General features: G+C 60.9%; 114 protein-coding genes (1 of these 114 cut by a window edge). 63 read left to right on the top strand and 51 right to left on the bottom strand.

All coding sequences use genetic code 11. The features are described 5' to 3' along the window. Positions 1–239, top strand: partial view of an alpha-D-ribose 1-methylphosphonate 5-triphosphate diphosphatase gene (locus NIT7645_RS18870; protein ID WP_008559003.1) — the end only. Its footprint begins 913 nt before the window's first position; only the last 239 of its 1,152 coding nucleotides appear in the window; its start codon lies beyond the left edge, outside the window; it ends in the stop codon at positions 237–239. A 211-nt stretch (positions 240–450) separates the two neighbouring features. Here the strand turns inward: NIT7645_RS18870 and NIT7645_RS18865 are convergent, their stop codons facing one another. The 4 genes from NIT7645_RS18865 to NIT7645_RS18850 all read right to left on the bottom strand — a co-directional run bounded on the left by NIT7645_RS18865 (position 451) and on the right by NIT7645_RS18850 (position 3,917). Next, positions 451–1,527: a 5-(carboxyamino)imidazole ribonucleotide synthase gene (locus NIT7645_RS18865; protein WP_050687794.1), complete on the bottom strand. Its 1,077-nt coding sequence runs from the start codon at positions 1,525–1,527 to the stop codon at positions 451–453. Next, entirely contained in the window at positions 1,520–2,023 is a 504-nt protein-coding gene (gene purE, locus NIT7645_RS18860) for a 5-(carboxyamino)imidazole ribonucleotide mutase (protein WP_050687792.1), read from the bottom strand. The genes NIT7645_RS18865 and purE overlap by 8 nt, the downstream gene beginning before the upstream one ends. 153 nt (positions 2,024–2,176) lie before the next feature. Next, complete coding sequence (locus NIT7645_RS18855; protein WP_008563249.1) at positions 2,177–3,460, bottom strand: uracil-xanthine permease family protein; 1,284 nt, start codon at positions 3,458–3,460, stop codon at positions 2,177–2,179. Positions 3,461–3,692: 232 nt separating this feature from the next. Further along, the gene (locus NIT7645_RS18850; RefSeq protein WP_008560933.1) at positions 3,693–3,917 is read right to left on the bottom strand and encodes a YdcH family protein; all 225 of its coding nucleotides are present in this window, start codon (positions 3,915–3,917) and stop codon (positions 3,693–3,695) included. Positions 3,918–4,094: 177 nt separating this feature from the next. Between NIT7645_RS18850 and NIT7645_RS18845 the strand changes: the two genes are divergently transcribed. The 4 genes from NIT7645_RS18845 to NIT7645_RS18830 all read left to right on the top strand — a co-directional run bounded on the left by NIT7645_RS18845 (position 4,095) and on the right by NIT7645_RS18830 (position 6,693). After that, a complete protein-coding gene (locus tag NIT7645_RS18845; RefSeq protein WP_074964292.1) occupies positions 4,095–4,508 on the top strand; it encodes an Hsp20 family protein in 414 nt (137 codons plus the stop codon). 5 nt (positions 4,509–4,513) lie between these two features. Next, positions 4,514–4,738 carry a DUF1150 family protein gene (locus NIT7645_RS18840; RefSeq protein ID WP_008562203.1) on the top strand — a complete coding sequence of 75 codons (225 nt, stop codon included), beginning with the start codon at positions 4,514–4,516 and terminating at the stop codon, positions 4,736–4,738. Between the two features lie 200 nt (positions 4,739–4,938). Further along, positions 4,939–5,820 carry a PhzF family phenazine biosynthesis protein gene (locus NIT7645_RS18835; protein ID WP_008562001.1) on the top strand — a complete coding sequence of 294 codons (882 nt, stop codon included), beginning with the start codon at positions 4,939–4,941 and terminating at the stop codon, positions 5,818–5,820. Positions 5,821–5,829: 9 nt separating this feature from the next. Further along, positions 5,830–6,693: a hypothetical protein gene (locus tag NIT7645_RS18830; RefSeq protein ID WP_008560284.1), complete on the top strand. Its 864-nt coding sequence runs from the start codon at positions 5,830–5,832 to the stop codon at positions 6,691–6,693. A gap of 63 nt (positions 6,694–6,756) precedes the next feature. On the opposite strand, the gene NIT7645_RS18825 is transcribed toward NIT7645_RS18830, so the two are convergent. The 3 genes from NIT7645_RS18825 to trxB all read right to left on the bottom strand — a co-directional run bounded on the left by NIT7645_RS18825 (position 6,757) and on the right by trxB (position 10,300). Next, positions 6,757–8,832: a bifunctional sulfate adenylyltransferase/adenylylsulfate kinase gene (locus tag NIT7645_RS18825; protein WP_008561991.1), complete on the bottom strand. Its 2,076-nt coding sequence runs from the start codon at positions 8,830–8,832 to the stop codon at positions 6,757–6,759. Between the two features lie 185 nt (positions 8,833–9,017). Beyond that, positions 9,018–9,353, bottom strand: coding sequence for a ribonuclease E inhibitor RraB (locus tag NIT7645_RS18820; RefSeq protein WP_008560649.1), 336 nt, complete (start codon positions 9,351–9,353; stop codon positions 9,018–9,020). A gap of 5 nt (positions 9,354–9,358) precedes the next feature. After that, positions 9,359–10,300, bottom strand: coding sequence for a thioredoxin-disulfide reductase (gene trxB, locus NIT7645_RS18815; RefSeq protein ID WP_008560462.1), 942 nt, complete (start codon positions 10,298–10,300; stop codon positions 9,359–9,361). A 252-nt stretch (positions 10,301–10,552) separates the two neighbouring features. On the opposite strand from trxB, the gene NIT7645_RS18810 reads away from it, so the two are divergent. Beyond that, the gene (locus NIT7645_RS18810; protein ID WP_008560294.1) at positions 10,553–11,053 is read left to right on the top strand and encodes an Lrp/AsnC family transcriptional regulator; all 501 of its coding nucleotides are present in this window, start codon (positions 10,553–10,555) and stop codon (positions 11,051–11,053) included. An 85-nt stretch (positions 11,054–11,138) separates the two neighbouring features. On the opposite strand, the gene NIT7645_RS18805 is transcribed toward NIT7645_RS18810, so the two are convergent. The 5 genes from NIT7645_RS18805 to lgt form a co-directional block, all read right to left on the bottom strand. Then, positions 11,139–11,915 (bottom strand): Hint domain-containing protein, encoded by a 777-nt coding sequence (locus tag NIT7645_RS18805; protein ID WP_008558829.1) that lies wholly within the window; start codon positions 11,913–11,915, stop codon positions 11,139–11,141. A gap of 139 nt (positions 11,916–12,054) precedes the next feature. Further along, positions 12,055–12,207 (bottom strand): hypothetical protein, encoded by a 153-nt coding sequence (locus tag NIT7645_RS19575; protein WP_165589508.1) that lies wholly within the window; start codon positions 12,205–12,207, stop codon positions 12,055–12,057. A 190-nt stretch (positions 12,208–12,397) separates the two neighbouring features. Next, positions 12,398–13,165: a peptidoglycan editing factor PgeF gene (pgeF, locus tag NIT7645_RS18800; protein ID WP_008561704.1), complete on the bottom strand. Its 768-nt coding sequence runs from the start codon at positions 13,163–13,165 to the stop codon at positions 12,398–12,400. Beyond that, positions 13,162–14,232 (bottom strand): class I SAM-dependent methyltransferase, encoded by a 1,071-nt coding sequence (locus NIT7645_RS18795; RefSeq protein WP_008559963.1) that lies wholly within the window; start codon positions 14,230–14,232, stop codon positions 13,162–13,164. Before NIT7645_RS18795 ends, pgeF begins: the two co-directional genes overlap by 4 nt. After that, complete coding sequence (gene lgt, locus NIT7645_RS18790) at positions 14,229–15,131, bottom strand: prolipoprotein diacylglyceryl transferase (RefSeq protein WP_008560303.1); 903 nt, start codon at positions 15,129–15,131, stop codon at positions 14,229–14,231. The genes NIT7645_RS18795 and lgt overlap by 4 nt, the downstream gene beginning before the upstream one ends. Before the next feature lie 95 nt (positions 15,132–15,226). Here lgt and NIT7645_RS18785 point away from each other — a divergent pair, with 95 nt between their 5' ends. The 5 genes from NIT7645_RS18785 to NIT7645_RS18765 all read left to right on the top strand — a co-directional run bounded on the left by NIT7645_RS18785 (position 15,227) and on the right by NIT7645_RS18765 (position 18,537). Then, on the top strand, positions 15,227–15,475 hold the full coding sequence (locus tag NIT7645_RS18785; protein WP_008562912.1) for an accessory factor UbiK family protein: 249 nt from the start codon (positions 15,227–15,229) through the stop codon (positions 15,473–15,475). A gap of 401 nt (positions 15,476–15,876) precedes the next feature. Continuing rightward, the gene (locus tag NIT7645_RS18780; RefSeq protein WP_008561419.1) at positions 15,877–16,377 is read left to right on the top strand and encodes a type III secretion system chaperone family protein; all 501 of its coding nucleotides are present in this window, start codon (positions 15,877–15,879) and stop codon (positions 16,375–16,377) included. Positions 16,378–16,416: 39 nt separating this feature from the next. Then, the gene (proC, locus tag NIT7645_RS18775) at positions 16,417–17,241 is read left to right on the top strand and encodes a pyrroline-5-carboxylate reductase (protein ID WP_008560976.1); all 825 of its coding nucleotides are present in this window, start codon (positions 16,417–16,419) and stop codon (positions 17,239–17,241) included. Beyond that, on the top strand, positions 17,234–17,572 hold the full coding sequence (locus tag NIT7645_RS18770) for a tRNA-binding protein (protein ID WP_008562389.1): 339 nt from the start codon (positions 17,234–17,236) through the stop codon (positions 17,570–17,572). The genes proC and NIT7645_RS18770 overlap by 8 nt, the downstream gene beginning before the upstream one ends. 38 nt (positions 17,573–17,610) lie before the next feature. After that, positions 17,611–18,537, top strand: a complete 927-nt coding sequence (locus NIT7645_RS18765; protein ID WP_037302118.1) for a 2-hydroxyacid dehydrogenase — start codon at positions 17,611–17,613, stop codon at positions 18,535–18,537. Between the two features lie 116 nt (positions 18,538–18,653). Here NIT7645_RS18765 and NIT7645_RS18760 read toward each other — a convergent pair whose 3' ends face one another. After that, positions 18,654–19,244, bottom strand: a complete 591-nt coding sequence (locus NIT7645_RS18760) for a thymidine kinase (RefSeq protein ID WP_050687808.1) — start codon at positions 19,242–19,244, stop codon at positions 18,654–18,656. Between the two features lie 399 nt (positions 19,245–19,643). Between NIT7645_RS18760 and NIT7645_RS18755 the strand changes: the two genes are divergently transcribed. Further along, a complete protein-coding gene (locus NIT7645_RS18755) occupies positions 19,644–20,099 on the top strand; it encodes a hypothetical protein (protein ID WP_050687790.1) in 456 nt (151 codons plus the stop codon). A gap of 83 nt (positions 20,100–20,182) precedes the next feature. Here NIT7645_RS18755 and NIT7645_RS18750 read toward each other — a convergent pair whose 3' ends face one another. After that, a complete protein-coding gene (locus NIT7645_RS18750; RefSeq protein ID WP_008559348.1) occupies positions 20,183–21,307 on the bottom strand; it encodes a beta-ketoacyl-ACP synthase III in 1,125 nt (374 codons plus the stop codon). 227 nt (positions 21,308–21,534) lie between these two features. Between NIT7645_RS18750 and NIT7645_RS18745 the strand changes: the two genes are divergently transcribed. The 4 genes from NIT7645_RS18745 to NIT7645_RS18730 all read left to right on the top strand — a co-directional run bounded on the left by NIT7645_RS18745 (position 21,535) and on the right by NIT7645_RS18730 (position 27,350). Next, positions 21,535–21,990 carry a MarR family winged helix-turn-helix transcriptional regulator gene (locus NIT7645_RS18745; protein ID WP_008559207.1) on the top strand — a complete coding sequence of 152 codons (456 nt, stop codon included), beginning with the start codon at positions 21,535–21,537 and terminating at the stop codon, positions 21,988–21,990. 4 nt (positions 21,991–21,994) lie between these two features. Continuing rightward, positions 21,995–23,038 carry an efflux RND transporter periplasmic adaptor subunit gene (locus NIT7645_RS18740; RefSeq protein WP_008558783.1) on the top strand — a complete coding sequence of 348 codons (1,044 nt, stop codon included), beginning with the start codon at positions 21,995–21,997 and terminating at the stop codon, positions 23,036–23,038. Between the two features lie 10 nt (positions 23,039–23,048). After that, positions 23,049–26,090 (top strand): efflux RND transporter permease subunit, encoded by a 3,042-nt coding sequence (locus NIT7645_RS18735; RefSeq protein ID WP_008562520.1) that lies wholly within the window; start codon positions 23,049–23,051, stop codon positions 26,088–26,090. 546 nt (positions 26,091–26,636) lie between these two features. Beyond that, positions 26,637–27,350 (top strand): trypsin-like serine peptidase, encoded by a 714-nt coding sequence (locus NIT7645_RS18730; protein ID WP_008561372.1) that lies wholly within the window; start codon positions 26,637–26,639, stop codon positions 27,348–27,350. A 123-nt stretch (positions 27,351–27,473) separates the two neighbouring features. Here the strand turns inward: NIT7645_RS18730 and glyA are convergent, their stop codons facing one another. After that, positions 27,474–28,787 carry a serine hydroxymethyltransferase gene (glyA, locus tag NIT7645_RS18725; RefSeq protein WP_008562053.1) on the bottom strand — a complete coding sequence of 438 codons (1,314 nt, stop codon included), beginning with the start codon at positions 28,785–28,787 and terminating at the stop codon, positions 27,474–27,476. A 104-nt stretch (positions 28,788–28,891) separates the two neighbouring features. Between glyA and NIT7645_RS18720 the strand changes: the two genes are divergently transcribed. Continuing rightward, the gene (locus NIT7645_RS18720) at positions 28,892–29,779 is read left to right on the top strand and encodes a LysR substrate-binding domain-containing protein (protein WP_008559615.1); all 888 of its coding nucleotides are present in this window, start codon (positions 28,892–28,894) and stop codon (positions 29,777–29,779) included. 74 nt (positions 29,780–29,853) lie between these two features. Here NIT7645_RS18720 and carB read toward each other — a convergent pair whose 3' ends face one another. Next, positions 29,854–33,213: a carbamoyl-phosphate synthase large subunit gene (carB, locus tag NIT7645_RS18715; RefSeq protein WP_008561117.1), complete on the bottom strand. Its 3,360-nt coding sequence runs from the start codon at positions 33,211–33,213 to the stop codon at positions 29,854–29,856. A gap of 188 nt (positions 33,214–33,401) precedes the next feature. Between carB and NIT7645_RS18710 the strand changes: the two genes are divergently transcribed. The 5 genes from NIT7645_RS18710 to NIT7645_RS18690 all read left to right on the top strand — a co-directional run bounded on the left by NIT7645_RS18710 (position 33,402) and on the right by NIT7645_RS18690 (position 39,951). Continuing rightward, positions 33,402–34,556: an aminodeoxychorismate synthase component I gene (locus tag NIT7645_RS18710; RefSeq protein WP_008559876.1), complete on the top strand. Its 1,155-nt coding sequence runs from the start codon at positions 33,402–33,404 to the stop codon at positions 34,554–34,556. Continuing rightward, positions 34,499–35,152: an aminotransferase class IV family protein gene (locus NIT7645_RS18705; protein WP_037302722.1), complete on the top strand. Its 654-nt coding sequence runs from the start codon at positions 34,499–34,501 to the stop codon at positions 35,150–35,152. Before NIT7645_RS18710 ends, NIT7645_RS18705 begins: the two co-directional genes overlap by 58 nt. Positions 35,153–35,337: 185 nt before the next feature. Then, a complete protein-coding gene (gene aspS / locus NIT7645_RS18700) occupies positions 35,338–37,122 on the top strand; it encodes an aspartate--tRNA ligase (RefSeq protein ID WP_008560782.1) in 1,785 nt (594 codons plus the stop codon). 197 nt (positions 37,123–37,319) lie between these two features. Then, positions 37,320–38,717: a DUF1800 domain-containing protein gene (locus tag NIT7645_RS18695; RefSeq protein WP_008560109.1), complete on the top strand. Its 1,398-nt coding sequence runs from the start codon at positions 37,320–37,322 to the stop codon at positions 38,715–38,717. A 46-nt stretch (positions 38,718–38,763) separates the two neighbouring features. Beyond that, entirely contained in the window at positions 38,764–39,951 is a 1,188-nt protein-coding gene (locus NIT7645_RS18690; RefSeq protein WP_008561435.1) for a DUF1501 domain-containing protein, read from the top strand. Between the two features lie 53 nt (positions 39,952–40,004). Here the strand turns inward: NIT7645_RS18690 and NIT7645_RS19570 are convergent, their stop codons facing one another. Further along, on the bottom strand, positions 40,005–40,145 hold the full coding sequence (locus NIT7645_RS19570; protein WP_159420194.1) for a hypothetical protein: 141 nt from the start codon (positions 40,143–40,145) through the stop codon (positions 40,005–40,007). Next, on the bottom strand, positions 40,146–40,865 hold the full coding sequence (locus tag NIT7645_RS18685; protein ID WP_037302122.1) for a response regulator: 720 nt from the start codon (positions 40,863–40,865) through the stop codon (positions 40,146–40,148). A 203-nt stretch (positions 40,866–41,068) separates the two neighbouring features. On the opposite strand from NIT7645_RS18685, the gene mce reads away from it, so the two are divergent. Next, a complete protein-coding gene (gene mce / locus NIT7645_RS18680) occupies positions 41,069–41,473 on the top strand; it encodes a methylmalonyl-CoA epimerase (protein WP_008560974.1) in 405 nt (134 codons plus the stop codon). 75 nt (positions 41,474–41,548) lie between these two features. Then, entirely contained in the window at positions 41,549–41,824 is a 276-nt protein-coding gene (locus tag NIT7645_RS18675) for a DUF1467 family protein (RefSeq protein ID WP_008561927.1), read from the top strand. Between the two features lie 77 nt (positions 41,825–41,901). On the opposite strand, the gene NIT7645_RS18670 is transcribed toward NIT7645_RS18675, so the two are convergent. Both NIT7645_RS18670 and NIT7645_RS18665 read right to left on the bottom strand, forming a co-directional pair. Continuing rightward, positions 41,902–42,597, bottom strand: coding sequence for an EI24 domain-containing protein (locus tag NIT7645_RS18670; protein WP_050687785.1), 696 nt, complete (start codon positions 42,595–42,597; stop codon positions 41,902–41,904). Then, on the bottom strand, positions 42,594–43,172 hold the full coding sequence (locus tag NIT7645_RS18665; RefSeq protein WP_008561654.1) for a nitroreductase family protein: 579 nt from the start codon (positions 43,170–43,172) through the stop codon (positions 42,594–42,596). Before NIT7645_RS18665 ends, NIT7645_RS18670 begins: the two co-directional genes overlap by 4 nt. A gap of 200 nt (positions 43,173–43,372) precedes the next feature. Between NIT7645_RS18665 and NIT7645_RS18660 the strand changes: the two genes are divergently transcribed. Beyond that, on the top strand, positions 43,373–43,663 hold the full coding sequence (locus NIT7645_RS18660) for a DUF167 domain-containing protein (protein WP_008559973.1): 291 nt from the start codon (positions 43,373–43,375) through the stop codon (positions 43,661–43,663). 24 nt (positions 43,664–43,687) lie between these two features. Here NIT7645_RS18660 and NIT7645_RS18655 read toward each other — a convergent pair whose 3' ends face one another. Then, positions 43,688–43,954, bottom strand: a complete 267-nt coding sequence (locus NIT7645_RS18655; protein ID WP_008559699.1) for a DUF8831 family protein — start codon at positions 43,952–43,954, stop codon at positions 43,688–43,690. 149 nt (positions 43,955–44,103) lie between these two features. Here NIT7645_RS18655 and NIT7645_RS18650 point away from each other — a divergent pair, with 149 nt between their 5' ends. The 5 genes from NIT7645_RS18650 to NIT7645_RS18630 all read left to right on the top strand — a co-directional run bounded on the left by NIT7645_RS18650 (position 44,104) and on the right by NIT7645_RS18630 (position 46,161). Next, positions 44,104–44,817, top strand: coding sequence for a M48 family metalloprotease (locus NIT7645_RS18650; RefSeq protein WP_008561203.1), 714 nt, complete (start codon positions 44,104–44,106; stop codon positions 44,815–44,817). Positions 44,818–44,855: 38 nt separating this feature from the next. Next, positions 44,856–45,200, top strand: coding sequence for a YigZ family protein (locus NIT7645_RS18645; RefSeq protein ID WP_008562351.1), 345 nt, complete (start codon positions 44,856–44,858; stop codon positions 45,198–45,200). Between the two features lie 106 nt (positions 45,201–45,306). After that, entirely contained in the window at positions 45,307–45,570 is a 264-nt protein-coding gene (locus NIT7645_RS18640) for a DUF6455 family protein (RefSeq protein WP_008559230.1), read from the top strand. A gap of 40 nt (positions 45,571–45,610) precedes the next feature. Then, positions 45,611–45,886 carry a DUF6455 family protein gene (locus NIT7645_RS18635; protein ID WP_008563259.1) on the top strand — a complete coding sequence of 92 codons (276 nt, stop codon included), beginning with the start codon at positions 45,611–45,613 and terminating at the stop codon, positions 45,884–45,886. Further along, positions 45,883–46,161 carry a DUF6455 family protein gene (locus tag NIT7645_RS18630; protein WP_008558849.1) on the top strand — a complete coding sequence of 93 codons (279 nt, stop codon included), beginning with the start codon at positions 45,883–45,885 and terminating at the stop codon, positions 46,159–46,161. The genes NIT7645_RS18635 and NIT7645_RS18630 overlap by 4 nt, the downstream gene beginning before the upstream one ends. Before the next feature lie 65 nt (positions 46,162–46,226). Here NIT7645_RS18630 and NIT7645_RS18625 read toward each other — a convergent pair whose 3' ends face one another. The 4 genes from NIT7645_RS18625 to rimO form a co-directional block, all read right to left on the bottom strand. After that, positions 46,227–46,643, bottom strand: coding sequence for a thiol-disulfide oxidoreductase DCC family protein (locus tag NIT7645_RS18625; RefSeq protein WP_050687806.1), 417 nt, complete (start codon positions 46,641–46,643; stop codon positions 46,227–46,229). Further along, on the bottom strand, positions 46,630–46,884 hold the full coding sequence (locus tag NIT7645_RS18620; RefSeq protein ID WP_008563072.1) for a CDGSH iron-sulfur domain-containing protein: 255 nt from the start codon (positions 46,882–46,884) through the stop codon (positions 46,630–46,632). Before NIT7645_RS18620 ends, NIT7645_RS18625 begins: the two co-directional genes overlap by 14 nt. A 216-nt stretch (positions 46,885–47,100) precedes the next feature. Further along, positions 47,101–47,607: a hypothetical protein gene (locus NIT7645_RS18615; RefSeq protein WP_008561516.1), complete on the bottom strand. Its 507-nt coding sequence runs from the start codon at positions 47,605–47,607 to the stop codon at positions 47,101–47,103. Between the two features lie 20 nt (positions 47,608–47,627). Beyond that, the gene (gene rimO / locus NIT7645_RS18610) at positions 47,628–49,049 is read right to left on the bottom strand and encodes a 30S ribosomal protein S12 methylthiotransferase RimO (RefSeq protein WP_008562268.1); all 1,422 of its coding nucleotides are present in this window, start codon (positions 49,047–49,049) and stop codon (positions 47,628–47,630) included. A 464-nt stretch (positions 49,050–49,513) separates the two neighbouring features. Between rimO and NIT7645_RS18605 the strand changes: the two genes are divergently transcribed. From NIT7645_RS18605 to NIT7645_RS18590, 4 genes are all read left to right on the top strand, one after another. Beyond that, positions 49,514–50,440: a choline ABC transporter substrate-binding protein gene (locus NIT7645_RS18605; RefSeq protein ID WP_050673827.1), complete on the top strand. Its 927-nt coding sequence runs from the start codon at positions 49,514–49,516 to the stop codon at positions 50,438–50,440. A 107-nt stretch (positions 50,441–50,547) separates the two neighbouring features. Further along, complete coding sequence (gene choW, locus NIT7645_RS18600; protein ID WP_008559977.1) at positions 50,548–51,378, top strand: choline ABC transporter permease subunit; 831 nt, start codon at positions 50,548–50,550, stop codon at positions 51,376–51,378. A gap of 3 nt (positions 51,379–51,381) precedes the next feature. Continuing rightward, on the top strand, positions 51,382–52,410 hold the full coding sequence (gene choV / locus NIT7645_RS18595) for a choline ABC transporter ATP-binding protein (protein ID WP_008559026.1): 1,029 nt from the start codon (positions 51,382–51,384) through the stop codon (positions 52,408–52,410). 190 nt (positions 52,411–52,600) lie between these two features. Beyond that, positions 52,601–54,553 (top strand): AsmA family protein, encoded by a 1,953-nt coding sequence (locus tag NIT7645_RS18590; protein ID WP_008560120.1) that lies wholly within the window; start codon positions 52,601–52,603, stop codon positions 54,551–54,553. Positions 54,554–54,623: 70 nt separating this feature from the next. Here the strand turns inward: NIT7645_RS18590 and NIT7645_RS18585 are convergent, their stop codons facing one another. The 4 genes from NIT7645_RS18585 to NIT7645_RS18570 are packed head-to-tail and all read right to left on the bottom strand — an operon-like array spanning position 54,624 to position 59,303. Then, positions 54,624–56,120, bottom strand: coding sequence for a phosphomannomutase/phosphoglucomutase (locus NIT7645_RS18585; protein ID WP_046211145.1), 1,497 nt, complete (start codon positions 56,118–56,120; stop codon positions 54,624–54,626). Positions 56,121–56,140: 20 nt separating this feature from the next. Then, positions 56,141–56,974: a 3-deoxy-8-phosphooctulonate synthase gene (gene kdsA / locus NIT7645_RS18580; protein ID WP_008562184.1), complete on the bottom strand. Its 834-nt coding sequence runs from the start codon at positions 56,972–56,974 to the stop codon at positions 56,141–56,143. A 3-nt stretch (positions 56,975–56,977) separates the two neighbouring features. Further along, entirely contained in the window at positions 56,978–58,666 is a 1,689-nt protein-coding gene (locus tag NIT7645_RS18575) for a KpsE/RkpR family capsule polysaccharide export protein (protein WP_008560241.1), read from the bottom strand. Beyond that, positions 58,644–59,303, bottom strand: a complete 660-nt coding sequence (locus tag NIT7645_RS18570) for an ABC transporter ATP-binding protein (RefSeq protein WP_008560239.1) — start codon at positions 59,301–59,303, stop codon at positions 58,644–58,646. The genes NIT7645_RS18575 and NIT7645_RS18570 overlap by 23 nt, the downstream gene beginning before the upstream one ends. 244 nt (positions 59,304–59,547) lie before the next feature. Here NIT7645_RS18570 and NIT7645_RS18565 point away from each other — a divergent pair, with 244 nt between their 5' ends. Continuing rightward, positions 59,548–60,141 (top strand): uracil-DNA glycosylase family protein, encoded by a 594-nt coding sequence (locus NIT7645_RS18565; protein WP_008562997.1) that lies wholly within the window; start codon positions 59,548–59,550, stop codon positions 60,139–60,141. Beyond that, complete coding sequence (locus NIT7645_RS18560; protein WP_008559656.1) at positions 60,138–60,935, top strand: SseB family protein; 798 nt, start codon at positions 60,138–60,140, stop codon at positions 60,933–60,935. Before NIT7645_RS18565 ends, NIT7645_RS18560 begins: the two co-directional genes overlap by 4 nt. Positions 60,936–61,073: 138 nt before the next feature. Here NIT7645_RS18560 and yghU read toward each other — a convergent pair whose 3' ends face one another. Continuing rightward, positions 61,074–61,955 (bottom strand): glutathione-dependent disulfide-bond oxidoreductase, encoded by an 882-nt coding sequence (gene yghU, locus NIT7645_RS18555; protein WP_050687783.1) that lies wholly within the window; start codon positions 61,953–61,955, stop codon positions 61,074–61,076. 395 nt (positions 61,956–62,350) lie between these two features. Between yghU and NIT7645_RS18550 the strand changes: the two genes are divergently transcribed. Next, positions 62,351–62,869 (top strand): YHS domain-containing (seleno)protein, encoded by a 519-nt coding sequence (locus NIT7645_RS18550; RefSeq protein WP_008560243.1) that lies wholly within the window; start codon positions 62,351–62,353, stop codon positions 62,867–62,869. A 234-nt stretch (positions 62,870–63,103) separates the two neighbouring features. On the opposite strand, the gene NIT7645_RS18545 is transcribed toward NIT7645_RS18550, so the two are convergent. Continuing rightward, positions 63,104–63,694 (bottom strand): GcrA family cell cycle regulator, encoded by a 591-nt coding sequence (locus tag NIT7645_RS18545; RefSeq protein WP_008560477.1) that lies wholly within the window; start codon positions 63,692–63,694, stop codon positions 63,104–63,106. Between the two features lie 289 nt (positions 63,695–63,983). Here NIT7645_RS18545 and NIT7645_RS18540 point away from each other — a divergent pair, with 289 nt between their 5' ends. After that, the gene (locus NIT7645_RS18540) at positions 63,984–64,796 is read left to right on the top strand and encodes an ABC transporter permease (protein WP_050687804.1); all 813 of its coding nucleotides are present in this window, start codon (positions 63,984–63,986) and stop codon (positions 64,794–64,796) included. Here the strand turns inward: NIT7645_RS18540 and NIT7645_RS18535 are convergent. Continuing rightward, entirely contained in the window at positions 64,778–65,713 is a 936-nt protein-coding gene (locus NIT7645_RS18535; RefSeq protein ID WP_050687781.1) for a DMT family transporter, read from the bottom strand. The two genes, NIT7645_RS18540 and NIT7645_RS18535, sit on opposite strands and share 19 nt — an antisense overlap. A 2-nt stretch (positions 65,714–65,715) precedes the next feature. On the opposite strand from NIT7645_RS18535, the gene NIT7645_RS18530 reads away from it, so the two are divergent. From NIT7645_RS18530 to argF, 3 genes are all read left to right on the top strand, one after another. Next, positions 65,716–65,982, top strand: coding sequence for a hypothetical protein (locus NIT7645_RS18530; RefSeq protein WP_008561754.1), 267 nt, complete (start codon positions 65,716–65,718; stop codon positions 65,980–65,982). 148 nt (positions 65,983–66,130) lie between these two features. Next, positions 66,131–67,309, top strand: coding sequence for an aspartate aminotransferase family protein (locus NIT7645_RS18525; RefSeq protein ID WP_008563066.1), 1,179 nt, complete (start codon positions 66,131–66,133; stop codon positions 67,307–67,309). 109 nt (positions 67,310–67,418) lie between these two features. Further along, positions 67,419–68,345 (top strand): ornithine carbamoyltransferase, encoded by a 927-nt coding sequence (gene argF, locus NIT7645_RS18520; protein WP_008562418.1) that lies wholly within the window; start codon positions 67,419–67,421, stop codon positions 68,343–68,345. A gap of 136 nt (positions 68,346–68,481) precedes the next feature. Here argF and NIT7645_RS18515 read toward each other — a convergent pair whose 3' ends face one another. The 3 genes from NIT7645_RS18515 to hrpB form a co-directional block, all read right to left on the bottom strand. After that, on the bottom strand, positions 68,482–69,963 hold the full coding sequence (locus NIT7645_RS18515) for an inorganic phosphate transporter (RefSeq protein ID WP_008560429.1): 1,482 nt from the start codon (positions 69,961–69,963) through the stop codon (positions 68,482–68,484). Between the two features lie 90 nt (positions 69,964–70,053). After that, positions 70,054–70,512, bottom strand: a complete 459-nt coding sequence (locus NIT7645_RS18510) for an NUDIX hydrolase (protein WP_008561280.1) — start codon at positions 70,510–70,512, stop codon at positions 70,054–70,056. 177 nt (positions 70,513–70,689) lie between these two features. Next, positions 70,690–73,200 carry an ATP-dependent helicase HrpB gene (hrpB, locus tag NIT7645_RS18505; RefSeq protein WP_050687779.1) on the bottom strand — a complete coding sequence of 837 codons (2,511 nt, stop codon included), beginning with the start codon at positions 73,198–73,200 and terminating at the stop codon, positions 70,690–70,692. Positions 73,201–73,342: 142 nt separating this feature from the next. On the opposite strand from hrpB, the gene meaB reads away from it, so the two are divergent. The 5 genes from meaB to NIT7645_RS18480 all read left to right on the top strand — a co-directional run bounded on the left by meaB (position 73,343) and on the right by NIT7645_RS18480 (position 76,741). After that, positions 73,343–74,365, top strand: a complete 1,023-nt coding sequence (gene meaB / locus NIT7645_RS18500; protein WP_050687777.1) for a methylmalonyl Co-A mutase-associated GTPase MeaB — start codon at positions 73,343–73,345, stop codon at positions 74,363–74,365. 365 nt (positions 74,366–74,730) lie between these two features. Continuing rightward, a complete protein-coding gene (rpmB, locus tag NIT7645_RS18495) occupies positions 74,731–75,021 on the top strand; it encodes a 50S ribosomal protein L28 (RefSeq protein ID WP_008561103.1) in 291 nt (96 codons plus the stop codon). A 158-nt stretch (positions 75,022–75,179) separates the two neighbouring features. Further along, entirely contained in the window at positions 75,180–75,521 is a 342-nt protein-coding gene (locus tag NIT7645_RS18490) for a DUF2946 family protein (protein ID WP_074964299.1), read from the top strand. A 57-nt stretch (positions 75,522–75,578) separates the two neighbouring features. Continuing rightward, positions 75,579–76,049 carry a copper chaperone PCu(A)C gene (locus tag NIT7645_RS18485; protein ID WP_050687776.1) on the top strand — a complete coding sequence of 157 codons (471 nt, stop codon included), beginning with the start codon at positions 75,579–75,581 and terminating at the stop codon, positions 76,047–76,049. A gap of 251 nt (positions 76,050–76,300) precedes the next feature. Further along, positions 76,301–76,741: a low molecular weight protein-tyrosine-phosphatase gene (locus tag NIT7645_RS18480; RefSeq protein ID WP_008558824.1), complete on the top strand. Its 441-nt coding sequence runs from the start codon at positions 76,301–76,303 to the stop codon at positions 76,739–76,741. 49 nt (positions 76,742–76,790) lie between these two features. Here the strand turns inward: NIT7645_RS18480 and NIT7645_RS18475 are convergent, their stop codons facing one another. The 3 genes from NIT7645_RS18475 to NIT7645_RS18465 all read right to left on the bottom strand — a co-directional run bounded on the left by NIT7645_RS18475 (position 76,791) and on the right by NIT7645_RS18465 (position 78,837). After that, entirely contained in the window at positions 76,791–77,756 is a 966-nt protein-coding gene (locus NIT7645_RS18475; protein WP_050673731.1) for a LysR family transcriptional regulator, read from the bottom strand. A gap of 325 nt (positions 77,757–78,081) precedes the next feature. After that, the gene (locus tag NIT7645_RS18470; protein WP_037302725.1) at positions 78,082–78,393 is read right to left on the bottom strand and encodes a hypothetical protein; all 312 of its coding nucleotides are present in this window, start codon (positions 78,391–78,393) and stop codon (positions 78,082–78,084) included. Between the two features lie 261 nt (positions 78,394–78,654). Next, complete coding sequence (locus NIT7645_RS18465; protein WP_008560680.1) at positions 78,655–78,837, bottom strand: hypothetical protein; 183 nt, start codon at positions 78,835–78,837, stop codon at positions 78,655–78,657. Between the two features lie 286 nt (positions 78,838–79,123). Here NIT7645_RS18465 and lepA point away from each other — a divergent pair, with 286 nt between their 5' ends. Beyond that, a complete protein-coding gene (lepA, locus tag NIT7645_RS18455) occupies positions 79,124–80,938 on the top strand; it encodes a translation elongation factor 4 (RefSeq protein ID WP_008559403.1) in 1,815 nt (604 codons plus the stop codon). 428 nt (positions 80,939–81,366) lie between these two features. Further along, the gene (locus tag NIT7645_RS18450) at positions 81,367–82,179 is read left to right on the top strand and encodes a DUF3800 domain-containing protein (protein WP_050687772.1); all 813 of its coding nucleotides are present in this window, start codon (positions 81,367–81,369) and stop codon (positions 82,177–82,179) included. A gap of 322 nt (positions 82,180–82,501) precedes the next feature. Here the strand turns inward: NIT7645_RS18450 and NIT7645_RS19355 are convergent, their stop codons facing one another. Continuing rightward, positions 82,502–82,651, bottom strand: coding sequence for an entericidin A/B family lipoprotein (locus NIT7645_RS19355; protein ID WP_074964295.1), 150 nt, complete (start codon positions 82,649–82,651; stop codon positions 82,502–82,504). Positions 82,652–82,993: 342 nt separating this feature from the next. Here NIT7645_RS19355 and NIT7645_RS18445 point away from each other — a divergent pair, with 342 nt between their 5' ends. The 5 genes from NIT7645_RS18445 to NIT7645_RS18425 all read left to right on the top strand — a co-directional run bounded on the left by NIT7645_RS18445 (position 82,994) and on the right by NIT7645_RS18425 (position 87,745). Beyond that, positions 82,994–83,317 (top strand): TraR/DksA family transcriptional regulator, encoded by a 324-nt coding sequence (locus NIT7645_RS18445; RefSeq protein WP_050687770.1) that lies wholly within the window; start codon positions 82,994–82,996, stop codon positions 83,315–83,317. Positions 83,318–83,388: 71 nt separating this feature from the next. Continuing rightward, positions 83,389–83,913, top strand: coding sequence for an alkylphosphonate utilization protein (locus tag NIT7645_RS18440; RefSeq protein ID WP_050687768.1), 525 nt, complete (start codon positions 83,389–83,391; stop codon positions 83,911–83,913). 105 nt (positions 83,914–84,018) lie between these two features. Further along, complete coding sequence (locus NIT7645_RS18435; RefSeq protein ID WP_050687766.1) at positions 84,019–84,672, top strand: protein-L-isoaspartate O-methyltransferase family protein; 654 nt, start codon at positions 84,019–84,021, stop codon at positions 84,670–84,672. Between the two features lie 132 nt (positions 84,673–84,804). Next, complete coding sequence (locus NIT7645_RS18430; RefSeq protein WP_050687764.1) at positions 84,805–86,223, top strand: TolC family outer membrane protein; 1,419 nt, start codon at positions 84,805–84,807, stop codon at positions 86,221–86,223. Between the two features lie 187 nt (positions 86,224–86,410). Next, positions 86,411–87,745 (top strand): hypothetical protein, encoded by a 1,335-nt coding sequence (locus NIT7645_RS18425; RefSeq protein ID WP_050687762.1) that lies wholly within the window; start codon positions 86,411–86,413, stop codon positions 87,743–87,745. 56 nt (positions 87,746–87,801) lie between these two features. Here NIT7645_RS18425 and NIT7645_RS18420 read toward each other — a convergent pair whose 3' ends face one another. Then, positions 87,802–89,259: a cobyric acid synthase gene (locus tag NIT7645_RS18420; RefSeq protein WP_050687760.1), complete on the bottom strand. Its 1,458-nt coding sequence runs from the start codon at positions 89,257–89,259 to the stop codon at positions 87,802–87,804. Between the two features lie 187 nt (positions 89,260–89,446). Continuing rightward, the gene (locus tag NIT7645_RS18415) at positions 89,447–89,764 is read right to left on the bottom strand and encodes a DUF6280 family protein (protein ID WP_008562897.1); all 318 of its coding nucleotides are present in this window, start codon (positions 89,762–89,764) and stop codon (positions 89,447–89,449) included. Between the two features lie 216 nt (positions 89,765–89,980). On the opposite strand from NIT7645_RS18415, the gene efp reads away from it, so the two are divergent. Then, the gene (gene efp / locus NIT7645_RS18410; protein WP_008562875.1) at positions 89,981–90,544 is read left to right on the top strand and encodes an elongation factor P; all 564 of its coding nucleotides are present in this window, start codon (positions 89,981–89,983) and stop codon (positions 90,542–90,544) included. Between the two features lie 102 nt (positions 90,545–90,646). Here the strand turns inward: efp and NIT7645_RS18405 are convergent, their stop codons facing one another. The 5 genes from NIT7645_RS18405 to NIT7645_RS18385 form a co-directional block, all read right to left on the bottom strand. Next, the gene (locus tag NIT7645_RS18405) at positions 90,647–91,237 is read right to left on the bottom strand and encodes an invasion associated locus B family protein (protein WP_050687758.1); all 591 of its coding nucleotides are present in this window, start codon (positions 91,235–91,237) and stop codon (positions 90,647–90,649) included. A 230-nt stretch (positions 91,238–91,467) separates the two neighbouring features. After that, positions 91,468–92,208: a CAF17-like 4Fe-4S cluster assembly/insertion protein YgfZ gene (gene ygfZ / locus NIT7645_RS18400; RefSeq protein ID WP_050687756.1), complete on the bottom strand. Its 741-nt coding sequence runs from the start codon at positions 92,206–92,208 to the stop codon at positions 91,468–91,470. A 117-nt stretch (positions 92,209–92,325) separates the two neighbouring features. Further along, a complete protein-coding gene (locus NIT7645_RS18395; protein WP_050687802.1) occupies positions 92,326–94,167 on the bottom strand; it encodes an ABC transporter ATP-binding protein in 1,842 nt (613 codons plus the stop codon). A 481-nt stretch (positions 94,168–94,648) separates the two neighbouring features. Further along, positions 94,649–95,029, bottom strand: coding sequence for a hypothetical protein (locus NIT7645_RS18390; RefSeq protein ID WP_008560147.1), 381 nt, complete (start codon positions 95,027–95,029; stop codon positions 94,649–94,651). Positions 95,030–95,041: 12 nt separating this feature from the next. Next, positions 95,042–95,485, bottom strand: coding sequence for a cupin domain-containing protein (locus NIT7645_RS18385; protein WP_050673738.1), 444 nt, complete (start codon positions 95,483–95,485; stop codon positions 95,042–95,044). A gap of 111 nt (positions 95,486–95,596) precedes the next feature. Here NIT7645_RS18385 and NIT7645_RS18380 point away from each other — a divergent pair, with 111 nt between their 5' ends. From NIT7645_RS18380 to NIT7645_RS18375, 3 genes are all read left to right on the top strand, one after another. Then, complete coding sequence (locus NIT7645_RS18380; RefSeq protein WP_242656135.1) at positions 95,597–96,382, top strand: LysR family transcriptional regulator; 786 nt, start codon at positions 95,597–95,599, stop codon at positions 96,380–96,382. Between the two features lie 15 nt (positions 96,383–96,397). After that, a complete protein-coding gene (locus tag NIT7645_RS19725) occupies positions 96,398–96,559 on the top strand; it encodes a hypothetical protein (RefSeq protein WP_242656136.1) in 162 nt (53 codons plus the stop codon). A gap of 166 nt (positions 96,560–96,725) precedes the next feature. Then, positions 96,726–97,979, top strand: a complete 1,254-nt coding sequence (locus NIT7645_RS18375) for a pyridoxal-phosphate-dependent aminotransferase family protein (RefSeq protein WP_050687754.1) — start codon at positions 96,726–96,728, stop codon at positions 97,977–97,979. Positions 97,980–98,070: 91 nt separating this feature from the next. On the opposite strand, the gene NIT7645_RS18370 is transcribed toward NIT7645_RS18375, so the two are convergent. Next, the gene (locus NIT7645_RS18370; protein ID WP_050687752.1) at positions 98,071–99,189 is read right to left on the bottom strand and encodes a pyridoxal phosphate-dependent aminotransferase; all 1,119 of its coding nucleotides are present in this window, start codon (positions 99,187–99,189) and stop codon (positions 98,071–98,073) included. 181 nt (positions 99,190–99,370) lie between these two features. Between NIT7645_RS18370 and NIT7645_RS18365 the strand changes: the two genes are divergently transcribed. Beyond that, complete coding sequence (locus NIT7645_RS18365; protein ID WP_050687750.1) at positions 99,371–100,156, top strand: crotonase/enoyl-CoA hydratase family protein; 786 nt, start codon at positions 99,371–99,373, stop codon at positions 100,154–100,156. A 102-nt stretch (positions 100,157–100,258) separates the two neighbouring features. Here NIT7645_RS18365 and NIT7645_RS18360 read toward each other — a convergent pair whose 3' ends face one another. Continuing rightward, a complete protein-coding gene (locus NIT7645_RS18360; RefSeq protein WP_050687748.1) occupies positions 100,259–101,161 on the bottom strand; it encodes a fructose bisphosphate aldolase in 903 nt (300 codons plus the stop codon). 367 nt (positions 101,162–101,528) lie between these two features. Between NIT7645_RS18360 and NIT7645_RS18355 the strand changes: the two genes are divergently transcribed. Beyond that, entirely contained in the window at positions 101,529–102,413 is an 885-nt protein-coding gene (locus tag NIT7645_RS18355) for a glycosyltransferase family protein (protein ID WP_050687746.1), read from the top strand. Between the two features lie 135 nt (positions 102,414–102,548). On the opposite strand, the gene NIT7645_RS18350 is transcribed toward NIT7645_RS18355, so the two are convergent. After that, positions 102,549–103,184 carry an HD domain-containing protein gene (locus NIT7645_RS18350; protein ID WP_046211123.1) on the bottom strand — a complete coding sequence of 212 codons (636 nt, stop codon included), beginning with the start codon at positions 103,182–103,184 and terminating at the stop codon, positions 102,549–102,551. Between the two features lie 118 nt (positions 103,185–103,302). Between NIT7645_RS18350 and NIT7645_RS18345 the strand changes: the two genes are divergently transcribed. Continuing rightward, complete coding sequence (locus tag NIT7645_RS18345) at positions 103,303–104,202, top strand: LysR family transcriptional regulator (protein ID WP_159420192.1); 900 nt, start codon at positions 103,303–103,305, stop codon at positions 104,200–104,202. Positions 104,203–104,272: 70 nt separating this feature from the next. Here the strand turns inward: NIT7645_RS18345 and pyrG are convergent, their stop codons facing one another. Next, entirely contained in the window at positions 104,273–105,916 is a 1,644-nt protein-coding gene (gene pyrG / locus NIT7645_RS18340; RefSeq protein WP_037302730.1) for a CTP synthase, read from the bottom strand. Between the two features lie 217 nt (positions 105,917–106,133). Continuing rightward, complete coding sequence (gene secG / locus NIT7645_RS18335) at positions 106,134–106,505, bottom strand: preprotein translocase subunit SecG (RefSeq protein ID WP_037302144.1); 372 nt, start codon at positions 106,503–106,505, stop codon at positions 106,134–106,136. Positions 106,506–106,794: 289 nt separating this feature from the next. Between secG and nthA the strand changes: the two genes are divergently transcribed. Genes nthA through NIT7645_RS18320 form a run of 3 tightly spaced genes read left to right on the top strand, consistent with a single transcriptional unit; the run spans position 106,795 to position 108,526 of the window. Next, positions 106,795–107,418 carry a nitrile hydratase subunit alpha gene (gene nthA / locus NIT7645_RS18330; protein ID WP_037302147.1) on the top strand — a complete coding sequence of 208 codons (624 nt, stop codon included), beginning with the start codon at positions 106,795–106,797 and terminating at the stop codon, positions 107,416–107,418. Beyond that, the gene (nthB, locus tag NIT7645_RS18325; RefSeq protein ID WP_050687741.1) at positions 107,415–108,173 is read left to right on the top strand and encodes a nitrile hydratase subunit beta; all 759 of its coding nucleotides are present in this window, start codon (positions 107,415–107,417) and stop codon (positions 108,171–108,173) included. The genes nthA and nthB overlap by 4 nt, the downstream gene beginning before the upstream one ends. Beyond that, a complete protein-coding gene (locus tag NIT7645_RS18320) occupies positions 108,170–108,526 on the top strand; it encodes a nitrile hydratase accessory protein (protein ID WP_050687740.1) in 357 nt (118 codons plus the stop codon). Before nthB ends, NIT7645_RS18320 begins: the two co-directional genes overlap by 4 nt. Positions 108,527–109,168: the final 642 nt, after the last annotated feature.

The raw sequence follows: 109,168 nt of genomic DNA, 5'->3' as shown, positions 1-109,168 counted from the left end.
CCCGCCGTGCAGCGCTGATGTTGGAAAAGACCGGGCTCATGGATTTGTCGGCGGCTTGGGCGCTGCTGTCTGAGGGCCCGGCAAGGATTTTGGGTCTTGATGATCGCGGTCGACTGGAAAGCGGAAAGCGCGCCGACATTCTGGTGCTGGACAAGCAGACCCACCGCGTTGCAGCAACGATTTCCGGCGGGCAGGTCAGCTATATGTCGGGAGAGATTGCAGGCCGTTTCCTGGCTTAACGGAGGGGCGCCGCGCATCAGGCCGGATGGCCCTCTTTACGGCGCGTCAAACCGGCAGGGCCGGTTCCACAGGGCACGACAGTGTCGTGCCGTTTGTTTCTTCTGGCCGGAAATATCCCGGGGTTTGGGGCAGCGCCCCAAGTCGGCAATGGCTCTGGGGGCAGCGCCCCCAGCCCAGTCAGCCCAGCCCGGTCAGCCCAGCCCCTAGTCCCTAGGCCTGCGCTTTCACCACCCGGTTTATATGGCCCATCTTGCGGCCCGGCTTGGCCTCGGCCTTGCCGTAGAGGTGGATGGCGCAATCGGCCTCCTTTGCCAGCTCCGGGATACGGTCCACGTCATCGCCGATCAGGTTTTCCATCACCACATCGGAATGGCGCTGACCGTCGCCGAGCGGCCAGCCCACAACGGCGCGGATGTGCTGTTCGAACTGATCCACGGTGCAGCCGTTCTGGGTCCAGTGGCCGGAGTTGTGCACGCGCGGCGCGATTTCATTGACGATCAGGCCTTGGGGCGTGACGAAGAGTTCGACGCCGAGAACGCCGACATATTCGAGCGCGTTCAGGATCTTGCCTGCCATCAGCACCGCATCCATGCGCTGGCCGGTGCTGAGGCGCGCAGGCACGGTGGTGGTGTGCAGGATGCCGTCACGGTGGACGTTCTCACCGGGATCGAAACAGGCGATTTCGCCGCTGACACCACGCGCCGCGATCACCGAGACCTCGTGGCTGAAATTGACAAAACCTTCGAGGATTGAGGGCGCGCCTGCCATGGCGGCGAGCGCTTCGCCTGCGTCTTCCGGCGTCTTGATGCGGGCCTGGCCTTTGCCGTCATAGCCAAAGCGGCGGGTTTTCAGGATCGAGGGGGCGCCGATCTCTGCCAGCGCGGCGTCCAGGCTGGCCTGATCGGTGATGTCTGCAAAAGGCGCGGTTTGCAGGCCGAGGTCTTGCAGGAAGGTTTTCTCTGTCAGCCGGTCCTGGCTGATCCGCAGCGCCTCGCGGCCCGGACGGATCGGTTTTTGCGATTCCAGCAGGTCCAGCGCGGAGGTCGGGATGTTCTCGAACTCATAGGTGATCACGTCGACCGAGGCGGCGAAGGCGGCCAGCGCCTCGGCGTCCTCGTAACCTGCGGTGGTCACGCGGTCGGCGACGTGGCCTGCGGGTGGGGTCGCGCTTGGTTCAAAGATATGGGTCTTGAAGCCGAGGCGGGAGGCCGCAACCGAGAGCATCCGCCCCAGCTGGCCGCCGCCGAGGATGCCGATGGTCGAACCGGGGGCAAGCACGTCAGTCATCAGAGGGTTCCTCCGGGATGGAGGCCGAAAGCGCGTCGCGCCAATCATCCAGGCGCTGGGCGAGGTTTGGATCCTGCAGGGCAAGGATGCCTGCGGCCATCAGGCCCGCGTTGGCCGCGCCAGCTGCGCCGATGGCCATAGTGGCAACCGGAAAGCCCTTGGGCATCTGCACGATGGAATAAAGCGAGTCGACACCGGACAGCGCCCGTGTCTGGACCGGTACGCCTACGACCGGCACACGGGTCTTGGAGGCGACCATGCCGGGCAGGTGGGCAGCACCGCCGGCGCCTGCGATGATCACCTGCAGGCCGCGGTCAGCGGCGCTTTTGCCGTAGCTCCACAGACGGTCCGGGGTGCGGTGGGCAGAAACGATCTTGGCCTCATAGGCAATGCCCAGTTCATCAAGGATCGTTGCGGCTTCCTTCATGGTGGGCCAGTCGGATTGGCTTCCCATGATGATGCCTACTTTGATGTCGGCACCGTTCGAGTCGGGCATGGCTGGTGGCTCCTGTCGCGGCTTGTCGAGCGCGCACTATAGGGAAATTCGGATTTTCCGCAATGCGGCGTGCAGTGCACATACCTGTGCAGCGTATGATGTGAAAAAGGGAGAGCGCGCTGCGGGGCGCGCTCTCCTTCAGCGGCTGTTGGATCAATCCCGCTGTTTGGGCAGGATCAGGTTCAGCACCAGACCTGCAACCCCGGAGAGACCGATGCCTGCGAGGGTGAAGCCTTCGCCGAACTGCAGTGTCAGACCGCCGAGGCCGATGATCAGAACGGTGGAGATGATGACCATGTTGCGTGCCTCAGACAGCGCGTCGCCCAGTTTGGACAGGACGGACAGGCCAACGACGGTGACCATGCCGAACAGCAGGATCATGATGCCGCCCATGACAGGCATCGGAATGGTCGAGAGGGCACCCGACAGTTTGCCGACAAAAGACAGCGCGATGGCGAACAGCGCCGCCCAGGTCATGATCGCCGGGTTAAAGGCGCGGGTCAGTGTGACGGCACCTGTCACCTCGGAATAGGTGGTGTTGGGCGGCCCACCCAAAAGGCCTGCAGCAGCTGTCGCCAGACCATCGCCCAGCATGGTGTTCTGGATGCCGGGTTTTTCCATGTAGTCCCGCTTGGTCACGTTGGAGATCGCCAGGATGTCGCCGAAGTGTTCAATCGCGGGGGCGATGGCGACCGGCAGGATGAACAAAATGGCGGCCAGGTTGAATTCCGGCGCGACAAAGTTCGGAACATCAAACCAGGGGGCGTCCGCGATTGCAGCAGTGCTGATCAGGCTTTCACCCGTGATGGTGCCGATCACCAGCGCGGCGATATAGCCGGCGGCGACACCGACAAGGATCGGAACGATTCTCATGATGCCGCGCCCAAGGATGGCGGTCAGCATGGTGGTGCCAAGGGCAATCGCTGCCAAGAGCAGCGCGGTGTTGCGCGGCATGATCTGGGTGTCACCCGCGAGGCCTGTGGCCATGTTGACGGCAACCGGGGCCAGAGACAGGCCGATCACCATGATGACTGGACCCACGACAACCGGCGGCAGCAGCTTGTGCAGAAAGCCGGAGCCAAAGGCGCGGATCGCAAAGCTGAGCACCACATAAAGGAGGCCAGCCGCTGCAAGGCCGCCCGTGGTCGCGGCCATACCCCAGGTTTGAACGCCGTAGATGATGGGGGCGATGAAGGCAAAGGAAGACGCGAGGAACACGGGCACCTGTCCACGGGTCACGATCTGGAAAATCAGTGTGCCAAGGCCTGCGGTGAACAGCGCAACACTTGGGTCAAGCCCAGTCAAAAGCGGCACAAGCACCAATGCGCCAAAGGCGACAAACAGCATCTGCGCACCAGTGAGCGCTTGTTTGATCGAAAAATTGTAGTCGGTCCCCTGCAGGCTGGGGTCCGGGGTCTGTTCCCTCGTTGCGGTCATGTCCAGGCTCGTCTCGTTGTGAAGTGGCTTGTCCCTGCCGTGCCCTGTCGGAGGCCGACCGGAAACAATTCGGGCGGTCCTAGCGGGTAATGCAGCGTTTGACCATGCGTCATGGCCCAGAAACCAATCACCGGACGGTGGATTTTTCAGTGATAGCGCAAACTTGGCCTCGCCATACCCGTTCGCGCACCGAAACCTGCGCGCAGATGAGAGGCCTGAGCTGTTTTGCCGTTCAGGCGATGATGTCCGGGGTCAGGCGGTCTTCGATCAAGGCGATCTTGTCCTTGAGGATCAGTTTTTGCTTTTTCAGGCGCTGAATGGTCAACTGATCGCTGGTTCCACGTTCCTGCAGCGCAGAGATCGCCTCGTCCAGATCGCGGTGTTGGGTTTTGAACACTTCAAGCTCCACCTTCAAAACATCGTCGGTTTTCATGGAGATATCTGTAGGAGCGTTCATTGGCGACTCGTCGGCTGGCGGGTGAAACTGGCCGGAGATTACGCTTTTGGTGCCGTTTGCGCCAGCGCTCTGGCGCCTTGGGCTTGTGAATTCGCATAAAACACCCATATTCTTAGGAAGTTGGTCGCCATAATGGGGCCACTCGCAGACGTCGCTTTGGAATCAAGGACGAAAAACGTGTCTAAACTTACACTTGGCTCGTATCCGCACATGTTGGGATTTGAGCAACTTGAACGCCTTCTGGAACGCTCGGCCAAATCCGGCAACGAGGGCTATCCCCCTTACAATATCGAACAGACCTCTGATCATTCCTATCGCATCACGCTGGCGGTTGCCGGTTTTGGCGAAGAGGATCTGGCAATCACCGTAGAGGACCGTCAACTGGTCATCCGGGGTCGTCAGGGCGATGACAGCGAAGGTCGTGTATTCCTGCATCGTGGCATTGCCGCCCGTCAGTTCCAGCGCATGTTTGTGTTGGCCGATGGGGTCGAGGTCGGCGAGGCGGTCATGGAAAATGGCCTGCTGCATGTCGATCTCACACGCGCCCGACCGGAAACCGTGGTTCAGACAATCAACATCAAGAAGGGGTAAAAGACATGCACACAGCATATCAGTTCGACAAGACGGACAGCCGCATCGTCTATGTCAAAGCCGTTGATGTAGCCGATCTCCCCGAAGAGGTGCAGGCTGGCGCTGCGGGGCAGAAACAGCTCTACGCCGTTCATGATTCTGCGGGAGAGCAGCTGGCCCTGGTCAGTGACCGGCGCATGGCATTTGTGCTGGCGCGCCAGCATGACTACGCACCGGTGCCAGTGCACTGACAATTGCGCACTGACCGTGCAGACAGGGCATCCGGGAGGGTGCCCTTTTTTATTTTTTAGTGTGTGCCAGACAAAGGGTGCGCCCCGGGGGAGGCGGCGGCTTGTAGTCGAATGCCTTTCACGAAATGCAGTGCCGCCCTTGCAGACGGGGTGACTGCGTGGTCTTGCTAGGGTCTGTGTTTTGGCGGGAGGGCCGTTTGATGCAATTTGATTTTGACTGGGTGGATGCATTTTCTGCCCGTGCCTTTGGCGGAAATGGATGTGCGGTGGTGCATGGTGGGGCGCATCTGCCAGTGGATGTTTGCACGGCCTATGTACGAGAGACATCTTTGGTTGAATGCACCTTTACCGGTCCGTCCGATGTTGCGGACGTTCATGTGCGCTACTTCCTCGCCTCAAGAGAGATCCCCTTTGCAGGTCACCCCACCATCGCAACTGTCGCGGCGTTGCGGGATCGTGGCTTGATGCAGGGGACAGAGATCACGCTGGAAACCGGCGCCGGATTGGTCCGGGTTACGGTTGACGGTGACATGATCGAGATGACCCAGATTGCCCCGGAATTCGGGGTGAAGGCGGATCCGGATCTTGTGGCAGCGGCGCTATCTTTGCCATCTGATGCGATTGTCGGGACGCCTCAGAAGGTTTCGACCGGCTTGCCTTTCTGCGTGACGGTTGTGCGCGATCGGGCCGCCCTTGAGGCGGCAAAGCTGGATCTGCCCGCCCTTGCAGCACTCGGCAAGACCCTGGGCGCCGATGGGATTGATATGCTGGAACCATTCGTTGTGCATTTGGGCGGAGCAACAGACGCCGGGGATACGTTCTCGCGCTTGCTGATGGCGCCGCCGAGCCCGCCTGAAGACCCGTTCACAGGCTCCGCCACCGGGGCGATGGCCGCTTATCTCTGGCATCATGGATTGATGGAAAAAGACCGCTTTGTGGCAGAGCAGGGCCACGGGATGGGGCGGCCGGGCCAGGCCGTTGTCACCCGTGTCGGTGACCGGCAGGCTCCTGATGGTATTCGCGTGGCAGGGCAGGGCTTCGTGCTGATGCGCGGCACTGTTGATCTGCCTGAAACACTCTAAGAGACGGATATGACACGACCAGCCGCCATTGCCGTGGTGCCATATGGCACCAAACTCAACAAAGGTTTCGCAGACATTGCGCTTGATCAGCTGGCCTGGCCGTTGGGTCAGCCGCATGAGTTGCGCGGAAAGACCATTCGCGACCTCGAAGAGCAGGATCATCTGATCCTTTACATCAAGCGAGCGATGCATATCACGAGGGCCCGCAATTGCCGTGCGCAGATCTCTGTCATGGTGGCAGAGCCCAAGATCATGTCGGCCCTGCACCACCGATTGCTGCCTTGGACAGGACGGCGGTTTTTCCGGGTGTTCACCTATGACGAGGAGTTGCTGGCGCGGCTGCCCAATGGTGTTTTTCTTCCGTTTGGGACCACTTGGGTGCCGGAATGGCAAACCCTTGATCTGAACAAACAAGAGGACTTGTCACTCATCGCCTCGGCAAAGCGGGATCATCCCGGTCATAAGCTGCGTCATCGGATTGTTGAGCATCTCCAGTCCGCGCGCCCAGACGCCGCGATCCTTGGCAAAGGGTACCAGGCGTTTGACGCCAAAGCGGATGGGCTGGCGCCCTATCGCTATAGTGTCGTGATCGAAAACGTACAGGAGAGAAACTATTTCTCGGAAAAGTTGGTCGACGCCATTCTGTGCGAGACGGTGCCGATCTACTGGGGCTGCCCCAATATCAGTGATTTTTTCGATCCGACCGGCATGATGATTTGCGAAACAGAGGCAGAGTTGCGGGCGGCCATCGCGATGATGTCGCAAGGGGACTACGCTGCGCGATTGCCTGCATTGCGGGCGATCAAAGCAGAAGCCGCGAGATACGGCGATCTTGAACGTCGCGTCGCAGAGGCATTGCTGGCCAGTCTTTGATGGCTTCTGCTCAAACAAAAAAGGCCGCCCATCGGGGCGGCCTTTTCCTGTCTTGGGTCCGGATCAACCAGCGATCAGACCCATGTTTTCCAGTTTCAGCAGAACCTGATGTGCGCAGTTGTCGACGTCGACATTCTCGGTTTCGACAGACAGTTCAGGGTTCACTGGCACGTCGTAAGGATCGGAAATGCCGGTGAATTCCTTGATCTTGCCTTCGCGCGCCAGTTTGTACAGGCCCTTGCGGTCGCGGCGCTCGCATTCCTCGATCGAGGTTGCAACATGCACTTCAACAAAGGCGCCATACTGCTCGATCTCTTCACGCACATGGCGGCGGGTTGCCGCGTAGGGCGCAATCGGTGCGCAGATCGCGATACCACCGTTCTTGGTGATCTCAGAGGCCACATAGCCGATGCGTTTGATGTTCAGGTCGCGGTGCTCCTTGGAGAAGCCCAGCTCGCTGGACAGGTTCTTCCGCACGATGTCGCCATCCAGAAGGGTCACAGGGCGGCCACCCATCTCCATCAGCTTGACCATCAGGGCGTTCGCAATGGTGGATTTGCCGGACCCGGAGAAGCCGGTGAAGAACACGGTAAAACCCTGCTGCGAGCGTGGCGGCTTGGTGCGGCGCAGTTCTTTCACAACCTCGGGGAAGGAGAACCACTCGGGGATTTCCAGGCCCTCGGCCAGACGGCGGCGCAGTTCGGTGCCAGAGATGTTGAGAATGGTGACATCATCCTTGTCGGCGATTTCATCCGCTGGCTCATATTGGGCGCGCTCCTGCACATAGACCATGTGCTTAAAGTCGACCATTTTGATGCCGATTTCTTCTTCGTGCTCACGGAACAGGTCCTGAGCGTCGTAGGGGCCGTAGAAATCTTCACCAGCAGAGTTCTTGCCCGGGCCTGCGTGGTCGCGGCCAACGATGAAGTGGGTGCAGCCGTGGTTCTTGCGGATCAGGCCGTGCCAGACCGCTTCGCGCGGGCCAGCCATGCGCATCGCCAGATTGAGCAGCGACATGGAGGTGGTGGCCGCTGGGTATTTGTCCAGTACCGCCTCGTAGCAGCGCACGCGGGTGAAGTGGTCCACATCGCCCGGTTTGGTCATGCCGACAACCGGGTGGATCAGCAGGTTGGCCTGTGCTTCGCGCGCAGCGCGGAAAGTCAGCTCTTGGTGGGCGCGGTGCAGCGGGTTGCGGGTCTGGAAGGCAACAACCTTGCGCCAGCCCATCTTGCGGAAGTAGGCGCGCAGCTCGTTCGGGGTATCCCGACGACCACGGAAGTCATAGTGCACGGGTTGCTGGATGCCGGTTACCGGACCACCAAGGTAGATTTTGCCAGCCTGGTTGTGCAGGTAGTTGACGGCAGGATGTGCGTCATCGTCGGCGCCAAAGACTTTCTCGGCTTCGCGGGATTTGTTCGGCTCCCAGCGGTCGGTCACGGTCATGGTGGCCAGGATTACGCCTTCCTGATCGCGCAGCGCGATGTCCTGACCGATTTCCAGCGAGCTGGCGAAATCTTCGGTGACGTCCAGCGTGATGGGCATCGGCCACAGGGTGCCGTCAGCCAGGCGCATGTTTTCAACGACGCCATTGTAGTCTTCTTCGCTGAGAAAGCCCTTGAGCGGGTTGAAGCCACCGTTCATCAGCAGTTCCAGATCGCAGATCTGGCGCGGGCTCAGGTCATGGCTGACCAGATCGGCCGCTTCGACCTTCAGTTTCTGGGCAGAGTCGTAGGAGACATAAAGCTCTGGGATTGGGGCAAGATTGTTTTGCATCAACTTGGTCCTGTACTTGAAAGGGACGAGGCCACTGGTTGTGCCGGTAAGTTCAGCATGAAGCGCGTCATACTCTGCGAACTTGCGGGCGAGAAACTGGTCGGTGAGCCGGTTCTTTTCGGCTGCACCACGGGTGGTGAGGGCGTAGGCAAAGCGCTGGCGCTTGTCGGGGCCTGCACGTTCGCTGACCTTGACGAAACCGGCCTCTGCGGCAGCCCGGAGTTGTGCGTTGAGACGGCCAAGCGAAATCCCCACAGCCGTCGCCGTTGCCCGCTGGGACGCATCAGGCGCCTTGTCGAGCTGGCTGAGGATGCGAAAAAGCAGGTCTTCGTCCTCAAGACTGGGATTGGCGGGGGCGGATGGCATTGGTCGACTCAAAGTGTGTTCACGGGTGAACGCATTTCATGCTTTGCTGTCGTAGCAAAGCCCAAACCACCTTGGCGTGTATGAAAAAGACCGCCGTTCCCAATTTGCAACGCAGGCGGAACAGGCGGTCTTGTCGGGATCCTGCAGGGGAACAGGAATTTGAGCTGCGCGAGGCTGAACGGGGCTCAGCCCTCCGCAAACCCCCACCCATCCGGGCGAAATCCGTGGTCGATCGCGACGCGGGTTGCCACCTCTTCGACCATCCAGATCGCTGACGCGGACAGGATCTGATCCGGCATGGTCGCAATGAGCGTTGCGGGGTCGTCGCATTCGGCCTCTGCCCATTGGGTGTGAAAGCCCAGATCCGCGAGTGCTTCGGCCAGTGGCATCCAGTCGCTGGTTCCGTCGCTGGACACAAAGAACAGATCCAGATCTGCTTCAAACGGCAGATCGCCTTCGGCCTGAAGGTCTGAAAAGGCCGAGAATGTCTCGGCCTTTTGCGTGTCGAAATCATGCGCCACGGCGCTTACTCCTGTTCCGCCAGGAAGCGCTCGGCGTCCAGCGCGGCCATGCAGCCCATGCCTGCCGAGGTGACAGCCTGACGATACTTGTGGTCGGTCAGGTCGCCCGCTGCAAAAATACCCGGGATCGATGTTTCGGTGGTGCCGGGGGTGACCGTCACATAGCCGCCGTTGTGGGTTTCCAGCACATCCTTCACCAGTTCATTGGCGGGGGCATGCCCGATGGCGACAAACACGCCCTTGCAGGGGATTTCAGTGATTTCGCCGGTCTTCACGTTCTTCACGCGGACACCTTCGACGCCAAGTGGGTTTTCGGTGCCAACGACCTCTTCCAACTCGTGGAACCACAGGGGTTCGATCTTTGGGTTCTTCATCAGGCGGTCTTGCAGGATCTTCTCGGCGCGCAGTTCGTCGCGGCGGTGGATCAGCGTGACCTTGGAGGCAAAGTTGGTCAGGAACAGCGCCTCTTCAACAGCGGTATTGCCGCCGCCGATGACCACGATTTCCTGGCCGCGGTAAAAGAAGCCATCGCAGGTTGCGCAGGCCGAGACGCCAAAGCCCTTGAACTTCTCTTCTGACGGCAGGCCAAGCCATTTGGCGCGGGCACCTGTCGCCAGGATCACGGCATCGGCGGTATAGGTCGTGCCACTGTCGCCTTTGGCCACGAAGGGGCGGCTGCTGGTATCCAGTGAGGTGATGATGTCGCCGATGATCTCGGTGCCCATTGCTTTGGCGTGGGCTTCCATGTTGACCATCAGATCAGGGCCCTGGATTTCGGTGTGACCCGGCCAGTTCTCGACCTCGGTTGTCGTGGTCAGCTGACCGCCAGGCTCGATGCCCTGAACCAGGATCGGCTCCAGCATCGCGCGGCTCGCATAGACGCCTGCGGTGTAGCCCGCAGGGCCGGAGCCGATGATCAGAACCTTGGTATGGCGCGTTTCGCTCATCTTGTTTCCCCAATCGATGTATTGGCGGTCTTGCCGCCGTCAGGCAAAGCATATAGCTGCACGCCAAGCTGTCTTAAAGCCCCTCGGTGGCCCAAGACCGCAGTCTCGCCATGCAGGGCTGTCTGGCCGCATGCGGGGCAAAGCCGGTATCCCAAAGGTGTTTGGCAAAGATTGTTGCGCAGTTATGAAAGATTATTGCGCGCGCCGTGGATGCTGGTATAACAAACGCAATCTTTTCACAGGAGCTCTCATATGGTCACAACACGCCTTGATCCGATTGATCGCAAGATTTTGTCGGAATTACAGGCCGACGGTCGCATGACCAATGTTGAACTGGCCAAGCGCGTGGGGATATCTGCGCCGCCGTGCCTGCGCCGTGTGCGCTCGCTCGAGGAAGCGGGGCTGATCCGTGGCTACCATGCCGAGGTCAATTCGCGCGAACTGGGGTTTGAGGTTCAGGTCTTTGCGATGGTTGGTTTGGAAAGCCAGGCGGAAGCAGAGCTGAGCGCCTTTGAGGCCAAGTGCCGTGAGTGGCCGCTTGTGCGTGAATGTCACATGCTGAACGGCGAAGTGGATTTCATCCTGAAATGCGTCTCGCCCGACCTCAGCACGTTCCAGAGCTTTTTGACCAGCGATCTGCTGACCACGCCCAATGTCGCGAGCGTCAAGACCTCGCTGGTGATCCGCGGTGCCAAGGACGAACCGGGTGTGCCGTTTGATGTGCTGGAACAGAGGCTCGCGCGCGAAGCGTGACGCAACGCATCTTTTACGCAAGAAACACGAAAGGCGCCGTGCATCCGCAGGCGCCTTTTTGCTGTCTTGCCCCCAAGTGCAACGCCTAGTTCATGTCGGGCTGTCGGATTTCCGCCCGCGGATAGGCGAGCGGGCCGAACCCGGAAACTGAGTCAACATGCGAAAACAGGTTCAAATAGAGCGTGCGGATCGCGTGACTGACCAGTTTCAACGCATCCGGGCCGGGGTGGTATGTCTCAAACGGCAATCCACCGACCTTGATCACAGCGTGGCGGGGCAGGCAGAGGTGATAAAGATCCACCGCCGTTGGCGGCGCCGTTTCCACGATGCTCATGCCGTCCTGGTATTGCTGTACCGGGACAAGCGTTGCACCATGTTCCAGGCGAATGCCCGGCAGCGGTGCGCGCTGTAGCAGTCGGGCTGCGGGGCCTGCAACAACAGTCCCCATCGGTTTGGCATCGCCCAGGCTGTCGGCGGTGAAGCTGGTCAGCTGATGGCTGCGACCGGCCTTGTCGCTGCGAGAGGGAACCAGGCTGGTGGATCCCTTCCAAAGCAGGGTTTCGGCTTCGCCGTCCATCGTGATCAGCTGGTCGCCGGGCAAAAGATCCTCAACAGCGATTGGCCCCTGTGTGGTTTCGACCAATGCGCCGCGGCAAAATGCTGTGAACGCATTCTCAAACAAGGGGAGGGACGGCGCCACATGGCGGGTCTCGGCAATTGTTCCGTCGCTTTGCAGGCTCATCACATCATAGCGCCGCAACTGCGGGCGGACCCCGCTGCGGAGAGCTGCGGGATCTTTCAGAAGGGCGTTGGCTTCGACGGCATTGGCAGCTGCGCGTCGCAGTGACTGTGGAATGGTCATGGCTACCGGGCCTCTTTCATAACAACACAGATACAATTCCGACGTTTCAGCGAGCAGCTGCTAAAAGCCGGGGTCTTGGGCCGCATCCAAAAAAACGGCAGATGCGGGGGAATTCATGTCAGCCTTGAAGCGGGCTGGGTCAGGCTGTTTTGGCCTGTTGTGTGACGGTGCGGTCCTGCTGGCGACGTTCGATCATGGCCTGGCGGTTGGCGCCTCTGCTCCAGGGCAGCTCGACCTCTTCGGACTTGGCAGCTGCCACGATGGATTTGATGAAGCGCGACTTCGATGGCATTGGCGTCTCCTGTCAGGGTGATCGACGTCCTGCCGATCAGCGCGGTGTTCTGACCTGTTTGACATGGCATTGCGCCACCAATGTGGCCGATCTGTGAAAATCGCCGCACCTCTGTCGAAATTGCAGTCCTAAAACGCAACAACCCGACCTTGGGTGGGCCGGGTTGTGGTGTCTGCACGGAACGGAGAGGTCAGAGCCGGATGCAGGAAATAAGCCTGCCGTAGTCGGCCTCTTTCAGGTGGGTGGTGCGCCGATAAGAGTAGAACCGCGCCGGGTCGCTGTAGGTGCAGTGCCCGGTCCACTGTGCGGCGCCGACACCTGCACTGCGCAATTTGTGCAACCCAAGCGACGGCAAGTCAAACAGGTAGCGGTCGCCTTCACCATTGGCGAAGAAACGAGCGTTTTCAGGGTCCTGGGCAATGAAGTCGTCAAAGAACTCCGGGCCGACCTCATAGGCGCGCTGAGAGATGGTCGGGCCGATCACCGCACTGGTATTTGCGCGATCCGCGCCAAGCGCTTCCATTGCGGCCAGAGTGGCTTCCAGAACGCCATCCAGAGCTCCGCGCCAGCCAGCATGAGCGGCGCCCACGACACCGGCTTTTGCATCTGCAAACAAAACGGGTTGGCAGTCCGCCGTCAGAATGGACAGGGCGATGCCCGGTACATTGGTCACCATGGCGTCTGCCTTTGCGCCGGCTTGCAGATCTGCCTGGTTTGCCTCGCTGACAGTCAGCACATCGGCAGAATGGACTTGATGAACCCGGCCCAGGGCCTCTGCCGGGACATCCATTGCCTCCGCCACACGTGCACGATTCATTGTGACCGCTTGCCGCTGGTCAGAAGATCCGAGACCGCAGTTCAGTCCCTCGAATATGCCCGAGGAGGCCCCGCCCCGACGCGTGAAGAAACCGTGGCGGGTGTCGGCCAGCAGGTCAGAGGTAAGAATTTCCAGCGTCATGCGTTCAATCCTGGTGGGGGTGTCATCTGTGCGGGATAAAGCGCCAGAACTTTGAACAGGTTTCCCATTTCCTCCGGGTGCGTCAACCGTCGATGTGCAGCAATCAGCTGGTCCAGCTGCTGGCCGCTCAAGCGGGCGGCGAGGGCTTGGGCGCGGGCGGTGATGCCAAGCCGCTCGAGGAACACGCCTTGTGGTGTCACACGGCTGAATTCCGCACCTGCCGATTTGGCAGCCAGCGCCAGCGCCTCAAAATCGACATGGGTCGTCAAATCCGCTTCGCCGGGCGACAGGAGCGGATCGCTGGGCGCATGAGAGCGCAGGGCCTGCAGGGTGTCGCCAAGCGAACGCCAGTCGCCATAGTCCACAATCAGGGCACAGCCGCCATATGCCGCAATGCGTTGCGCAAGGGTGCTGACAATCGGCTGCGCAGCTTCGCAGAGCTCGACCAGATCATTGTCGGATGTGTCCTCAATCCGATGGGAAAGCGCGGGTTGCGGTGCGACCGGCCCCAGACCGAACTGCAGGGCGCCGTCCTCGGATAGCCCGACCGATTTTTCGCGCCAGCCCTCACCATCGCGCAGGAACTGGCGCACGGGCAGGGCGTCGAAGAATTCGTTGGCCACCAGAAACAGCGCCTGATCGGGAAGTTCCTCGATGTTTTCGTGCCAGGTGGCGGCATAGCCGGAAAGCGCTTCGGCTTGGCGTTTGCGCAAGGTTGGCGAGGCTTCCAGAAGCGAGATGCGCATCGCGGCATGAAAGCCCGGCACGGCCTTGGTCGCGCGAAGAACATCGGCCATCAATGTACCGCGTCCAGGGCCAAGTTCGGCAAGGGTGAACGGGGTCGGGCTGCCTTGATCAATCCATGTCTGTGCCAGCGCCAGGCCGATCAGTTCTCCAAACATCTGGCTGATTTCGGGCGCGGTGGTGAAGTCACCGGAGGCCCCCAGCGGATCGCGGGTGGTATAATAGCCATAGGTCGGATGCAGCAGCGCCTCTGCCATGTAGTCAGCAACCGAGATCGGGCCATCAGTCCGGATGCGGGCTATGATGTGATCTTGCAGGCTCATGTCTTTGCCCCGCCATTTCGCTGGGCGCGCAGGATCAGGACCACGCCGATTGCGATCATCGGCAGTGACAGGATCTGGCCCATGGTTAAGCCGTAGCCACCGATATGAAAGGCCAGGCCAAGTGGGTTGTTTTCGGTGACAAATTGCGCGTCAGGCTGGCGGACGAACTCCACCGCAAACCGCGCAGCGCCGTATCCTGCAAGGAAAACCCCGGTCACATAGCCGGGCAGGCGCAAGGCACCTTTTCGATAGGCCAGCCACAGCAGCACCGCGCCAAGCAAGAGCCCCTCGAGCACGGCTTCGTAAAGCTGAGAGGGGTGACGCGCGCAGATTTCACCCAAGGCCTGCCCACAGGCCTGAGCGGCCTGTCCGGGGAACGCAACCCCCCAGGGGAGGTCTGTTGCGCGCCCCCATAGTTCGGCATTGTTGAAATTTGCCAGCCGTCCCAGCAGCAGCCCCGGCGGAACGGTATGGGCCACTAAGTCAGCAATCTGAAGACGTGGGATATTGTGGCGCAGTGCATAGATCCATGTCGCAAAGATCACCCCAAGCAGCCCCCCGTGAAAGGCCATGCCCCCTTGCCAGATGCGGATCACCTCGGCTGGGTTCTGCAGATAATAGCCGGGCTGGTAGAACATGACATAACCAAGCCGCCCGCCAAGAATAACGCCAAGGATGATCCAGGTCAGGAGGTCTTCGACCTGTGCTGGCTTCATCGGAGGGCGCTGTTCAGGCCAGAGCGCTGGTCGTCGCAGTGCGCCGACAGCCAAACGCCAGGCAATCACGATGCCAACGATATAGGCCAGCGCGTACCAGCGCAGTGCAAAGCGAGAGCCAAACAGCTCTACTGCAAAGATTTCGGGGGACAGATCGGGAAAGGGGATGAAAAAAGCGTGCATATGCCGTGAATGCCTGTGCTGGATCAGGAGGTCAACGCCTTGCCGCCGCGCCTCATGTCGCCCATATAGGGGACAAGGCTCACATGGAGAAGACAATGCAGACGCGCAACAAGATCATGGACGACATTTCGCAGCTCATGACCAACGCCATGGGTGTTGCTCACGGTGCTCGGGAAGAGGCGGAAACCGCCATGAAAAGCCTGATTGATCGCTGGCTGGCTGATCGCGACTTTGTGACCCGCGAGGAATTTGATGCGGTGCGTGCAATGGCGCAAAAGGCCCGTGAAGAAAATGAGGCTCTCAAGGCCCGCTTGGATGCGCTTGAGGCTGACAAATCCGCCTGATCGGCTGAACCGCTCTGGCTTGCTGGCCCCCCGGCGGGGTGCCGCCATGCTGGACAGTGCTGACAAGACCAGCCAAAAGGACCAGCGCCGCCCTTTGAGGGGCGGCGTTTTCTTTTGTGGTCGGGGTGGTTCCTGCGTCCGTGCGGCGGCGGCTTCCCAGCGGGTTTCCATGTGACAAAGGACGATTGCCGCAACATTGATCGAAGTTACGATATTTTGCGGGCAGTTTTCATTCGTCCACAACTTATTGCAGTTATCCCCAAATAAAGGGTTGCCAGATGCGTTTCGGGCGGCCACCATATCTAGTAGGAGAGGCGGAAAACCCCTCTCTTTCTTGAGCAGGCCGCTAGCAATTGGGGGTGCCAGACATCGCTTTTGCTAGAGAGCAGAGAGGTGGCATCATGGCTCTTTCCGAACAGTTTCTGGAAGACGAAATTCACCCTATCGACATTGTCGAACATCTGGCCTCCGATCACGATTGGGACTTTGACCGCATTGGCGATGACCAGATCGCCATGGCTGTCGAAGGGCAGTGGCGAACCTATTCGCTGACCCTCGCGTGGTCCGGCTATGAAGAAACCCTGCGAATGGTGTGCAGCTTTGAAATGGAGCCGCCAAAGGAAAAACTGCCCCAGCTGTATGAGCTGATCAACGAAATGAATGATCAGTGCTGGGCGGGTGGTTTCACCTTTTGGCCCGAACATAAGCTGATGTTGTTCCGCTATGGGCTGGTTCTGGCCGGTGGTCAGGTTGCCAGCGCTGAGCAGATCGACACGTTGATCAATGCGGCGGTGTCAAACTGCGAACGCTATTACCCGGCGATCCAGTTGATGGTGTGGGGCGGGCAGCCCCCGCGTGAGGCACTGCAGGTCGCCATTGCAGAGGCCTACGGGCGCGCGTAAACCTTCTCCCCAAACCGGATTTATCGAAGGGGAGGGGAAATGCAGGTATCCGAAATCGCATCGCGCGGTATTGCGTTGCTGGGCTGTGGGAAAATGGGGTCAGCCATGTTGGCAGGCTGGCTCGATCAGGGAGTATCCCCGGACGCAGTCTGGGTGATCGACCCCAATCCGTCCGATTGGTTGCGCCAGACTGGTGTGCAGATCAACGCCCCTCTGCCAGAGGGAGACAAAGCGCCCGGCATCGTGTTGATTGCGGTCAAGCCCCAGATGATGGGAGAGGCGCTGCCCCAGATGCAGTCGCTTGGGAATGGTCCGACCCTGTTCATTTCGGTTGCAGCAGGCACGTCCATCGCCACATTCGAAGATCTGCTGGGCTCACAGACACCGTTGGTGCGGGCGATGCCCAATACACCCGCCGCCATCGGTCGCGGGATCACTGCAATCATTGGAAACACACAAGCCAGCAGTGCGGATCTGGACCGCGCAGAGGCGCTGTTGCAGGCGATTGGTCAGATCGTTCGGCTGGAAAGCGAAGGTCAGATCGATGCCGTCACGGGTGTCAGCGGCTCAGGGCCGGCTTACGTTTTTCACCTGATTGAAACGCTTGCCGCTGCAGGAGAGGCTGAGGGTTTGCCTGCCGATCTGGCCATGCAACTGGCCAAAGCCACGGTTGCGGGGGCTGGTGCCTTGGCAGAGGCGGCGGAGGAAACCCCCTCGCAGCTACGCGTGAACGTGACCAGCCCCAATGGTACAACACAGGCTGCCCTTGAGGTCTTGATGAATGAAGCTGACGGTTTCCCGACGCTTTTGCGTCGTGCCGTCGGGGCCGCGACAGAGCGCTCCAAGGAGTTGTCCCGTGGCTGAGATTTCCTTTGATGAGTTTCTGAAGGTCGATGTGCGGGTGGGTGAGGTCATTCGCGCCGAGGATTATCCCGAAGCCCGCAAGCCCGCGATCAAGATGTGGGTGGATTTTGGTGAAGAGATCGGCGTCAAGAAAACATCGGCGCAGGTGACCGCTCATTACAGCCCGGAAAAACTGGTGGGAAAACAGGTCATGGCCGTTGTGAACTTTCCCCCACGCCAGATTGGTAAATTCATGTCCGAGGTTCTTGTCCTTGGATTGCCGGATGAAAGCGGTGAGATTGTTCTGATCGGTCCGGATGGGCCGGTTCCAATTGGGGGGCGGATGCATTGAGCAACGTAAAACGCCCCAAACTATGGATCACCCGCCCCATGACTGCCGCCGTTGAGGCGCGCGCAAGGGCGGAGTTTGACGTCGAGATCCGGGCTGAGACCTCGCCCCTCACGCAGGAAGACCGCAGACGCGCGCTGCGCGACTTTGACATTGTTGTTCCGACGCTGGGGGATGCCTTTGACGCGGCCACATTTGCCGATGTCCCAGAGCCGCGCTGTCGGCTTCTGGCGAATTTCGGTGTTGGCTTTAATCATATTGATGTTGCCGCAGCCAAAGCCGCAGGCATTGCAGTCAGCAATACGCCGGGTGCGGTGACGGATGCAACGGCCGATATTGCCATGACGTTGATGTTGATGACGGCCCGGCGCGCAGGAGAGGGCGAGCGTCTGGTGCGCTCGGGGGCGTGGCAGGGATGGCATCCTACCCAAATGCTTGGCCTTCATCTGACGGGCAAGCACGTGGGGATCGTCGGCTTTGGCCGTATTGGCGAGGCTATCGCGCGGCGCTGTCACTATGGGTTTGCGATGGAGGTGAGCTATCTGGCCCGCAGCAACAAGACGCCCGATTTCCCGGTGACACGTGCCAACAGCCTCTTGGAACTGGCGGCATCTGTTGATGTCTTGGTGCTGGCAGTGCCGGGGGGAGCCGAAACCAGGCATCTGATCACCGCCGAAGTGCTGGGCGCAATGCGCTCAACAGCGTTGCTGATCAATATTGCCCGCGGAGAAGTGGTTGATGAGGCCGCTTTGATTGCTGCGCTCGAACAGGGGCAGATCGCGGGGGCGGGGCTGGATGTCTATGAGTTTGAGCCCAAGGTGCCTGAAGCCTTGCGTCAGATGGATCAGGTGACACTGCTGCCGCATCTGGGAACCGCGACGGAAGAGGTGCGCAGCGACATGGGGCAGCTGGCGCTCGATAATGTTGCAGCCTTTGTGGCCGGTCAGGCGCTCGTGACCCCGGTCTGATCTATCCGGTCTGATCTATCCGGCTGATCCATCCGCTGGCCCTGACCAGAAAAAGGGCGGGATTGTCCCGCCCTGGCTATTGAGATGCCGATTGGGGGCACAGAAACCAGCCGGGCTCAGACGTCTGGATTATCGCCAGTAGCCTCGCGCCAATGGCGTCGGCATAGCGAGACATAGGTCTCATTGCCCCCGATCTGCACTTGCTCCCCTTCGGTGATGGTGCGGCCGGTCTCATCTTGACGGATGACCATTGTGGCCTTTTTCCCGCAGTGGCAGATCGTGCGCACCTCTCGCATTTCGTCTGCCAGCGCTAGAAGGGTCGCAGAGCCGGGGAACAGATTGCCCTGGAAGTCGACGCGCAGCCCGTAGCACAGCACTGGAACCCGCAAGTCATCAACCACGCGGGCCAACTGCCAGACTTGTTTGGGGGACAGGAACTGCGCCTCATCCACAAAGATGGCCGCCAACGGCCCCTGCGCGAGGCGGGCAACCACGCGGTCAAACAGATCATCGTCTGAGACGAACATGTCCGCCTCGGCGCCGATTCCGATCCGCGATGCGATGCGCCCCTGACCTGCGCGATCATCAATCGCAGCCGTCAGCAGATAGGTGTCCATATTGTTCTCGCGGTAGTTATGCGAGGCTTGCAACAACACCGTCGATTTGCCGGCGTTCATGGTGGAGTAGTTGAAATAGAGCTTGGCCATGGCGCTGATGTAGCCGGAGCGGGTCGCGGATGGAACGGTTTTTTCCGCTGACCGTGACGGCATAGTGAAAGATGCAAACGGGATGTGGGGATTGATCAATTGGTCAAATAACGCGCACCCAGCCCATCGGCCATCAAACAGAGGCGGAACAACCCGAGAAAGGAACCTCATGATCGCCGAGGGCAGGGTGCAGACTTGGGCAGAAAACGCCCCAGGCAGAGGCATACAGTACACGCCCCCGCCCGCTTCGCCAAAGTGCCGTTAAGGAACCCGGGGCGAAGTAATTCCCCAGATACCACGGGGATAGCCATAGCATCTCATTTCATCTAAAAGTCGGGAATGGGAAATTAACGCGTTTCTTCCCCAAAGGGGCAGGGGTCTTAACCAGGTAGAAATTGTATGGCAGACGTAGGTACTTATCTAAAAAAACACACAGAGGCATTGGTCAAGGATGTCGGGATCGAAGCGGCCTGCCAGATCACCGGGAAATCCAAGGCGACATTGGGCCGGTATTACTCTGACAATCCCGAACACGCGGATCGTTTCATGCCTGTTGATGCCGTTGCCAAGCTCGAGTCGGCAGCATCCTTCCCGCATGTGACCTCTGGTCTGGCGGATCTCAAGAACATCACGCTCTCTTATGGTGAATCCAGTTCAAGTGAGCGCAGTGGCGGGGTGAATTCTGACGTCATCGCGCTCAGCCAGCGGTTTGCGACCTTGATGAGCGAATATCAGGAAGCGATGGCCGATGGCATCATCACCATCAACGAAGCAAAGCGTCTGCTGCGCGAGACCGTGATGCTGCAACAGGTTCTGCTGGATATGAAACTGCACCTCGAAGAGGAAAGCGGCTGATCGCAATTGATGAACCGGCTGACATGGAAAACCCCGCCAGACATACAATCTGGCGGGGTTTTTTTATGCAAGTGGGATGCGGATCAGCTGACGCGACGCAACACCACTGACCCAACCGAATAGCCTGCGCCAAACGAACAGATCAGGCCAAGATCTCCGTTCTGCAGATCATCGGAGTATTTCGAAAACGCGATGATGGAGCCCGCAGAGGAGGTGTTTGCGTATTCCTGCAGGATGTTGGGCTGTTCGCCGTCCTCTGGCGTGCGTCCCAGAACCTTTTTGCCGATGAAATCGTTCATCGTCTTGTTGGCCTGATGCAGCCACAGACGTTTCAGCTCATCACTGGTGATCCCCTCGGCGTCCATGTGGTCAGTGATATGCTGGCTGACCATTGGCAGGACTTCTTTGAAGACTTTGCGCCCGTTTTGCATGAACTGCATGTCGCGGCGGTCCTGGACACCATCCGGACGCGAGCGGCGCAGGTAGCCGTTGTTATTGCGGATGTTGTTGGAAAACTCGGTCGCGCAGCGGGTCGAGAGAATCTCAAAATACGCACCGGTTGCGTTCTCTTCGCGTTCGATCAAGGTCGCTGTTGCCACATCGCCAAAGATAAAGTGGCAATCCCGGTCCCGCCACTCCAGATGGCCCGAGCAGATTTCAGGGTTCACCACCAGGGCCGAGCGGATAGAACCGGACCGCACCATGTCGGCGGCAGCTTGGATGCCGAACGTCGCCGAGGAGCAGGCGACATTCATGTCAAAGGCAAATCCCTGGATGCCAAGAAGCTGCTGGATCTCGATCGCAACTGCAGGATATGCACGCTCCATATTGGATGCAGCGCAGATAACCGCATCCACATCAGCGGCTGTCTTGCCCGCCTGTTCCAGCGCCTTCTTGGCCGCATCGACAGCCATCTCCGCCATGATCGAGGGTTCATCATCACTGCGCTGACGCAGCAGGGGATGCATGACCTCGGGATCCAGAACGCCGCTTTTGTCCATGACGTAACGCTGTTCGATGCCAGAGGCCTTCAGAATGAACTCTTCCGAGGAATGCTGAAGCGGCTCCATGTCACCCGCGGCAATCGCCTCGGCGTTTTCTGCATTGGTCTTGTCCGCGTAAGCATTGAACGCCGCGACCAGCTCGGCGTTGGTGATCTTCTGTGACGGGGTGAAGACGCCCGTGCCGGTGATGGCGGGTGTGAACATGACGGAACCTTCGGGTGGTTTTCAGAGTGCCGCATATCTGGGCATTATCGTTGCACAAGGTCAAGATCCACAGCCCCAATGAGACCGCAGGCTGCACCTACGTCAGCCGCGCGCATAAGAGATTTTACTTTCACTTCTTGAATGGTTCGAGTTCCGAAATATATGCGCGAGGGTAACATGCCCGTGAGCACAGCCAGGCCATCCCGGTTCGAAAGGAAGCAACAGCCATGCCCAAGACAGCAAACTGCCCCGAAGTGACAGCTCTGCTTGGCGTCTTTGCGCTGTATTGGAAGGTGGATGCCTGCATCGACGATGCCCCGGAGGCGCCGGAATTGAACCGAATGGAATCACATCTGTTGATCGGCCTGGATGAGCCGCGCAGGATGGGAGAGCTCGCCCGCAGGATGCAGACTGTGCCCTCCACCGTCACCGCCGCAGCAGACAGTCTGGAGTTGCTTGGCCTCATCCGGAGGGAGCGCGACCCAAGGGATCGGCGGGCATGGCAACTGGTTCTTACCCCCGCAGGGCAGGTCCAGAGGGCGGCTCTGCAAAATGCCGCTGCAGAGCTGTTTCGCGAGGTTTCAGGACTGTCTGAAGAAGAAACCCAACAATTTGCGGCCCTGTCTGCAAAAATTCATGACAATATACTAGCGACGGAAACGAAACCGTCCGGGAAGGAGTGACGAGATGAAGGTTGGCGCGAAACTGCTGGCCGGGGTGCTGGGACTTGTGATGGGGGCGGTGCCCGCCCTTGCACAGGATGTGGCAAAACCGGTGAAGCTGATGGAAGCTCAGGCTGGATCGAAACCGATCAAGCGGGAATTTTTCGGACAGGTGACAGCAAAGGAAACAGTCGATCTGGCCTTTCAGGTTGCCGGGCAGGTTGTCAAATTTCCGGTGACAGAAGGGGCGTTTGTCCCACAAGGGGCCTTGATCGCTGAGCTGGATCTGGAACCTTTTGAGCTGAAGCTGGAACAGGCTCAGCTGCAAAAGGAGCAGGCAGATCGAACCGTTGCGCGTCTGGAAAAGCTCACAGGAACCGTAAGCCAGGTTTCAATCGACGATGCCGAAACACAGGCCGGGCTGACGGCGATCGCGTTGCGTGACGCATCATATGCATTGGAGCACGCGACCCTGAACGCCCCGTTCGATGCGCTGGTTTCCAGTCGTGAAGTGGCCCTTTTCAGCACTGTAGGCGCGGGTGCCCCGATCGTGCGATTGCATGACATGTCAGAACTGCACATCGAGGTCGATGTGCCAGAAGTTCTGTTCCAGCAGGAAGAAGAAACAGACGCGCTGACCATCACTGCGACCTTTCCCGGCAGTGATACACGTTATCCGCTGCAGATCCTTGAGTTTGATGCCGAAGCCAGCAGTGTCGGCCAAACCTACCGTGTCACCTTTCGCCTGAGCCCGCCAGAAGACCGTCAGGTCTTTCCCGGTGCATCTGCAACGGTTCAAGTCCAGGTTGATACCGGTGAAACCGGCGTCATCGTCCCCCCGTCAGCGATTGTGGCTTCGGCCAGCGGCGAGACCGGGGTCATGCTGTTCAGCCCGAATGGGGCGGACGAAGGAACCGTGTCTTGGGTCAAGGTGGAAACAAACCCCACTGACAATGGCCAGATCGAGATCCTCAGCGGGCTGAATGGCGGCGAGGAAATCGTTCTGACCGGGGGCAGTGCTCTTGTCGATGGTCAGGCGGTTCGCCGCTTTACCGGCTTCAACAACTGAGAGGCAGACCATGGATATCGCACGCGGGTCGATAAATCGGCCGCTCTATACATGGATCATCATGCTCACTGCCCTCTTCGGGGGGATCTGGGGTTTTTTGAACCTCGGGCGGCTTGAGGATCCGGCCTTTACCATCAAACAGGCGGTTGTCATCACCCAATACCCCGGCGCGAGCGCTGAGCAGGTCGCGCTGGAAGTGACGGAACCGTTGGAATCCGCCATCCAGCAGATGGGCGAGGTGAAGGAAATCCGCTCCATGAATCAACCGGGATCATCCCGGATCGATGTGGAGATGAAAGACACATTCGACGGAACAGAGCTGCCCCAGCTCTGGACCAAGCTGCGCGCCAAGGTCGAGAACGCATCCCGCGGCCTGCCCGATGGCGTGGGAAAACCCTATGTCGATGATGGCTTTGGCGACGTGTTCGGTGTGTTCTACGCCGTCACCGCCGAAGGGTTCACCGATGCCGAGCGGCACGAATTGGCCACCTTTCTGCGCCGCGAGTTGCTGGCCGTTGATGGGGTTGCTGACGTTCAGGTCGCGGGCCTCCCAGAGGAAGCGATCTTTGTTGAGCCGAAGATGGCCATCACCGTCAATCAGAACATTCCCATCGGGGCAGTGGCCAACGCGCTGGCAACGGCCAACTCTGTCCGTCCGGCAGGCAGCCTAGACAGCGACGGGGTCGAAACCCGTCTGAGCGCACCGGAAGGGTCGGACTCCGTCTCTGAAATCGCGGGTCTCACAGTGGGATCGCAAGGTGAGGTCATCAATGTCGTCGATATGGCAGATGTCCATCGCGGTCGGGTCGATGACCCCGGTCAGATCATCCGTTTCGACGGGGTCGAGGCCTTTACTCTTGGGGTTGCGGGCCTGTCGAGCGAGAACATCGTGGAAGTCGGCAAACGGGTAGATGCCCGCCTTGCCGAACTCGACAATCAGATCCCCTATGGCGTGGAGCTGAAGCCGATCTACCAACAGCACGTGGTGGTGGAACAGGCCTCCAACGACTTTCTTGTGAACCTCGCCATGTCTGTCGCGATTGTGGTGGTTGTCCTTGCGATCTTCATGGGCTGGCGGGCCGCGGTGGTCGTGGGCACGACATTGCTGCTGACGGTCGTTGGCACGTTGATGTTCATGAACCTCTTCTCAATCGAGATGGAGCGGATTTCTCTTGGGGCACTGATCATCGCGATGGGTATGCTGGTGGACAACGCAATCGTTGTGGCTGAAGGCATGCAGATTGCGATGGCGCGTGGAAAGACCTCGCGCGAGGCCGCACATGAGGCCGCAGCCAAGACGCAAATCCCGCTTCTGGGTGCAACCGTGATCGGCATCATGGCTTTTGCCGGTATCGGTCTCAGCCCGGATTCCACAGGCGAGTTCATGTTCTCCCTGTTTGCGGTCATCGCGATCTCGCTCTTGCTGAGCTGGTTGCTGGCACTCACCGCGACGCCGCTGCTTGGCCACTACTTCTTTAAGCAGGGCAGCGGCGATGACCTGGATTCCTATTCCGGTTTCCTTTTCCGGGGCTACGGTGCGCTGTTGCGTCTGTCGCTCAAGATGCGTTGGCTGGTTGTTCCGGGGCTGATTGCTGTGACCGTGCTGTGTTTCATCGGTTTTGGGCAGGTCAAACAGCAGTTCTTCCCCAACTCCAACACGCCGCTGTTCTTTGTGAACTACAAGCTGCCGCAGGGAAGTTCGATCCAGACCACATCTGCCCATATGCAGCAGGTAGAAGACTGGCTGTCCGACAGAGAAGAGGTCGCCTCGGTCGCGAGCTTCATCGGCAAGGGGGCGACCCGCTTCATGCTGACCTACGAGTCAGAGGATCCAAACCCAAGCTACGGCCATCTCATCATCCGGACCAACAGTCTGGAAGCGATCCCGGCGTTGCAAGAGGATCTGGAAGCCTTTGGCAAGGCGCAGTTCCCGGAAGGCGAGTTCCGCACCCAGAGGCTGGTTTTCGGCCCCGGTGGCGGCGCTCCGATCGAAGTGCGCTTTGCTGGGCCTGACCCACGTGTACTGCGCGCTTTGGGGGACGAGGCGATGCAGCGCCTGCGCGAAGGCTCTCCCAATATCCTGAGCGTCCGTCAGGACTGGCGCGAACAGGAAGTCACGCTAAAGCCGGTCTACGCAACAGATCGGGCCCAGACGGCAGGCGTGACCCGAGAGGCCATCGCCGATGCGCTGCAGTTCTCCACGGATGGCCTGACGGCTGGTGTCTTCCGCGAGCGGGAACGCCTGATCCCGATCATCATTCGCCGCCCGGCGGAGGGAGAATACAATCTGATGGATCAGCTTGTATTCTCGGAATCCGCTGGCAGCTTTGTTCCGCTGGAGCAGATGATTGATGGGGTGAATGTCGTCGTAGAAAACACGCTGGTGCATCGCCGCGACCGTGTCGCGACCCTGACCGTCGGCGCAGACATCCCACCGGACCTGACCGCAGCGAGCGTGTTTGCCGAGATCCGCCAAACCATCGAAGCCATCGAAGTCCCCACAGGCTATACGATGGAATGGGGCGGCGAGCACGAGAACTCTAGTGATGCAAATGCGAGCCTGGGCAAGCAATTGCCGGTCACCATTCTCATCATGGTTCTGATTTCGGTTCTTCTGTTCAACGCGATCCGCCAGCCGATCATCATCTGGTTGCTGGTTCCCATGTCCGTAAACGGTGTGGTTATTGGCTTGCTGGGAACGGGCATGCCCTTCACCTTCACTGCGCTTCTTGGCCTGCTGTCCCTGTCTGGCATGCTGATCAAGAACGGCATCGTCCTGGTCGAGGAAATCGATCTGGTTCGGGCAGAGGGCAGACCGCTGCGCGAGGCAATTGTCGAGGCATCCGTCTCGCGTCTGCGCCCGGTGATGCTGGCGGCCGTGACCACGATCCTCGGGATGGCACCGCTTCTGAGCGATGCGTTCTTTGTCTCGATGGCGATCACGATCATGGGCGGGCTTGCATTCGCAACGATCCTGACCCTGGTTGCCGCGCCCGTGTTCTACCTGATCTTCTTTGGTCGGGATGAAAAACGCGAGGCCGCAGTCGCATAGGTCTGCGACCATAGCAAGACTGAGAACCCCGGCAGATCCTGCCGGGGTTTTCTTATGGAGCAATCACCTTATGCGTGTGCTCTGCAGTTGATGCGCTGCTCTTCATCCTGAGGTGTTCCATCCCCCAAGCCGCAATCCAAAGGGCACCGTTCGCAAGGCGCCCCCTGTTAAGGGATCGGCTCGGTTTCACCGACTCGGATCTTGCCCCAATCGCTTGGGGATACGGCCAACTCTTGCCTTAATCTGGCCGAAACCTTTCCCGGTTGGCCCCGAAAACACGGAAATCCGGGGAATTTCTTACCCAATTCCTTTCGGAAATAGCGCCGATTGTCAGGGCATTATTGGATAATTTTCACCAAATCGTTCAGGTCAGGTAAAGAAAATATGGCGCCTGCCAAGGCTGCCAAACGATGGGTGGCCTCACGTTAACCTTCTGTTAATCCTGTCATAATCTGTCCCTCTTTCTGACAGGTCCGCACAACTCCAGGCCGCATTCCGGCCCCAGCCCGCTCGCAGGATCAGGGTGTGGGAAAAATGGAGTGGACCATGAAACGCTTACTTGCAGCCGTTGCGGCTGCCATAATCAGCGGCGCCTCGTTCGGGGCGCCGGCAGAGGCGCAATCGGCCCGTGTCAGTGCTGTTCCCGGGTGGGAGGCAGTTGGTCGATTGAACATCTCGGGGCGCAACATGTGCACCGGCAGTCTGATTGCGCCCAACCTCGTGCTGACTGCAGCACATTGTCTCTACAACCCTCAGACGGGTCAGGCGGTAAACCCGCGCACCATCAAGTTTGAGGCAGGATTGAACGGACGCAGGGCCAAGGCCGAGCGGCAGGTCGTCAAGGCGGTCATTCATCCGGGCTACAGACATCGCTGGTCAGACCGAAGTGAACCGGGAAGCGACATCGCGGTTCTGAGGTTGAACAAACCGATCAGCGCAAGCGAGGTGCGCCCCTTTGCGCTGGCCGCTGCCCCTTTGCCGGGTGATAGCGTGGATGTTCTGTCCTATTCGATGCAAACCTCAACCAGACCGGCTCGAGAGCGGGGATGTACCATCCTGTCGTCTCGCAGTGAGACGCTGGTTACCTCCTGCAAGGTGGACTACGGGGCCTCTGGCTCTCCGGTCTTGCAGATCGTGCCGGGGCAAGCGCCGAGGCTGGTTTCTGTGATCTCGGCCAAGGCTCAGATGGGGCGAAGACCAGTGTCGCTTGCGACATCGCTAGACGGATCGCTGTGGGCGCTGATGCGCCGCGCGGGCTGAGACCGGCCCGATACGCCTCCGCTCCGTTTCCCACAAAACGTCCGTGGGAGGCGGTCGGCCAGATCAGCAAGAGCCCCGAGGAATTTCCTCGGGGCTTTCTGCTTTCTCAGGACGGGGCAGGGCTTAAGCGTGGATGAAATGCAACCTGTCAAAGCTCGACCGCCAGGCCGCGACCTCGTCTTGAACGGTGTCCCCACGCAGTGCGCGCGCGATAAGGTCAGCCAGACGCGGAGCATCAGCCGCCGTCATTCCCCAACGAACCAACTCAGGTGTGCCAATCCGCAAACCGTTCAGATCCCCCGCCACAGTCGCGACTGGCAGGCCGATGCCGCAGGCCAGAAACCCGTTCTTGCGCAGCAGTTTTGAAGCTGTCTGGCCACCCCCATATGGGGCCGCGAGAACCGCAAACTGGTGCGACTGGGTGGCAATGCCCGTGCTTCCCTTGAAGGTCGTTATGCCGTGCTCATCCAGCGCGGCGGCCAGAGCATTTGCCATGTCAATCATCTCGGCCGCATAGGCTTTCCCGAAATCCCGCCAATCCAGAAGCGTGACGGCAAGAGCCGCGGACTTGGCAACGTCGAAATTGGCGGTCATGCCAGGAAAGGCGATGCTATCCAGTATCTCTGCCAATCCGGCGTCGTTCGTGACGATCAAGCCGCCAGCGGGGCCACCGAGGCTCTTGTAGGTGCTCATGGTCATGAAATGCGCCCCTTCCGCCAGTGGATCAGACCAGGCCTTTCCAGCGATGATGCCGCATTGATGAGCCGCGTCAAACATCACCTTTGCCCCCACTTCATCGGCAATCGCGCGCACCGCGGCGACGGGATGTTCGAACAGGTTGAGGCTGCCCCCGATGGTGATCAGCTTAGGGTGCTCTTTTCGGGCCAAATCGCGCAAACCATCAAGGTCGACCGTATAGCCATCGGCCGCGACAGGGGCCTCCAGGCAGCGCAACCCAAACAGACCGGCGCATCCTGGTCCGTGATGTGTCACATGCCCGCCGATGCTGGCGGGCGGCGCGATGATGGTATCCCCCGGTTTGCAGGTCGCCATGAAGCCATAGAGATTGGCCAACGCCCCGGATCCGACGCGGATCTCGGCATATTTTGCGTCAAACACTTCTGCTGCGAGATCGGCTGCGATCACTTCGATCTCCTCGATCGCCTCCAGCCCCATTTCGTATTTGTCACCGGGATGGCCAAGCGAAGGCCGGGAGCCGAGACCGGACGCCAACAGGGCTTCGGCCTTTGGGTTCATCACGTTTGTAGCCGGATTGAGGTTGAAGCATTGCTCTTCGTGAATGACGCGATTTTCTTCACAGAGTGCGTGGATGCGCTGCAAGAGAGCGGCAGAATCCGCATCTTTTGTCGCGGAACTGATTGCCTCGATCCGGTCTGCAGAGGGTGCAGCCAGCCAGTGGCGGGGGGCTTGGGTCATCTCATCCTCCTTGGTTGCGGGCAGTCTGCGTCTCTTTGCGGTGACGTGGCAAATCAGATTTGCTATTTCTTGGGGTAGAAAAACTAAGCCTATGCGAGATGCCCATGCCCGTTGCTCCTCTGCGCCCCAAGGGGCCGCCACTGAATGCGATGCGTGCCTTTGAGACTGCGGCAAGGCGGGAGAGCTTTGTGGCCGCTGCCGAGGAATTGGGGGTGACACCAGGGGCTGTTTCACAACAGGTGAAATCTCTGGAAGACTGGGCCGGAAGCGCGCTGTTCCGGCGTCATGCGCAGGGGGTGACCCTTACAGAGGCGGGACAGGCGTTGCTGCCGACGTTTGTCGCAGCTTTTGATGCGCTGGGCGCTGCGACGCAGGCATTGCGATCGATCCGTCCGGTGCAAGAGCTTCATATTGCGGCACTGCCCTGTGTCGCGCAGCTTTGGCTCCCTGCGCGGCTAGAACGGCTGCGCGCCGCGTTTCCTGCGCTCAAGATTTCCGTAACAGCGATGGAAACCCCGCCGAACCTCAACCGTGAGCTGTTTGATTTGGCGTTGTTTTACTACCCTGCGGATGACGCCCCCTCGCATGCGCTGCCCCTTGCGCAGGATCGGATCTTTCCGGTGTGCGCCCCCTGCATCGCAGCCCGTCTGACACAGGTTGCAGATATCAATGGCCAGGTGCTCTTGCAGGATCAGACATGGGCGCAGGATTGGGTGATCTGGAGCAGGGAAGCAGCCGTTTCAATCCAAGACCCTGAGAAAGGGCCGCAATACTCCCTCTACAGTCTGGCGCTGCAGGAAGCCGTCGCAGGGGCAGGGGTTCTGATGGGCCACGAGGCGCTGGTGGCTGATGCGCTGGAGGAGGGCCGTCTGGTCCGTCCGTTTGCGACGCCAGTCGCGGACACCGGTCGCGCCCTGATGCTGACGCAGCCCCCGCATGGGCGCCGTGGGCCGGACCTTGGCGCAGTTGTGGATCAATTGCGCAGGGCCTAAAAGGCGTCCCCCAAATAGCAAAAGGCCCCGGACAGTTCGTGCCGGGGCCTTTTGATTTTTCAAAGCTTGGTGGATCAGCCTTGCAAGCTCTTCACTTCGACATCGCCCTCAGCCTGTGCCTTGATCGCGCGGGCGGCGGCGTTGGCACCTGCGGCCGTGGTGAAATAGGGGATCTTGTCGTAGAGCGCGACAGAGCGCATGTCTTTGCTGTCCTCAACCGCCTGAGCGCCCTCAGTGGTGTTGATCAGCAACTGCACATTGCCGTCCTTGAGCATATCCACAACATGCGGACGGCCCTCATAGACCTTGTTCACGATTTCACAGGCCACACCGTGACCGTCGAGCCAGCTTTGTGTGCCCCGCGTCGCAACAAGGGTGAAGCCCTGACCAATCAGGATCTGCGCAGCCTCCAACATCAGGGCGCCCTTGTCGGCGTCCTTGATGGAGATAAAGGCACGTCCCTTGGAAGGCAGCACCATGCCAGCCCCCATCTGCGCCTTGAGGAAGGCACGGGCAAAGGAACGGTCCCAACCCATGACTTCGCCAGTAGAGCGCATTTCCGGGCCAAGCAGAATGTCGACACCGGGGAAGCGGGCGAAAGGCAACACAGCCTCCTTGACGGAGAACCACGGCATATCCGGGTCTGCAAGGGTCATCGGATCCGCCATCGGTGTGTTCACGTCATAGCCCGCATCCGGTTCGTAGGGCGCACGTTTGGGGAAGGCAGAGAGCGGCTCGCCAGCCATCACGCGCGCGGCGATGGAGGCAATGGCGCTGTCGGTTGATTTCGCCACAAACGGGACGGTCCGCGAGGCGCGTGGGTTTACCTCGATCAGGAAGATCTCGTCCTTGCCTTCGTCATTGGCCTTGATCGCGAACTGAATGTTCATCAGACCCACCACGTTCAGCGCCTTGGCCAGCGCCTCGGTCTGGATCTTGATCTCTGCAATGATCTCCTTGGAGAGAGAGTAGGGCGGCAGGGAGCAGGCGCTGTCACCAGAGTGAACACCGGCTTCTTCGATGTGCTGCATGATGCCCGCAACGTGAACCTCGGTCCCGTCACAGATGGCATCCACGTCCAGTTCCACCGCGCCGGCCAGGTAGCTGTCGAGCAGTACCGGGCTGTCGCCGGAAACCACCACGGCCTCTGCGATGTAGCGCTTCAGCTGGTCCATATCGCGGACGATTTCCATCGCGCGGCCACCCAGCACGTAGGACGGGCGGATCACCAGCGGGAAACCGATCTCGCCTGCAATTTCCAGCGCCTGCGCGTCGGTGGAGGCGATGCCGTTTTTCGGCTGCTTCAGGCCCAACTGGTTGACCAGTGCCTGGAACCGCTCGCGGTCTTCGGCCAGGTCGATGGCGTCGGGAGAGGTGCCGAGGATCGGGATGCCTTCCGCTTCCAGCGCGTTCGCGAGTTTCAGCGGGGTCTGGCCGCCGAACTGAACGATGACGCCGTGCAGCGTGCCGTTTTCCTGTTCCGTGGTCAGGATTTCCATCACGTGCTCAAACGTGAGCGGCTCGAAATACAGCCGGTCAGAGGTGTCATAGTCAGTCGACACCGTTTCCGGGTTGCAGTTGATCATGATGGTCTCGTAGCCCGCATCAGTCAGTGCAAAGCAGGCATGACAGCAGCAATAGTCAAACTCGATCCCCTGACCGATCCGGTTGGGGCCACCGCCCAGAATGACAACTTTCTTCTTGTCAGAGGGGCGCGCTTCACATTCCACGTCACCAAAGGCCGGTGCCTCATAGGTGGAGTACATGTAAGGGGTCTGGGCCTCGAACTCTGCCGCGCAGGTGTCGATCCGTTTGAAGACGGCATTGACCCCAAGACCGCGGCGTGCCTTGCGCACGTCGCTTTCGCTTTGGTCGGTGAGCTTCGCAAGGCGGGCGTCGGTGAACCCCAGCATCTTCAGCGCGCGCAGGCCTTCGCTGTCCTGCGGCAGGCCGTCAGCGCGGATTTTTTCTTCGGCATCGATGATTTCGCGGATGCGGGCCAGGAACCAGGGGTCAAACTTGGTCACGGCCTGGATTTCATCGTCGCTCAGACCGTGGCGCATGGCCTGCGCAATGGTGCGCATCCGGTCGGGGGTCTGCTTGCTGATTGCTTTGATGACCGCTGCCTTGCCGTCGGCGGTTTCGTCGGCGCCGGGGATTGCAACCTCGTCAAAGCCGGTCAGCCCGGTTTCCATAGAGGCCAGGGCCTTCTGCAGGCTTTCGTGGATGGTCCGGCCAATGGCCATCGCCTCACCCACAGATTTCATCGCGGTGGTCAGATAGGGCTCGGATCCTGCAAATTTCTCGAATGCAAAGCGCGGGATCTTGGTCACGACATAGTCGATTGTCGGCTCGAAGGAGGCCGGGGTGACACCGGTGATGTCATTGTCCAGCTCGTCCAGGGTGAAACCAACGGCCAGTTTTGCGGCAATCTTGGCAATCGGGAAGCCGGTTGCCTTGGACGCGAGCGCGGAAGAGCGCGACACGCGGGGGTTCATTTCGATGACAACCATACGGCCATCAGCCGGGTTCACCGCCCACTGCACGTTGGAGCCGCCAGTTTCCACGCCGATTTCCCGCAGAACCGCGATCGAGGCAGAGCGCATCATCTGGTATTCTTTGTCGGTCAGGGTCAGTGCAGGCGCGACGGTGATCGAATCGCCTGTGTGCACGCCCATCGGGTCCACGTTTTCGATGGAGCAGACAATAATGGCGTTGTCAGCGGTGTCGCGCACCACTTCCATTTCATATTCTTTCCAGCCCAGAAGGCTCTCATCCACGAGGATCTGATTGACCGGAGACGCGTCCATGCCGGAGCGGCAGTAGTGGATGTAGTCTTCGCGGTTGTAGGCAACACCACCGCCTGTTCCGCCCAGTGTAAACGCGGGCCGGATGATCGCAGGCAGACCGATGTCTTCCAGCTCGTCCAGCGCCATCTGAACACCGGCATCAAGGTCCGCAGACCCATCTGCCTTGTTCGGCGCGGTGATGATTGTGGCGCGCGGGTTTTCCAGGCCAAGGCGGTCCATCGCTTCGCGGAACAGCTTGCGGTCTTCAGCCATTTCAATGGCTTCGCGCTTGGCACCGATCATTTCGACGTCAAATTTTTCGAGGACGCCCATCTCTTCCAGAGCCAGTGCCGTGTTCAGGCCGGTCTGTCCGCCCATGGTCGGCAAAAGCGCATCGGGGCGTTCTTTTTCGATGATCTTTGCAACCACTTCGGGGGTGATCGGTTCGATGTAGGTTGCATCGGCCAGACCGGGGTCGGTCATGATGGTGGCGGGGTTGGAGTTCACCAGAATGACCCGGTAGCCTTCCTCGCGTAGCGCTTTACAGGCTTGGGCGCCCGAGTAGTCAAATTCGCAGGCTTGGCCAATGATAATCGGCCCCGCACCAATGATCATGATCGATTGGATGTCGGTTCTTTTCGGCATGGCCTGAATCCCTCTGATATGCGCGAGTCATGGGCACCACCATGCGCCCAAATTGTCCTGCGTTATAGGGACCGCGACGAAAGGTTCAAGAGGGATCGGAAACGGAATTGGAAATGCCGCATCCCTCCCTTTTGTTCGCATAGCGTACGGCTATATATCGGCGCAGGACGAAAACGGAGCAACCACCGGTGCGGATTCGCTTTGACAAGGGGCCTTTGGGGGCCGGGACATGTTTTGACCAGCCGTCGCGCGTTATCCGCGCCGACGACGCAAGTGAGGTGCCTGCAGCCCTCGCCGCGCTGGATGCTGCGCGTGGGGCAGGGTACTGGCTTGCGGGCTATGCGTCTTATGAACTGGGCTATGCGCTGGAACCAAAGCTGGCGGCGTTGATGCCGCAAGAGCGACGTTTGCCTCTGATCTGCTTTGGAGTTTATGAAGCGCCGTCCGTTTCTGGCTCGGCGGGCTGCACGCATCCGCAGGCGGAAAACGAAGCAGGTTTGGAAGGCATCACACCGCGCTGGACTTTTGAACGCTACGCAGAAGCCTTCACCGAGGTGAACCGCAATATCGGCAAGGGGGACATCTATCAGGCCAACCTGACCTTTCCGATTGATGCACAGGCCTATGGCAGCGCTGAGGAGCTTTATGGCGCGCTGCAACACAGGCAGACGGTGGGCTACGGCGTGCTGGTCCAGCAGGACGGGCTGCCCGATCTTCTGTCGCGCTCGCCAGAGCTGTTCTTTCGCACCGACGCGGATGGGACCATTGAAACGCGGCCCATGAAGGGAACCCAGCCCCGCAGCCCGGACCCGCGGGAAGATGCCCGTCGTCGTGACTTTCTGCGTCAGGATGAAAAGAACAGGGCAGAGAACCTCATGATCGTGGATCTCTTGCGCAATGACATTTCCCGGGTCGCCCAGACAGGGTCGGTGCATGTGCCAGAGCTCTTCTGTGTCGAGAGCTATGCAACCGTGCATCAGATGGTTTCTCTGGTGCGGGCAAAGTTGCGGCCAGATGCCGGGCTGGCGGATATCTTTGCTGCGCTGTTTCCCTGTGGCTCAATCACGGGGGCCCCAAAAATCCGGTCGATGCAGATCCTTGCAGAGCTGGAGCCCTGGGCACGCGACATCTATTGCGGCACCATCGGCTGGGCCGGACCAGATGGCGCGTCGGAATTCAATGTCGCAATCCGAACCGTGATGCTGCAAGACGACAGGGCCACGCTCAACGTTGGTGGTGGTGTCGTCTGGGACAGCACCGCAGAGTCCGAATATGAGGAAGCCCTATGGAAAGCCCGCTTTGCCCAGGTGACACCATCCAGAACGATCCCGCTTTCCGCCTGATCGAGACACTGGGCTGGCGTCCCGCCGAGGGCTTTCGCAACAGGGAAGGGCATCTGACCCGCATGGCTCGCAGCGCCGGCGCATTGGGCCTGCGCTTCAACCGCCAACGCGCAGAGCAGATGCTGGACGAGGTGCAGGGCGCAACACCGCTGAGGTGCCGCCTGACGATGGATGCCACCGGCAGTTTTGATTTGACGACCGCGCCACTGACCGGCGCGCCGTCTCTCTGGCGCATCGCCCTGGCAGAGGTGCGGCTTGATCCGGATGACGTCTGGCTGCGGCACAAAACCACCCGCCGCGCGGTCTATGATCGGGCCCGCGCCGAGTTGCGCGAGGGTGTCGACGAGCTGCTGTTTCTCAACACCCGCTCAGAGCTGTGCGAGGGCACAATCACCAATATGTTCGTGACCACGCGCGAGGGCAGGATGCTGACCCCGTCTCTTGGGTGCGGGCTGCTTCCCGGCGTGCTGCGCCAGCATCTGTTGGACAGCGGGCAGGCACAGGAAGCGGTGCTGACAATTGCGGATCTGGAACAGGCAGCCGCGCTTCATATGGGCAATTCCCTGCGGGGGCTGATCCCGGTCCAACTGGCCTGATCTGTGGCCCACGCACGCCCAGCAGCGCTTTTGCACGTCTGACGGGGGCGATTTCGTCCAGTTCGCTTGACAAGCGCGCTGCAACCTTGTGTACCACCGCGGATGAATTCCGCGCCATCTTGGGCGCATCCTCCGATTTGACGGCCCGCCCGGCCTGATGTGCCGGTAGAATGAAAGGTCACCTCATGCACGCTTATCGCAGCCATACCTGCGCCGAACTGAACAAATCCCACGTCGGTGAAACCGTCCGCCTGTCGGGCTGGGTCCACCGCGTGCGCGACCACGGCGGCCTCTTGTTCATCGACCTGCGCGACCACTACGGTGTGACCCAGGTGATGGCGGATCCCGACAGCCCGGTCTTTGCCGAGATCGAAAAGGTCCGCTCTGAATGGTGTATCCGCATCGACGGCACCGTTAAGGCCCGTGACGAAAGCCTCGTGAACCCGAAAATCCCGACCGGCGAAATCGAAGTCTTCATCCGCGACATCGAGTTCCTCGGCCAATCCGAAGAGCTGCCGCTGATGGTCTTTGGCGAGCAGGAATACCCGGAAGAAACCCGCCTGCGCTATCGCTACCTCGATCTGCGCCGCGAGAAGATGCAGAACAACATGCTGCTGCGTTCGAACATGATCCGTTCGATCCGCAACCGGATGTGGGATCAGGGGTTCAACGAATACCAGACCCCGATCATCACGGCCTCGTCTCCCGAAGGCGCGCGCGACTTCCTGGTGCCGTCGCGTCTGCACCCGGGCAAGTTCTATGCGCTGCCGCAGGCGCCGCAGCAGTTCAAGCAGCTGATGATGGTTTCGGGCTTTGACAAGTACTTCCAGATCGCGCCCTGTTTCCGGGACGAAGATCCGCGCGCTGACCGGTCGCCGACCGATTTCTACCAGCTCGACATGGAAATGTCCTTTGTCACCCAGCAGGATGTCTTTGACACGATTGCGCCGGTGATCGCGGGCGTGTTCGAGGAATTTGGCAAGGGCCGCAAGGTCGACGCCGCAGACGAGTGGCCGCAGATCTCTTACAAGGATGCAGCGCTGTGGTACGGCTCTGACAAACCGGATCTGCGCAACCCGATCAAGATGCAGGTGGTCTCGGAACATTTCGCAGGCTCCGGTTTTGCGATTTTTGCCAAGCTGCTGGAGCAGGAAGGCACAGAGATCCGTGCGATCCCGGCACCCACAGGCGGCTCCCGCAAGTTCTGCGACCGTATGAACAAATTTGCCCAAGGCGAAGGCCTGCCGGGCATGGGCTATATCTTCTGGCGTGAAGGTGCGGATGGTATGGAAGCTGCCGGTCCTCTGGCCAAGAACATCGGCCCCGAGCGCACCGAGGCAATCCGCCAGCAACTGGGTCTGGGGGTCGGCGATGCGGCCTTCTTCCTCGGCGGCAAGCCGAAGTCGTTCGAGGCCGTCGCAGGCCGCGCGCGCAACGTCATTGGCGAAGAGCTGGGCCTGATCGACAAGGACCGCTTTGCCTTTGCCTGGATCGTGGATTTCCCGATCTACGAGAAGGACGAAGAAACCGGCAAGATCGACTTCGAGCACAACCCGTTCTCCATGCCTCAGGGCGGCATGGACGCGCTGCTGGCGGATCCGCTGGCGGTCAAGGGCTACCAGTACGATCTGGCTTGTAACGGTTACGAGCTGGTGTCGGGTGCGATCCGGAACCACAAGCCTGAGATCATGTTCAAGGCCTTTGAAATTGCAGGCTATGGCAAGGAAGAAGTCGAAAAGCGCTTTGGCGGCATGGTCAACGCCTTCCAGTACGGCGCCCCGCCGCACGGTGGCTGCGCAGCCGGTATCGACCGCATGGTGATGCTGCTGGCAGATGAGGCCAACATCCGCGAGGTCATCATGTTCCCGATGAACCAGCGCGCCGAAGACCTGATGATGTCGGCACCAAGCGAGCCGATGAACGACCAGCTGATGGAACTTGGCCTGCGCGTCATTCCGCAAGACCAGTAAGGCGGCGAAAACTGCAGCCAGCAATGGCGATCACAGGGCCCGGACATTTGTCCGGGCCTTTTTCATGGGTGACATCCTGGCCATCACTCTCCTTGCGACGGAGATGGCGGAGTTCTGCGTATAACCCGGATAGGCCCTGTGGAGGTGGTGCGATATGCACTAGGATCGGGCCAGGACATCAGAGGATGAGCACGGCAATGCGCTTTGACGGAGAATTGGCTGAAATCCGCTTTGGCTGTGGCTTGTCGCCAAATCACGCGCTTGCAACCGGTCCAGAGGATGTCCTGTCACAACTGGCCGCGCCAGATCTTGCCGCGCAGGCGTGGCCTATTCCGGATTTTGATGGTGCGATGGCAGAGGCGCGCGCCTACATTTCCCTGCGCCAAGAACAGCGAGAAGCGGTTGGTACAGAGGCCTTTGAAGCCAGGAATGTCGCGCTGACGGAACAGCGTGCCCGTCTGCGCGACCTGAGAGCGGACTGGTTCCGCTCTCGGTTGCTGCGGTGCGCCACAAGTGCGCAGCCATTTCGGGAACGGCTGACGCTGTTTTGGGCCGACCATTTCACCGCGCAGGGCAAGGTGCCTGCGCTGCGCTATGCGGCAAGCCCCTATGTCGAAAGCTCCATCCGTCCCAATGTCTCCGGACTGTTCGAGGATCTGTTGATCGCGGCTGTTACCGGCCCGTTGATGCTGCATTATCTGGATCAGCATCGCTCGACCGGGCCCAACAGCCCCCGCGCCAAACGCGTGTCAGACCGTCGGGGTCAGGATATCGGGCTCAATGAAAATCTGGCCCGCGAGGTGCTGGAACTTCACACGCTTGGGGTTGATGGGCCCTACACCCAGCAGGACGTCCGCGAGCTGGCAGAGCTGTTCACCGGATTGGGCTATTCGCTGAAGGATGGGTTTACCTTTCGCCCCGGCTGGGCAGAGCCGGGTGCCGAAACCGTTCTGGGGCAGAGCTATGGAGGCGACAGTGCGCAACTCGAACCCATCCTGAATGCGCTGCGTGATCTGGCCCGCCATCCTGCCACCGCTCAGCACATATCCCGCAAACTGGCGGTGCACTTCGTGTCAGACGCACCAGACCGTCATCTGGTGGCCTATATGGCTGCCCGCTATCAGGAAACCGGTGGTGATCTTTTGGCGGTCTATGCCGCGATGCTGGATCATCCAGAGGCCTGGCAGCCTCAGCTTGCGAATGTCAAACCACCGTTTTCCTATCTCGCCTCTGCCTGCCGGGCGCTTGCAATCCCGCCCGCGGCGTTAGGTGGCCTCAGCCGTGGCCAGATCAATCGCTTTTTCCTCAGGCCGATGCAGGCGATGGGACAGCGATGGGAGTTCGCGGGCGGGCCAGACGGCTGGGCAGAGGCGGATGCGGCCTGGATCACACCGCAGGCGTTGGCGGAGCGGATCCGTTGGTCAATGGACGTGCCTGCGCGATTGCTGAGAACACTTCCAGATCCGCAGCAGGCGGCAGATCAGGCTTTGGGTGCCCGGCAGGATGCACGGCTGAGGTTCGTCGTCTCTGCTGCGGAAACCGAACGCGAGGCCCTTGGTCTCATCCTGACATCACCAGCATTTCAGCGGCGCTGAGACGGGGGCGGAGATGAACCAACATAAATCAGACCAAGAGGCGCCAATGCCTGCGCGGACCTACAGCAGGCGGACGTTTCTTGCCCGCAGTGGCCTCATTGGCTGTTCGCTGGCCGCCAGCCCATTGCTGACGCCGGTCAGCTTTGCCGCCGCGCCGTGGGACAACCGGCTGGTGGTGATCATTCTGCGCGGTGGCATGGATGCGCTGGACGTGATCCAGCCCTATGGGGATCCTGCCTATGCCGGGTTGCGCCCCAGTCTTGCGGGCGGGCCGGGAAACGGGGGGCTGGATCTTGACGGGTATTTCTCCCTTCATCCCGCTCTTGCCCCGCTGATGCCGCTTTGGCAGGCGGGAGAGCTGGGCTTTGTTCATGCGGTTTCCACGCCCTATCGGAACAAGCGCAGCCATTTTGATGGGCAGGATCTGCTGGAAGCAGGCACCCCTGGCTTGCACCAGCGCCGCGATGGCTGGTTGAACCGGTTGCTGCAGGTGACGCCGGGCGTGGAGGCGCGCACCGCATTTGCAATCGGTCAGGGCGAGATGAAGCTGCTGCAGGGCCCGGCGCCGGTGTCGGATTGGTCACCGGATGCGCAACTGGCGCTTAGCCCGCAGGCAGAACGGCTGGCCAGCCTGATGATGGAAGATGATCCACTGTTTCACGCCGCGCTGTCAGAAGCGCTGGACCTTGCCCGCGATGGTGCGCCTTCGCCGTTGGGCGGGGAAAAACGTCCTGCCGCGCATCGGCGGATCGCAGATTACGCAGCGCAGCAGCTGCGACAGGATAGCCGCATCGCGGCATTTTCGATCAATGGCTGGGATACCCACAACCGGCAGTCCGGGGCATTGCGCCGCAGTCTTGGTCGGCTGTCAGATACGATCCTGACTCTGCAGGCCGGGCTTGGCACGGCGATTTGGCGCAAGACCACGATTGTTGCGATGACCGAGTTCGGCCGCACCGTGCGCGAGAACGGAACTGGGGGGACGGACCATGGCACCGGCGGCGCTATGGTACTGGCTGGAGGGGCCATTGCAGGTGGCCGCGTTCTGGGCCAGTGGCCCGGCCTTGACGAGGCGGCGCTGTTTGATCGCCGCGATCTCATGCCGACCGGGGATGTGCGGGCCTATATGGGCTGGATCCTGAATGCGATGGCCCAGACCAACCGTGCCGATATTCGCGATGTGATCTTTCCGGGCGTGGATCTTGGCAGGGATCCGGGCATCGTCCGTGCTTAGATCATGCCGCTTTTGCGGAGAACGTGGTGGTCAGGGCTGGGTGGCCAGCACCGTCAGCGATCCGAACGGTCCAGAATGACCAATGTGGTGCCATCACGCTCGCGGTTGCGGCGAATTTCGCGCGCCGAAAACCGGGCCTGCACATAAAGAACAATCCCCAAGGTGGCCGAGGCGACCAGCAGAGCTTCTATCATTTAGATGGCAACTTTCTGTTTCAGACGTTCCTGCACGAGCCCGGCGATACGTGCGGTCACAGCGGCGACCGGGCGGCCCGTGCTGCGGGCATCTGCCAGCTCGTCTGCCGCTCCCGCGAGGCTGCTGTCACCGACACTGCGGGCGACCCCGCCGAGGAACTGGGCAACATAATCAAGCGTCTTGGTGTCCTCTGCCTCGTTCAGCACTTCTGCGGCATGGGACATGTCGTCCTGAAAGGCGAGGAGATCAGGCTCGATCACCTCATCGCTCAACTCGCGCGGGCCAGACATTTGGCGATCGGCAGGCAGGCGCGACAGTATGGCGGACTGGAATTCGGCAAGGGATGTGATGGGCTTGGGCAGGAAGCCATCGGCGCCAGCCTCCATCGCCATGGGTTCAGCGTTTTCATCGCCCGAAGTCCCCAGGATCACGCCAACCCGGGGGCTGCTCTCGGCGACGGCGCGGATCAGATCGGCCCCCGACCCATCCGGCAGGCCAAGATCGGCAATGACAACAGAGGGGCGATAGACCTTCAAGTGGCGATAGGCTGACTTCAGGCAGTCGGCGCGTCGGATGCGGGCACCACTGCGCAGGCACAACAGGCGCATCGCCTCACAGGCGTAGCGACTGTCTTCCACAACAAGGATTGTCAGCCCCAATAATGGCCGCTTGGTGGTGGGCAAGCGGTGGGCGGCAGCGAAAAGTTCCGAATCGTCCATGGCTAAGGCTCCTACTGGATAGGCCTCAACGCTATGGAATCGAGGCTAACACGTGGTTAACAGTGCGAACGCGCGTTCCGGCCCCTGTTTTTCAGCGCTCTGGTGTCCGCAGCGTCATGGGATCCGCGCGGATTGGCGCACTTGCCCGAGCAAGGGGGCTGGCTGATAACATCGGCAAAACACATCAACAGGAGAGACCTCACATGATTGGCCGCCTCAACCACGTTGCCATTGCCGTGCCCGATCTGGATGCCGCATCCGCCCAGTACAAGAACACTCTTGGCGCCAATGTCGGCGCCCCTCAGGATGAGCCCGATCATGGCGTGACAGTTGTCTTTATCGAACTGCCCAACACCAAGATCGAACTGCTCTACCCCTTGGGCGACAATTCTCCGATTGCAGGGTTCCTGGAAAAGAACCCCGCCGGCGGCATCCATCACATCTGTTACGAGGTCGACGACATCCTGGCTGCTCGTGACAAACTGAAGGCAGAGGGCGCCCGTGTTCTGGGGTCCGGTGAGCCCAAGATCGGCGCACATGGAAAACCGGTTCTTTTCCTTCATCCGAAGGATTTCAACGGCTGCCTGGTGGAATTGGAGCAGGTTTAACTCTATCTGCATGTCCAAGGCCCGGACGCATTTGTCCGGGCAGGACTGACGGCACGATCCAAGAGGGCGAGAGACATGGGCGTTACATCCGGTTTGGTACTTTATGCAGTGATCTGGTTCATGACCTTCCTGATCGTGATCCCGATCCGTCTGGAAACCCAGGGCGACCGGGGTGAGATCGTGCCGGGCACCCATGCTGGCGCGCCAGAGCACCATTATCTGAAGCAAAAGGCCTGGATCACGACGCTGGCGGCAGCCGTTATCTGGGGCATCCTTGCCACCATCATCCTGGGCGGCTGGATCACGGTGAATGACTTTGACTGGTTTGACCGTCTGCCTGATCCTGAGTGATCTGCAGCTCTGAGACATGAAAAAGGCGGGCCCGATGCCCGCCTTTTTTGTTGTCACGACCCGCTTGGGCCATTCGTTCACGCCGCGCGGGCAGCCAGCCTGTGGAACAGATGGGTGAAGGTCGCCGCGCCAATGATCGGAATCACCAGGTTCACAAGGGGGATCGACAGGGGCATCGCCATCAGCACCCCCGCCAGCCAGACCGAACCCATATGTTTGCGGCGCAGGCGGCGCGCTTCTGGCATGCCGACCCGGCGTGCCGCCGCAAGAGTGAAATATTCCCGGCCGAGCAAAAACCCGTTCAAACCCCAGAAGATGAACAGCGCAAAGGGCGGCAAAGCCAGATACAGCACCAGCGCCAGGATGTTGGCGCCAATCAGAACGCCGAGGAAATTCACCGTATCGCGCACCCCATCCCAAAAGGCTGTTTTCTGTGCAGGGGGCAGGGCGGGGTAATGCCGGTCCTCAACGGCTTGGGCAACGTCATCAAGAAACAGCGACGTCATCGCCGAGGCCACAGGGACCATCAGGAACACTGACAGCCCCAACATCAGGAAGACAGACGCCACTGACAGGATGTTGTCCACCCATGTGACTTGCCCGATCAGGGGCAGCGTCATTTCCGGCCCAACCAGCCATTGAACCAGCACCACAACCAGCACATAGGCGGCCACCAGCAGGCCGAACGTCAGCCCGATCCCGCGAAACAACACCTGACGAAAGCGTGGATCGCCCGTTTGGCCGAGCGCCTTGAAAAAATCGTTCAGGATCATGTTTCTATCCATGTTGTGATGGCGGCTAGATCAGGGCGGGGCCGCTCTGGCGGCACGTTGCCTTCGGTTGCGATATGGATCAGTCCCGCGATGCGTTCATTTTCGGCCAGATCAAAAGCCTCGCGGCAGAAAATAGGGTCGTGGCTGGCCCAGCCGGACAGCCAGTTTGCCCCCCAGCCCGCGGCCAATGCGGCATTCAAGAGCGCCAGACAGACCGCGCCCGCAGAATAGCTTTGTTCGATGGGGGGGATCTTGGGGCTGTCTTTCTGAATTTCGACCACCACCACCGCAAGCTGGCCCAGTTCAAATTGCGTGCGCGCCTTGGCAATGTCCTCTGGCGATTTCTGCAGACGTTCCCCGGTCTTGGTGGTGAGATCGGCAAGGCGCGCCATTGCGCCACGTTCCACGACGATAAAGCGCCAGGGCTCCAGCTTGCCGTGATCCGGCGTGCGCGCTGCAGCCTGTAGCAGCGGCATCAGCTCGTCGCGGCTTGGCGCCGGGGCAATCAGCGTCTTTGCAGGCCGAGAGCGGCGGGACTGAAGAAAGGCAAGAGCGGCGTCGTTGCGTTCGGGCATATGTGAAACCTTTTTACATCACGTTCCCTATCTCGGAGGGAAGCAGCGGTTTTTCAAGTGGAGCCAACCAAAATGGCCGGTCTTGTGCTGGCTGGGTCAGCCCTTGTCAGGGATCAGCGGGCAAAGTCGGAAAGGGGGATATCCTGCACAGGGGCCGAAAGTCTATGGATTTCCGGGGGCGCTTGGGCCAATAGGCGGGGATGGGGAAGCCAAAACAGAAAGACCTGCCCGATCTCAGCGACCTTGCCGAGGCGGGCAAGGACATCCTGGTTCGTGTGACGCCAAAGGCGGCGCGCGACAGTGTTCAGCGGACTAGTGGTGACAGCGGCGAACTGGTCCTGAAGATCACCACCACAACCGCGCCGGAGAATGGCAAGGCAACCGAGGCTGTGCGCAAACTGCTCGCAACAGCCATGAGGGTGGCGCCTCGGGATCTTGTGCTGCTGCGCGGAGCGACCTCGCGGGAAAAGCTCTTTGGATACCGGCCTTGACGACGCGGTCGCTTGGTCTGGCTGTCAGCTGCCGGGTTTTACCTCTTCCCCGCCTTCGCCGTCGCGAGCAAATCGGTAGACCCCCTCAGGAAGGTCAAGCGCAGCGGCAAGATCGCGGATCTGATTGTGCGACAGGGTGATCATCTGGACCTCATCGGTGCGGGGGTCCAGCTGTTCAACCGTGACGCACTCTGCAAAAACATTGATGGAGACATCTTCCATCAACAGCTCGGCCTCGTCATCAACAAGCGTGATCACCGTGGCGTCGAATTCATGTTCGATGGTAAACATATCCCCAGCTTGCACCCCATTTTGACGGCTGGCAAGAGGGCAACGGCTTCACGCGAACTTGTGCCGCTGCGCCGGGGATCGTCTGCCATGTGATTGATCCTGCGCCTTTGTGGCGCATATTATGGGACAAACCACGTCGAGGAGACATCATGCGCAAGCTGTTGCTGTTGTTGGGATTTGCCGTTGCGGGCTGCAACATGTCGGTTGATACCGGGCCGGTATCCGCGCCGCCGGTCCGCTCTGGTCCGGTAGAGGGAATGTCTCCGGCGGAGGCCAATAGCGCCTTTGCCGCTGTCACCCGGGCTGTCGAACCTGTTTCAGAGCAGGAATGCCGCGCGCGCACACAGGGTTTGAACTGTGATTTCCTGATCCGCATTGACCCCGATCCGAACGCGCCTCCCAACGCGTATCAGAGCCTCAATCGGTCCGGGCGGCCCGTGATCACCTTTACCCGCGCCATGTTGGGGCAGATTGCAAACCGGGATGAGCTGGCGTTTGTCATGTCCCATGAAGCCGCCCATCACATCCGTGGGCATCTGGCGCGCAAACAGCAAAGCGCTGTCGCGGGCTCTATCCTGCTGGCTGGTCTGGCCAGCGCGACCGGGGCGAGCAATGCAGGCATTGCCCGCGCGCAGGATATCGGGGCCATTGTCGGCGCGCGCACCTATTCCAAGGATTTCGAGCTTGAGGCGGACGAGTTGGGCACGATCATCACCCACAAGGCGGGCTATCGTCCCAGTGTTGGTGTGCGTTTCTTCAACCGTTTGCCGGATCCTGGCGATCGCTTCCTTGGCTCACACCCCGCCAATCCGGACCGGGTGCGCATCGTAAATGAAACGATCAGACGGTATAATCTCAATTGACCCGAACTCCTGATGAGGCCGTCGCCTCGCTCCGCCAGATGGGTGTGATCCTCACCGACCGGGGATCGCGCTATGCGGTCAGTGGCGCGCAGGTCACCAGCCGCGAGGAGGTTGACGCGGTGCTCGCCGCGCTCAAGACCGACCGCGCCTATGCCAAAGCCACCCACAACACCTGGGCCGCTCAGCTGCCAACCGGCGGGCTGAAGGCCGACGATGGAGAGAGCGGCGCCGGCATGGTGATCCTGCGGATGATGGAGCGGGACGGGCTGAAGGATCATGTGATCATTGTGACCCGCTGGTATGGCGGCAAAAAGCTGGGCGGCGACCGGTTTCGCCGCGTCCAGGATGCTGTCCGCGCTTATGTCGATGAAATTAAAAAATAATTCCTGATGCCCCTGGTTGCCCTAGGGGCATTTGATCTGTGTCAATTTCGGTGATGCCTCACACGTCTAAGCTGCACCTGGAATAAATGATTCTGGGGAAAGCGCGATGACCACTCAGGCAACACTCAAAACCCATGCGGCCCTGTTTGATCAGATGGCCCAGACCGTGGGGCTTGATCTGCAGGAAGAGGCAATCTCTGGCAATTTGCGCTTTGATGAGATCAGCGAGGCGGTTCTGCGTTGCACCCGATGTGGTGGCGTCGGTGCCTGCCGCAAGTGGATGGAGCAAGGCGCGCGACCTGGGGCTGAGGCTCCGGATTTCTGCCGCAATCGCGATCTTCTGTCCTTTCTGAACGAAGGCCAGTCCTGAGGGCCCGCGTGGCTTTCCAGAATCGCCAAGGAGATTTGACATGCAAACATTGGGGGATCCCCTCCGACATCTGCGGCTGATGGCGCGGATGGGGAAGGTCGTTGGCGCCGATCTGAGCGCTTCTTTCGCGGCCGGAGATTTTGACCAACAGGACTGGGCTGCGATGATCACCCGCTGCCGTGGGTGTAGTGAAGTGCACCGCTGCGAGCGGTTTCTGGCCGCTCATGAGCAGACAGACAGCCCACGCAGCATGGCCCCGATGGAAGGGTGCCGAAACGCGGCAAGGCTCACTGCGCTGCGGGACCGCGTGGCATGAAAGACCTCGCTTATGAGAGCGAGCATCTCGGTGATCTTTTCCGGCATCTGTGGCTATTGCAGACCGTGGCAAAGGCTGCGGGCATCGACCTTAGCGCGGCCCTTCGCAGCGGAGAGTTGAGTCATCTCGATTATGCCAAGCTGGTGACGCGCTGCCGCAGTGGCGGTTGCAGCAATGCCTGCGCGCTGTGGTCATCGGCGCGCAAGCCGGGGGAGGGGCCAGCAGTCCCCGATTTCTGCCCAAGTGCGCAGACCCTGAAACGTCTCATGCCCTGATCCAGACGGGCATTCCGCGCATTACACACTGACAGGCGCTCCTTGCAGGGGCGCCTATTTTTGTCTCATCCCTGTCGCTTGATCCGCCGCAGGTGCCAACGATAAAGCAGGGGCGCAAGCAGATGGTCATAGACCAGCGTTGCCAGCTGGCGCAGCCCCGGAAGGCCGACAATCCGCCCCAGCCATCGATAACCCGGCATTTGGGACCACAGGACAAGAAAAGCGGGGATGCCGCTCAGGACTTCGCCCTTGTGCCGCACATGGAGCCGCCGCGCCGCCTGATCGGCATCCACACCCCATCGGGCCAGATCGCAGGCGTTCAGATCGTCAAACCGCACTGGCAGGTCCCGCCGTTGCGACAGCCGCGCATAATGGTCGATTTCGACGCTGCACACCGGGCAGTCGCCATTGTACAGCACATCTGTCTGCTCTTGCTGATCGGCCACGGTGGTGTTCCTGCTTTTGGCGCTAGAGGGATGCATGGCTGCCATCGCAGAGCGGCGCCTTGTCGGTGTGCTTGCAACCGCAGAAGAAAGCTTTTCCGTCCTTCTCTGCAGTGTATTTCACCGGCGCAAACCCCGTCCCCGCATGAGAGCCATCGCAGAACGGCTGACGCGAAGATTTACCGCAGGAACACCAGAAATAGGTCTTTCCCTCCGTCACCTCGACGGGGAAGGGGGCTTTCTGGGCGATGTCCGGAGTGTCTGTCTTGTCGCTTGGCATGGCTGGGGGATCTCCCTGGCTGGTTGCGGTTGAGGGAGAAGATAGGAGGGATTTGGCGCGAGGGGAGGGGCAGATAGCCGCAAGCCTGTGCAAAACAAGCCCCGCGCAAAGCGCGGGCAGCGCCCGACGCGCCCGTCAAACTGTAGGTTTGCCCCCGGCAAAACGGAGAGGGCGGTTCGCACCCACCCAGGGTCAGGTGCTGGCAAGGTGTGCGGCCTATTCGGTCGCGTTTTCTACGGGGCGAGCCGAAAACAAGCACAACTCCAGAAATCGCAAATTGCTGTAGTTCGTTGGGTTTGTGCTTGACTGAGCCTCAAACCGCATGAACTCCGAGTAATTCTGATACACATCGCGGCGATTATGCTGGTCACTGCGTGGCAAACCAAAATGCAACGCGACACGGCTGTCCCAAATTGGCCAGACATCGGGAGCGAGAAAGTGGAACATTTTGGACGTTCCAACCCAAGAATTATTTAGCGCTGGCTCTTCTGGGAGAAAACCGCCCCGGATATCCTCAACACAAAGGCCGTCCAAATTGTATGATTTCAGGATTGTGGGCATCCAGCCATAGACGGCATGTGCCAAGACGAGCAGGCCTGTCTTGTCATGGACAGCTGAACCGAACGCCAGCAAAGCATCGTATCCAAAGTTATAGCTCTCTGAGTTTTCTTTGTTGGTGTCCCAATCAGAGATAAAAGGCTGGAGGTCGATCGGCTGAAACATGACTGAATTCGAATGTTCTCTTATGAAGCTATGACGCCCCACAAGTCATACTCCCCAGCCTCATCAACTTCGACGGCAACCAGATCGCCAACCTGCAACCCTTCCGTTCCCTCGTCAATGAACAGGTTGCCGTCGATTTCCGGCGCGTCGGCTTTGGTGCGGCAGGTGGCGATGCCGTCCTCGTCGATGTCATCGACAATCACTTGCATGGTCTGGCCGACCTTGGCCTCCAGCTTGGCCTCGGAAATCGCCTGCGCCTTCTCCATAAAGCGCTCCCAGCGCTCCTGCTTCACCTCTTCCGGCACATGGTCCGGCAGGTCGTTGGAACGCGCGCCGTCGACGTTTTCGTATTTGAAACAGCCCACACGGTCCAGCTGCGCCTCGTCCATCCAGTCGAGGAGATGCTGGAACTCCGCCTCGGTCTCGCCGGGGTAGCCAACGATAAAGGTAGAGCGCAGGGTGATGTCCGGGCAGGTCGCGCGCCAGGCGTTGATTTCATCCAGTGTCTTGGCGGCCGCCGCCGGACGGGCCATGCGGCGCAGCACGTCGGGGTGGGCGTGTTGGAACGGAATATCCAGATAGGGCAAGAGCGCGTTGTCCGGATCCGCCATCAGCGGGATCAGCTCGCGCACATGCGGGTAGGGGTAGACATAATGCAGCCGCACCCACAGCTCATCCGCGGGGGCCAGCTTGCCCAGCTCGCGGCTGAGGTCCTGGATATGGCTGCGCACCTCACCGTCTTTCCAGGGGTTCACATCGTATTTGCGATCCAGCCCATAGGCAGAGGTGTCCTGCGAAATCACCAACAGCTCGCGCACGCCCGCGTCCACCAGCTTCTCTGCCTCCCGCAGAACGGCATGGGCCGGGCGCGAGGCGAGTTTGCCGCGCATGTCGGGGATGATGCAGAACTTGCACTTGTGATTGCAGCCCTCTGAGATCTTCAGATAGCTGAAGTGGCGGGGCGTGAGCTTTACCCCCGCTGCAGGCAGCAGATCCACATAAGGGTTGGGGCTGGGCGGTACGGCAGCATGGACCGCATCCAGTACCTGCTCGTATTGGTGGGGGCCGGTCACGGCCAGAATGCGGGGGTGGTGTTCGCGGATATAATCCGGCTCTGCACCCAGGCAGCCAGTCACGATCACCTTGCCGTTTTCCTTCAGCGCCTCACCGATGGCTTCAAGGCTTTCGGCCTTGGCACTGTCGAGGAAGCCACAGGTGTTCACGATCACCGCATCAGCCCCGGAGTAATCCGGCGACACGCCATAGCCCTCGGCGCGCAGGCGCGTCAGGATACGTTCGCTGTCCACCAATGCCTTGGGGCAGCCAAGCGATACCATGCCGAGGGTGGGCTGCCCGTCACGGGGCGCCTCACCAAGCCGGGGCTTGGGCGCGAGATCAGGTCGAAGGCTGGGCGGATTGGTGGAACCGGGTGTCTGTGTCATGCGCGCGCGTATACCCTGCGCTGGGGTCTTTGGGAATAATGGAATTTGCAACCCTGCTGCTCCCCTTCAGGGGGACTGTCAGGGCAGGTTGGGGATTCTCGCGTCAGTGATGGCGATTCGGATGCCGCATTGCTGGCGCAGATTTGTGAAAACCGACATTTGTTGGCCCATCACGCCATTTTTTGATCCGTTATTTAAGTTTTTGGTTTACGCAGCCCCTGTATCCTTGGCAGAGTTTCGCCACGAATGGGGCTGAGAGGGTCAAGAATACCCCCGGTTCCCGGTACTGAGCCTGCCGACAGGCGTGATGCGGCGAGGGCGATCCGAACGTGACCAGGACCGGCAATATGCCCGGCCAGATGTCGCAAGGGTGGCTGATTGTGTCGCAATGCGGTAAGGCTTAGCGTGTCAAACCGGTGGGGGCCTTGGCCGCCTGCCAACTCGAAAACAACAGGGAATACATCATGAAACTTCTTTCGTCGCTCTCGACACTCGCGATCGTGGCCTCGGCCAGCATGGCTGCTGCGGATTGCAGCGAAGTGGTCTTCTCCGATGTGGGTTGGACGGACATCACCGCCACCACGGCGGCGACAACCACCGTATTGGAAGCGCTCGGCTATGAGACCGACATCAAGATCCTGTCCGTGCCGGTGACCTATACCTCCATGGCAAACGGTGACATCGACGTGTTCCTGGGCAACTGGATGCCGACAATGGAAGGCGACATTGCCCCCTACCGCGAAGCAGGCACCGTCGAAACCGTGCGTGCAAACCTTGAAGGTGCGAAATACACGCTCGCGGTCAACAGCGCCGCAACCGAGCTGGGCATCAAGGACTTCGCCGACATCGCCGCCCATGCGGACGCGCTTGAGGGCAAGATCTACGGCATCGAGCCGGGCAACGACGGCAACCGTCTGATCCAGTCGATGATCGACGGCGGCTCCTTTGGTCTGAACGGTTTTGAAGTGGTCGAAAGCTCCGAGCAGGGCATGCTGGCTCAGGTCGAACGCGCCTCCCGCAAGGGCGAGCCGGTTGTCTTCCTTGGTTGGGAACCGCACCCGATGAACGCTAACTTCGAGATGGGCTACCTCACCGGTGGTGACGAATTCTTTGGCCCGAATTTCGGTGGTGCGACTGTCTTTACCAACACCCGCAAAGGGTATGTCGAAGAATGCCCGAACGTCGGCAAGCTGCTCACGAACCTCGAATTCTCCCTCGCGATGGAGAATGAGATCATGGGTGCAATCCTGAACGACGGCGAAGACCCCGCAGATGCGGCCAGCGCCTGGCTCAAGGCCAACCCGGATGCGTTCATGGGCTGGCTCGACGGTGTGACTACCAAGGACGGTGGCGATGCAACCGCAGCAGTAAAGGCGTCTCTGGGTCTGTGATCTGACGCATGAATGCCCTCCACCACAGCCTTGTGGTGGAGGGTTTTTTTTGACCTGAATTCGCCCTTTGTGCGAATTCCGACCACTTCTCATCGAAAGGCAGGCGCATGGACTGGCTTACCGACACAAAAATCCCAGTCGGGAAAACGGCAAAGGCTGTTTTCGAATGGTTGCAGGACATTGGAGAGCCCTTCTTTGACTGGCTGTCCTGGCTTCTGGAGCTGTTGATCGACGGCATCCTCTGGGTGTTGCAGACCCCGCATCCGTTCATCACCGTTGGTGTCTTTGTCGCCATCACTTGGCTGTTGCAGCGCAACTGGAAGATCTGCGTTTTTGTTGCACTTGGATTTCTGTTCATTCTCAATCAGGGCTACTGGGAAGAAACCACAGAAAGCCTGACACTGGTTCTGTCGGCCTGTCTGGTCTGTATGGCCATTGGTGTGCCCATCGGTATTGCGGCGGCCCATCGCCCGCGTCTGTTTGTGGCCATGCGACCGGTGCTTGACCTGATGCAGACGCTGCCGACCTTCGTGTATCTGATCCCGGCGATTGTGTTCTTTGGCATCGGGATGGTGCCGGGGCTCATTGCGACGGTGATCTTTGTCTTGCCTGCGCCGATCCGCTTGACCCATCTTGGGGTGTCGTCCACTCCCAAACCCCTGCTTGAGGCCGCTGAGGCCTTTGGGGCCACCAAATCCCAGACGCTCTGGAAGGTGGAGTTGCCCTATGCCCTGCCGCAGATCATGACCGGCCTGAACCAGACCATCATGCTGTCGCTGTCGATGGTGGTCATCGCCGCGCTGGTGGGGGCTGATGGTCTCGGCGTGCCGGTGGTCCGGGCTCTGAACCAGGTCAATACTGCGCTTGGGTTTGAATCGGGTTTCGTCATCGTTGTTGTGGCGATCATCCTTGACCGTGTCCTCAGAGTGGAGCGCTGATCCATGACGGCTGTTGAATTTGACAATGTCTCCATCGTCTTTGGGGAAAAACCGCAAAAGGCCCTGCCGTTCATGGACGAGGGCATGGACCGTGCAACCGTCAAGAACAAAAGCGGGCAGGTCTTGGGCGTTCACAATTGCACGCTCACCGTGGAAGAGGGCGAGACGCTTGTTCTCATGGGGCTGTCGGGCTCTGGCAAATCGACCCTTCTTCGGGCCATCAACGGGCTGAACCCGGTGGTGCGGGGGGCGGTGCGGGTGTCTGACGGCTCGCAAATGGTGGATATCACCAACGCCGATGGCGCGACCCTGCGCCGGATGCGCCAGAACCACATCGCGATGGTGTTCCAGCAGTTTGGCCTGCTGCCCTGGCGCACGGTGCGTGAAAACGTCTGGTTGGGGCTTGAACTGGCGGGGCTCTCCAAGTCCGAGCGGACCCGCCGCGCCAATGAACAGCTGGAACTGGTGGGGCTGTCGGACTGGGCTGATCGCAAGGTCGGAGAGCTGTCAGGCGGTATGCAACAGCGGGTTGGTCTGGCGCGTGCCTTCTCGACCGAAGCACCGATCCTGTTGATGGACGAGCCCTTCTCTGCGCTTGACCCGCTCATTCGTACCAAGCTGCAGGATGAGCTGCTGCGCCTTCAGGAAAAGCTGAAACGCACCATCATCTTTGTGTCCCATGACCTGGACGAAGCCTTCAAGATCGGCAATCGGATCGCCATCATGGAAGGGGGGCGTATCGTCCAATGTGGCACCCCGTCCGAGATCTATTCCAAACCGGAAGACGAATATGTCGCCGATTTTGTGGCGCATATGAACCCGCTTGGGGTGCTCTCGGCCAAGGATCTGATGGGGCCTGCAACTGGCGCACTGTCCACAAGCGTCGATGCTGAAACCAGCATCCGCGATGTGATCCACCGCTTTGCGGAAACGGATTCTCCCATCGGGGTGACGGAAAATGGCCAACTGATCGGGCAAGTGACCAAGGACCGGGTTCTTGCCAAGCTGGTGGACCCGCTTGGGCAGGGCTGATCGGCACATGATCTAGAAAGCGGGGGGGGCGGTAATCGCCCCCCTTTTCGTTTCAATGTGCCTGCGTGATCACCAACCAGTCCCTGCCAGACCTCAGCCCGTCGCATCTGCCTTTGCCTGAGACCCGCAAAGAGGTAAGCTCTGCCCAGACCCCGGAAAACCGGGGCTGCAAGGCAAGAGGGTTGGGCTGATGAAGCTGATTTTGCGCAGCGTGATGGCGCTGCTGATTGCGGTCGTGTTGCTGGTTGGGGTGCTCTTGGTGTTGCCGGGCGAGAAACTGGCGAAACTTGCAGCGGATCAAATCGAGGCGCAGACAGGTCGGACAGTCACATTTGGCGGGCGTGTCGGCTATACGCTGTGGCCGACATTGGGGGTTAAGGCAGACCGCGTGGCCCTTTCCAACGCCTCCTGGGCTGGTCCTGAACCGATGCTGACGGCAGAACGCCTGACCATCGGCATTGCCGCTGCGGATCTGATCGCGGGCAAGGTGCGGGTGACAGAGCTCTCAGCGGTTCTGCCGCAGCTCAACCTCAGCACCCGTGAAGATGGAACCGGCAACTGGGTGCTGGAACGTCCGACCGCGGCAGATGTTCAAACAACCGCATCTTCGTCGGGGGCTTTTGACAGCCTGCCGGTCAGTATCGAGGCGCTGAACCTGACCGGGGCCACCCTGCGCTATGCCCCATTCGGAGAGGCACCGGTGGAAATGCGCCAGGTCGACGTGGCGCTGGCATGGCCGGATCCCACCGGGACCGTCGATATGGATGTCACCCTGCGCCCTGCCGGTGCGCCCGTCCGTGTGGTTGGTGAAATCGGCACATTTGCGGCCTTTTTGGCAGGAGAGGTCTCTTCGATTGGGGCGAGCATCACAGCCAAGGATACCGAGCTGCGGTTTGATGGCCGCGCAGAGCTGACAGGTGCTGCCAGTGGCCGCCTGACCGGGCGCAGCACTGATCTTGGCGCGACATTGGCGGCGTTCGGGGTCGCACCGGGTGCAGAGCTGCCAAAGGTCGGTGAGTGGCTCATCGGGGCGGATGCAACCTATACCTCTGACGGTCGGCTGGCGCTCAGGGATCTTTCGCTTTCGGCGGATGAAAACCGCATCACAGGCGGCGCGGATATCACGTTGGCAGGCAAACCCACCATCACCGCACAGCTGAGCGCCGGCGCGCTTGACCTCGCCCCGCTGCTGCCGGGCGACAAAGGGGATCTGCCTGCCTCTGCCGCGGCGGGCGAGGGGGACGACCCCGTCAGCGATGGCTGGTCACGCGATGTGATCGACATGGGGTGGCTTGCAGGATTTGACGCCAATATCGCTCTGGACGTCCAAGCCGTGGACACTGGCTCGCTCCGCCTGGGAGAGAGCAAACTGGACTTTTCGCTCGACAATTCCCGCGCCGTGCTGAAGTTCCTGCCAGCCGCTCTGTTTGGGGGACAGGTCCAGGGCCAGGTGGTGGCCAACAATCGCAACGGCCTTTCTGTCGGCGGCAAGCTGAGCTTTCAGGGGGTGCGGATCGAACAGATGCTGGGCCAGACCGCAGGATATGATCGCCTGAACGGCGAAGCACTGGGCGAGTTGGAATATCTCGGTGTCGGCAACTCTCTGGCGCAGATCATGGCCTCGCTCAGCGGTAAGGGCTGGCTGGAAGTGGGCAAGGGTTTTTTCACGGGCTTTGATCTTGAACAGCTGATGCGCAGCGGCAGCGGCAATGGGGGCAGCACGGTGTTTGATCAGCTCACAGGCAGCTACACGATCGAAAACGGCAACCTCCTGAACAAGGATCTGCTGCTGACGCTCAAGGGGCTTCGTGCCGTTGGTGAGGGGCGCGTTGGCCTTGGCGCGCAGGATATCGACTATCTGTTTACCCCCAGCCTGCAACGTGGCGATGGGGCATCTGCACTATCCATACCGGTCGCGATTACGGGCCGCTGGAGCGATCCGAAAATTCGCCCTGATCTGAAACGCGCGCTTCAACCAGAAATCGACGCGGTTGAAGAACAGGCCAAGGAGCGGCTGCGCGAAAAACTGAGCGAAGAACTGGATACCGAACTGGCGCCGGAACAGGATCTGAACGAGGCGATCCGGGACCGTATCGAACAGGAGGCAAAGGAACAGTTGCTGCGCCTGCTGGGCGGTAACTGATCGTCCCCTTCGGAAACGAGAACGCCCGCCAATTGGCGGGCGTATTTCTTGGAACAGCCGCGGGGTGGCCTCAGAATGTCTGGTCGTAGTCCCCAACCAGCGGCTCCGTGCGGATGACCGCATCAATCTCGGCAAAGATTTCGCGCAGCTCTGCCTCGCTTTCACTGCTTTCGCAGACGACAACAAGGTTCGGCGTATTGGAGGAGGCCCGCACAAGGCCCCAGGATCCATTGTCCAGGATCACGCGGGCCCCATTCACGGTCACCACCTCTTTGATGGCGCGACCGGCAAGGGTGTCGCCAGCCTCTGCCTTGGCTGCCAGCTTTTCGACCAGGCGTTCCAGCACCGTGTATTTCTCGGTGTCGGCGCAATAGGGCGACATGGTCGGGGTTGACCAGGTTTTGGGCAACGCCTTGCGCAGATCGGACATGCTCTTGTCGGGGTTGCGGTCCATCAGCTTGCAGATTTCCACTGCAACCCGCATGCCGCAGTCGTAGCCACGGCCTACGGGTTCGGCGAGGAAATAGTGGCCGGATTTCTCAAACCCTGCCAACGCGCCAATTTCCTTTACCCGTCGTTTCATGTGGCTATGGCCGGTCTTCCAATAGTCCGCAGTCACGCCATTGGCCTTCAGCTCGGGGTCGGATGCAAACAGTCCGGTGGATTTCACATCCGCCACAAAGGTCGCATTGGGGTGCAACTTGGACAGATCGCGCGCCATGATGACACCGACCTTGTCGGCAAAGATTTCTTCGCCTTCATCGTCCACCACACCGCAGCGGTCGCCGTCGCCATCAAACCCCAGCGCCATATCCGCTCCAGAGGCCTTCACGCTGTCGGACATGTCATGGAGCATCTCCATGGCCTCGGGGTTGGGGTTGTAGTGGGGAAACGTGTAATCAAGCTCGTTGTGGCTCTCGACCACTTCGACGCCCATGCGCTTGAACAGCTCCGGCGCAAAGGCCGAGGCGGTGCCATTGCCGGTGGCGCAGACGACTTTCAGCGGGCGGGACATTTTGAAATCTCCGACCAGATCGTCGAGATAGGCCTCTTTCACGCCATCCACGAATTCATAAGACCCGCCAGGACGTGCAACGCCATCGCCATTCAGGACGATATCGCGCAGTTCGGCCATCTCGTCGGGGCCGTGGGTCAGCGGGCGCTCAAAGCCCATCTTGACCCCGGTCCAGCCGTTGGGGTTGTGGCTGGCAGTGACCATGGCCACGGCGGGAACGTCGAGGTGGAACTGGGCAAAGTAAGCCATCGGAGACAGGGCAGGGCCGATATCCTTGACCTGAATGCCAGCCTGCATCAGGCCAAGGATCAGCGCCTGTTTGATCGACAGCGAATAGTCGCGGTAGTCATTGGCCACTGCAATGACAGGTTCAATCCCGCGCTTGTGGATCTGGGTACCAAGCCCCAGGCCCAAAGCGGTCATGCCCGGCAGGTTGATTTCCTCAGGGTATTTCCAGCGCGCGTCATATTCGCGAAACCCGGTCGGGGTAATCATCGGATCGCGCAGGAAATTCCAGGTGTTGGGGCTGACCTCGGGCAGGGGTTTGGTCATTGTAAAATCACTTTCCTCAATCAAATGCGAATTGGGTCGGCCTTCGCCAGCGCGTCAAAGCGCATCAGCGTCTCGATCAGCTTTGGCATCTGGTCGAGATAGATCATGTTTGGCCCGTCGCAGGGCGCATTGTCGGGGTCTTCGTGGGTTTCGGTGAAAACAGCCGCGATGCCGGTGGCGACAGCCGCCCTTGCAAGAACCGGGGCAAATTCTCTCTGTCCACCGGACGCTCCGCCCAGGCCGCCGGGTTGTGCGACGGCATGGGTTGCATCCATCACAACCGGGTATCCCGTCCGTGCCATTTCAGGCAGGGATTGCATGTCGACGACAAGCCGGTTGTAGCCAAATGAAACGCCACGCTCTGTCAGAAGAATGCGGTCATTTCCCGTGCTCTCGATCTTGGTCACAACATTTGGCATGTCCCAGGGCGCCAAGAACTGCCCCTTTTTGACGTTGATTGCGGCACCGGTTTTGCCTGCAGCAAGCAAAAGCGCGGTCTGCCTGCACAAGAAAGCGGGGATCTGCATGATGTCTACAACTGCAGCGACCGGCTCACATTGCTCTTTTTCATGGATGTCGGTGATGACAGGAACACCAATCTGTTTCTTGACGGAGTCCAGGACCTTGAGCCCTTCGTCCAGCCCCAAAGCAGGTTTCGCATTCAAAGAGGTCCGGTTCGCTTTGTCGAATGACCCTTTGAACACGAATTGAGCGCCTGCCTTGTCACAGGCTTCCTTCAATTTGCCGGCAACCATTTGTGCATGGTCTGCGCTTTCCAGCTGGCAGGGGCCGGCAATGAGTGTCAGCGGACAGTCATTGCCGATGGTGAGGTCGGCGACGGAGATGTGTTTCATGGCTTATGAAGATACCTGTTCTCGGAGGATGGACGCTGTGAGCGAGCACATCAGGTAGATACCGGAAAAGATGAGGAATGCCAAAATCGTATTTTCAAATCGGCGGGGATACGTCGGTTCCTGACTTGGCACCGGTTCGACGGCGGTGGTCAGATAGCGCACCTGCCTGTTTGCCTCCATCCGGGTGGTTTCAACCTGTTGCAGCGCGGATTGCAGCATCATGTCCCGCGTTGCCAGATCTGCCTGCGCCATCTGGATTTCAACCGTCAGGCTGGCGAGAGAGTTCTCTCCCGCAGAGGCGTTGATCATCTTGTCGTTCAGACGTTGGATCAGGCTGTCGAGACGGGCGATATCGGCGCGCGCCCCCGCCACCTTGGCTTCGTTGGGGCGGGTGTTGTCCAGCAGCGCAGCCAGTTCCAGCTCGCGTTCCTGACGCTGGACCTCAAAGGTGCTGATCTGCGAGCGCAGCGACAGGATGACCCCCTCGGGATCCAGCACCGTGCCGCGCTGTTGCAACCGCACCAGACGTTCCTGCGCATTGCGGCGCTTTTCCTCGGCCAGATCCAGCGCGGCTTCTGCTTCGCCCACCTGATCGGAACGCTTCTGCTCGGACAGCTGGTTCACCTTTTCCTGTGCATAGCCGATCAGGCGACGAGAGAACTCAGCCGAGAGTTCAGGGTCCGCAGCCGAGACCTCCATCCGGATAACACCTTCGGTCGGGTCATAGCCGATCTTCACGTTGCGCGAATAGATCTTGTAGGCCTCTTCGTTGGTGGGGTCGGTGGTCAGGCGCTGGATGGGATCGATCCACTCCTGGGTGAAATGGCTCTTGAAACCGGCCTCCCGGTCAAGCCGCAGCATTGCTTCCTTGGATTGGAGGTAGCTTTGCACCGCGATAGAGTCCTGACTGGTCGCGAACTGCGTCCCGCTCAGCAGGCCGCCCAGACCACCGCCACCGGCGCTGTCTGCCTTCAGAACCAGAAACTCGGACTTTGCCGCATACATCGGCGTCGCCACGGCAAAGAAATAGTACCCAGCAAGAATCGTCGGCAGCATCACAAAGAACGCAAGCCGTGCCCCGAGAAGAGCCAGCTTGCGCCGCCGACGGCGCGCGATATCGCGTTGGATTTCCTGAATTTCCCGATTGCGTCGCTCTGCGGGGCTCAGCTCGGTTGCGGGCAGGGCGATTTTGTCTGGCGCGACTGTCTGGGGCAGCTGCACGCTGCCGGGCGCGCGCGGCGATCCCTCGGGCTGGGCGGTGTTGGGCTGGACCACCAGTTCCAGCATATTGGCGCGCTCAAACGGGTCGATCCCGCGCAGCCGCAACTGGCGCACGGCGTCAAAGTCGGAGGTGGCTGGCAGGTTGTGTTTCTGTGCGAGCCGTCGCGCCATCCGCAATTGCCGCCCGGTGAGCCCTTCCTTGCGGATCTCATCCAGATCGGTAGAGGCTTGGGCCGTGGTCTGCTGGCCCGGCTGGGGCGATGGGCTGGCCGCGCCTGCCGCAGGTGCCGGGCGGGTCGATCCCTGCATATCCGGCTGGGCGGCAGCGGGTTGCGGGCTGGTATCTGCCGGTCTGGCAGACGTGTCAGCCGAGGCCGTGTTTTCCGGGCCGGGCACGGGTCTTGCCGCAGCGCTTTGCGTGGCGCCCGTCTTGCGGATGCGAAACTTCTTAGCCTTGGGTTTGGTAGTCATAAAGCTGCTTTGCCTCTTCCAAGGTGTCAAACATGTGCAGATGTCCATCCAGCAGCACCGCTGCCGAGCGAACAAATTTCTCCAGCGTCTTCGGCTGGTGGGACACCATGATGATCGTGGTGGTCTCAAGCCTTTCCTGCAGGATTGAGCCAGCCTTCTTGTTGAATTCCACGTCGGTGGTGCTGGGCATCCCCTCGTCAATGAGGAAGATATCAAAATCCAGCGCCAGCATCAGTGCAAAACTGAACCGCGCCCGCATACCCGACGAATAGGTGCCAAGGGGCTGATCGAAATACTCCCCCAACCCGCAAAGCCAACGGCAGTAGGCTTCGACATAATCGGGATCGAGACCGTAGAGATTGGCGATGTAGCGGGCATTGTCCATCGCTGACAGCCTGCTGATGACCCCGCCCATGAACCCCAGCGGAAAGGAAATGCGGCACCCCCTGCGGATCTCGCCTTCATCCGGCTTTTCCAGCCCCGCCATCATGTTGATCAGCGTCGTCTTGCCGGTGCCGTTTGGGGCCAGAATGCCCATGGACCTACCCAGATCCACGCGAAAAGACACCCTATCAAGGATGACCTTGCGCTGGGTGCCGGTCCAGAAGGACTTGCTCACGTTTTCAAACTCTAGCATCGCGGGTTCCGGTGCTGCTCATCCCCGTTTGGGGTCTCATGGTCGTTTGGCGCCAGCAGGACGGCTGGCGCGCACGACCTTATGATTGGTCTAACACGTATGTGTTAATGATCTAGGCGGTCATTTGGACCATATTATGTCCAATTGTGACAGGCATTATCAACGGCCCGTTACTCCCTGAGGTGAGAAGGGGCAACCCGGATTGACCCCAACCGTCCAAATCGGCCCGAAGGAGGCGCGCAACATGACCAAGGTGGAGGGGCTGGAGCAGGACATCCGCGCCTGTCGGCTTTGCGCCGAACGGTTCGCCGCAACCGCCACCGGTCACAGGCCGCGACCGGTTACCTGGTTTCGCTCCTCTGCGCGGATCTTGATTGCCGGGCAGGCACCGGGGGCGCGCGTCCATGAAAGTGGCAAACCCTTTACCGATCCCTCGGGCGATCGTCTGCGCGACTGGCTGGGCCTGAGTGAGGCGCAGTTTTATGACAGGGATCTGGTCGCGATCGTGCCGATGGCATTCTGCTTCCCCGGCTATTCTGCAAAAAAGGCAGACCTGCCGCCGCCTGCGATCTGTCGCAGCACCTGGCATGATCGCCTGATGCCCGAACTCTCTCGGCTGCAGCTGCGCATTCTGGTTGGTGGCTATGCACATGGCTATCACCTTGGCGGCAAAACCTCTGTTCAGGCGCGGGTCGCGCAATGGCGAGACCACGCGCCGCAGGACTTTCCCTTGCCACATCCGTCCTGGCGCAATACCGCATGGCTGAAACGAAACCCCTGGTTCGAGGCGGAGCTGCTGCCGGTTCTGCGCGCCCGGGTGCAAGAGGTGATCGCATGACGCAAGAGACCCCATTGGATACCAGCCACGCCGCCATGGAGGCCGCACCGCAGGACGACGCTGCGCGCCTGCGATTTTATGAACGGCTGGCGGACAGTGAACTGTTCTTGATGCTGGAGAAGGAAGCCGAGGGCGACACCATTTCGCCTGCGCTGTTTGAAACACCCGACGGCACCTTTGCGCTGGTGTTCGACCGCGAAGACAGGCTGGCCGAGTTTGCAGGCCAGATCGTCCCCTACGCGGCGCTGTCCGGTCGGATGGTGGTGCAGATGCTTGCAGGTCAGAACATCGGTCTGGGGGTCAATCTGGATGTTGCCCCCTCCGCAATCCTGATCCCGGCGGACGCCGTCACCTGGCTGCAACAGACCCTTGGTCAGGCTCCGGCGGAGGTTGATGCCGAAATCGAAAGCGTGACCGCGCCGCGCGGCCTTCCCGAAGTGCTGATTTCCTCGCTTGATACCAAACTTGCCACCGCCGTTGGCCTGGCGCGGTCTGCCTATCTGGTGGGTCTCACCTATCAAGGTGGCGGTCAGGGGCATATGCTTGGGTTTGTGGATGCCGTTGAAGGGGCCGAACCCGCACTTGCCAAGGCAGTGGGTGAGGCACTGACCTTTTCGGGCATCGAGGCCGGGGCGCTCGACGTGGGCTTTTTCGCCGCAAGCGACGCAATGGCGGGTCGGTTGGCGCGGGCCGGGCTGCGTTTTGATTTGCCACAACCTGACCCAGCCGGTCTGGCAGGGCAGGGGCCGTCAGCGCCAGGGCGTGATCCAGATCGCCCCCCGCGCCTGAAGTGAACATGTAGCGCCGCGCAGCCGACAAGGGGCCCTTGGCAATGTTACAAAAAGCCCCGCAGACCCATCCGGTCGCGGGGCTTTGTTTCAGTCTGGCAGATTTGGGCGCATTCGTAGGGCGCGCCCAAATCCCAGGGCCAATCAGGCGGATTCGCTTTCGCCTTGCAACTTGTCTTGCGTATTGGTCTCGAAATCAGAGGCATCATGACGTTCGTGCAGCTGGGTGTGCAATTCACCAAAGGCGCGGTTCACCATCCGACCGCGTGATACGGCCGGGCGGGCGTCGATCTCTTTTGCCCAGCGCACCACATGGGTGTAGCTTTCGACGTCCAGGAACTCGGCAGCGCTGTAAAGCCGCCCCAGAACCAGCTGGCCGTACCAGGCCCAAATCGCCATATCCGCGATGCTGTACTCTTCGCCCGCGATATAGCGGTTTTCGGCCAGCTGACGATCCAGAACATCCAGCTGACGCTTGGTTTCCATGGCAAATCGGTTGATGGGATATTCGAACTTTTTAGGGGCATAGGCATAGAAATGGCCAAAGCCGCCGCCCAGATAGGGGGCGCTGCCCATCTGCCAGAACAGCCAGCTCATGACCTCGGTGCGCGCTGCGCCTTCTTTGGGCAGGAAGGCTCCGAATTTTTCGGCCAGATGCACCAGGATCGATCCGGATTCAAAGACACGCACCGGTTTGTCGCCGCTATGATCCATCAGCGCAGGGATCTTGGAGTTCGGGTTCACATCAACAAACCCAGACCCGAACTGATCGCCATCACCGATATTGATCAGCCAAGCATCATATTCGGCGCCGGTGTGACCGGCAGCCAGCAGTTCTTCCAGCATCACGGTGACTTTGACGCCATTGGGTGTTGCCAGCGAATAAAGCTGCAGCGGGTGCTTGCCCACCGGCAGTTCCTTGTCATGGGTGGCCCCGGCAATGGGGCGGTTGATAGAGGCAAACTGCCCGCCGTTTTCCTGTTCCCAGGTCCAGACTTTAGGGGGGGTATAGCTGGTATCGCTCATCTCTAGGCCTTTGTGTCTAGTGTGTTTTCGGCGCCGTCCTTAGGCCGGGCCAGTCAAAAGCTCCTGCATGAATTCAGGAGCCGAAGTGCCGCGTTGACTGAGAACATAAGGGGCGAATTCGAAATTCCAATGACTGGAAGGTCTGGGTCGCACACTTTTTCTTGACCTCTGGCTGCTATCCCCGGCGATGCAGGTTGGCCTGGTTGCGCGGTTCCTTCACGCTGCGATCACATCGCCTCCGTTCTGGACACAGGGCCGTGAGCCCCCCTTCGCAAGGCGACCGATCTGCATATTGTTGAGACAAGCCGCCCGATTGGGTTGGTGTTTTTACAAATGGGGCGTCTCCTGCCGGGATGTTCCGCTCTCTTAGGCCCACGCGACAAAAAGGATTGCCTATGAAACGTGTTCTCTTCGCTGCCATCGCTGCCGCATCATTCGGACTGCCCGCATTTGCCGGGGACCAATATGTCGATGGGACCGGCTTTGCCGTCTCTGGCTACGACGTTGTCGCCTACCGCGATCTGGCTCAGGCGCCCGTAGGCTCAGCCCAGCCCGAAGCCGTGCCAGGCAAAGCGTCCTACACTGCTGAATACAACGGTGCGAAATTTGCCTTCTCCTCCGCAGAGAACCGCGACAAATTCACCGCCAACCCCGAATATTATGCGCCGCAATACGATGGCCACTGCGCTTATGGTGTCTCCAAGGGCGGCAAGGTTCCGGGCAACCCCAACCTGTGGCGCATCGTTGACGACAAGCTCTACCTCAACATCACCAAGAACGTGGTCGGCTTCTGGGAAGAGGACATCCCCGGCAACATCAACCTGGCGGAAGGCAACTGGCCGGGTATCGAGCCGGACGCCGCCTCTGACCGGGTGATCCCGAACTTCACCTCCACCGCGCCCAACAAGGGCTGATTGCGAGAGCGGCCAACCAAAATCGGGGCCAGCCAACGGGGATAGCCGCAGTCCAAAACGGTCATCCCGGATCAATCTGGTCAGACCGGAGCCCGAGCCGGTCTGGCCACAGTGCCCCCCACGAAACCGAGTTGGCCAAAAGAAACAGCGCCGCGGAGCAATCCGGGCGCTGTTTTCAAATCTATCGTCTTCGCCGCGCCAGATGTGATCCGGAAAAGCGATGAATGTATCTGCTCAGCGTTTGCGGTCGCGTCGTGCGCTCATCGGCTGGAAGGCCACGCCGACATGGGCTTCGCAATAGGGTTTACCCTGCTGCACCGGCAGGCCACAGAACCAGAAGTCCTCGGTTGCCGGGTCGCCCACAGGCCATTTGCAGGTGCGTTCGGTCAGCTCCATCAGGCCCAGTTTCTTGGCCTTCTTTTCGACCTCGTTCACCTTCGCCAGCGCCTCGGGGCTGATTTCGTTGGCCGAGGGCTGCGGTGGCAGTGGCTGACCAGCCGGGATGATCTGACGGCGCGCCGGGGTGGCGGGCCGTGCATCCGCAGACGCAGGCTCCGGTGTGACCGGGCGGGCCGGTTCGGTCTTTGGCTGCGGTTTGGGTTTTGGTGCGGCAGCTGCGGGTTTTGGCGCGGCTGCTGGCTTTTCCTTCGGCTCAGCGGCAGGCTTGCTGGTGCCACTGTTGCGGTTGGACAGCCCCAGGCGATGGACCTTGCCGATCACGGCGTTTCGGGTCACGCCGCCCAGTTCTTTGGCGATCTGGCTGGCAGATTGCCCTTCGCCCCACATTTTCTTGAGCAGTTCGACGCGCTCGTCTGTCCAGGACATCTGTTGCCTTTCCAAGCTAAAAGCGGCCCCAGGAACCTGCGGCCGCCATCGAATTCCGTAGTGATCTCCTATTTTAATCACTGCGGAGGGAGTTACAAGAGCGTCTTGCCATATGGGCGGCCACTTGGGTCAGTCTACATACATGGAACTGGCACAGGATTGGCACGGGACTTGCAAGGGGCTGTCGCCTGCGAAACCCGCTTGCCCCCGGTTCCGGCCCGTGGTTTGACAGGCGGCAATCGCAGTGATGCCAGTCTGCAAGCCCACCAATACAGCAGGAGATCCCAAGATGCCCCGCGATACTGCCCCCATTGCCCTTGGCGAACGTCGCTTTGGTCAGGTGAACTGGCTGGGGCTCGCCACGCTTGCCCGGCGCGAAATCACCCGCTTTCTGGTGGTCTGGACGCAGACACTGATGGCGCCAATGGTGACGGCGGCGCTGTTCCTGATGATCTTCAATATCGCCATCGGCCCCAGCAGGGGAGAGGTGATGGGCGTTCCGTTTATCGTGTTTTTGGCGCCCGGCATCATGATGATGACGGTGATCCAGAACGCATTTGCCAATACCTCCTCGTCCATCGTGATCACCAAGGTGCAGGGCAATATCGTCGATACGCTGATGCCGCCGCTCTCCGGGCTTGAGATTTTGCTCGGTTATCTGGCGGGTGCAGTGGCGCGGGGCGTTCTGGTTGCTTTGGGGATCGGCACAGGCATCATGCTGGTCCTTGGTGTGGTGCCCCAACACCCGATGATCGCCCTGATCTTTGTAGTTCTGGGTGCGCTGTTTCTTGGGGCTTTGGGGATCGTGGCCGGGGTGTTTGCGGAAAAGTTCGACCAGATGGCAGCGATCACCAATTTCATCGTCACGCCGCTCGCCTTTCTGTCGGGCACGTTCTATTCGGTGGAGGCACTGCCACCGGTTCTGCGCGTCGCGTCGCATCTGAACCCGGTGTTCTACCTGATCGACGGGGTGCGATTCGGTGTTATCGGCACCTCCGACAGCTCTCCGTTTTTGGGGCTTGCGGTCTGCAGTGTGTCCAGTTTTGCCATCGGTCTTCTGGCCTGGGTGATGCTGCGCAGCGGCTACCGGCTGAAATCCTGATCACCGCCGCTCGGTGGCTGGGCTGAGGGGCGCTGGCGTCCCTCCCGCCAGGCAAGAAGCGCGGCGCCTGCCAGAATGACCCCGGCCCCAGACACGGTGATCCAATCAGGCGCCATCGCAAAGAACAGCAGATCATAAACCGTGGCAAAGATCAGCGTTGCATAGCTGAATGGCGCGACAAATGACGCATCCGCCCGCGCCATGCCGTTGATGAAACACCCTTGTGCGCAGGCCATCAGCAGACCCAAAGCTGCCAGCAATCCCCATTGCGCCGCTGTTGGTGTCTGCCAGACCGCCAGCACCGCAACGCTGGCAATTCCACATCCCAGCATATTGTTGAACCACAGGATCTGCAGGGGGCGTTCCCGCCCGGCAAGCCGCTTGATAAAGATCAGCTCCAAGCCCATCACCATCGCCGCAGCCAGCGCAAGCAGGCTTGCGGGCTGAAAACTCGCCGGGGTCGGGCGCAACAGGATCATCGCCCCGACCAGCGCAATCGCGGCGGCAGCCCACCGCCAGGGGCCGACGCGCTCTCCCAGCAGCGGTATGGCCAGCAACATGCCAAACACCGGATTGAGAAAGGTGATCGCCGTCGCATCTGCGAGCGGAATATAGGCGACAGATGCAAACATCAGCGTCACCCCCAACCAGCCAAAGCTGGTCCGCCCCAGATGCAGCCCCCAATGGGGGGACACAAATCGCGGTCTGCGGATGGCAACCACAGCGGTGATCGCAAGAAAGGCAAAGAGAAACCGCCCAAAGCTGATCTGCAACGGATGCAGCGCAGGCCCGGCCGCAACGGTGCCAAGCGCCTTGGCGATCAGCGTCGTTGCCGCGATGAAGACTGTGGCCAGCAAAATAAGAGCCGCCGCCAATGCGGGGTTCTGAGGTGTGTTGAGAAGGGCGCGCGTTGTCATGAATGCAGCGTTGCCCTGCCGTTGCGGCCTTGGCAAGCAGGCAATGTGGCAGCCGCCGTGAACCGGGCCAGGCGGTGGTCTCTGTCAGAACGGGCATCACTCTGCCAAAGTGGCGCATGGATTTGGGCAAACTGGAACGCTGCTCGCTCATTCTGTTGGTTTGCGGTGGCAAATTTGGCTTTTCTTTCGCCACTTCCTCCGTTATGGAGCCACTCATGATCACCTTTGCACATATCACCCAGCTGCGACGCCGACGTCTGCGCGCCTAAGTGTTCGACCGGACAGGCTCCGGTACGCCGATGTCTTTTGTGATCACCGCCCCTCTGTGGCCCCTCTTTCTCTCTCGTTCCAAAACCGTTGACCCGGGCCTGTTGCTGCGTCACTGCTTGGCCCACCATTGTTAAAAGGAGGATCCAGATGATCCCGTCCGTTCTGCCGACCTATAACCGCGCGCCCCTCAGCTTTGTGAAGGGCGAGGGCGCCTGGCTGATCGAGGCCGATGGGCGACGTTTTCTGGATCTTGCTGCGGGAATTGCTGTCAATGCGCTCGGCCATGCCCATCCGGCGCTGGTCAAGGCGCTGAGCGAGCAAGCTGAAAACCTCTGGCATGTCTCCAATCTCTATCACATCCCCCAACAGCAGGCGCTGGCGGATCGGCTGGTAGAGCACAGCTTTGCCGACACCGTGTTCTTCACCAACTCCGGCACCGAATCCTGTGAACTCGCCGTGAAGATGGCGCGGAAATATTTCTACGAAAAGGGCCAGCCAGAACGGGTGGAAATTATCACGTTTTCAGGCTCTTTCCACGGTCGCTCCTCTGCCGGGATCTCTGCGGCCGGTTCGGAAAAGATGACCAAGGGCTTTGGCCCCATGTTGCCCGGTTTTGTGCATCTCACCTTCGGGGATCTTGATGGCGTGACCAATGCAATCTCTGACAAGACCGCCGCAATCCTGATCGAGCCGGTGCAGGGCGAGGGTGGCATTCGCCCGGTGCCGGATGCCGAACTCAAGGCGCTGCGCCAGATCTGCGACGCCCACGGTCTGCTCTTGATCCTGGACGAAGTCCAATGCGGTGTTGGGCGCACGGGCAAACTGTTTGCTCATGAATGGGCGGGCATTACCCCCGACATCATGATGGTTGCCAAAGGCATCGGTGGCGGCTTCCCGCTGGGCGCTGTGCTTGCAACAGAAGAGGCCGCGAGCGGCATGACCGCAGGCACCCACGGCTCCACCTATGGCGGCAACCCGCTGGGCTGCGCGGTAGGCTGTGCCGTGATGGATCACGTCAGCGACCCGGCCTTTCTGGCCGAGGTGAACCGCAAGGCAGGCCTGCTGCGCCAGAAACTCGAGGGTCTTGTGGCCTCCCACCCCGAGGTGTTCGAAGAGGTGCGTGGCACCGGCCTCATGCTGGGTCTGAAATGCGTGGCGCCCAATATCGATGTGGTCAATGCAGGCTATGACAACGAAGTGGTCACCGTCCCGGCTGCGGATAATGTCATCCGCCTGCTGCCGCCACTGACGCTCACCGATGATGACATCGACGAGGCCTATGCCCGTCTGGATCGCGCCGCGACGGCTGTTGCGGCCAAGGCCTGAGCATCATCTTTCCCCAAATACTCCGGGGGTGCGGGGGCTGGCCCCCGCCATAGCCGGAGACGGGCAGGGCCGTTGGGGCCTGCCAGGACAACCGAAAGCGATATCCGACATGAACCATTTTCTCGATATTCACAAAACCGACGCCGCTGATCTGCGCGCCATCATCGATCAGGCCCGGATCACCAAGGACGCCCGCCAGGGGCGCCCAAAGGCAGCTCTGGATGACGAACAGCCGCTCAAGGACCGCATGGTCGCGCTGATTTTTGAAAAACCCTCGACCCGGACGCGCGTTTCCTTTGATGTTGGTGTGCGCCAGATGGGGGGGCAGACGATGGTGCTGTCAGGCAATGACATGCAGCTGGGGCACGGCGAAACCATTGCTGACACCGCGCGCGTGCTGTCGCGGTATGTCGACATGATCATGATCCGGACCTTTGACGAAACCGTGCTGACCGAAATGGCCGAATACGCCAGCGTGCCGGTCATCAACGGGCTGACCGACCGTACCCACCCCTGCCAGATCATGGCAGATGTGCTCACCTACGAGGAACATCGCGGCTCCATCAAGGGCAAGAAGGTGGTCTGGTGTGGCGATGGCAACAATGTCTGCGCCTCCTTCATCCACGCCGCCGGTCAGTTTGGATTTGATCTGACCTTCACGGGTCCGGCGCAACTTGATCCCGAAGAGGAATTCGTTGGCCTCGCCCGCAAGGCAGGCTCGCAGATCATCATTGAACGCGACGTGAACAAGGCTGTCGAAGGGGCGGATCTCGTGGTGGCGGACACTTGGGTTTCCATGCACGACAGCCAGTCCTCCAAGGAGCGCCGCCACAACATGCTGCGCAGCTATCAGGTGAACGAGGCGCTGATGGCGCAGGCCAAGCCGGATGCGCTGTTCATGCACTGCCTGCCGGCCCACCGCGAGGAAGAAGTGACAAGCGCCGTGATGGACGGGCCGCAGTCGGTGATCTTTGACGAGGCGGAAAACCGTTTGCATGCGCAAAAGGCGATCATGCGCTACTGCCTCGGCAGCTAAGCCATCAGGCGCTCCTGTCCCGACATGAAAGGGGCAGGGCCGCTGCCTTGCATAGGCTGCCCCTTAATCAGCGCACAAAAAAAACCGCCGCATCGGGGTGATGCGGCGGTTTTTCGTTGTTTCGCTCTGGCAGAGATCAGAGCGCGATTGCACTCAGCACCAGGAACACGCAGCCAGACAGCAGGGCCGCAGCAGGCACCGTGATGACCCAGGCGGCCACAATGGTCATGAAATGGCTGCGGCGCACCAGCTTGCGGCGGCGGCGCTCTTCCGGCGCGATCCGTTTTTCCGCAGGGCGGCTGGCAGAGGTCCGCTTCAGGCGGCGTTCCATGTGCCATTCCCGGAAGAAGCCGACGCCAAACACCGCGCCCACCGCGATGTGGGTCGATGACACGGGCAGGCCCAGCCAGCTCGCCACGATCACGGTGATGGCAGCGGAAAGCGACACGCAGTAGGCGCGCATCGGATTCAGTTTGGTGATCTGACTGCCCACCATGCGGATCAGCTTGGGGCCGAACAGGAACAGGCCAAAGGAGATCCCGAAGGCGCCGATCACCATCACCCAGGTCGGGATGGTGACTTTGGCTGCGATGTCACCAAACTGGGCGGTGTGGACAATTGCCGCCAGCGGACCAACCGCATTGGCCACATCATTTGCGCCATGCGCAAAGGACAGCAGCGTTGCGGAAATGACAAGCGGCAGGGCAAACAGCGCCTTGAGCGACTTGTTGCGGTTTTCCATACCTTCCGACTGGCGCTTGATCAGCGGTGCGGTGATCACATAGCTCAGACCCCCCACGGTTGCGCCGATCAGCAGGGCAATCTCCAGGTCGATCTTGACGATTTTCTTCAGGCCCTTGAGCGCGAGATAGGTCGCAAAGGCACCCGCCATGATCCCCACCAGCACCGGCACCCAGCGGCGCGCAGCTGCGATCTTGTCGTCCTGATAGATGATCTTGGCCTTGATAAAGGCGAGAAAGGCCGCAGCGATCACGCCGCCCAGAACGGGCGAGATCACCCAGCTGGCAGCGATCTTGCTCATCGTGGGCCAATTCACCGCGCCAAAGCCCGCAGCCGCGATGCCCGCGCCCATGACGCCGCCCACAACCGAGTGGGTGGTCGAAACCGGGGCGCCAACCCAGGTTGCGAGGTTCACCCAAAGCGCCGAGGAAATCAGCGCCGCCATCATTGCCCAGATAAAGATCTCCGCGCTGGAGACACCCGAGGGGTCGATGATGCCTTTGGAAATGGTCGACACCACATCGCCACCGGCCAACAGCGCGCCTGCGCTTTCGGCGAGGGCTGCGATCACGATGGCGCCGCCCATGGTCAGCGCATTGGCGCCCACAGCCGGGCCCATGTTGTTGGCCACATCGTTTGCGCCGATGTTCAGCGCCATGTAGGCGCCAAAGGCTGCGGCAGCTACAACGACGAAATTGGTGGGTGCAGACCCCAGGAAGACGGCCGCGCCGACGCCTGCCAGCACGATAAAGACCAGCGCGATGCCCGGCGCCACCAGGGGGCGCGAAACATAGGCCGTTGCCAGTTCCAGTTGAGAGATCCGGTTCAGATCCCGGTCAAGAGTTTTCCATTGCGGTCGCTCAGGTGCGTCGCTCATTGTCTCAGTCCCGATTCTAGAATTGAGCACGCGCCTAATGGTCCCTTGCGCAATACGCAAGGGTTTCGTCATGAAACTGCCGTCAAACCGTTACAATGCGCGCAGCAACGCGCTCAGTTCCGGTTCGGCCACAAGGTCGGCCGCCTTTTGGGGCGACATCCATTCCCGGATGCGCTCGTCGCGCTCGGGGTAGTTCTTGGCAAGCTCGCGCACACGCACCTTGTAGACGAGGGTTTCCACCATCTCGCCTGTGCCATTGTCACGCTGCTTGAGATAATCATAGCTGCCGGTTGGTTCGTCTTCGACCTGCGCCTTGATCACGCCTGCTTCTTCCCAGGCTTCCTGCAGCGCAGATTGGGATCCGGTCTTGCCCTTGATCGGCCAGCCCTTGGGAACGATCCAGCGGCCGGTGCCGCGGCTGGTGATCATCAACACCTCTTTGCCCGCCTCACCCTGGCGATAGCACAGGGCTGCGACCTGCAATCTCTTGGGTCGTAAAATCATAGGTCTGAGGAACTCTTCCCAGGCGGAAGACAGAAGGGGTTTCATTACTGCTCGGCTTTCCGGGCCATGAAAACTGGCCACTCGCTAATCAAGCCTATTATCTTGCGGCTCCTGAGTGAAATTCAAGAGGGTCCACCCACAAAAATCGATCAAACTGACAGTTTTCACCAGTTTTTGACCGAATTTAGGCGTTCATGCGTGTGGGTTTGTGGGTTTCGCCGCTCACTTTCGTGGTTTTGCACGCAAAGTGGGGTCCGCAACGGTCGGGTCTTCGGGCCAGGGGTGTTTGGGATACTGGGCGCGCATGTCCTTGCGCACGTCGGCGTAGGAGCCAGACCAGAACCCCGGCAGGTCGCGGGTGATCTGGATCGGACGCTGCGCCGGCGACAACAACGTCACCTTCAGCGGCGTGTTGGCGACCGTCGGATGGCGGGTCACTCCGAACATCTCCTGCAGGCGGACAGAGATTTCGGGAATATCCTGGCCGTAATCAATCGGCAGCTTGCGTCCAAGCGGCGTGGTGAAATGCGGTGGCGCAAGCTGGTCAAGCCGCTGCGTCTGCTCCCAGTTGAGCGCGGCGCGCAGGGCGGGCAGCGGATCAAACCGTTTCCAGTCGTCCGCGCTGCGCACCCCTTCCAGCATCGGCAGGAGCCAATCCTCCAGACTGTCCAGAAGGGCGCTGTCGCTGAAATCCGGCAGGTCTTCGCCTGCCTCGCCAACCAGACGGACCCGCGCAACAAAGCGCGCCGCTGCGCCGCTCAGGCGCAGCCCCAGATCGCGCACCCCCTCCAGCATTGCGGTGGCCACTACATCCGCTGGAACGTCTTTCCAGATCTGGTCGTCCAGAACCACCGCGCCCAGACATTGCTGCCTGCGTGCGACGACCCGTCGATCACGTTTTGACCAGTGGCAGGTGTTTTCGGTTCGGATCTGGTCGGCAAATGCCTCTCGCAGCTCTGACAGGGTGATCTGTGCGGCCAGCCTCAGCCGGGCCTCGCGCGGGTTGCCGTCGCTGTCCAGCGCCACAATGAACGGTGGAGCGGCCAGCGGGTCGTCATCCGGCAGAACCGCGCCCTTGCCACCGGAAAGGACATAGCGTGGCGCTTCCCCCTTGCGCCGCTGGCCGATGCGATCGGGATAAGCCGCCGCTGCCATCACCGCAGGGCGGGCGCCCGGCACTGATGCGGATCCTGACACACCCGCCTGCCGGGTCAGCCGTTTGGCTTCGCTCTTGATGCGGTCTGTCGCAGGCAGGTTCAGCTGATAGCGGCGCTTGCGGAGAAAGGCTTTGGGATCTCGCAGCGCCTCCAGCCGCAGGGCCAGATCGACAGGTGCACCGCGCAAAGGATCGCGCTCTGCCATCAGGGCCGCAAGCGGTGCAGCCTCGGCACCGTGACGTTGCAGCATATGGGCCAGCCGTGGATGCAGTGGCAGTTTTGCCAGCGCGCGCCCATGGTCGGTGATCCGGTTGCGTTGATCCAATGCACCCAGCATCTGCAGTAGCGCCTGCGCCTCCTTCAACGCACCATCGGGAGGAGGGGTCAGAAATGGCAGATCCCCCGGCTCAGCCCCCCACAAGGCCAGCTCCAGCGCGAGCCCGGAAAGGTCGGCGGCCTGAATTTCTGCCGGGGGAAAGGCGGCCAACGCGCCTTCCTCGCCCTTGGTCCAAAGGCGGTAACAGGTGCCCTCTGCCACACGGCCCGCACGCCCCTGCCGCTGGGTGGCTTCGGCGCGGGTCACACGTTCGGTCACCAGCCGCGACATGCCAGAGCCGGGATCAAACCGGCTGCGCCGGGCCAGCCCCATGTCCACCACCACGCGCACATCCTGAATCGTCAGCGAGGTTTCCGCGATCGACGTCGCCAGCACCACCTTGCGCAGTTTGGCATCGGGTTGAATGGCGGCGCGCTGTTCGGCAAAGGGGAGCGCGCCAAACAGGGGGCGCACCACGCAGTCACCGGGCAGGCGAGAGGCAAGCGCAGCAGCGGCTTTGCGGATCTCTCCCTCGCCGGGAAGGAACACCAGAATGCCGCCCCCTTTGGCTTCGGACCCGCCTGTGCTGCCAGAGCCGGGTGGGCGGGTTTCGGCCTCTGCCCGCACCACCAGATCCACCAGCGCATCCAACCTGCGCGGCCCGCGGCCTGTGCGCGTGTCAGCAGGAAGCGGCGCGTCGAGCCAGCGGGTCTCTACCGGATAGCTGCGCCCCTCGGAGGTCACCAGCGGCGCCTTCATCAGCTCTGCCACGGGTGCGGCATCCAGCGTTGCGGACATCGCCAGCAGCATCAGGTCGTCGCGCAGCGCTCCTGCGACCTCCAAGCAAAGCGCGAGACCGAAATCGGCATTGAGCGAGCGTTCGTGAAATTCGTCAAAGATGACCGCGCCAACATCGGGCAAATCGGGATCAGACTGCAGCATCCGCGTCAGGATACCCTCTGTCACCACCTCAATGCGGGTGGCGGCGCTGGTCTTTGCCTCGCCCCGGATCCGGTAGCCGACCGTCTGGCCAACCCGTTCGCCCAATGTATCGGCCATGCGCTCTGCTGCTGCGCGTGCCGCGAGCCTGCGGGGCTCCAGCATGATGATGCGCCCCTCGCACAGCCCGGCCTCCAGCATCGCCAGCGGCACCCGAGTGGTCTTGCCCGCACCGGGTGGGGCCTGCAAAACGGCACGGCTCTGGCTGCGCAGGGCAGCGATCAACTCGGGCAGGGCATCATCAATGGGCAGTCTGGTCATGCCGCCTTATCGCCAATGGCAGGCCAAGCGTCCAGCGCAGAGCGACGCGCCCATTGACGACCTGCGACGGATGTTCTCTGGACAACGCCCGCCCGGCTGCGCCATCAATGCCCGACACCGGACGGGAGCGAGAGGGGCCAATATGTCAGCAACAGGCAATTCCACACGGGCAGGGCGTGGCGCAGTCCCGGATATCGACGATCTGGCCGCCCGCATCCTGAACGGAGAACGCCGCGCGCTGGCTCGCGCCATCACGCTGGTCGAAAGTGGCCGCGCCGATCACCGCGAGGCGACCACCCGGCTTCTTGACCTGCTTGCACGCGAAAACCGCCAGTCGCTGCGCATCGGTCTGTCCGGCACGCCGGGGGTGGGGAAATCCACCTTTATCGAAAGCGTCGGCATGATGCTGATTGGCGCGGGTCTCAAGGTGGCGGTCTTGGCCGTGGACCCCAGTTCCACCCGCTCAGGCGGGTCGATCCTTGGCGACAAGACAAGGATGGAACACCTCAGCCGAGAGAAGAACGCCTTTATCCGCCCCTCGCCAAGTCAGACCCATCTGGGCGGTGTTGGCCGTCGTTCACGCGAAGCGGTGGCGCTGTGCGAGGCCGCTGGCTTTGACGTGGTGCTGATCGAAACCGTGGGTGTGGGCCAATCCGAAACCGTGGTGGCCGAGATGTCGGACCTGTTCCTGTTGCTCTTGGCGCCAGCGGGTGGGGATGAACTGCAGGGCGTGAAACGTGGCATCATGGAAATGGCCGACATCATCCTTGTTAACAAGGCAGATGGAGATCTGAAGCCCGCCGCGACCCGCACCTGCGCCGATTACGCAGGCGCATTGCGCCTGTTGCGCAAGCGGCCGCAGGATCCGGAGGGCTTTCCGAAGGCGTTGATGGTCTCGGCCGTTGCCCGCGAAGGTCTGGCGGAAGCCTGGGCAGAGATGCAGGCCCTTGCGGACTGGCGGCGCGAAAACGGCCACTGGCAGCGGCGCCGGGGCGAGCAGGCCCGCTACTGGTTTGCCGAAGACGTGCGCCAGGCCCTGCTCTCGCGCCTTGAAACTCCTTGGGCGCAGGAACGGATGGCAACGCTGTCCGAGGACGTGGCAGAGGGGCGTGCAACCCCGGCTGCCGCCGCCCGTGACATGCTGCTGGGCCTTGGCGTCGGCTGAGACCACGGCAGGTTGCCGTAACGTCGGCCCCACCAAGCAGGTGCGACCAATCAGGCCCAACCAATCAGAACCCGGCAAAAAGAGCCGCCACAGCGTATCTCTGCGCTGGATTTCGCCGCTGTGGCACGCTAGAAGGGCGCGAACCTTGGCTGCATGGGCGGGTGGATTGACCTTGGTGTTTGTCCCCGCGCGCGTTTCCACAAGGGCTGCCACATAAATCTGTTTCATATGGCTTGACCCTGCGCGCGATTCCTCCTACACGCATCCAACCAGTTTTCGGGCGCAGCCAATGGCCGCGCCCCTTGTAATTTGGTGCCCGAACAGATGCTGCATCAGCGGGCGCCCCAGATACGAAGGATAAAACCATGTCGCGCCGTTGCGAACTGACCGGAAAAGGCCCGATGACTGGCAACAATGTCAGCCACGCCAACAACAAAACCAAGCGTCGCTTTCTGCCGAACCTGAACGACGTGACCCTGCAGTCCGAGACCCTGGGCCGTGGCGTCAAGCTGCGCATCTCTGCTGCTGCACTGCGCTCCGTTGACCACCGCGGTGGCCTGGACGCCTTCCTGGCGAAAGCCAAGGACGAAGAGCTGTCCTCCGCTGCTCTGAAGGTCAAGAAAGAGATCGCAAAGGCACAGGCGGCAAACGCCTAAGGCTTACGATCCGACCGGATTAGAAACGCCGTGCATGTGCTGACATGCGCGGCGTTTTTCGTTTGACGGCTGTCTGTGGCTACTCTGGTGGTCCTGGTCCAGCGTGCGGCGCTTTTTCGTCTTGCGGGGGGCGGGCTGGGGCGCATATGTCGGCTGTGATGATGTTTCTTCGTGCATATCTGACCATCTTGCTGATGGCGGCGCTGTCCCTCACCGGGATCAGTGCGCAGGCGGGTATGCGCGATGCCTCCGGGCAGATGGTGCTCTGTACAGGCACTGGCCCGGCCATGGTCTATGTCGACAGCGACGGCCAGCCGACCAGCCCGCCTGCCGACTGTCCCGAGTGTTTCACCTTTGTTGCCGATCTCGCGCTGGGGGGGCTGCCCGCTGGCCGGCAGATCGCCCCACGGGCGCTGCAACTGGACATCGCAACTGTCACGCTCAGCCCGCAGCCCCTGCGTCTGGCGGCCTGGGCGCGCGCGCCGCCCATCCTTGGTTAAGTCGCCGCATCCTGCCGGGATGCCTCTGATTTACTGATATTTTCCAAGGATAGACCAATGATCTTCAAATCCTCCATCACGGCGGCTGTTGCTGCCATCGCCATGTCCACCGCCGCTTTTGCCGCAGATATCACGGTGAGCGACGCCTATGCCCGCGTGTCCTCCAAGGGCGCAAAGAGCGGCGCAGCCTTCATGGTGATCGAAAACACCAGCAGCGCTGATGATCGCCTGATTGATGTGCGCAGTGATGCGGCCAAGCTGACCCAGCTGCACACCCACAAGGCAGGCGATAACGGTGTGATGCAGATGCTGCACGTCGAAGAGGGCTTTGCCATTCCGGCGGGCGAAGGCCATTCGCTGAAGCGTGGTGGTGATCACGTGATGCTCATGGGGCTGAAGGCGCCGTTGGCGCATGGCGATGAGGTCGCGCTGACGCTGGTGTTCGAAAACGCCGGTGAGATCAGCGTGACAGTCCCTGTCGATCTGGAACGCAAACCGGATCATGGGGCCATGAAACACTCGCACTAAGGCCGCGCGCCCTTACGTGCCTTCCGCTTGCGCCTGTTTGACCCCGCATAGGTCAGACAGGCGCACAGGGGCGGGAGGCCGTTTTCTTTCTGTCCCGATGTATTACACAGAAGCCAGCCTCCACCGGTTTCACTCCAAATCCTGCCAGCCACGCGGCGGATTTTGCTTCTGCCTTCTCTGATCTGCCCCTAGGATCACCCAGATCGCAGCGCGGTGTTGCGATCGCTCAATAGATAAGAGACCTCGCTCCAATGGCTCAGCGCATCCTGTTCGTCTGTCTTGGCAATATCTGCCGCTCTCCCGCTGCCGAAGGTGTGTTCCGCACGCTTTGCCCCGAGGTTGAGACCGACAGCGCAGGCACCGCCGGCTACCATGTCGGCTCGCCACCCTATGGACCCATGCAGGCCGCAGCGGGAGCACGGGGCATCAATCTGTCAGATCTGCGCGCACGCCAGTTCAAACCTGCCGATTTCGGCCGCTTTGATCTGATTGTCGCGATGGACGGCGACAACCTTCAGGATATCGAGGCACAGCGACCGGCAGGGGCAGAGACACCCGTCAGGCTGTTTACTGATTTCGCGGCTGGCTCTGGTGCGGATCACGTGCCTGACCCCTATTATACCCGCGATTTCGACGGCTGCCTTGATCTCATCGAGGCGGCAGCGCAGGGGCTTGCGAACAGCCTGCGTTGATCGTGAGTTGAATGTGCAGAGCAGGGCAGGACGGCACGGGCCTGTCGGCTCAGTCCTCCAGCACCTTCAGATCGCCAGCCAGCCACGGCAGTTGCTGCACGGCGGGGTCGATCACATGTCCCTGCACCAGGCGCCGCATGGTCTGCGCCACATCCCGTGGCACGCGGTCGGCCCAGTCCGAACTGGAAAACAGCGAGATCCGCCGCGAAAACGCGCCAAAGGGCAACGGGAAGGCTTCCAGATCCTCGTGAAAGCGCACCGCGCGCATATAGCCGAGCGGGGTGGTGATGGCCCAACCGATCCGTCGCGCCACCAACGCCATCAGCGCCTGATGAGAGCCGATCTCGAACCGTTCCTCAAACAGCAGCTTCTGGCGGGCCAGATGTGCCTCAATCTGCTGCGAAATCAGCTGGCTGCTGTCGTAGCGCAGAAAGGGAAGGGACTGCAGGATATCCATCTCTGCCTCAGGCTTCAGCAGCAGGCCCTTGGGCGCCACCAGCATAAAGGGATCCTGCACCAGCGGATATTCCGTCACGCCTTCGCGCAGCGCACCGGTGGTGGCAGTCACCGCAATGTGCAGATCGCGCGCATCCAGTGCTTCCAGAATGTCGTGGCTGGAGGCGGTGATCATCTTGAACCGACAGTTCACCAGGCTCTCCGCCAGCGTGGTCACAAGGCGCGGTGTCAGGTCATTGTCGAAATCGTCAATCAGCCCGATCGACAGCGTTGACAGGTGGTTGAGATCAACAACGCTCAACTCGCTTTGTGCCAGCCGCAGCTCTGCCAGAACCGCTTCGGTGCGGGCCAGAAAATTGCGCCCCACCGGCGTCAGCACCATCGGTCTGCGCCCGTGGTTCACCAGTTCCGCCCCCAGCGCGCTTTCGAGATTGCGCAATTGCTGGCTGACCGCAGGCTGGCTGAGCCCGGTCAACGACGCGGTCTGGGCAACAGATCCGGTTTTGGCCAGAGCTTCAAACACTTCAAGCCCGCGCAGCGTGACGCCTTTCATCAGCATTTATGCGCTCCTGCATCGGAACCACGACAGGTCGGGGCCTGTCGGCGGCAAACATCATCGCGACAGCACACAGAAGATCGCCTCCCGCGTGATCTGGCTGTTATCAAAGCCAATATCGCCACCGGTGCAAGACCAGATCGGGAAAATGCGCGGATCTGTCTGATCTGACGGCCGCGCGCACCGCATATGGGCAACGAAAAAATGGGCAAAAAAACAGCCCCACGACGCGCAGCTGCCAAAACAAAAGGCGCAGGCCCTGTGGCCGCGCCTTTCGGATGCAAGAAACCAATCGGTCTGTCGCAGCGATCGCTGGATCGTTCGCTGTTCAGCCGCAGATGCGGGTCGCGTTTTCGCCAAAAGCCTTGTAGCGCGCCCACAGCCGCTCGTCCGAGCGGCGATCCGACTGGCGCACCACTTGCGCCTGATGCGGGTCCTTGAACCATTTCGACACGGTCTTGCGCTCTGCCCGGTTCAGGCTCGCGTTTGCGACGCTCTGAATGCAGCGGCACAGCGAAGGATTCGCAGCCGAGCGATCCGACTGACGGCAGGCCTTTTCAATGGCGCCAGCCCCGACAGGCGCGGGCAGAACACCAGTCACCAGCGTGGCGCATAGCGTGGCAGTCACGAAAAACTTCATCTTCATTGTCCCTAGAACCCTGCAAATGCTCAGATCAAGGCGGGTCTTCTGGCCCGCTGCTGCCAGGACTATGGCGCAAGCGCAGGTCAGTTTCAATCAAGGTAAACGAAGGGTTGAGCTTCAGCGGAAACCTGCCACTTTTCCGGTATATTGGCGCTTTGGCAGGCCCAGCTGGGCAGAACCCCCAGGCCCGCTCCACGCCGCTGCGACGCCAGACGGGGCCCGGGGAGGTCGCTTTGTCGACACCCTGCTGGAGGGCAATCAGGACTGGTTCGGCCCGCGCAGGGAGCGGATCATCTGGCGCACGGATTTCCAATCCTCCGCCTCTGCGGTTTTGCCGCTTTCCTGACAAATCCTCATCTTCTGAGCCACTTCCGCCTCGGCCCGATCCCCATGCGCCGAATAGAGCGCACGTGCATATTCTGCGGTTTTGATGGCATCCATGTCGGTGGTCCTCCTGAATTGCGCGTCCCTCGTCACAACGGCACTGAAATCATGGAACACCGCCACTATAGCGCATTTTGGCCAGCCTTGCAGCGATGGCGCGCGCGGCGGGCTTCTGGGTCAGGCTGTGGTGCGGGGCAGGCTGCGCAATTCGCCCCTTGGGGGCGGGGCAAATGGCCGCCAGACAGTGGCAGGCGATATGCCGCTCCGGGCCGTGTGCATAAGGTGGTTGAAGGATGTACGTGCCATCTTGACCAAACCCTAAAACCAAATCATATCCCCCTGCATGACAGAGCTCGACAAAATCCGCAATTTCTCCATCGTCGCGCATATCGACCATGGCAAATCCACCCTCGCTGACCGGCTCATCCAAGAGACCGGAACGGTCGAGGACCGCGATATGAAGGAGCAGCTGCTCGACAGCATGGATATCGAGCGCGAGCGCGGCATCACCATCAAGGCCAACACCGTCCGCATCGACTATAAGGCCGAGAACGGTGAAACCTATGTGCTCAACCTGATCGACACCCCCGGTCACGTCGACTTTGCCTATGAGGTCTCCCGCTCCATGCGCGCGGTCGAAGGCTCGCTCTTGGTGGTGGACAGCACCCAAGGGGTAGAGGCGCAGACCCTCGCCAACGTCTATCAGGCGATTGACGCGGATCACGAGATCGTCCCGGTTCTGAACAAGATCGACCTGCCCGCATCCGATTGTGACCGGGTGGCAGAACAGATCGAGGATGTGATCGGCATCGACGCAACCGATGCCATTCAGGTTTCGGCCAAGACAGGGCAGGGCATCCGCGAGACGCTCGAGGCGATCGTGCACAAGCTGCCCGCGCCCAGTGGCGACCGCGATGCACCGCTCAAGGCGATGCTGGTGGACAGCTGGTATGATGCCTATCTCGGCGTGATCGTTCTGGTCCGCATCATGGATGGCACCCTGAAAAAGGGCATGCGCGTCAAGTTCATGTCGAACGGCACCCTGCACCACGTTGACCGCATCGGCGTGTTCCGCCCCGCGATGCAGGCGGTGGATGTGCTGGGGCCGGGTGAAATCGGCTTTCTCACCGCGTCGATCAAACAGGTCCGCGACACCCGCGTCGGTGACACCATCACCAATGACCGCAACGGCACCGAGCTGGCGCTGCCCGGCTATAAGCCTGCACAGCCCGTGGTGTTCTGTGGCCTCTTCCCGGTCGACAGCGCCGAATTCGAAGACCTGCGTGACGCCATCGACAAACTGGCGCTCAACGACGCCTCTTTCAGCTACGAGATGGAAACCTCTGCCGCGCTTGGCTTTGGCTTCCGCTGTGGCTTCCTCGGGCTTTTGCACCTTGAGGTGATCCGCGACCGGATCGAACGGGAATACAACATCGAACTCATCACCACCGCGCCCTCCGTGGTCTATCATGTCTACATGAAGGGCAAGGAAGGCATCGAGGGCGAGATGATCGAGCTGCACAACCCCGCCGACATGCCCGACATGTCCAAGGTCGACCACATCGAAGAGCCGCGCATCAAGGCCACCATCCTGGTGCCCGATGAATACCTTGGCGATGTGCTGAAGCTCTGCCAGGACCGTCGCGGCATTCAGGAGGATCTGACCTACGCCGGCTCCCGCGCGATGGTGGTTTATGACCTGCCGCTCAATGAGGTGGTGTTTGACTTCTACGACCGTCTGAAATCGGTGACCAAGGGCTATGCTTCCTTCGACTATCAGATGACCGGCTACCGCGAGGACAATCTGGTCAAGATGTCGGTGCTGGTGAACGACGAGCCGGTGGATGCGCTGTCGATGATGGTGCACCGTGACCGTGCCGAAATGCGCGGCCGCGCCATGTGCGAAAAGCTCAAGGACCTGATCCCGCGCCACATGTTCAAGATCCCGATCCAGGCCGCCATCGGCGGCAAGGTGATCGCCCGCGAAACCCTGTCTGCCCTGCGCAAGGACGTGACCGCCAAATGCTACGGCGGCGACGCCACACGTAAGCGCAAACTCTTGGACAAGCAGAAGGCCGGTAAGAAGAAGATGCGCCAGTTCGGCAAGGTCGACATCCCGCAAGAGGCGTTTATTTCCGCCCTCAAAATGGACAGCTGAGCACCGTCCAGGAAACGCTCCGGGGGAGCGTTTCAGGCGCGAAGGGGCGGAGCCCGGCTGACCATTTTCGAGGGCGCGCGGGCGAAAGCGGTTGGCAAAGCCAATTGCGTGCCCGCACCCCGGCAATGACGCAGTGACGAAGCGACACCTTCAAACGCATACAAAACGGGGCCACGGCCCCGTTTTCTGTTTCCAGAGATCGCCAATCTCCCGCCCGGTCGCCAGACCGGGCAGCGCCCGATCCGCCCCCACGGGCGGGCGCTATGCACTCGCCCAGGGTCAGGCGCTGCACTTCAGTTCCTGGAGTCGGCCGGTTACAGCGATAGGTGCGTTTGATTGCGTTGATACACCAAATAAGTGAAATTTTTCTGGACACAGGAAAGGGCTATTGTACGGTCTGGTGAGCAACTGCCTGTTTATTATGTGAAATGAATATATCTACCAAGTATGTGCTCTACGTGGACGAGAGTGGAGATCAGGACGTAAAAAAGTTTCGAACTGAAGAACGTGTGCGTGGATCTGACCCATTTCTCGTGTTTGGAGCCTGTCTTGTACCTGTGAAGTTTCAAGACGAAATGAGACAAGCTTTGACCACGTTTAAGAGTGAAATTGGGGTCAAGCAGCTTCACAGCACAGATCTCGTTCATCTGAAGACTGCCTACTTCTGTAGAAAGGTTCAGAGTATGCGTGTTCTGCTTTTTGGGCTTGTCTCTAAGAAGGAAACGCTTGGCGGTTACACGAAACAAATAGCCGACTTGAAGGATACAGAGGCTTACTACAACAAATGTGCGGCATACTTGTTAGAGCGATTGGGCCACTTCATGTCTCATGCTGGTATCGGTCCGGATCAGGTGGAAATTGTTTTTGAAGAGAAGAAGCATGATTACAATAAGCTAAGGAACCTTATCGGAACTATGCAGAATACACCGCACGATGATCGAGCGCGTTACCTGTCAAGAATAGCTCCACATCGAATAAGGGCGCAGGCAAAGAAAGATGAAATCTTACTTTCTTTGGCAGATTTGACTGCGTTTAGCTTGTATCAATCCGTTTCAAAGCTTCACTCCAATTTTGGTTATCCAGAGTTTCGCTATATGAGAGAGCTCCGACCAAAGTTCTGGAAGAATCCAAAGGGCGAGAAGATTGCAAACTTTGGAGTGAAGTACATTCAGGGACCATTCAAAATGAATTTGGAAGGTGATGCGCTGAAATTCGCTCTCTCTATGTACCAAGATAAGTGACCGCTTAACAAACGCTTTTAGTCGAATGCGTTTCCGTCTCTCACACCCGGTCGCTAGACCGGGCAGCGCCCGACCCTCCCCCCGGGAGGGCGCTTCGCACCCACCCAGGGTCAGGCGCTGCCCTTTGTGGTTTTCACGCTGGTCCGAGGAAATCACTCCAACACAGCACAGGTTTGCCTTTGGTAAACGGGGGAGGGCGCTTCGCACCCCCCAAAAACGCCAGACACTTCTCCCCTGCGATGTCACACGACCCCGGCGAGCCAACAAAAAACCGCCCAGCCCCTCGGGCCGGACGGTTCTGTTGTCCTGAACCTCACTGAAATCAGAGGCTGTTCTGCACGTCCTGTGCGGCGCCGCTGATGGCTTGGCCGGCTTTCTGGATGTCGCGGCCGGCGCCTTTGGTGGTTTCACAGGCGCTGAGCGCCAGAACGGCCCCCAGGAGGGCGAGGCCGGTGAGGGCGGATCGGGTCATCACATGTCTCCCTTGCTCGATCTTGCCTAGGTGATAGCAAGCCCGCTGGCGCTGATCCAGTCTCTCTGCGCCTTCTGCCGGTCACATCCGCGCAAGGGTCACATTCCCGGCAAGGGTCACATTCCCCCAAAGGCAAGGGCGCGCCCCGCCCGCATCGGCCCCCGATTTGCGCCCCTCTCACGTCAGCGCCGCGCGCGCCCCTGCAGACCTCCCCCAATTCGGTGAGTTTCGCGTGGCGGTCAACATCTATAGGTTGCATCAGTGTCCAGCAACCAAGCCCGTTAGCCGCGGCACCACAGCAGCAGCGGCACCGCCGGGCTGCGACAACAATGGGGAGGATCCGTGTTGAAACCGTGGGATGCCAAATCCGCCATGCAGAACGCAGACAAGACACCGGTTGGAGAGCCCGCCACCTCCAAGGCTGCCGCCAAGATCACGGGGGCGGTCACGGGGACGGTCTCTGCGCAGGTTGCATCGATGGTTGCCGTGGCCGAGCAGGACTGCCTGGCCCAGCAATGGGCAGAGCTGCGCCGCGACATCGATCAGGCGCTTGCGCGTGTGGATGCGGGCTCTGTCGGCTACTGCAACATCTGTGGCGATCGCATCACCGAGGGGCATCTGGCGGCCCATCCCGGCACCAGCTTCTGTGCCGCCTGCGCAGGCTAGCGACATCGCAGCGCTTTCCATTTTGCGCGCGCTCGCCTAAAGCGGGGCAACCCATCTGACGGAGCCCCCATATGCCCACCTGCGCCCTATGCGCGGCCGATGCGCCGCTTGTCACCCACACCGTTTCGGGCGCGCCCGCAGATCAGGACGGCGATGTCGCGCTGTGTGCGCCGTGTCTCGCGGCGGCGCAGGGCGCGCCGGACCCTGCACATCTGCGCTGCCTTGCGTCCTCCATGTGGTCAGAGCGGCCCGCGGTGCAGGTGCTTTCGGCACGGCTTCTGGCGCAGCTGTCCGATCATGACTGGGCGCGGGATCTGGCGGACCAGCTGTGGCTCGAGGACGACATGCGCGCCTGGGTCGAGGCCACGGACGACAGCGCCGCAGGCGCCCATCGCGACAGCAACGGCACAGAGCTGGTGGCAGGCGATACCGTGGTGCTGATCAAGGATCTCCCGGTCAAGGGCGCAGGCTTTACCGCCAAACGCGGCACCGCGGTGCGGGGCATTTCGCTGGTGGCCGCCAACCCAGAGCACATCGAAGGCCGCGTTGAAGGCCAGCGGATCGTGATCCTCACCAAATTCGTCAAGAAGAAATAGGCGGCCCAGCCGCCACACCGGGGCAAAAAGCCCCTGCGCCCGTTGCCGGCTCCTGCCGGATGTGGCACAACCAACAGCAACAGACTGACCAGATGAGTTTAGCTTATGACTGACTTCGCCGAACGTCGCCGCATGATGGTCGACACGCAGATCCGCCCGTCGGATGTTACGAAATTCCCGATCATCGAAGCCATGCTCGCTGTCCCGCGCGAGGCTTTTGTCGCGGATGCTCAGCGTGAAGCCGCTTATGCCGACAACAACATTGATATCGCGCCCGGTCGCGTCCTGCTTGAGCCGCGCACGCTGGCCAAAATGCTGGATGCAATCGACGTGCAGCCCGACGAGCTGGTGCTCGATGTGGCCTGCGGCATGGGTTACTCCACCGCTGTCGTGGCCCGTGTTGCGCAGATGGTGATCGGCGTCGAAGCCGACGAATCCCTCGCAAGCGAGGCGCAGGACCAGCTGTCTGCGGTCTCTGCCGACAACGCCATCGTGCACATCGGCGCGCTGGCAGAGGGCGCCGCGGAACACGGCCCCTACGATGTGATCATGGTGCAGGGTGGGGTGGAAACCATGCCCGAAGCGCTGCTGAACCAGCTGAAGGACGGGGGCCGCATTATCGCGATCTTCATGTCCGGCGCATTGGGTGAGGTCAAGATCGGCTACAAATCCGCCGATCAGATCTCCTGGCGTCTGGCCTTCAACGCGGGCGCCCCGGTGCTGCCCGGCTTTGAAGCGGCCAAGGAATTCGCGCTCTGAGCGTGATGGGATAAGATCAACCCCGGCCACCAGGCCGGGGTCTTTTTAAGACCGGACACGCCTGCGTATTTTGGGCGGACATGCTCTTGATGGGGCTGTCACTTGGGATGGACCAACTATAAGAGGCTCGAAATGGGCAAGAAATTGACAGCAAAGCTGTTCAAGGCGTTTGTTTTTGCTGGGGGGGCCGCGATGTTGCTTGGCGCGCCCAAGGGGGCTGCTGCCGACAACCTGTCGGATGCCATGATCGGCGCCTACAAGACCAGCGGCCTGTTGGAACAAAACCGCGCCCTGTTGCGGGCAACGGACGAAAACGTCGCGGCTGCGGTTGCACGTCTGCGCCCGGTGGTCGATTGGGTCGCGCGGGCAGAGCGCAATTACCTGCGCAACGGCTTTACGGGCGGGGCGTCCTCCAACCATGACACAACCGTGTCCACCGGCATTGATGTGTCGTGGCTGCTGTTTGACAATGGGGTTTCCCGCCTCAGCCAGATGGCTGCACAGGAAACGGTTCTGGCCACCCGTCAGGCGCTGATTGACATCGAACAGCAGGTTCTCTTTGCGGCCGTGCAGGCCTATGTGAACGTGTTGCTGCAACAGGACAATGTTGCCCTGCGGTCCAACAACCTGCGGCTTTTGCAGGAAGAACTGCGCGCCGCCAACGACCGGTTTGAGGTGGGCGAGGTGACACGCACCGATGTCGCCCTTGCCGAAAGCCGGGTTGCCGCCGCCCAGGCGAGCCTCACCGAAAGCCGGGGCGCGTTGCTGGATGCGCAGGCGGTCTATGTGCAGGCCGTCGGCAGCAAGCCGGGCCGCATTGCCGGTCAGCCGCCCTTGCCCCAACGCGTCGCCTCGCTGCAAGCGGCCGAGTCCATCGCCATGCGCAACCATCCAACCATTCTTGCCCAGCAACACGCGGTCAAAGCAGCCGATTTCGCAGCCCAAAGCGCAGGCCGTGGTCTGGGCCCGACGGTCACGTTCCGCGCCAACATTGCGCATGCGGAAAACGCCACCGGCCCCGGCACGCGTGATTCTTCCAGCGCCAGCCTGACCCTGGCACAGCGGCTCTATGCCGGTGGTTCCGTGGCATCGGCCCGTCGCGCCAGCATCGCCCGCCTGCAGGCAGAACGCGGTGCGCTGATCACGAACCAACGGGCCGTGACACAGGATGTTGCTGCGGCGTATGTGGCATTGGACACCGCCCGTGCCAGCTTGCGCTCGTCCAACGAACGTGTGCGCGCCGCGCGCGTGGCGTTTGACGGCATCCGCGAGGAGGCAACTCTGGGCGCGCGGACCACGCTGGATGTGCTGCAGGCTGAACAGGAACTGCTCGCAGCTCAGACCGCGAGCGTTCAGGCCCGCGCCAATCAGGCCTTGGCGGCCTATGCGCTGCTGCAGGCACAGGGCCTGCTGACGGCAGAGCATCTGGGCCTTGCGGTCGAAATCTACGATCCGACCCTTTACTACAACCTGGTAAAGGACGCGCCAGCCCACGTAAGCCAGCGCAGCAAGGATCTGGACCGCGTCATGCGCGCTTTGGGCAAGCAATAAGCACTGCCGCCCGAAAATCAGCCAGTCTGCACGACTGACGAAACGGCCCGCCTCTGGCGGGTCGTTTTCTGTCTGCAGCCCGAAATGCAGGTCACCCTGACCTTTAATATTGTGTTTATCCACACGGTTGTCTGCGCGCGGGCGGGCGGCTACACTCAGAGGTAAGAGGCGAGAGTGATAGGCAAAAATGTCGGAACCGGTTACGCAGACAGAAATTGAAGACGTGCTGTCGTCGATCCGCCGTTTGGTGAGCGAAGACAACCGCGCGGATCGCAATCCGGACCACGGGGCAGGGCGGCGCAATGGCACTGCCGCCCGCGTTGCCGAGGCAACGGCTGATCCCCGCCCCAAGGCACCTGTCACCCGACTGGTCCTGACCCCAGCTCTGCGGGTTCCGGAAAATCGCCTGCAGACAGAGGATGCGCCGACACCCCCGACAACGCCGGTCGCCACCAGCCCCCTGCAGGACACTGGTCAGGCCCCTTTGCAGGACATCCCGGTTGGCGACGCCCCTGTGGCCGAGACGGTGCCGATTGCGCCCGCTGCTGCACCCGCCTTGCATGACAATGATCCCGACAACGAGGATCTCGCCTTTTTCCAAGGTCTGCAGGCCGCAACGCCGCGCGGTGATGAACCGGGTCCGGACGACGAAGCGGCGACAGATCACGGCATCGATCACAGCGCGGACACGATTGTCTTTCAGGCGACCCCTGATGCAGATCCCGCAGAAGCCCCGGCTGATGAGGCGGTAGAAGAGGTGGCTGAAACGGTGCAGGCGGCAGATATCGTCACAGATGACAGCCTGAGCGAAGCCACCACCCCCAAGCCATCCCCGTCAGAGGACGCGCCTTGGGCGGATCCGAACTCTACCCTGTTTGAGGCCGCAGGCGTTGCGCCCAGCCGCGACAGCACGCCCAAACCCGCAGGTCAGCTCAATCCCAAAATTGGTGCGGTGGTTCAGAAACTCGCTGAGATGGAGGCCGCCAACGCCGCGCGCCCCGTTTTGTGGGAGCCGGATGGAAGCCGGGACACGCCTTATGCCGGCTCCGATCTTGAACCGCTGCAATGGGCCGACACCGACCCTGCCGAGCCCACGACGGATGTCACCGCTGACCCCTTGGCAGAGGCTGACGTGACAGCAGAACCGACCGCGACGCCGGTTGCGCAAATGGACAGCCCAGTTGCTGAGATGTCGGCGCCCACCTCCGCAGAGGCAGAGCCGCGCCAGCCTGATCCACAGCCAGAACCTCTGGTTCTTTCCGAACCGGCACAGACATCCCCGGCAGATCCCGCCACAGTAGATGGTGCCAGCCAGATTGCAGAGCAGGCCGTGACAGACGTCGCGATGGACCAGCTCGCCGCAGAAGACAGCATCCTTGATGAGGAAAGCCTGCGCGAACTGGTTGCCGATATCGTGCGCGCTGAACTGCAGGGCGCCTTGGGCGAGCGGATCACGCGCAACGTGCGCAAACTGGTGCGCCGTGAAATCCAGCGCGCCTTGTCGGCGCAGGATCTCCTGTAACGCGCACGCAGCTTACGGAGCTGTGGCACCTGTCCACAGGTATTGCCCTTCAGGGGTTAGCCAGCAACCGGCTCTGCCAGTTCAAGAAGCTGGTCCAGATCCATGAACTCTTCCAGGTGATCGGCCAGCGCATCCAGCGTGGCCTCGACCCCGTCGTCATAACCGGTAAGGCTCTCGACCCCCAGCTGACCAAGAAAGCTGGCCCGAAAGGCATCTGCCGAAAACAGCCCATGCAGGTACGAGCCCCGCACCCGCCCATCGCGAGAGGCCGCCCCCTCCAGACGCCCCTCAATGCTGAGCCACGCACGCGCACAATCCGGCCCGTCCGTGCGGCCCATGTGGATTTCATAGCCGCTGACCGGCAGGTTGCCATCACGGGTCACTGCCTCGGTCAGGGTGACACGCTTTTCGCCGGCCATCACCGTATGGACATCCAACAACCCAAGGCCCTCGACCTTGCCGGGGCGACCATCGACCCCTTCAGGGTCATCAATGGTCTTGCCCAGAATCTGATAGCCGCCGCACAGGCCCATCACATGACCGCCACGGCGGTGGTGGGCGAGGATATCAATATCCCAGCCCTGCGCCCGCAGATAGGCCAGATCGCCGATGGTGGATTTGCTGCCGGGGATCAGCACCAGATCCGCGTCACCGGGCAGGGGCCGACCTGCGGGTATGATTTCAACCGTGACATTCGGTTCTGCGGCCAATGGATCGAGATCATCGAAATTGGCCATCCGCTCCAGCTGGGGCACCACGATCTTGCAGGCGCCGCCGGGGCGTGATGCGATGTCCATCATGTCCTCGGCAGGCAGCTTCCAGGCGTCCCAGAACCACGGGATCACCCCCATCGACGGCCATCCGGTGCGCGCGGCGATATCATCGCGACCCGCATCAAACAGGCTGCGATCTCCGCGAAAGCGGTTGACGGCAAAGCCCTTGACGCGCGCCAGGTCCTGCGGCTCCAGCACGGCATGGGTGCCCACGATCTGCGCAATCACGCCGCCACGGTGGATGTCGCCAACCAAAACCACCGGCACATCTGCCGCGCAGGCAAAGCCCATGTTGGCAATGTCGTTCTTGCGCAGGTTGGTTTCCGCAGGAGAGCCCGCACCTTCGATCAGGACCAGATCCACATCCGCCGCCAGCCGGTGAAAGCTCTCCAGCGCGGCCTCCAGCAGACCGGTCTTGTCGCGCATGAAAGACCCGGCCGCCTGCGTGCCACGGCGTTTGCCCTGCACGATCACCTGCGCGCCGGTGTCTGTTTCGGGTTTCAGCAGGACAGGGTTCATGTCGGTATGGGGCGGGCGCATCGCGGCGCGTGCCTGCAGGGCCTGCGCCCGGCCGATCTCTCCGCCTTCGGGCGTCACAGCCGCATTGTTCGACATGTTTTGCGGCTTGAACGGGGCCACCGACAGGCCCCGGCGCACAAAGGCGCGCGCCAGCCCCGCAACGATCATCGATTTGCCGACGTTGCTGCCGGTTCCCTGGATCATGATGGCCCGTGCTGTCATGGCCGCCTCTTTTGCGCTGTTGATGGGTCTGTGTCTCAGCTCTCAGCCATGGCGGATTTTTCCCGCGCTGAAAAGCCCGACGAGCGGCCTAATCGACCATGAAACCGCCATCCCCAAAAGAAAAAACGCGCCCCCCCGGGCGCGCTTTTTTGACAGGTTTTCTGTCCCAGACTGGCAGGTCTGTAAATCAGGCAGCTTCGGCCTGCGCCGCGTTGCGACGTTCGCTTTCTTCGCGCGACAGCGCGACAGAGGTCCGCACACCGCGGCCAACAAATTCCATCAGGCCACTGACCACACGCTCGTTGGGGTCGATGCCTGCACAGCTCAGTACTTCACGGCCATCACGCGACCGTGCCCAGCGGGCAATCTGCTCCGGGCCGTTGCCATATTTCTTGTCATCGGCGATCGCATCGTCAAGCGCAGCCAGAACAACCGCAGCAAACAGCTTGCGTGCCCGGTTACCTTGCTCATTGTTATATGCGGTGCCGTCAACGAAATCTCGCATCTTGCTTCCTTTTTGTTCTTGCTATTGCAATTTCGGCGTGGCGCTCCTTATGGCGGAAATGTGACGATTCGGATAGCCTGCATATGCATATCTTTTATGCGCATTTTGCATAGCTTTGTGCGATCGCACACGACATATCGTTGTCTTGCCAGCCTACTTCCTGCCAGATATAGGGGCGGTTAACAGTTCATCAACCACCCGAGAGGGATTTTTGATATGCCTAAAATCAACGGTAACGAGATCCGCCCCGGCAACGTGCTGGAGCACAATGGCGGGCTCTGGGCCGCCGTTAAGGTCGACCACGTCAAGCCCGGCAAAGGCGGGGCCTTCGCCCAGGTCGAGATGCGCAACCTGCGCAACGGCTCCAAACTGAACGAACGTTTCCGTTCCGCAGACAAGGTGGAGCGCGTACGTCTGGAGCAGAAAGACCAGCAGTTCCTCTATGAGAGCGACGGCATGCTGGTGTTCATGGACTCCGAAACCTACGAGCAGATCGAACTGCCCGCAGACCTCTTGGGCGATCGTCGCCCGTTCCTGCAGGACGGCATGACCATCGTTGTGGAATTCTACGAATCCGAAGCGCTGAACGCCACCGTGCCGCAGAAAGTCACCTGCAAGATCGTCGAGACCGAGCCGGTCGTCAAAGGTCAGACTGCTGCAAACTCCTTCAAGCCCGCGATCCTGGACAATGGCGTCAAGGTCATGGTGCCGCCCTTCGTGGGTCAGGACGAAATGATCGTCGTGAACACCGAGACAATGGAATATTCCGAACGCGCCTAAGCGTCGAAAAATTCCACAAGATCAGCCCTCTGCGTATCCGCGCAGGGGGCTTTTTCATGCCTGCTGCCACGCGTTGCCTTTCTATGGGATCAGCCGCGTTTGTCAGTTGTAGTCGATCTCCAGCTCGCGCAGTTCCAGCGGAAAGCCGCATTCGTCCATCATCTTGCCATAGGCCGCAGTGAACCCCGCCAAAGACGCCCGCAACGCGGTTTCGCCCCCGTCGTAGGGCCGCACGATATGGACATCCAGCGTCGTGCCGGCTTGCATCCAGCGGATCAGGTTCAGCGCATCATTCCAGCGCGCCAGGGCCGTCACCTCGGCCAGACCCTCGTCGTTGATGTCGCCATCCGCGATGGCATAGAACACGGCCTGCCGGTCAATGACAAAGCCGACGGCCTGACCGTGCACCACATGCGTGGGGTATTGCCGCGGCGCGATCTCGCGGTAGTGCAGCTGCGGGTAGGTTTCCGGCGGGCCGATATCGTCGCGGGTGACTTCCAGCCGGATGATCGGCTCTCCGTCGCCCCCGGTCCAGGCGCTGCAATCGCGCCAGTCGTGTTCCTCTGTGATCCGCTCTTCGACGGCGACGGACCAATCCTGATATTCCCAATACTCACTCGCCCAGGCCGAACCGGCGCCCAGCGTGAGGCTTCCGGCAACAGCAATACAGGGGAGTTTTGACAAAACGGCCATATACAGATCCTCACATTGGTCTCGCAGCAGTCTGCGCAGACTAGGGGCAAGGTCTTGCTATGACGTTACGTCATAACTCGCGGCGGTGATTTCGGCAGCGCCATGTCCGTGATCTGCACAGGTTCACGTGCGTCTGGCGCACGGAAAATGGGGTGCAAATCGTCCAATTCAGAGGATCTGGCGGCGGGAGAACGGCAATCGCCCAAAATTTGTGCAGGGCGATGGACGGCTCAGCTGTCTTTGCTCCAGCGCACGGTTGCCTCGCCCGCCTGCATGTCATCGCCCGCCCGATCATACCGCAGGTAGGCAATCCCGTGGGCGCCTTCGGTCGTGAACAGGGTGCCAACGGGTTTCTCTGCACGCCGGATCTCGCTGCCGCTGGGGGCGGATCCGGAAACAGCAACCGTCACGAGCCCCTTGCGCAGCTCGGTCTTGTGTTTCATCCGCGCGGTCACCTCCTGACCCACATAGCAGCCCTTGCGGAAATCGACGCCATTCAGCCGCTCGAACCCCGCTTCCAGGATGTAGCTGTCCGGGCCCAATTCAATGCCGGTCTGCGGAATGCAATGGGCCACACGGATCGCATCCCAGTTGCTGCCGTCATCGCCCCCTTCGGCCCCATAAAGCCGCCAGCCCAATGCGTCATGGCGCGGGTCCATCAGGGCGCCCTCCGGCGCGGGGCCGGTGCCCCGTTTGACCTGCAGGTCGGTGTCGCTGATCTGAACATCCGCGCGCAGCCGGTACATGCTCAGCCGTTTGGCAAGAGAGGCGGCCAGGCTTTCGTCGACGTCGATCAGCAGGTCGTCACCCTCTGCAAACACAAAGAAATCAGCCAGATACTTGCCCTGCGGTGTCAGCAGCGCGGCATACACCAGCCCCTGATCCACCTTGGCAACGTCATTGGTGATCAGCCCCTGCAAGAAGTCACGGGCGTCAGAACCGGTCAGGCGCAGGATGCGGCGGGTCGTCATGGGCGGGCTCCAGTTGTTCGTCGTCTGGCTTTGCTGTCGGGTCACTGCGGGGCGCAGTGGTCGGCTGGGCTACAGGTTGGGGCTGGGCGGGCAGGGGTCAAGCCCCGGTGCCCGGATTTAGCCAAAGATGCGGCGCGCCAGTCGGCGGAACCAGGGGGACTGCTCGTTGCTGTTGCGGGTGTCACCGGGCACCTGTGCTGCCACGCCTTCGCGGTCGACCAGGGTTTTGCCGTCCTGAAACTGCAACCGGTAGAGATCGGCATAGATCCCGCCACGTTCCAGCAGCTCCTCGTGGGTGCCCTGATCCATCACCTGACCGCGTTCCATCACCACGATCTTGTCGGCATTGCGAATGGTCGACAGACGGTGCGCAATCACCAGCGTCGTCCGCCCGCCAGAGAGTTTCTCCAGCGCCTGCTGCACCACCTTTTCGGACTGCGCATCCAGCGCCGATGTCGCCTCGTCCAGCAACAGGATCGGCGTGTCACGCAGCAGGGCCCGTGCAATCACCACGCGCTGACGCTGACCACCGGACAGGGCAGAGCCGCGCGGCCCCACCAGCGTATCCAGACCATTGGCCAGTTTCGGCAGGAAGTCGGACACATGCGATGCCTTCAGCACCTCTTCCAGCTTTTCGTCGCTCACATCGGTGCGCCCCAACAGGATGTTTTCCCGCAGGGTTTCATCAAACAGCAGCGCCTCTTGCGTCACCACCGAGAACAGGCTTCGCAGGTCGTTCAGCTCCAGATCGCGCACGGGCACGCCGCCCACGGTCACGTCGCCCTCCTGCGGATCCACCAGACGGGTGAGCAGGTTGAAAATGGTCGATTTGCCAGCCCCTGAGGCGCCCACCAGCGCAGTGGTCTTGCCCGCCTCCGCCACCAGCGATAGCTGGCGCAGCACATCAGACTCGCCATAGCGCAGCGTCACATCCTTTAGCGCGACCTCCGGCAGGCCCTTGGGGGCTGCTTTGGGGCTTGCGGGCGACACCAGTTTGATCGGGGCGTCCATCAGCTCCTTGATCCGCTCCATCGCCGCCGCCGCGGCCTGCCAGGTGCCGCTGATCGAGGCGAGCCGACGCATCGGATCAAAGGCAAGACCAATGGCCGTGAAAAAGCTCATGAACTCGCCGACGCTCTTTTTGCCTTCGATGATCTCGGCGCCGCCATAGAGAACGACGCCCATCACACCAAGACCGGCCATGATGTCGATCATCCCGGTGGTCGAGGCGACACCAAAGGACGCGCGCACCTCTGAGCGGACGAATTGGTCCATGTGACCGCCAAAGCGGTTGGTCTGATAGTCTTCGAGATTGTTCAGCTTGATGGGCACAATCCCGTGAAAGATCTCGTCGAGCCGGGTGGCAAGCGATGCCCCCAGATCGCGCGCCTGAGAGGCCTTGCGCCGCACATAGCGTTGCACCGCCGCCAGCGGCAGCAGCAGCATCGGCAGGCCGATCAGCATGATCAGCGTCCATCGCCAGTCCACGCTCACCGCCACAGCCAGAACCGCCACCAGCTGGGTCACATCGCGCCCCGCACCGGTGATGATGGCCTGCCAGACCGAATTGATCGCCATCACGTCGCTTTGCACCCGCTGGATCAGAAAGCCGGGGGGGTGCACCTGATGAAACGACGGATCCTGCCGGATCAGCCGCGCCAGCATGTCCTTGCGCATATGCGCGGCAGAGGTCTGGGAGATTTTGCTCAGGATGACCTTTTGACAGACGCTGGCCATTCCGCGCATCGAAAAGATGATGAGAAACGCAAGGCTCACCCAAAACAGCGCATTGGTGTTGCCCTCGACAAACACGAGGTCAAACATCGGCTGCATCATGTAGCTGAGCGCGCCAACGGTGCCGCCCTCAATCAGCATGAACACGACAGCCAGCGCCAACAGAGCCATGTAGTGGCGCAGATACCCGCGCCACAGCCAGCCCAACAACTCGCGAGAGGACATATGCGCAGGCTTGTTGGCCGCCGCCTTGACCTCAGTCTTGACCGGCGCCGGTTTTGGCGGCTCCTGCGGGGCAGGCGGCTCTGCGCTCAGTTCTGGCTGGCTCAGCTGGCCTGCTGCACCATCCGTTTCTGGCGTGGCAGAGGTCTCTGTTTTGCTGGGGGAATTGGGGTCAGTCTGGGGCAAGGCTCGCAACCGATAAGTTTTTTCTGGTGCTGACGGATGCGTCAGACCTGCGCCATTTAAGCAGCTGGGGGCAAAGGTGCAAGCATCGGGGCCTGCATCAGTCGTGGCCTGCCCCCGCGTCCCCTGCCGCAGAACCGCCGGGGCAGAGTGCATTTTGCGCCGGCTGGAACCGGGCAGGAACTGGGCTGGAACCGGGCAGGAACTGGGCTGGAACCGGGCAGGAACCGGGCAGGAACCATGCGCCTGCCCAGCCTCCCCCCGTCAGCGCCCCGATCGGCAGGGGCGCCTGCCTTGGTCATCAGCTATGGCGCTGCCCGATCGGATGGCGCAGCACGATGACCAGAAACAAAAGCATCGACAAAACCGCGAGGATCGATCCCGACTTGGCCAGACCCTCCCCCCGTTCGGTGATCGCCATCACGATGCCGGGCACCAGAACGATCACAGAGAGCGTGGCAAGGCCAAGATGCAGTTTTGCCAATCCCGCCGCAGCGGCCTGCGGCGACAGGGCGTAGTAGCTGCCAAACAGGCTCATCGCGGCAAACCCCAGAAGGTTCAGATGCCCATGCGCGGGCGACAGCGTGTGGTCCTGGCTTGCCGACATCTGGATCCCCCAGATCATGCCGACCAGGGCAAAGACCGCGCCGATGGCAAAGAACATGGATGCAATGGATTTCATGTCAGGGTCTCCTCAATCAAGGGGCGGGCCGGTAAAGGTCAGGTTGTGGCGGCTGCCCGCTTCGATGATGGCGGGCATATCGTCGGGGATTGCAAATTGCCCCTTTGCCATCTCGTCAAAGAACCCTTCGAAACCACCTGGGGTCAGGATCACCAGATGACGACAGGGCGCGCCCTCCAGCACCTTGAATGTGTGTTCCTTGCCCTTGGGGATAAAGGCGCTTTCACCGGCTGACAGGATCTGCTCGTGCCCGTCGATCCAGACGCGGCAGCGGCCGGTAAGGATCACGAAGGTCTCGTCTTCGTTATGGTGGATATGGCGCGGCGGGCCGCTGCCCTCGGGCGAGAGACTGTCGACAATCGACATGGTGCCGCCGCTCTCTTCCGGGCCGAGGATGGTTTTATAAAGGACGCCCAGCCATTCGATGGCGCCGTCGTCTTTGCTTAGGTCTTTCATCGTTTCACTCCCTCGCACAGGTCTGAAACGAAAGCGCTTCCGTTGACACAAGCATACTGTTGGGCAAGGCTATCAGGCAAATTGTGGTATCTGATACAAGGTATCGGCCAGATGAATTTCGCGACCCTCGATCTCAATCTGCTGCGGGTTCTGGATGCGGTCTTTGCCGAAGGCTCCACCGTCAAGGCAGGCCGCCGCCTCGGCCTGTCGCAATCGGCGGTCTCCGGCGCGCTGTCGCGGCTGCGACATGCGCTGAATGACCCGCTGTTCGTGCGTCAGGGCAACCAGCTGGTCGCAACCGAGTTCGCCGAAAGCCTGCGCCATGATCTGCGCGCCGAACTCGACCGGCTGGAAACGCTGCTGTCACCGCCCAGTCATTTTGACCCGGCAACTGCCAGTGGGCTGTTCCGGATCTCTGCGGCGGATTTCTTCTGTGACATGCTGATGCCAAGGCTTGGCGATCTGCTCAGCCGCAAGGCGCCGGGCATCCGGGCGCAGCTGTTGGATCTGGTGCCGCGCCACCATGTGGAAAGCCTTGAACGCCAACAGGCCGATCTGGCGCTGCTTCCCGACACCGACCTGCCAGACTGGATGATGCGCGAGCCGCTGTTTCGCTCGGAATATGCGGTGCTGGCGCGCCGGGGCAATCCCGCCACCAAGGATCTGCGCCATGGAGAGAGGATGCCCTTCGATCTCTTTTGCAGCCTGCCGCATGTGCTGTTTGCGCCCCACGGTGATCTGACCGCCCAAAGCGACGAGGCGCTGGCAAAGGTCGGGCGCAGGCGGCGCGTGGTGATGACGGTGCCGGTGTTTTCCGGCGTCTGCCGGGTGGTCAGCGAAAGCGATCTTATCGGGCTGTTGCCGCTGCAACTGGCGCGCAAGGTCCAGCCGGTCTAAGGGCTTGATCTGTTTGTGCCACCGATTGCCATTGATCCGATCCAGCTGATCGGGGTCTGGCACCGCAAGGCTGACACGGCCCCGATGGCGGCATGGATGCGCCAGCAGATCTTTGACATCCTGCGCCCCCTCGACCGCATCGACCTGCGCGGTCTCGCCAAGGAAGCCAATCCCTGAGACCCGTGGGAACAGGTCAGGCCAGTCCATCGCGAAAACAGATGCGCCGCAAAAACACGCAGGCCGCGTGCGCCATCCGCACATCGTCGTGTGGTTGCATTCTTGCTCTTGCAGAGCCCGCAGACCCGCGCCAAGGTCGCGCAACACAGACCTTCAGGAGTGCAGCATGACAGCGGATGTCTCCCTCGCCGCCGGACGCGGTTATCTGGCCATTCCCGGCCCATCGGTGATCCCCGATGCGGTCTTGCAGGCCATGCACCGTCCGTCCCCCAATATCTACGCAGGCGAGTTGATCGACCTGACGGCGACGCTGGTGCCCGATCTGCGCCGGGTGGCGCGCACCGTCCATAACGTGGCGATCTACATTTCCAACGGCCACGGCGCCTGGGAAGCCGCCTTGATGAACACCCTGCAACCCGGAGACAAGGTGCTAGTGCCCGCCTCGGGCCGCTTTGCGCTGGGGTGGGGCGAGATGGCCGAGGCACTGGGCATTGAGGTTGAAATCCTGGACTACGGCACCGGCAAGCCCTGGGACATGGATCAGGTCGCCAGCCGTCTTGCCGCGGATCGCGCGCATCAGATCAAGGCGGTGTTGGCGGTGCATGTCGATACCTCCAGCTCGATCCGCAACGATGTGGCGGCGATGCGGGCCTGTCTTGACGCAACCGGACATCCGGCCCTGCTGATGGCCGATTGTATCGCATCGCTCGGCTGTGATCGGTTCGAGATGGATGATTGGGGCGTCGATGTGATGGTGTCGGCCTGCCAAAAGGGGCTGATGGTGCCTGCGGGCATGTCGTTCGTGTTCTTCAGCCCCAAGGCCGCCGAGGCCCGCGCGCGCCTGCCGCGGATCAGCCGCTACTGGGACTGGAGCCCCCGCGCCAACCCGGAAGAATTCTACCAGTATTTCGGTGGCACCGCGCCGACCCATCATCTTTATGGTCTGCGCGCGGCGCTGGATCTGATCCACGGCGAAGGGATAGAGCAGGTTTGGGCGCGCCATCACCGGCTGGCACAGGCGATCTGGGCCGCCTGCGAGGTCTGGGGGTCGGATGGCCCGCTGCGCATGAACGTGCAGGATGTGGCTTTGCGCTCCAACGCGGTCACGTCACTGCATATTGGTGGCGACAACGCCACCCGCTTGCGGGGGTGGCTGGAACAGAACCTTGGCCTGACCCTCGGAATCGGCCTTGGCATGGCGCCACCCAACAGCCCGGAATGGCACGGCTATCTGCGCTTTGGGCACATGGGCCATGTGAACGGTCAGATGATCATGGGCCTGCTGGGCGGCGTCGATACCGGGCTCAAGGCGCTGGGAATTGCGCATGGCTCTGGCGCGGTAGAGGCCGCAGCCAAGGTGCTGGCAGGTGTTCGCGGGGAACAGGCCCCGGATCAGCCCGCCACGAGCTGCTGCGGCTGAGCGCGGCCCATAACCGCGACCCGGACACGAGAAAACGCGCGCAGGCCAGTCCCGCGCGCGTTTCTTCTTGTCGAATTGGGATGTGCAGACCTTAGGCCGGGCGCGTGGCCCGTGCATCGGCCAAGGCCAGAGGCAGCGCCTCTGCCAGGGCATCCAGCTGATCATCCGGCCCGCAGCTGATGCGGATACAGCGGTTCTGGGGCGCCGCAAAAGGCATCCGCACAAAGATCCCACGCGCCACCAGACCGTCCAGCACCGCCTTGGCAAAATCGCCGTCATGGCCACAGTCGATGGCGACGAAATTGGTGGCAGAGGGCAGGGGCACCAGCCCATTGTCACGCGCGATCTGCCCGATGCGGTCGCGTGCTGCGCCAATCCGGCCCACCACCTCAGCCAGCCAGTCCTGATCCTCCAGCGCCGCCAGCGCGCCGATCTGGGCACTGCGGTTCATGCCGAAATGGTTGCGCACCTTGTTGAACGCGCCGATCAGCTCGGCCGCGCCCAGCACATAGCCCACCCGCGCGCCAGCCATCCCGTAGGCCTTGGAAAAGGTGCGGGTGCGGATCACACGGGGGTCATTGATGTCCACGGGTGTCGCCGTGCCCTCTGGCGCGCATTCGATATAGGCCTCGTCCAACAGCAGCAGACAGCCCTCTGGCAACTGATCCAGCGCCGCAAGCAGATCTGCACCGCTGTGCCAGCTGCCCATCGGGTTGTCGGGATTGGCGAGATAGACCAGTTTCGCATCCACCTCAGCGGCCTTGGCAAACAGCGCATAGGGGTCTTCGTGGTCGTCCTTGTAGGGCACCGTATGCAGCACCCCGCCGAAACCCGCGACATGGTAGTTGAAGGTGGGGTAGGCCCCAAGAGAGGTGACAACCGCGTCGCCCTCGGCAATGAGCAACCGCACCAGATATCCCAGCAGCCCATCGATGCCTTCCCCGACCAGCACATTGTCCGTGCTGATACCGTGATGCGCGGCAAGGGCGGCGCGCAGCTCATGGCTTTCGGGATCGCCGTATTTCCAGATCTCGGCCACAGAGGCCTGCATGGCGGCAATCGCCTTGGGCGAGGGGCCAAAGATGTTCTCGTTCGCGCCCAACCGCGCCACGAATGGCGCGCCGCGCTGGCGCTCCTGGGCTTCGGGCCCGACAAAGGGAACAGAGGCGGGCAGGGATTGGGCGAGCGGGGTATAGCGTGGCTGTGTCATGGGCGCAGATAACGCCAAGCCCGCGACGCAGGCAAGAGGCCGAGACAATCCGCGCGCGCCATCCAGCCCCCATATGCCCCGGCGTCAGGCTGGCATGGTCCGGGGATCCGGGGCAGTCTTTGACCAACAAACAGACGGAACAGGCGGGCCGCATATCCGGTCACGCAGGAGGAACAGACAGATGGCACGCGTCTCGGTCACAATTGAAAACCACATTGCCCACGTTACGCTGACGCGCGGCGACAAGATGAACGCTCTTGACTCGCAGATGATCGAAGATATCATTGCCGCCGGGGAAAGCCTGATGGACAGCAAGGCGCGCGTTGTTGTTCTCTCGGGCGAGGGCAAGGCGTTTTGCGCGGGGCTTGATCTGATGAGCTTTGCCCAGATGGGGCTGCAAAACCCCGAAGAGTGGCTGATGGCGCGGGACTACGGCGATGCCAATCAGGTGCAGCAGGTGGCAATGGTCTGGCGCCGCCTGCCGATGCCGGTGATTGCGGCGATCAAGGGCGTGGCCTTTGGCGGCGGTCTGCAACTGGCGCTGGGGGCCGATATCCGCATTGCCGCGCCGGATGCAGCGTTTTCGGTGATGGAGATGAAATGGGGCATCGTTCCCGACATGGGGGGCATGGTGCTCTTGCCACGGCTGCTGCGCTCTGACGTGCTGCGCAGGCTGACCTATACGGCTGAAAAGGTCTCGGCGCCGCAGGCGCTGGACTGGGGGCTGGTGACTGAGCTGGCCGAGGATCCCATCGCCCGCGCCCAGGAGCTCGCGACGCTGATCGCAGGCCAAAGCCCCGCTGCCATCCGCGCAGCCAAGGCCCTGATCGAAACCGCCGAAGCAAGCACAGACCGGGCCGAGGTGCTGCTGGAGGAATCCCGCGTTCAGGTCGGCCTGATCGGCAAGCCCGAGCAGATGGAAGTGGTCGCCGCCCAGATGCAGAAACGCGCCCCCAAATTCGACTGAGGTCGGCACCAGCCAACCCCTGCAATAAAAAAGGCCGCGCCGGGATCTGACCGGCGCGGCTCTTTTTGTTGTGTCTCACCCACATTTGCGGGCAGGCGGGCCTCAGATAGAGGCGCGGTAGATCTTGTCGATGTTCGACCCCAGCGCGGCGTTGTAGTCCTCGTCGCTCATGGCCACGTTCAGACCTTCGGTCAGGGCGCGGCTGAAGGAGGCGATCATGGTCTTGTTCTGGGCCAGCTTCTCGCAGGCATCGTCGGTGCTGTAGCCACCGGACAGCGCCACAACACGCACCACCGCATCATGGGCGGCCAGATCATCATAAAGACCGGCCTCGGTCGGGATGGTCAGCTTCAGCGCCACTTTGGTGCCTTCGGGCAGGGCGTTCAGCTCTTCCAGGATGGCCGCTTTCAGCAGGGTTTCCGCTTCGGCCTTGGTGGCGGAGTTGATGTCCACTTCCGGCTCGATGATCGGCAGCAGGCCCGCTGCCGCAATCTGGCGACCAACGATGAACTGCTGGCCCACGACGTTCTTGATGCCCGCCTCATTTGCGGCCTTCACGACAGAGCGCATCTTGGTGCCGAAGATACCGGCCTTTACCGCGCGCGACAGCAGGTCATCCAGGTCGGGCATCGGCTTCATGGTCTGTACGTCGTCGGCCTCATCGGCGAGCCCCTTGTCGACCTTCAGGAAAGGAACGACGCCGCATTTGTCCCAAAGATACGCAGGCACCGGAATGCCGTCGATTGCGGCGTCCATGGTTTTTTCAAACAGGATCGCGCCAAGGATCTTGTCGCTGTTGAAATCCGGTGCGGTGATGATGCGCGCGCGCATCTTCTGGATTTCGCCGAACATCTCGTCGTCGTTGCTGTAGGCGTCTTCCATCACACCATAAAGCGCCAGCGCCTTGGGGGTGGAGCCGCCAGATTGATCGAGCGCCGCAATGAAGCCCTTGCCGTTTGCGATACGGTCGAACTGAGCGGTCTGTGTCGAGGTTTCTTGCGCCATGAGGTCGGGTCTCCACTGGATGGGAATAACAATCTACTCCCGTCTATACCTTTAGTTTTTCAGGAAACAACTCTCAGCATCAAATGGTTGCGCTAACGATCGCGCTAAAGCTGTCGCAAAGGGGGTGGCGGATTTCAGAACCCCGATGCGAGTCGTTCGTGCAAGGATCATGAGGTCGGGTTCAAATGCTGTTTCAACGGCTTGTTGGGCGCTGGCAGGGTGCGACCCTTTGGTTGCACATTGCAGCTGTTAGCATCCTGTGGTAGAGGGGCCAAGCGCTTCACTATTTGCATTGCAGCTGCCCATTTTCACATTCAGGGCGTACACTTTTGAGGTTTTTGTGTCGTCAGGATTTTGCATTCTTACGATGGTGAAGGATGAATTTCATTTCCTACCCATCTGGCTGAAATACTACCGCCGTCATTTTGCTGATGCTGATATTTTTCTGTTGGATAACAAATCCGGACCGGAGTTTCGGGAACTTATCCCCAGCTCAGTCAACCGGATCACGGTGCCAGATCATTTGTCCGGGACCGTTGGAGGTCCGAAAACGGTATACAGGCGGGTTTCCTTTGACTCGGCGCGAGCCAGTTTCGTGTCGCATTTGGGCAATGGATTGCTGAACTACTACAAGGGTGTGATTTACGTTGATGTCGATGAGTTCCTGATCCCTTCCGCTGAGTTTGGACATTGTTTGTCCCGTTTTCTGGCATCAGGCAAAATCGGGCAGGTAACCGCTGCACTTGGGGTGAATGTCACGCAGCTGCCCGCGCTGGAACCGGCGGCGCTTGATCCGGCCCGTCCCATTTTGGAGCAACGCGCCTTCTGCTATTTGAGTGATCGCTACAGCAAGCCTCTGGTACGCACAGGGCCTGCGATGTGGGGTACGGGGTTTCACGGATGCAACAAACCCTTCACGATCGACGATGATCTCTTTCTTTTTCATATGCGGGATAGCGATCTGGACACACGGCGGAACAGCCACGTGATGCGCCACAAAGAGTTTCAGGACCATGGCAAAGGGGCAGGAGCGACCTGGCAAAAAGACGCATCCTGGGTTCTGGACACGCATCTGGGTCGGCTGGAGCGGTCGCGGGTCTCACAGGCTACGTTTGATACGGTGGACCATGGGTATCGGGTTCGCGAAGTCAGAGAAGGTTTCCACCGTGTGCTTTGTGCTGATGGCACACTATCGCGCCAAAGCCAATTTGACATCTATCGCATTCCGCCTTCCTTCGCGTCACTGGTGTGACGCGCTTGGAGGTGCAAAGGGCGATGTTGGTCACCCTTTGCAGGGAGGCGTGGTTTCGTGCCTTTTTTGTCTGCCGGGCTTACTTAGTCTGCCAGACCTTGCGAGGCGCGCGCGGGGGCAGACGGGGTTTGTCGGTCACGGCTGTGCCCCATTGGTTGACCGCTGCTTTGCGACCTCGGCCACCTGCAGCGGCAGATCGGGCGCGCCCGTCACCTGCGGATCATAAGGCGTGCGGGCAAAGACCTCTCTCACCATCGGGGCAAAGAACGACAGGGGCAGGGTGTCATAATCGGGATCGAAACTGGCCTGATCCCAACGCTCGCAGAACTCTGCGCAATCGTCGAAATACCGATGGCCGCGATGGCGTTCGCGTTTGTGCTGGTCAAACCCCTCCAGGTGCTGCCCGTAATACAGCATCTGGAAATCGCCGTGGGTTTCAACGCACCAGCGGCATTGTTCGCGCACAAAGGGTTTGAGGATGGTGGCGGCGTATTCGTCGTGATTGTAGGGCGCAAAGATATCGCCGATGTCATGCAAAAGCGCCGAAACCACCCAGTCGATGTCTGCCCCATCCCGCCAGGCGCGGGTGGCCGATTGCACCGAATGGCCCAGCCGGGTGATCTGATAGCCTGACAGGCCCTCGTCCAGATGCTCCAGCGCGTGCAGCAGCCGGTCGGCGGTGCCCTTGGTATATTCAACCTCATGGGCCGTCAGGAATTCATACTCTTCCTTTGTGCCGTCCTTCATCTGCCTGAATGTAACCCGGTCCATGACGGTCCTTTCGTGGTGGCGATTTCTGCTGTTGGGAAAACTCTGCACCCAAGCCGGCTTTACCGCGATGGCAAATAGTGGAATGCTTTCATATCTTTTTGTTATGAAAGGCCGTGCAATGGCCCGCCGAAAACTGCCGCCGATGAATGCCCTTGTCGCGTTTGAGGCCGCTGCCAGACACGGTAGTTTTACCCGCGCAGCCGAGGATCTGTCGGTGGCCCAGCCCGCTGTGACCCGCCACATAGCACGGCTGGAAGACTGGATCGGCGCGCCGCTGTTTCTGCGTCGTGGCAATCAGATCCGCTTGACGGCTGAGGGCGAAACCCTTGCAGAACTCGCAACTTCCGTGCTCGACCGGCTAGAGGTCGGCTTGCAGGATGTGGCGCCTGTCAATGATCAGGAATTGCGGATCGGGGCCTCCTTTGGGGTGACACATCTGTGGCTGATGCCGCGGATCGGTGCGATGCGGGCGGCGGCGAATGTCACGATCAATTTCATCACCTCGGATGATTATCGCAGCTTTGACGATCGTGCGATTGACTGCTCCATTCGCTTTGGGAATGGAGATTTCGGGGACAACGCCGCAGACCTGCTGTTTCTGGAGACCTGCCAGATCGTCGCCAGCCCGGAGTTTCTGGCCAATCATCCGACATTTGATCCCGATCGTCCCATTGCGACGCTTGATCCGGCGTTGCTGTTTGATCATGGCGATCCGCATCTCAATGGCTGGATCACCTGGGCCCGCTTTTACGAGCGCGAAGGCCAGAGCCTGCCGTCCGGCCAGCGGCTGCGCACGGTGCTGAGCTACCCGTCCATGCTCGACATAATCTGCGCAGGCGAGGGGATTGGCCTGGGTTACTGGGGGCTCGAGGACCAGATGGTGCAGGACGGGCGGCTGGTCCGGGTGGGGCCTGCCTTGTCGCGGCCGCACTATGGCTATTACCTTGTCTACCGGCCTGACATGACAGCCAAACCCGCATTCCAGCGCCTGCGCACCTATCTGATGGGCGCGGCCTGACCCCCGTCGTCTGAACGAAAAAGGCAGACCCGAAGGCCTGCCTTTCTGGATCAACAGAGATATCCGCAGATCACACCAGACGCGATGCGTCCTTGGCTGCGCGGACGAAATCCTTGAACAGCGGGTGCGGATCGAAGGGTTTGGATTTCAGTTCCGGGTGGAACTGAACACCGATGAACCAGGGGTGATCCTTCCATTCCACGATTTCAGGCAGGCGACCGTCGGGCGACATGCCAGAGAACTGCAGGCCGCAGGCTTCCAGCTGATCGCGGTATTTGGTGTCCACCTCATACCGGTGACGATGGCGTTCCTCGATCTGGGTGTCGCCATAGACTTCGGCCACTTTGGAGCCCTCGGTCAGGGTCGCGTTATAGGCGCCCAGACGCATGGTGCCGCCCTTGTCGTCATCGACCTTGCGCGCGACGGTGTGGTTGCCCTGCACCCATTCCTTGAGGTGATAGACCACCGGCTCAAAGCGTTTCTGGCCCGCCTCGTGGTCAAACTCCTCAGAGCCCGCCTCGGAGATGCCTGCAACGTTGCGCGCAGCTTCGATAACCGCCATCTGCATGCCAAGGCAGATGCCAAGGTAGGGCAGCTTGTGCTCTCGGGCATATTGCGCCGCCTTGATCTTGCCTTCGGTGCCGCGCTCGCCAAAACCGCCGGGGACCAGAATGGCGTTATAGCCCTGCAGGTAGGGCGCGGCGTCTTCCTTGTCGAAGAGCTCGGCATCCACCCATTCGATCTTGACCTTGACGCGGTTGGCCATGCCACCGTGGGTCAGCGCCTCGGCGATGGATTTATAGGCGTCTTCCAGCTGGGTGTATTTGCCGACGATGGCAACTTTCACTTCGCCTTCCGGGTTGTAGATGCGGTCAGCCACATCTTCCCAGCGATCCAGCTTGGGCTTGGGCGCGGGGTTGATCCCAAAGGCATCCAGAACCGCCTGGTCCAGACCTTCGCGGTGATAGGCCAGCGGTGCCTCGTAGATGGATTTCAGATCCTGCGCGGCAATCACAGAGTCGGCGCGCACGTTGCAGAACAACGCCAGCTTTTCGCGTTCCTTGACCGGGATCGGACCTTCGGAGCGGCAGACCAGAATGTCGGGCGCCAGACCGATGGAGCGCAGTTCCTTGACGGAGTGCTGGGTCGGTTTGGTTTTCAGCTCACCCGATGCCTTGATGTAGGGCAGCAGGGTCAGGTGCATGAAAATGCACTCGCCGCGCGGCTTGTCATTGGCAAACTGGCGGATCGCTTCAAAGAAGGGCAGGCCTTCGATGTCGCCGACAGTGCCGCCGATTTCGCAGAGCATGAAATCCACCTCATCTTCGCCAATGGAGATGAAGTCTTTGATTTCGTTGGTCACATGCGGAATGACCTGGATCGTCTTGCCGAGATAGTCGCCACGACGTTCCTTTTCCAGCACGTTGGAATAGATCCGACCGGAAGAGACAGAGTCCGTCTTGCGGGCCGCAACGCCGGTAAAGCGTTCATAGTGGCCAAGGTCCAGATCGGTTTCGGCGCCGTCATCGGTCACGAAGACTTCGCCATGTTCAAACGGGCTCATCGTGCCCGGATCGACGTTCAGATAGGGGTCCAGTTTGCGCAGGCGGACAGAGTATCCGCGTGCCTGCAAAAGTGCCCCGAGAGCGGCAGACGCCAGCCCTTTGCCCAGTGATGAAACAACACCGCCAGTAATGAAGATGAAACGCGCCATGAGTGTCGGCTGCCCCCGTGAGAAGTCAGAATTCAGCTGCCCGGCGGTCGCAGAAAACCGCAGCATCACGGGACTTAACGTATAAGGGATTCGCGCAAAATGCGCAAGCAAGCCGCAAGATGCTGTTACGGCTGGCTTTGTTATTTCTAAGTCTGGTGGATTCTTGCGAATCCGGCCGGTTGCCCGGCCTGGAAGTTAGCGTTGCTGATCGGCAGGATCAGTCGGCGCTGGGTACCAGCGGTGCATTGTCGCCCTGTGCAGGCGGCAGCAGATCGCTGCCCAGCGGGCTGGACGGTGCATCTGCCGCACCAGCATCCTGACCGGCAGGCAGGGTGATGCGATCCAGAACGGACGAGCCGGAGGATTTCTGTGCTGCCAGAATGGTCAAGGTGATCGACGTTGCGATGAACGCAATCGCCAGGATCCATGTCAGCTTGGTCATCGCTGTTGCAGCTGCACGGCCAGACATGGCTCCGCCGCCACCGCCGCCGCCCATGCCCAGTCCTCCACCTTCGGAGCGCTGCAGCAGAACTACGGCAATAAGACCCAGGGCCAGGAGAAGGTGGATGATGAGTACGACGTTTTCCATAGGATCCTACGGCGGTTGGCTGAGTATCGGGCGGTAAATAGGGAAGATTGGCCTGAGGGGCAAGGGCTCAGTTTGCCTCGATCCGGCCAAAGACCGCCAGGGCGTGACCTCTGTGCCATGAATGGCCTGCACTGGGCCGCAACAAGAGCCAATTTGCATTGGCATTTTTATGCGGGCGTGACTGTTGGGCGGGGTGTTCAGGCAGTGCGCAATACGCGCAGTTCACGATTGCGAGGCGCGACGCAGTTCGCGCTGGACAGAACGGCAATCCACAGGTCAGCATGCGGCCATGCCCCATGATCACTGCGACCACCCGCATAGCCTCCTGCCGCCTGACCCCGCGCTTCGCGTGAAGGCGCTGGAAACGATTCTCACCCGGAAGGGTCTGATTGATCCAGCTGCATTGGATGAAATCATCGACACCTATCAAAACCGCATCGGCCCGGCCAATGGCGCGCGGGTTGTGGCCCGCGCCTGGTCTGATCCGGCGTTCAAGGCTGACCTGCTTGCGGATGCCGACCCGCTGCTGGCGGATCTTGGGTTTTACGGGCGTCAGGGCGAACATGTGGTCGTGGTCGAAAATACCCCGGCGCAGCACAACATGGTCGTCTGTACCCTATGCAGCTGCTACCCGTGGCCTTTGCTGGGAATCCCGCCCGGCTGGTACAAATCCGATGCCTACCGCGCCCGCGCAGTGCGCGAGCCCCGCAAGGTGCTGGCGGAATTTGGCGTGAGCCTGCCGCAAGACACATCTGTGCGGGTCTGGGATTCCACGGCGGAGGTGCGATATCTCGTGCTGCCCATGCGCCCGGAGGGCTCTGACGGGATGAGCGAGGATGAGCTGACCGCCCTGGTGAGCCGCGACAGCATGATTGGCACAGGGCTTGCCCGCAAGCCGGAGGCACCCGCATGACACGGATGCATGACATGGGCGGGCGATTCGGTGATGGCCCGGTGCGGCCCGACGCAGAGGATGCGCCGGTGTTTGCCGAGGACTGGCACGGCCGCGCGCTGGCGGTGACGCTGGCGGCAGGGGCCTTGGGGCAGTGGAACATCGACACCTCGCGCCACGCCCGAGAGCGGCTTGCGCCAAAGGATTATGCGCGTTTTTCCTACTACGAGAAATGGCTGGCGGGTCTGGCAACGCTGCTGGTCGAAAAACAGGTGCTGCGCGCCGAAGATCTGGCCCAGCCCGCTGATGGCGGCGAGGGCGGCGAGGGCACGGGCGCGGCGGCTGTGGCTCCGCATCCGCTGGCTGCCCGTGCGCTGAAGGCGGCGGCTGTGGCTCCGCATCCGCTGGCTGCCCGTGCGCTGAAGGCGGCGGATGTGGCCGCGGCGCTGGCAAAGGGTGGTCCGGCGGATCGGCCCAGTGAAGTGGCGATTGCCTTTGCCCCCGGCGACGCTGTGCGCTGTCGCAGGCCCGGTGGCAACCGGCTGGTGGACGGCGGCCATACGCGGCTGCCCAGCTATGCGGTTGGGGCGCTGGGGCGGATTGTGCGGGTGCATGGCACCCATGTGCTGCCCGACAGTGCGGCCCACGGCCTGGGAGAGGCGCCAGAGCCGCTATATGCGGTGGCCTTTGCCGCGTCAGAGCTGTGGAGCGCGCCGGAACATCCCGGCGACGAGGTTGTGCTGGATCTGTGGCAGAGCTACCTGGAGCCGGTATGAGCGGACCAAAGACATTGGCGCCCGAGCGCCCAGAACCCGCCTTTGAACAGCCCTGGCACGCGCAGGTCTTTGCGCTGACGGTGCATCTGAACGAAAGCGGGGCGTTTTCCTGGACCGATTGGGTGGCGCGGTTCTCGGCCACCTTGCGCCGGCATGGGCTGGGCAGGGATCTGAACGGCGGAGAGGATTACTTTGCCGCCTGGCTGGAGACGCTGGAGCACTACCTGGCAGAGGCCGGGACAGTCGCCGCGCAGGGTGCAGAGGACATGCGCCTGAAATGGGAGGCGGCCTATCTCGCCACGCCCCATGGCCAGCCGGTCCAGCTGGAAGAGCCCTCCGCACAGGAGAGCTGAGCCCGGATGCAGAGGGCCGGGATGAAGTGGGCCTGAATGCAGAGGGCCGGGATGCAGAGGACTGGCCCGCGCGCGGGTGGACCGGTGCGGGGTTGATCGGTGCAGGGGCTGATTGGCCGAGCTGCTATTTTTCATCTTTTGGTCTGGCCCGCCGGTATGGGGCGGGCGGTTGTTGGGGCCTCTCACGGTCCAGAAACAGGATCTGTGACAGACGAAGAGGGCGGCGCCGCCGCGAAAAGGTTGGACAGGCCGGTCAGGGCCTGGCGGACAGGATCCCGATCTGCCCCCGCAAAGCGCGGCGTGCCAAACTGCGATCTCTCGCAGCACCACGCAGGGCGGGGCCAATCTTGGGTCGTCTGAGTTGGTGGCGCGGCCAGATATGCAGAGGCCGCGCAGGGTGTGATCGATCACCTGACAGTCTGACACATCCGTCTGAGAAGATCGTAACCACTGCGTTCGGTGGGTAGGCAACGGGCAGGGGAGTGGGTGAGAGCTGGGGGAGGGGCGATTGCTGCGGGTGCTTTGCGCAGATAGCGACCTTTGCAAAACCGAGGCCGCAGAACCCCAACCGGGGTGCGATCGGCCCTTATCGGTCATTAATCGGCGCCAAACAAAGGTCGGCTTTGAGTTCTTCAAGTCTTC

Origin of the sequence: Phaeobacter italicus, assembly GCF_001258055.1 — a bacterium.
Lineage (GTDB): Bacteria > Pseudomonadota > Alphaproteobacteria > Rhodobacterales > Rhodobacteraceae > Phaeobacter > Phaeobacter italicus.
Note: the sequence above shows the minus strand (reverse complement) of the source record. Positions and strands in the feature narration are given on the sequence as shown.

What these genes read in the sequence shown, in the direction of transcription:
- NIT7645_RS18480 (WP_008558824.1), top strand. Translation starts at nt 76,301, where the DNA reads ATGGCTCAGCGCATCCTGTTCGTCTGTCTTGGCAATATCTGCCGCTCT.
- NIT7645_RS18735 (WP_008562520.1), top strand. Translation starts at nt 23,049, where the DNA reads ATGGATATCGCACGCGGGTCGATAAATCGGCCGCTCTATACATGGATC.
- lgt (WP_008560303.1), bottom strand. Translation starts at nt 15,131, where the DNA reads ATGCACGCTTTTTTCATCCCCTTTCCCGATCTGTCCCCCGAAATCTTT.
- NIT7645_RS18665 (WP_008561654.1), bottom strand. Translation starts at nt 43,172, where the DNA reads ATGCCCGAACGCAACGACGCCGCTCTTGCCTTTCTTCAGTCCCGCCGC.
- NIT7645_RS18570 (WP_008560239.1), bottom strand. Translation starts at nt 59,303, where the DNA reads ATGCTAGAGTTTGAAAACGTGAGCAAGTCCTTCTGGACCGGCACCCAG.
- NIT7645_RS18545 (WP_008560477.1), bottom strand. Translation starts at nt 63,694, where the DNA reads ATGTCCTGGACAGACGAGCGCGTCGAACTGCTCAAGAAAATGTGGGGC.
- NIT7645_RS18720 (WP_008559615.1), top strand. Translation starts at nt 28,892, where the DNA reads ATGCCCGTTGCTCCTCTGCGCCCCAAGGGGCCGCCACTGAATGCGATG.
- NIT7645_RS18395 (WP_050687802.1), bottom strand. Translation starts at nt 94,167, where the DNA reads ATGTCCTCTCGCGAGTTGTTGGGCTGGCTGTGGCGCGGGTATCTGCGC.
- NIT7645_RS18590 (WP_008560120.1), top strand. Translation starts at nt 52,601, where the DNA reads ATGAAGCTGATTTTGCGCAGCGTGATGGCGCTGCTGATTGCGGTCGTG.
- NIT7645_RS18530 (WP_008561754.1), top strand. Translation starts at nt 65,716, where the DNA reads ATGCAGCGTTGCCCTGCCGTTGCGGCCTTGGCAAGCAGGCAATGTGGC.
- NIT7645_RS18670 (WP_050687785.1), bottom strand. Translation starts at nt 42,597, where the DNA reads ATGATCCTGAACGATTTTTTCAAGGCGCTCGGCCAAACGGGCGATCCA.
- NIT7645_RS18740 (WP_008558783.1), top strand. Translation starts at nt 21,995, where the DNA reads ATGAAGGTTGGCGCGAAACTGCTGGCCGGGGTGCTGGGACTTGTGATG.
- NIT7645_RS18510 (WP_008561280.1), bottom strand. Translation starts at nt 70,512, where the DNA reads ATGAAACCCCTTCTGTCTTCCGCCTGGGAAGAGTTCCTCAGACCTATG.
- NIT7645_RS18425 (WP_050687762.1), top strand. Translation starts at nt 86,411, where the DNA reads ATGTCGGAACCGGTTACGCAGACAGAAATTGAAGACGTGCTGTCGTCG.
- NIT7645_RS18695 (WP_008560109.1), top strand. Translation starts at nt 37,320, where the DNA reads ATGCGCTTTGACGGAGAATTGGCTGAAATCCGCTTTGGCTGTGGCTTG.
- NIT7645_RS18625 (WP_050687806.1), bottom strand. Translation starts at nt 46,643, where the DNA reads ATGCATCCCTCTAGCGCCAAAAGCAGGAACACCACCGTGGCCGATCAG.
- lepA (WP_008559403.1), top strand. Translation starts at nt 79,124, where the DNA reads ATGACAGAGCTCGACAAAATCCGCAATTTCTCCATCGTCGCGCATATC.
- NIT7645_RS18430 (WP_050687764.1), top strand. Translation starts at nt 84,805, where the DNA reads ATGGGCAAGAAATTGACAGCAAAGCTGTTCAAGGCGTTTGTTTTTGCT.
- mce (WP_008560974.1), top strand. Translation starts at nt 41,069, where the DNA reads ATGATTGGCCGCCTCAACCACGTTGCCATTGCCGTGCCCGATCTGGAT.
- rpmB (WP_008561103.1), top strand. Translation starts at nt 74,731, where the DNA reads ATGTCGCGCCGTTGCGAACTGACCGGAAAAGGCCCGATGACTGGCAAC.
- NIT7645_RS18660 (WP_008559973.1), top strand. Translation starts at nt 43,373, where the DNA reads ATGGGGAAGCCAAAACAGAAAGACCTGCCCGATCTCAGCGACCTTGCC.
- NIT7645_RS18540 (WP_050687804.1), top strand. Translation starts at nt 63,984, where the DNA reads ATGCCCCGCGATACTGCCCCCATTGCCCTTGGCGAACGTCGCTTTGGT.
- NIT7645_RS18385 (WP_050673738.1), bottom strand. Translation starts at nt 95,485, where the DNA reads ATGAAAGACCTAAGCAAAGACGACGGCGCCATCGAATGGCTGGGCGTC.
- purE (WP_050687792.1), bottom strand. Translation starts at nt 2,023, where the DNA reads ATGCCCGACTCGAACGGTGCCGACATCAAAGTAGGCATCATCATGGGA.
- NIT7645_RS18350 (WP_046211123.1), bottom strand. Translation starts at nt 103,184, where the DNA reads ATGGACCGGGTTACATTCAGGCAGATGAAGGACGGCACAAAGGAAGAG.
- NIT7645_RS19355 (WP_074964295.1), bottom strand. Translation starts at nt 82,651, where the DNA reads ATGACCCGATCCGCCCTCACCGGCCTCGCCCTCCTGGGGGCCGTTCTG.
- argF (WP_008562418.1), top strand. Translation starts at nt 67,419, where the DNA reads ATGAACCATTTTCTCGATATTCACAAAACCGACGCCGCTGATCTGCGC.
- NIT7645_RS18655 (WP_008559699.1), bottom strand. Translation starts at nt 43,954, where the DNA reads ATGTTTACCATCGAACATGAATTCGACGCCACGGTGATCACGCTTGTT.
- NIT7645_RS18440 (WP_050687768.1), top strand. Translation starts at nt 83,389, where the DNA reads ATGCCCACCTGCGCCCTATGCGCGGCCGATGCGCCGCTTGTCACCCAC.
- choW (WP_008559977.1), top strand. Translation starts at nt 50,548, where the DNA reads ATGGACTGGCTTACCGACACAAAAATCCCAGTCGGGAAAACGGCAAAG.
- NIT7645_RS18850 (WP_008560933.1), bottom strand. Translation starts at nt 3,917, where the DNA reads ATGAACGCTCCTACAGATATCTCCATGAAAACCGACGATGTTTTGAAG.
- NIT7645_RS18755 (WP_050687790.1), top strand. Translation starts at nt 19,644, where the DNA reads ATGGCAGACGTAGGTACTTATCTAAAAAAACACACAGAGGCATTGGTC.
- NIT7645_RS18855 (WP_008563249.1), bottom strand. Translation starts at nt 3,460, where the DNA reads ATGACCGCAACGAGGGAACAGACCCCGGACCCCAGCCTGCAGGGGACC.
- NIT7645_RS18795 (WP_008559963.1), bottom strand. Translation starts at nt 14,232, where the DNA reads ATGAGCCTGCAAGATCACATCATAGCCCGCATCCGGACTGATGGCCCG.
- NIT7645_RS18420 (WP_050687760.1), bottom strand. Translation starts at nt 89,259, where the DNA reads ATGACAGCACGGGCCATCATGATCCAGGGAACCGGCAGCAACGTCGGC.
- NIT7645_RS18685 (WP_037302122.1), bottom strand. Translation starts at nt 40,865, where the DNA reads ATGGACGATTCGGAACTTTTCGCTGCCGCCCACCGCTTGCCCACCACC.
- nthA (WP_037302147.1), top strand. Translation starts at nt 106,795, where the DNA reads ATGCCCCATGATCACTGCGACCACCCGCATAGCCTCCTGCCGCCTGAC.
- pyrG (WP_037302730.1), bottom strand. Translation starts at nt 105,916, where the DNA reads ATGGCGCGTTTCATCTTCATTACTGGCGGTGTTGTTTCATCACTGGGC.
- NIT7645_RS18560 (WP_008559656.1), top strand. Translation starts at nt 60,138, where the DNA reads ATGACGCAAGAGACCCCATTGGATACCAGCCACGCCGCCATGGAGGCC.
- NIT7645_RS18810 (WP_008560294.1), top strand. Translation starts at nt 10,553, where the DNA reads ATGGTCACAACACGCCTTGATCCGATTGATCGCAAGATTTTGTCGGAA.
- NIT7645_RS18615 (WP_008561516.1), bottom strand. Translation starts at nt 47,607, where the DNA reads ATGTTTCAGCCGATCGACCTCCAGCCTTTTATCTCTGATTGGGACACC.
- NIT7645_RS18470 (WP_037302725.1), bottom strand. Translation starts at nt 78,393, where the DNA reads ATGAAGTTTTTCGTGACTGCCACGCTATGCGCCACGCTGGTGACTGGT.
- NIT7645_RS18345 (WP_159420192.1), top strand. Translation starts at nt 103,303, where the DNA reads ATGGCCCGCCGAAAACTGCCGCCGATGAATGCCCTTGTCGCGTTTGAG.
- secG (WP_037302144.1), bottom strand. Translation starts at nt 106,505, where the DNA reads ATGGAAAACGTCGTACTCATCATCCACCTTCTCCTGGCCCTGGGTCTT.
- NIT7645_RS18840 (WP_008562203.1), top strand. Translation starts at nt 4,514, where the DNA reads ATGCACACAGCATATCAGTTCGACAAGACGGACAGCCGCATCGTCTAT.
- NIT7645_RS18645 (WP_008562351.1), top strand. Translation starts at nt 44,856, where the DNA reads ATGGGTGTGATCCTCACCGACCGGGGATCGCGCTATGCGGTCAGTGGC.
- NIT7645_RS18360 (WP_050687748.1), bottom strand. Translation starts at nt 101,161, where the DNA reads ATGGCGCAAGAAACCTCGACACAGACCGCTCAGTTCGACCGTATCGCA.
- NIT7645_RS18650 (WP_008561203.1), top strand. Translation starts at nt 44,104, where the DNA reads ATGCGCAAGCTGTTGCTGTTGTTGGGATTTGCCGTTGCGGGCTGCAAC.
- NIT7645_RS18365 (WP_050687750.1), top strand. Translation starts at nt 99,371, where the DNA reads ATGGCACGCGTCTCGGTCACAATTGAAAACCACATTGCCCACGTTACG.
- NIT7645_RS18415 (WP_008562897.1), bottom strand. Translation starts at nt 89,764, where the DNA reads ATGCGAGATTTCGTTGACGGCACCGCATATAACAATGAGCAAGGTAAC.
- NIT7645_RS18370 (WP_050687752.1), bottom strand. Translation starts at nt 99,189, where the DNA reads ATGACACAGCCACGCTATACCCCGCTCGCCCAATCCCTGCCCGCCTCT.
- NIT7645_RS18620 (WP_008563072.1), bottom strand. Translation starts at nt 46,884, where the DNA reads ATGCCAAGCGACAAGACAGACACTCCGGACATCGCCCAGAAAGCCCCC.
- pgeF (WP_008561704.1), bottom strand. Translation starts at nt 13,165, where the DNA reads ATGACGCTGGAAATTCTTACCTCTGACCTGCTGGCCGACACCCGCCAC.
- NIT7645_RS18635 (WP_008563259.1), top strand. Translation starts at nt 45,611, where the DNA reads ATGCAAACATTGGGGGATCCCCTCCGACATCTGCGGCTGATGGCGCGG.
- NIT7645_RS18550 (WP_008560243.1), top strand. Translation starts at nt 62,351, where the DNA reads ATGAAACGTGTTCTCTTCGCTGCCATCGCTGCCGCATCATTCGGACTG.
- NIT7645_RS18835 (WP_008562001.1), top strand. Translation starts at nt 4,939, where the DNA reads ATGCAATTTGATTTTGACTGGGTGGATGCATTTTCTGCCCGTGCCTTT.
- NIT7645_RS18490 (WP_074964299.1), top strand. Translation starts at nt 75,180, where the DNA reads ATGATGTTTCTTCGTGCATATCTGACCATCTTGCTGATGGCGGCGCTG.
- NIT7645_RS19575 (WP_165589508.1), bottom strand. Translation starts at nt 12,207, where the DNA reads ATGCCATCGAAGTCGCGCTTCATCAAATCCATCGTGGCAGCTGCCAAG.
- choV (WP_008559026.1), top strand. Translation starts at nt 51,382, where the DNA reads ATGACGGCTGTTGAATTTGACAATGTCTCCATCGTCTTTGGGGAAAAA.
- NIT7645_RS18675 (WP_008561927.1), top strand. Translation starts at nt 41,549, where the DNA reads ATGGGCGTTACATCCGGTTTGGTACTTTATGCAGTGATCTGGTTCATG.
- NIT7645_RS18640 (WP_008559230.1), top strand. Translation starts at nt 45,307, where the DNA reads ATGACCACTCAGGCAACACTCAAAACCCATGCGGCCCTGTTTGATCAG.
- NIT7645_RS18825 (WP_008561991.1), bottom strand. Translation starts at nt 8,832, where the DNA reads ATGCCATCCGCCCCCGCCAATCCCAGTCTTGAGGACGAAGACCTGCTT.
- NIT7645_RS18565 (WP_008562997.1), top strand. Translation starts at nt 59,548, where the DNA reads ATGACCAAGGTGGAGGGGCTGGAGCAGGACATCCGCGCCTGTCGGCTT.
- carB (WP_008561117.1), bottom strand. Translation starts at nt 33,213, where the DNA reads ATGCCGAAAAGAACCGACATCCAATCGATCATGATCATTGGTGCGGGG.
- NIT7645_RS18630 (WP_008558849.1), top strand. Translation starts at nt 45,883, where the DNA reads ATGAAAGACCTCGCTTATGAGAGCGAGCATCTCGGTGATCTTTTCCGG.
- NIT7645_RS18730 (WP_008561372.1), top strand. Translation starts at nt 26,637, where the DNA reads ATGAAACGCTTACTTGCAGCCGTTGCGGCTGCCATAATCAGCGGCGCC.
- NIT7645_RS18765 (WP_037302118.1), top strand. Translation starts at nt 17,611, where the DNA reads ATGACTGCCGCCGTTGAGGCGCGCGCAAGGGCGGAGTTTGACGTCGAG.
- NIT7645_RS18525 (WP_008563066.1), top strand. Translation starts at nt 66,131, where the DNA reads ATGATCCCGTCCGTTCTGCCGACCTATAACCGCGCGCCCCTCAGCTTT.
- NIT7645_RS18450 (WP_050687772.1), top strand. Translation starts at nt 81,367, where the DNA reads ATGAATATATCTACCAAGTATGTGCTCTACGTGGACGAGAGTGGAGAT.
- meaB (WP_050687777.1), top strand. Translation starts at nt 73,343, where the DNA reads ATGTCAGCAACAGGCAATTCCACACGGGCAGGGCGTGGCGCAGTCCCG.
- NIT7645_RS18355 (WP_050687746.1), top strand. Translation starts at nt 101,529, where the DNA reads ATGGTGAAGGATGAATTTCATTTCCTACCCATCTGGCTGAAATACTAC.
- NIT7645_RS18390 (WP_008560147.1), bottom strand. Translation starts at nt 95,029, where the DNA reads ATGAAATCCATTGCATCCATGTTCTTTGCCATCGGCGCGGTCTTTGCC.
- NIT7645_RS19570 (WP_159420194.1), bottom strand. Translation starts at nt 40,145, where the DNA reads ATGATAGAAGCTCTGCTGGTCGCCTCGGCCACCTTGGGGATTGTTCTT.
- NIT7645_RS18690 (WP_008561435.1), top strand. Translation starts at nt 38,764, where the DNA reads ATGCCTGCGCGGACCTACAGCAGGCGGACGTTTCTTGCCCGCAGTGGC.
- NIT7645_RS18405 (WP_050687758.1), bottom strand. Translation starts at nt 91,237, where the DNA reads ATGGCCGTTTTGTCAAAACTCCCCTGTATTGCTGTTGCCGGAAGCCTC.
- nthB (WP_050687741.1), top strand. Translation starts at nt 107,415, where the DNA reads ATGACACGGATGCATGACATGGGCGGGCGATTCGGTGATGGCCCGGTG.
- NIT7645_RS18830 (WP_008560284.1), top strand. Translation starts at nt 5,830, where the DNA reads ATGACACGACCAGCCGCCATTGCCGTGGTGCCATATGGCACCAAACTC.
- ygfZ (WP_050687756.1), bottom strand. Translation starts at nt 92,208, where the DNA reads ATGACGACCCGCCGCATCCTGCGCCTGACCGGTTCTGACGCCCGTGAC.
- NIT7645_RS18320 (WP_050687740.1), top strand. Translation starts at nt 108,170, where the DNA reads ATGAGCGGACCAAAGACATTGGCGCCCGAGCGCCCAGAACCCGCCTTT.
- NIT7645_RS18475 (WP_050673731.1), bottom strand. Translation starts at nt 77,756, where the DNA reads ATGCTGATGAAAGGCGTCACGCTGCGCGGGCTTGAAGTGTTTGAAGCT.
- NIT7645_RS18515 (WP_008560429.1), bottom strand. Translation starts at nt 69,963, where the DNA reads ATGAGCGACGCACCTGAGCGACCGCAATGGAAAACTCTTGACCGGGAT.
- NIT7645_RS18575 (WP_008560241.1), bottom strand. Translation starts at nt 58,666, where the DNA reads ATGACTACCAAACCCAAGGCTAAGAAGTTTCGCATCCGCAAGACGGGC.
- aspS (WP_008560782.1), top strand. Translation starts at nt 35,338, where the DNA reads ATGCACGCTTATCGCAGCCATACCTGCGCCGAACTGAACAAATCCCAC.
- NIT7645_RS18785 (WP_008562912.1), top strand. Translation starts at nt 15,227, where the DNA reads ATGCAGACGCGCAACAAGATCATGGACGACATTTCGCAGCTCATGACC.
- NIT7645_RS18760 (WP_050687808.1), bottom strand. Translation starts at nt 19,244, where the DNA reads ATGGCCAAGCTCTATTTCAACTACTCCACCATGAACGCCGGCAAATCG.
- NIT7645_RS18745 (WP_008559207.1), top strand. Translation starts at nt 21,535, where the DNA reads ATGCCCAAGACAGCAAACTGCCCCGAAGTGACAGCTCTGCTTGGCGTC.
- NIT7645_RS18705 (WP_037302722.1), top strand. Translation starts at nt 34,499, where the DNA reads ATGGAAAGCCCGCTTTGCCCAGGTGACACCATCCAGAACGATCCCGCT.
- NIT7645_RS18605 (WP_050673827.1), top strand. Translation starts at nt 49,514, where the DNA reads ATGAAACTTCTTTCGTCGCTCTCGACACTCGCGATCGTGGCCTCGGCC.
- NIT7645_RS18380 (WP_242656135.1), top strand. Translation starts at nt 95,597, where the DNA reads ATGAATTTCGCGACCCTCGATCTCAATCTGCTGCGGGTTCTGGATGCG.
- NIT7645_RS18750 (WP_008559348.1), bottom strand. Translation starts at nt 21,307, where the DNA reads ATGTTCACACCCGCCATCACCGGCACGGGCGTCTTCACCCCGTCACAG.
- NIT7645_RS18485 (WP_050687776.1), top strand. Translation starts at nt 75,579, where the DNA reads ATGATCTTCAAATCCTCCATCACGGCGGCTGTTGCTGCCATCGCCATG.
- kdsA (WP_008562184.1), bottom strand. Translation starts at nt 56,974, where the DNA reads ATGAAACACATCTCCGTCGCCGACCTCACCATCGGCAATGACTGTCCG.
- hrpB (WP_050687779.1), bottom strand. Translation starts at nt 73,200, where the DNA reads ATGACCAGACTGCCCATTGATGATGCCCTGCCCGAGTTGATCGCTGCC.
- NIT7645_RS18865 (WP_050687794.1), bottom strand. Translation starts at nt 1,527, where the DNA reads ATGACTGACGTGCTTGCCCCCGGTTCGACCATCGGCATCCTCGGCGGC.
- NIT7645_RS18585 (WP_046211145.1), bottom strand. Translation starts at nt 56,120, where the DNA reads ATGACCAAACCCCTGCCCGAGGTCAGCCCCAACACCTGGAATTTCCTG.
- NIT7645_RS18435 (WP_050687766.1), top strand. Translation starts at nt 84,019, where the DNA reads ATGACTGACTTCGCCGAACGTCGCCGCATGATGGTCGACACGCAGATC.
- yghU (WP_050687783.1), bottom strand. Translation starts at nt 61,955, where the DNA reads ATGAGCGATACCAGCTATACCCCCCCTAAAGTCTGGACCTGGGAACAG.
- NIT7645_RS18465 (WP_008560680.1), bottom strand. Translation starts at nt 78,837, where the DNA reads ATGGATGCCATCAAAACCGCAGAATATGCACGTGCGCTCTATTCGGCG.
- NIT7645_RS18375 (WP_050687754.1), top strand. Translation starts at nt 96,726, where the DNA reads ATGACAGCGGATGTCTCCCTCGCCGCCGGACGCGGTTATCTGGCCATT.
- efp (WP_008562875.1), top strand. Translation starts at nt 89,981, where the DNA reads ATGCCTAAAATCAACGGTAACGAGATCCGCCCCGGCAACGTGCTGGAG.
- rimO (WP_008562268.1), bottom strand. Translation starts at nt 49,049, where the DNA reads ATGACACAGACACCCGGTTCCACCAATCCGCCCAGCCTTCGACCTGAT.
- proC (WP_008560976.1), top strand. Translation starts at nt 16,417, where the DNA reads ATGCAGGTATCCGAAATCGCATCGCGCGGTATTGCGTTGCTGGGCTGT.
- NIT7645_RS18805 (WP_008558829.1), bottom strand. Translation starts at nt 11,915, where the DNA reads ATGACCATTCCACAGTCACTGCGACGCGCAGCTGCCAATGCCGTCGAA.
- NIT7645_RS18780 (WP_008561419.1), top strand. Translation starts at nt 15,877, where the DNA reads ATGGCTCTTTCCGAACAGTTTCTGGAAGACGAAATTCACCCTATCGAC.
- glyA (WP_008562053.1), bottom strand. Translation starts at nt 28,787, where the DNA reads ATGACCCAAGCCCCCCGCCACTGGCTGGCTGCACCCTCTGCAGACCGG.
- NIT7645_RS18535 (WP_050687781.1), bottom strand. Translation starts at nt 65,713, where the DNA reads ATGACAACGCGCGCCCTTCTCAACACACCTCAGAACCCCGCATTGGCG.
- trxB (WP_008560462.1), bottom strand. Translation starts at nt 10,300, where the DNA reads ATGAGCGAAACGCGCCATACCAAGGTTCTGATCATCGGCTCCGGCCCT.